The 113,312-nt window shown below is 44.2% G+C and carries 121 protein-coding genes, 2 tRNA genes and 24 pseudogenes (1 of these 147 running past the window's edge); 71 read left to right on the top strand and 76 right to left on the bottom strand.

Annotation, left to right across the window (positions count from 1 at the left end):
• The 3 genes from DXE31_RS06190 to uvrB form a co-directional block, all read right to left on the bottom strand.
• On the bottom strand, positions 1-661 hold the 5' portion of the coding sequence (locus DXE31_RS06190) for an IscS subfamily cysteine desulfurase (protein ID WP_114698201.1). It extends 599 nt beyond the left edge of the window; only the first 661 of its 1,260 coding nucleotides appear in the window; its start codon is at positions 659-661; the stop codon falls past the left edge of the window.
• A 28-nt stretch (positions 662-689) separates the two neighbouring features.
• Positions 690-1,262, bottom strand: coding sequence for a Fe-S cluster assembly transcription factor (locus DXE31_RS06185; RefSeq protein ID WP_114698200.1), 573 nt, complete (start codon positions 1,260-1,262; stop codon positions 690-692).
• A 136-nt stretch (positions 1,263-1,398) separates the two neighbouring features.
• The gene (uvrB, locus tag DXE31_RS06180) at positions 1,399-3,543 is read right to left on the bottom strand and encodes an excinuclease ABC subunit UvrB (RefSeq protein ID WP_231969417.1); all 2,145 of its coding nucleotides are present in this window, start codon (positions 3,541-3,543) and stop codon (positions 1,399-1,401) included.
• Positions 3,544-3,714: 171 nt separating this feature from the next.
• Here uvrB and DXE31_RS06175 point away from each other — a divergent pair, with 171 nt between their 5' ends.
• Genes DXE31_RS06175 through DXE31_RS06155 form a run of 5 tightly spaced genes read left to right on the top strand, consistent with a single transcriptional unit; the run spans position 3,715 to position 7,932 of the window.
• A complete protein-coding gene (locus DXE31_RS06175) occupies positions 3,715-4,914 on the top strand; it encodes an amino acid aminotransferase (protein WP_114698199.1) in 1,200 nt (399 codons plus the stop codon).
• 45 nt (positions 4,915-4,959) lie between these two features.
• Positions 4,960-6,129, top strand: coding sequence for a polyhydroxyalkanoate depolymerase (locus DXE31_RS06170; RefSeq protein ID WP_114698198.1), 1,170 nt, complete (start codon positions 4,960-4,962; stop codon positions 6,127-6,129).
• A 42-nt stretch (positions 6,130-6,171) separates the two neighbouring features.
• Positions 6,172-6,858 carry an electron transport complex subunit RsxB gene (gene rsxB, locus DXE31_RS06165; protein WP_114698197.1) on the top strand — a complete coding sequence of 229 codons (687 nt, stop codon included), beginning with the start codon at positions 6,172-6,174 and terminating at the stop codon, positions 6,856-6,858.
• Positions 6,858-7,514: an endonuclease III gene (gene nth / locus DXE31_RS06160; RefSeq protein WP_114698196.1), complete on the top strand. Its 657-nt coding sequence runs from the start codon at positions 6,858-6,860 to the stop codon at positions 7,512-7,514. The genes rsxB and nth overlap by 1 nt, the downstream gene beginning before the upstream one ends.
• Positions 7,507-7,932, top strand: a complete 426-nt coding sequence (locus DXE31_RS06155; protein ID WP_114698673.1) for a DUF1841 family protein — start codon at positions 7,507-7,509, stop codon at positions 7,930-7,932. Before nth ends, DXE31_RS06155 begins: the two co-directional genes overlap by 8 nt.
• Here the strand turns inward: DXE31_RS06155 and DXE31_RS06150 are convergent.
• The 3 genes and pseudogenes from DXE31_RS06150 to clpB all read right to left on the bottom strand — a co-directional run bounded on the left by DXE31_RS06150 (position 7,929) and on the right by clpB (position 12,064).
• Positions 7,929-8,369 carry an HIT family protein gene (locus DXE31_RS06150; protein WP_114698195.1) on the bottom strand — a complete coding sequence of 147 codons (441 nt, stop codon included), beginning with the start codon at positions 8,367-8,369 and terminating at the stop codon, positions 7,929-7,931. The two genes, DXE31_RS06155 and DXE31_RS06150, sit on opposite strands and share 4 nt — an antisense overlap.
• Before the next feature lie 107 nt (positions 8,370-8,476).
• Positions 8,477-9,331: pseudogene (locus tag DXE31_RS06145) on the bottom strand (beta/alpha barrel domain-containing protein); the annotation flags it as partial.
• 129 nt (positions 9,332-9,460) lie between these two features.
• On the bottom strand, positions 9,461-12,064 hold the full coding sequence (gene clpB, locus DXE31_RS06140; protein ID WP_114698194.1) for an ATP-dependent chaperone ClpB: 2,604 nt from the start codon (positions 12,062-12,064) through the stop codon (positions 9,461-9,463).
• On the opposite strand from clpB, the gene DXE31_RS11325 reads away from it, so the two are divergent.
• A complete protein-coding gene (locus tag DXE31_RS11325; protein ID WP_231969416.1) occupies positions 12,051-12,365 on the top strand; it encodes a GIY-YIG nuclease family protein in 315 nt (104 codons plus the stop codon). The two genes, clpB and DXE31_RS11325, sit on opposite strands and share 14 nt — an antisense overlap.
• A gap of 569 nt (positions 12,366-12,934) precedes the next feature.
• On the opposite strand, the pseudogene DXE31_RS11320 reads toward DXE31_RS11325, so the two are convergent.
• The 7 genes and pseudogenes from DXE31_RS11320 to DXE31_RS06090 all read right to left on the bottom strand — a co-directional run bounded on the left by DXE31_RS11320 (position 12,935) and on the right by DXE31_RS06090 (position 20,223).
• Positions 12,935-14,143: pseudogene (locus tag DXE31_RS11320) on the bottom strand (carboxylesterase/lipase family protein).
• Positions 14,140-14,667: pseudogene (locus DXE31_RS06115) on the bottom strand (molybdenum cofactor biosynthesis protein MoaE). Before DXE31_RS06115 ends, DXE31_RS11320 begins: the two co-directional pseudogenes overlap by 4 nt.
• A gap of 1 nt (position 14,668) precedes the next feature.
• Complete coding sequence (locus DXE31_RS06110; protein ID WP_231969540.1) at positions 14,669-14,740, bottom strand: ubiquitin family protein; 72 nt, start codon at positions 14,738-14,740, stop codon at positions 14,669-14,671.
• A 289-nt stretch (positions 14,741-15,029) separates the two neighbouring features.
• Positions 15,030-16,177, bottom strand: a pseudogene (locus tag DXE31_RS06105) (molybdopterin molybdotransferase MoeA); the annotation flags it as partial.
• Positions 16,178-16,206: 29 nt separating this feature from the next.
• Entirely contained in the window at positions 16,207-17,649 is a 1,443-nt protein-coding gene (gene thrC / locus DXE31_RS06100; protein WP_114698672.1) for a threonine synthase, read from the bottom strand.
• A 7-nt stretch (positions 17,650-17,656) separates the two neighbouring features.
• Positions 17,657-18,967: a homoserine dehydrogenase gene (locus DXE31_RS06095; RefSeq protein ID WP_114698189.1), complete on the bottom strand. Its 1,311-nt coding sequence runs from the start codon at positions 18,965-18,967 to the stop codon at positions 17,657-17,659.
• Positions 18,949-20,223, bottom strand: a complete 1,275-nt coding sequence (locus DXE31_RS06090; RefSeq protein ID WP_114698671.1) for a pyridoxal phosphate-dependent aminotransferase — start codon at positions 20,221-20,223, stop codon at positions 18,949-18,951. Before DXE31_RS06090 ends, DXE31_RS06095 begins: the two co-directional genes overlap by 19 nt.
• A gap of 79 nt (positions 20,224-20,302) precedes the next feature.
• Here DXE31_RS06090 and DXE31_RS06085 point away from each other — a divergent pair, with 79 nt between their 5' ends.
• From DXE31_RS06085 to DXE31_RS06040, 10 genes and pseudogenes are all read left to right on the top strand, one after another.
• The gene (locus DXE31_RS06085; RefSeq protein ID WP_114698188.1) at positions 20,303-20,680 is read left to right on the top strand and encodes an Mth938-like domain-containing protein; all 378 of its coding nucleotides are present in this window, start codon (positions 20,303-20,305) and stop codon (positions 20,678-20,680) included.
• Complete coding sequence (locus DXE31_RS06080; RefSeq protein ID WP_114698187.1) at positions 20,680-22,371, top strand: ArnT family glycosyltransferase; 1,692 nt, start codon at positions 20,680-20,682, stop codon at positions 22,369-22,371. The genes DXE31_RS06085 and DXE31_RS06080 overlap by 1 nt, the downstream gene beginning before the upstream one ends.
• Positions 22,372-22,400: 29 nt before the next feature.
• Positions 22,401-23,564, top strand: a complete 1,164-nt coding sequence (locus DXE31_RS06075) for a DegT/DnrJ/EryC1/StrS family aminotransferase (protein ID WP_114698186.1) — start codon at positions 22,401-22,403, stop codon at positions 23,562-23,564.
• A 32-nt stretch (positions 23,565-23,596) separates the two neighbouring features.
• Complete coding sequence (locus DXE31_RS06070) at positions 23,597-24,559, top strand: glycosyltransferase (RefSeq protein WP_114698185.1); 963 nt, start codon at positions 23,597-23,599, stop codon at positions 24,557-24,559.
• Positions 24,560-25,429, top strand: a complete 870-nt coding sequence (locus DXE31_RS06065; RefSeq protein WP_114698184.1) for a formyltransferase — start codon at positions 24,560-24,562, stop codon at positions 25,427-25,429. It abuts the gene before it with no gap.
• Between the two features lie 47 nt (positions 25,430-25,476).
• Positions 25,477-26,523, top strand: coding sequence for a bifunctional UDP-4-keto-pentose/UDP-xylose synthase (locus DXE31_RS06060; RefSeq protein ID WP_114698183.1), 1,047 nt, complete (start codon positions 25,477-25,479; stop codon positions 26,521-26,523).
• 22 nt (positions 26,524-26,545) lie between these two features.
• Complete coding sequence (locus tag DXE31_RS06055) at positions 26,546-27,463, top strand: polysaccharide deacetylase family protein (RefSeq protein WP_114698182.1); 918 nt, start codon at positions 26,546-26,548, stop codon at positions 27,461-27,463.
• Positions 27,464-27,495: 32 nt separating this feature from the next.
• Positions 27,496-27,963 (top strand): peroxiredoxin, encoded by a 468-nt coding sequence (locus DXE31_RS06050; RefSeq protein ID WP_114698181.1) that lies wholly within the window; start codon positions 27,496-27,498, stop codon positions 27,961-27,963.
• A gap of 232 nt (positions 27,964-28,195) precedes the next feature.
• Positions 28,196-29,866 (top strand): annotated as a pseudogene (locus DXE31_RS06045) (PhoH family protein).
• A gap of 127 nt (positions 29,867-29,993) precedes the next feature.
• Positions 29,994-30,377 (top strand): annotated as a pseudogene (locus DXE31_RS06040) (C40 family peptidase); the annotation flags it as partial.
• A gap of 333 nt (positions 30,378-30,710) precedes the next feature.
• On the opposite strand, the gene DXE31_RS06035 reads toward DXE31_RS06040, so the two are convergent.
• The 3 genes from DXE31_RS06035 to DXE31_RS06025 form a co-directional block, all read right to left on the bottom strand.
• Positions 30,711-30,968 (bottom strand): hypothetical protein, encoded by a 258-nt coding sequence (locus tag DXE31_RS06035; protein ID WP_114698179.1) that lies wholly within the window; start codon positions 30,966-30,968, stop codon positions 30,711-30,713.
• A gap of 61 nt (positions 30,969-31,029) precedes the next feature.
• Positions 31,030-31,347 (bottom strand): hypothetical protein, encoded by a 318-nt coding sequence (locus DXE31_RS06030; RefSeq protein ID WP_114698178.1) that lies wholly within the window; start codon positions 31,345-31,347, stop codon positions 31,030-31,032.
• A 299-nt stretch (positions 31,348-31,646) separates the two neighbouring features.
• A complete protein-coding gene (locus DXE31_RS06025; RefSeq protein ID WP_114698177.1) occupies positions 31,647-32,150 on the bottom strand; it encodes a hypothetical protein in 504 nt (167 codons plus the stop codon).
• A gap of 353 nt (positions 32,151-32,503) precedes the next feature.
• Between DXE31_RS06025 and DXE31_RS06020 the strand changes: the two are divergent.
• Positions 32,504-33,289: pseudogene (locus tag DXE31_RS06020) on the top strand (mechanosensitive ion channel family protein).
• 110 nt (positions 33,290-33,399) lie between these two features.
• Positions 33,400-33,546: a hypothetical protein gene (locus tag DXE31_RS09750; RefSeq protein WP_162785475.1), complete on the top strand. Its 147-nt coding sequence runs from the start codon at positions 33,400-33,402 to the stop codon at positions 33,544-33,546.
• Between the two features lie 81 nt (positions 33,547-33,627).
• On the opposite strand, the gene dnaB is transcribed toward DXE31_RS09750, so the two are convergent.
• The 7 genes from dnaB to DXE31_RS12075 form a co-directional block, all read right to left on the bottom strand.
• Positions 33,628-35,025, bottom strand: a complete 1,398-nt coding sequence (dnaB, locus tag DXE31_RS06015; RefSeq protein WP_114698670.1) for a replicative DNA helicase — start codon at positions 35,023-35,025, stop codon at positions 33,628-33,630.
• Positions 35,026-35,107: 82 nt separating this feature from the next.
• Positions 35,108-35,560 (bottom strand): 50S ribosomal protein L9, encoded by a 453-nt coding sequence (gene rplI / locus DXE31_RS06010; RefSeq protein WP_114698176.1) that lies wholly within the window; start codon positions 35,558-35,560, stop codon positions 35,108-35,110.
• Between the two features lie 13 nt (positions 35,561-35,573).
• Positions 35,574-35,846, bottom strand: a complete 273-nt coding sequence (gene rpsR, locus DXE31_RS06005; protein ID WP_076022861.1) for a 30S ribosomal protein S18 — start codon at positions 35,844-35,846, stop codon at positions 35,574-35,576.
• A gap of 13 nt (positions 35,847-35,859) precedes the next feature.
• Positions 35,860-36,153 (bottom strand): primosomal replication protein N, encoded by a 294-nt coding sequence (gene priB, locus DXE31_RS06000; RefSeq protein WP_114698175.1) that lies wholly within the window; start codon positions 36,151-36,153, stop codon positions 35,860-35,862.
• 59 nt (positions 36,154-36,212) lie between these two features.
• On the bottom strand, positions 36,213-36,587 hold the full coding sequence (gene rpsF, locus DXE31_RS05995; RefSeq protein WP_114698174.1) for a 30S ribosomal protein S6: 375 nt from the start codon (positions 36,585-36,587) through the stop codon (positions 36,213-36,215).
• A gap of 683 nt (positions 36,588-37,270) precedes the next feature.
• Entirely contained in the window at positions 37,271-37,405 is a 135-nt protein-coding gene (locus tag DXE31_RS12080) for a hypothetical protein (protein WP_197712160.1), read from the bottom strand.
• Positions 37,406-37,431: 26 nt separating this feature from the next.
• Positions 37,432-37,728 (bottom strand): asparaginase domain-containing protein, encoded by a 297-nt coding sequence (locus DXE31_RS12075; protein WP_197712159.1) that lies wholly within the window; start codon positions 37,726-37,728, stop codon positions 37,432-37,434.
• 61 nt (positions 37,729-37,789) lie between these two features.
• Between DXE31_RS12075 and lexA the strand changes: the two genes are divergently transcribed.
• Entirely contained in the window at positions 37,790-38,509 is a 720-nt protein-coding gene (gene lexA, locus DXE31_RS05985; RefSeq protein ID WP_114698669.1) for a transcriptional repressor LexA, read from the top strand.
• A gap of 71 nt (positions 38,510-38,580) precedes the next feature.
• On the opposite strand, the gene DXE31_RS05980 is transcribed toward lexA, so the two are convergent.
• The 5 genes from DXE31_RS05980 to uvrC all read right to left on the bottom strand — a co-directional run bounded on the left by DXE31_RS05980 (position 38,581) and on the right by uvrC (position 41,967).
• Positions 38,581-39,042, bottom strand: a complete 462-nt coding sequence (locus DXE31_RS05980) for a hypothetical protein (protein WP_114698173.1) — start codon at positions 39,040-39,042, stop codon at positions 38,581-38,583.
• 92 nt (positions 39,043-39,134) lie between these two features.
• Positions 39,135-39,208, bottom strand: a tRNA-Cys gene (locus tag DXE31_RS05975).
• 49 nt (positions 39,209-39,257) lie between these two features.
• A tRNA-Gly gene (locus DXE31_RS05970) sits at positions 39,258-39,333 on the bottom strand.
• Positions 39,334-39,448: 115 nt separating this feature from the next.
• The gene (gene pgsA / locus DXE31_RS05965) at positions 39,449-40,024 is read right to left on the bottom strand and encodes a CDP-diacylglycerol--glycerol-3-phosphate 3-phosphatidyltransferase (RefSeq protein ID WP_114698172.1); all 576 of its coding nucleotides are present in this window, start codon (positions 40,022-40,024) and stop codon (positions 39,449-39,451) included.
• 32 nt (positions 40,025-40,056) lie between these two features.
• Positions 40,057-41,967: an excinuclease ABC subunit UvrC gene (gene uvrC / locus DXE31_RS05960; protein ID WP_114698171.1), complete on the bottom strand. Its 1,911-nt coding sequence runs from the start codon at positions 41,965-41,967 to the stop codon at positions 40,057-40,059.
• Between uvrC and earP the strand changes: the two genes are divergently transcribed.
• The 4 genes from earP (at position 41,966) to DXE31_RS05940 (ending at position 44,624) form a co-directional block, all read left to right on the top strand.
• Positions 41,966-43,036 (top strand): elongation factor P maturation arginine rhamnosyltransferase EarP, encoded by a 1,071-nt coding sequence (earP, locus tag DXE31_RS05955; RefSeq protein ID WP_114698170.1) that lies wholly within the window; start codon positions 41,966-41,968, stop codon positions 43,034-43,036. The two genes, uvrC and earP, sit on opposite strands and share 2 nt — an antisense overlap.
• Positions 43,037-43,122: 86 nt before the next feature.
• Positions 43,123-43,683, top strand: coding sequence for an elongation factor P (gene efp / locus DXE31_RS05950; protein ID WP_114698169.1), 561 nt, complete (start codon positions 43,123-43,125; stop codon positions 43,681-43,683).
• Positions 43,684-43,800: 117 nt separating this feature from the next.
• Positions 43,801-44,037, top strand: coding sequence for a GNAT family N-acetyltransferase (locus DXE31_RS05945; RefSeq protein ID WP_331852036.1), 237 nt, complete (start codon positions 43,801-43,803; stop codon positions 44,035-44,037).
• A gap of 155 nt (positions 44,038-44,192) precedes the next feature.
• Positions 44,193-44,624 carry a hypothetical protein gene (locus DXE31_RS05940; protein WP_114698167.1) on the top strand — a complete coding sequence of 144 codons (432 nt, stop codon included), beginning with the start codon at positions 44,193-44,195 and terminating at the stop codon, positions 44,622-44,624.
• A gap of 125 nt (positions 44,625-44,749) precedes the next feature.
• Here the strand turns inward: DXE31_RS05940 and nagZ are convergent.
• From nagZ to DXE31_RS05855, 17 genes and pseudogenes are all read right to left on the bottom strand, one after another.
• Positions 44,750-45,635 (bottom strand): annotated as a pseudogene (nagZ, locus tag DXE31_RS05935) (beta-N-acetylhexosaminidase).
• 21 nt (positions 45,636-45,656) lie between these two features.
• Positions 45,657-46,049 carry a holo-ACP synthase gene (acpS, locus tag DXE31_RS05930; protein ID WP_114698166.1) on the bottom strand — a complete coding sequence of 131 codons (393 nt, stop codon included), beginning with the start codon at positions 46,047-46,049 and terminating at the stop codon, positions 45,657-45,659.
• Positions 46,050-46,083: 34 nt separating this feature from the next.
• A complete protein-coding gene (gene pdxJ / locus DXE31_RS05925; protein WP_114698165.1) occupies positions 46,084-46,827 on the bottom strand; it encodes a pyridoxine 5'-phosphate synthase in 744 nt (247 codons plus the stop codon).
• 12 nt (positions 46,828-46,839) lie between these two features.
• Positions 46,840-47,574, bottom strand: a complete 735-nt coding sequence (recO, locus tag DXE31_RS05920; protein ID WP_114698164.1) for a DNA repair protein RecO — start codon at positions 47,572-47,574, stop codon at positions 46,840-46,842.
• Between the two features lie 5 nt (positions 47,575-47,579).
• Positions 47,580-48,515, bottom strand: coding sequence for a GTPase Era (era, locus tag DXE31_RS05915; RefSeq protein ID WP_114698163.1), 936 nt, complete (start codon positions 48,513-48,515; stop codon positions 47,580-47,582).
• A 2-nt stretch (positions 48,516-48,517) separates the two neighbouring features.
• The gene (gene rnc / locus DXE31_RS05910) at positions 48,518-49,309 is read right to left on the bottom strand and encodes a ribonuclease III (protein WP_114698162.1); all 792 of its coding nucleotides are present in this window, start codon (positions 49,307-49,309) and stop codon (positions 48,518-48,520) included.
• A 5-nt stretch (positions 49,310-49,314) separates the two neighbouring features.
• Positions 49,315-50,121 (bottom strand): signal peptidase I, encoded by an 807-nt coding sequence (gene lepB / locus DXE31_RS05905; protein ID WP_114698161.1) that lies wholly within the window; start codon positions 50,119-50,121, stop codon positions 49,315-49,317.
• Positions 50,121-51,926 carry a translation elongation factor 4 gene (gene lepA / locus DXE31_RS05900; RefSeq protein WP_114698160.1) on the bottom strand — a complete coding sequence of 602 codons (1,806 nt, stop codon included), beginning with the start codon at positions 51,924-51,926 and terminating at the stop codon, positions 50,121-50,123. The genes lepB and lepA overlap by 1 nt, the downstream gene beginning before the upstream one ends.
• A gap of 146 nt (positions 51,927-52,072) precedes the next feature.
• Positions 52,073-53,338, bottom strand: a pseudogene (locus DXE31_RS05895) (trypsin-like peptidase domain-containing protein); the annotation flags it as partial.
• 115 nt (positions 53,339-53,453) lie between these two features.
• Positions 53,454-54,701 carry a beta-ketoacyl-ACP synthase II gene (gene fabF, locus DXE31_RS05890; RefSeq protein WP_114698159.1) on the bottom strand — a complete coding sequence of 416 codons (1,248 nt, stop codon included), beginning with the start codon at positions 54,699-54,701 and terminating at the stop codon, positions 53,454-53,456.
• Between the two features lie 21 nt (positions 54,702-54,722).
• Positions 54,723-54,962, bottom strand: a complete 240-nt coding sequence (gene acpP / locus DXE31_RS05885; RefSeq protein WP_114698158.1) for an acyl carrier protein — start codon at positions 54,960-54,962, stop codon at positions 54,723-54,725.
• A gap of 102 nt (positions 54,963-55,064) precedes the next feature.
• Positions 55,065-55,808, bottom strand: coding sequence for a 3-oxoacyl-ACP reductase FabG (gene fabG, locus DXE31_RS05880; protein WP_114698157.1), 744 nt, complete (start codon positions 55,806-55,808; stop codon positions 55,065-55,067).
• A 55-nt stretch (positions 55,809-55,863) separates the two neighbouring features.
• The gene (gene fabD, locus DXE31_RS05875) at positions 55,864-56,799 is read right to left on the bottom strand and encodes an ACP S-malonyltransferase (RefSeq protein WP_114698156.1); all 936 of its coding nucleotides are present in this window, start codon (positions 56,797-56,799) and stop codon (positions 55,864-55,866) included.
• Between the two features lie 67 nt (positions 56,800-56,866).
• Positions 56,867-57,853 (bottom strand): beta-ketoacyl-ACP synthase III, encoded by a 987-nt coding sequence (locus tag DXE31_RS05870; RefSeq protein ID WP_114698155.1) that lies wholly within the window; start codon positions 57,851-57,853, stop codon positions 56,867-56,869.
• Complete coding sequence (plsX, locus tag DXE31_RS05865) at positions 57,850-58,863, bottom strand: phosphate acyltransferase PlsX (RefSeq protein ID WP_114698154.1); 1,014 nt, start codon at positions 58,861-58,863, stop codon at positions 57,850-57,852. Before plsX ends, DXE31_RS05870 begins: the two co-directional genes overlap by 4 nt.
• A gap of 88 nt (positions 58,864-58,951) precedes the next feature.
• Positions 58,952-59,132, bottom strand: a pseudogene (gene rpmF, locus DXE31_RS05860) (50S ribosomal protein L32).
• A 105-nt stretch (positions 59,133-59,237) separates the two neighbouring features.
• Positions 59,238-59,813, bottom strand: a complete 576-nt coding sequence (locus DXE31_RS05855) for a YceD family protein (protein ID WP_114698152.1) — start codon at positions 59,811-59,813, stop codon at positions 59,238-59,240.
• A gap of 43 nt (positions 59,814-59,856) precedes the next feature.
• On the opposite strand from DXE31_RS05855, the gene DXE31_RS05850 reads away from it, so the two are divergent.
• From DXE31_RS05850 to DXE31_RS11305, 3 genes are all read left to right on the top strand, one after another.
• On the top strand, positions 59,857-60,510 hold the full coding sequence (locus tag DXE31_RS05850; RefSeq protein WP_114698668.1) for a Maf family nucleotide pyrophosphatase: 654 nt from the start codon (positions 59,857-59,859) through the stop codon (positions 60,508-60,510).
• The gene (locus DXE31_RS11310; protein WP_231969415.1) at positions 60,503-60,667 is read left to right on the top strand and encodes a hypothetical protein; all 165 of its coding nucleotides are present in this window, start codon (positions 60,503-60,505) and stop codon (positions 60,665-60,667) included. The genes DXE31_RS05850 and DXE31_RS11310 overlap by 8 nt, the downstream gene beginning before the upstream one ends.
• A gap of 120 nt (positions 60,668-60,787) precedes the next feature.
• Positions 60,788-61,102, top strand: a complete 315-nt coding sequence (locus DXE31_RS11305; RefSeq protein ID WP_231969414.1) for an SAM-dependent methyltransferase — start codon at positions 60,788-60,790, stop codon at positions 61,100-61,102.
• A gap of 200 nt (positions 61,103-61,302) precedes the next feature.
• Here DXE31_RS11305 and DXE31_RS05840 read toward each other — a convergent pair whose 3' ends face one another.
• From DXE31_RS05840 to DXE31_RS05830, 5 genes are all read right to left on the bottom strand, one after another.
• Complete coding sequence (locus DXE31_RS05840) at positions 61,303-62,250, bottom strand: S49 family peptidase (RefSeq protein WP_114698151.1); 948 nt, start codon at positions 62,248-62,250, stop codon at positions 61,303-61,305.
• 61 nt (positions 62,251-62,311) lie between these two features.
• Entirely contained in the window at positions 62,312-62,434 is a 123-nt protein-coding gene (locus tag DXE31_RS12070) for a hypothetical protein (protein WP_269460635.1), read from the bottom strand.
• On the bottom strand, positions 62,397-62,642 hold the full coding sequence (locus tag DXE31_RS11300; RefSeq protein WP_231969413.1) for an HAD hydrolase-like protein: 246 nt from the start codon (positions 62,640-62,642) through the stop codon (positions 62,397-62,399). The genes DXE31_RS12070 and DXE31_RS11300 overlap by 38 nt, the downstream gene beginning before the upstream one ends.
• 45 nt (positions 62,643-62,687) lie before the next feature.
• The gene (locus DXE31_RS11295; protein ID WP_231969412.1) at positions 62,688-62,828 is read right to left on the bottom strand and encodes an HAD family hydrolase; all 141 of its coding nucleotides are present in this window, start codon (positions 62,826-62,828) and stop codon (positions 62,688-62,690) included.
• A 118-nt stretch (positions 62,829-62,946) separates the two neighbouring features.
• Positions 62,947-63,969: an RluA family pseudouridine synthase gene (locus tag DXE31_RS05830; RefSeq protein WP_114698150.1), complete on the bottom strand. Its 1,023-nt coding sequence runs from the start codon at positions 63,967-63,969 to the stop codon at positions 62,947-62,949.
• A gap of 463 nt (positions 63,970-64,432) precedes the next feature.
• Here DXE31_RS05830 and DXE31_RS05825 point away from each other — a divergent pair, with 463 nt between their 5' ends.
• From DXE31_RS05825 to DXE31_RS05805, 9 genes and pseudogenes are all read left to right on the top strand, one after another.
• Complete coding sequence (locus DXE31_RS05825; RefSeq protein ID WP_114698149.1) at positions 64,433-67,009, top strand: Rne/Rng family ribonuclease; 2,577 nt, start codon at positions 64,433-64,435, stop codon at positions 67,007-67,009.
• A 135-nt stretch (positions 67,010-67,144) separates the two neighbouring features.
• Positions 67,145-68,157: pseudogene (moaA, locus tag DXE31_RS05820) on the top strand (GTP 3',8-cyclase MoaA).
• Positions 68,157-68,588, top strand: coding sequence for a molybdenum cofactor guanylyltransferase (gene mobA, locus DXE31_RS05815; RefSeq protein WP_231969411.1), 432 nt, complete (start codon positions 68,157-68,159; stop codon positions 68,586-68,588). Before moaA ends, mobA begins: the two are co-directional and overlap by 1 nt.
• Positions 68,589-68,758: 170 nt before the next feature.
• Positions 68,759-69,058, top strand: a complete 300-nt coding sequence (locus tag DXE31_RS12415; protein WP_331851995.1) for a hypothetical protein — start codon at positions 68,759-68,761, stop codon at positions 69,056-69,058.
• Positions 69,024-69,434, top strand: coding sequence for a MoeA family protein (locus tag DXE31_RS12410; protein WP_331851994.1), 411 nt, complete (start codon positions 69,024-69,026; stop codon positions 69,432-69,434). The genes DXE31_RS12415 and DXE31_RS12410 overlap by 35 nt, the downstream gene beginning before the upstream one ends.
• Before the next feature lie 38 nt (positions 69,435-69,472).
• Positions 69,473-69,733: a molybdopterin-binding protein gene (locus tag DXE31_RS12405; RefSeq protein ID WP_331851993.1), complete on the top strand. Its 261-nt coding sequence runs from the start codon at positions 69,473-69,475 to the stop codon at positions 69,731-69,733.
• A 12-nt stretch (positions 69,734-69,745) separates the two neighbouring features.
• Positions 69,746-69,889, top strand: a complete 144-nt coding sequence (locus DXE31_RS12400; RefSeq protein ID WP_331852035.1) for a hypothetical protein — start codon at positions 69,746-69,748, stop codon at positions 69,887-69,889.
• Entirely contained in the window at positions 69,886-69,984 is a 99-nt protein-coding gene (locus tag DXE31_RS12395; protein WP_331851992.1) for a hypothetical protein, read from the top strand. The genes DXE31_RS12400 and DXE31_RS12395 overlap by 4 nt, the downstream gene beginning before the upstream one ends.
• A gap of 12 nt (positions 69,985-69,996) precedes the next feature.
• Complete coding sequence (locus DXE31_RS05805; RefSeq protein ID WP_114698148.1) at positions 69,997-70,290, top strand: hypothetical protein; 294 nt, start codon at positions 69,997-69,999, stop codon at positions 70,288-70,290.
• Positions 70,291-70,398: 108 nt separating this feature from the next.
• Here DXE31_RS05805 and DXE31_RS05800 read toward each other — a convergent pair whose 3' ends face one another.
• Entirely contained in the window at positions 70,399-71,412 is a 1,014-nt protein-coding gene (locus DXE31_RS05800; RefSeq protein WP_114698147.1) for a 2-hydroxyacid dehydrogenase, read from the bottom strand.
• Positions 71,413-71,533: 121 nt separating this feature from the next.
• On the opposite strand from DXE31_RS05800, the gene fdxA reads away from it, so the two are divergent.
• From fdxA to DXE31_RS05780, 4 genes and pseudogenes are all read left to right on the top strand, one after another.
• Complete coding sequence (fdxA, locus tag DXE31_RS05795; RefSeq protein ID WP_114698146.1) at positions 71,534-71,857, top strand: ferredoxin FdxA; 324 nt, start codon at positions 71,534-71,536, stop codon at positions 71,855-71,857.
• A gap of 17 nt (positions 71,858-71,874) precedes the next feature.
• A pseudogene (locus DXE31_RS05790) lies at positions 71,875-72,929 on the top strand (NAD(P)/FAD-dependent oxidoreductase).
• A gap of 47 nt (positions 72,930-72,976) precedes the next feature.
• A complete protein-coding gene (locus tag DXE31_RS05785) occupies positions 72,977-73,771 on the top strand; it encodes a thymidylate synthase (protein WP_114698145.1) in 795 nt (264 codons plus the stop codon).
• Positions 73,772-73,782: 11 nt separating this feature from the next.
• Positions 73,783-74,271 carry a dihydrofolate reductase gene (locus DXE31_RS05780; RefSeq protein ID WP_114698144.1) on the top strand — a complete coding sequence of 163 codons (489 nt, stop codon included), beginning with the start codon at positions 73,783-73,785 and terminating at the stop codon, positions 74,269-74,271.
• A gap of 65 nt (positions 74,272-74,336) precedes the next feature.
• Here the strand turns inward: DXE31_RS05780 and DXE31_RS11290 are convergent.
• The 3 genes and pseudogenes from DXE31_RS11290 to DXE31_RS11280 all read right to left on the bottom strand — a co-directional run.
• Positions 74,337-74,552: pseudogene (locus tag DXE31_RS11290) on the bottom strand (peptidylprolyl isomerase); the annotation flags it as partial.
• A 15-nt stretch (positions 74,553-74,567) separates the two neighbouring features.
• A complete protein-coding gene (locus tag DXE31_RS11285) occupies positions 74,568-74,852 on the bottom strand; it encodes a hypothetical protein (RefSeq protein WP_231969409.1) in 285 nt (94 codons plus the stop codon).
• 120 nt (positions 74,853-74,972) lie between these two features.
• The gene (locus tag DXE31_RS11280; protein ID WP_231969408.1) at positions 74,973-75,170 is read right to left on the bottom strand and encodes a hypothetical protein; all 198 of its coding nucleotides are present in this window, start codon (positions 75,168-75,170) and stop codon (positions 74,973-74,975) included.
• 295 nt (positions 75,171-75,465) lie between these two features.
• On the opposite strand from DXE31_RS11280, the gene DXE31_RS05770 reads away from it, so the two are divergent.
• On the top strand, positions 75,466-75,861 hold the full coding sequence (locus DXE31_RS05770; RefSeq protein ID WP_231969406.1) for an SOS response-associated peptidase family protein: 396 nt from the start codon (positions 75,466-75,468) through the stop codon (positions 75,859-75,861).
• Between the two features lie 778 nt (positions 75,862-76,639).
• Here DXE31_RS05770 and DXE31_RS12865 read toward each other — a convergent pair.
• The 3 genes from DXE31_RS12865 to DXE31_RS05745 all read right to left on the bottom strand — a co-directional run bounded on the left by DXE31_RS12865 (position 76,640) and on the right by DXE31_RS05745 (position 78,456).
• Entirely contained in the window at positions 76,640-76,924 is a 285-nt protein-coding gene (locus tag DXE31_RS12865) for a ferric reductase-like transmembrane domain-containing protein (RefSeq protein WP_197712158.1), read from the bottom strand.
• 519 nt (positions 76,925-77,443) lie between these two features.
• Positions 77,444-77,602, bottom strand: coding sequence for a 4a-hydroxytetrahydrobiopterin dehydratase (locus DXE31_RS05750; protein WP_114698142.1), 159 nt, complete (start codon positions 77,600-77,602; stop codon positions 77,444-77,446).
• Between the two features lie 128 nt (positions 77,603-77,730).
• Positions 77,731-78,456, bottom strand: a complete 726-nt coding sequence (locus DXE31_RS05745; protein ID WP_114698141.1) for a pseudouridine synthase — start codon at positions 78,454-78,456, stop codon at positions 77,731-77,733.
• 94 nt (positions 78,457-78,550) lie between these two features.
• Here DXE31_RS05745 and DXE31_RS12065 point away from each other — a divergent pair, with 94 nt between their 5' ends.
• Together DXE31_RS12065 and DXE31_RS12860 are read left to right on the top strand one after the other, a co-directional pair.
• A complete protein-coding gene (locus tag DXE31_RS12065) occupies positions 78,551-78,799 on the top strand; it encodes a DUF2889 domain-containing protein (RefSeq protein WP_331852034.1) in 249 nt (82 codons plus the stop codon).
• Positions 78,781-79,011, top strand: coding sequence for a DUF2889 domain-containing protein (locus tag DXE31_RS12860; protein ID WP_415077808.1), 231 nt, complete (start codon positions 78,781-78,783; stop codon positions 79,009-79,011). The genes DXE31_RS12065 and DXE31_RS12860 overlap by 19 nt, the downstream gene beginning before the upstream one ends.
• Before the next feature lie 85 nt (positions 79,012-79,096).
• Here the strand turns inward: DXE31_RS12860 and DXE31_RS05735 are convergent.
• Positions 79,097-79,800 (bottom strand): annotated as a pseudogene (locus DXE31_RS05735) (SDR family NAD(P)-dependent oxidoreductase).
• Between the two features lie 381 nt (positions 79,801-80,181).
• Here DXE31_RS05735 and DXE31_RS05730 point away from each other — a divergent pair.
• Entirely contained in the window at positions 80,182-80,490 is a 309-nt protein-coding gene (locus DXE31_RS05730; protein WP_114698140.1) for a hypothetical protein, read from the top strand.
• A gap of 429 nt (positions 80,491-80,919) precedes the next feature.
• Here DXE31_RS05730 and DXE31_RS05725 read toward each other — a convergent pair.
• The 6 genes and pseudogenes from DXE31_RS05725 to DXE31_RS05700 form a co-directional block, all read right to left on the bottom strand.
• A pseudogene (locus tag DXE31_RS05725) lies at positions 80,920-81,594 on the bottom strand (MBL fold metallo-hydrolase).
• 20 nt (positions 81,595-81,614) lie between these two features.
• Positions 81,615-82,054 (bottom strand): annotated as a pseudogene (locus DXE31_RS05720) (lipocalin family protein).
• A 122-nt stretch (positions 82,055-82,176) separates the two neighbouring features.
• Positions 82,177-83,174: pseudogene (gene msrP, locus DXE31_RS05715) on the bottom strand (protein-methionine-sulfoxide reductase catalytic subunit MsrP).
• Positions 83,175-83,222: 48 nt separating this feature from the next.
• Entirely contained in the window at positions 83,223-83,630 is a 408-nt protein-coding gene (locus DXE31_RS05710; protein ID WP_114698139.1) for a BLUF domain-containing protein, read from the bottom strand.
• Between the two features lie 94 nt (positions 83,631-83,724).
• On the bottom strand, positions 83,725-85,959 hold the full coding sequence (locus tag DXE31_RS05705; RefSeq protein ID WP_114698667.1) for an NADP-dependent isocitrate dehydrogenase: 2,235 nt from the start codon (positions 85,957-85,959) through the stop codon (positions 83,725-83,727).
• 643 nt (positions 85,960-86,602) lie between these two features.
• The gene (locus DXE31_RS05700) at positions 86,603-87,469 is read right to left on the bottom strand and encodes a DUF6352 family protein (protein ID WP_114698138.1); all 867 of its coding nucleotides are present in this window, start codon (positions 87,467-87,469) and stop codon (positions 86,603-86,605) included.
• A 153-nt stretch (positions 87,470-87,622) separates the two neighbouring features.
• Between DXE31_RS05700 and DXE31_RS05695 the strand changes: the two are divergent.
• Positions 87,623-87,970 (top strand): annotated as a pseudogene (locus DXE31_RS05695) (FKBP-type peptidyl-prolyl cis-trans isomerase).
• Between the two features lie 111 nt (positions 87,971-88,081).
• On the opposite strand, the gene DXE31_RS05690 reads toward DXE31_RS05695, so the two are convergent.
• Entirely contained in the window at positions 88,082-89,074 is a 993-nt protein-coding gene (locus tag DXE31_RS05690; RefSeq protein WP_114698137.1) for a transglycosylase SLT domain-containing protein, read from the bottom strand.
• A gap of 479 nt (positions 89,075-89,553) precedes the next feature.
• Here DXE31_RS05690 and DXE31_RS05685 point away from each other — a divergent pair, with 479 nt between their 5' ends.
• On the top strand, positions 89,554-90,579 hold the full coding sequence (locus DXE31_RS05685) for a DNA/RNA non-specific endonuclease (RefSeq protein WP_114698136.1): 1,026 nt from the start codon (positions 89,554-89,556) through the stop codon (positions 90,577-90,579).
• A 12-nt stretch (positions 90,580-90,591) separates the two neighbouring features.
• Here the strand turns inward: DXE31_RS05685 and DXE31_RS05680 are convergent, their stop codons facing one another.
• Positions 90,592-90,801, bottom strand: coding sequence for a DUF3820 family protein (locus DXE31_RS05680; RefSeq protein WP_114698135.1), 210 nt, complete (start codon positions 90,799-90,801; stop codon positions 90,592-90,594).
• Positions 90,802-90,891: 90 nt separating this feature from the next.
• Between DXE31_RS05680 and DXE31_RS11275 the strand changes: the two genes are divergently transcribed.
• The 7 genes from DXE31_RS11275 (at position 90,892) to DXE31_RS05645 (ending at position 93,825) form a co-directional block, all read left to right on the top strand.
• Positions 90,892-91,080 (top strand): hypothetical protein, encoded by a 189-nt coding sequence (locus tag DXE31_RS11275; protein WP_231969404.1) that lies wholly within the window; start codon positions 90,892-90,894, stop codon positions 91,078-91,080.
• A gap of 277 nt (positions 91,081-91,357) precedes the next feature.
• Complete coding sequence (locus DXE31_RS11270) at positions 91,358-91,798, top strand: DUF6662 family protein (protein ID WP_231969402.1); 441 nt, start codon at positions 91,358-91,360, stop codon at positions 91,796-91,798.
• A gap of 11 nt (positions 91,799-91,809) precedes the next feature.
• Entirely contained in the window at positions 91,810-91,989 is a 180-nt protein-coding gene (locus DXE31_RS05670; RefSeq protein WP_114698134.1) for a hypothetical protein, read from the top strand.
• Positions 91,990-92,034: 45 nt separating this feature from the next.
• Positions 92,035-92,277, top strand: a complete 243-nt coding sequence (locus tag DXE31_RS11265) for a hypothetical protein (RefSeq protein WP_231969401.1) — start codon at positions 92,035-92,037, stop codon at positions 92,275-92,277.
• A gap of 293 nt (positions 92,278-92,570) precedes the next feature.
• The gene (locus DXE31_RS05660) at positions 92,571-92,765 is read left to right on the top strand and encodes a hypothetical protein (RefSeq protein WP_114698133.1); all 195 of its coding nucleotides are present in this window, start codon (positions 92,571-92,573) and stop codon (positions 92,763-92,765) included.
• A gap of 133 nt (positions 92,766-92,898) precedes the next feature.
• Positions 92,899-93,213 (top strand): FAD:protein FMN transferase, encoded by a 315-nt coding sequence (locus tag DXE31_RS05655; RefSeq protein WP_114698132.1) that lies wholly within the window; start codon positions 92,899-92,901, stop codon positions 93,211-93,213.
• Between the two features lie 183 nt (positions 93,214-93,396).
• Positions 93,397-93,825 carry a hypothetical protein gene (locus tag DXE31_RS05645; RefSeq protein ID WP_114698130.1) on the top strand — a complete coding sequence of 143 codons (429 nt, stop codon included), beginning with the start codon at positions 93,397-93,399 and terminating at the stop codon, positions 93,823-93,825.
• 24 nt (positions 93,826-93,849) lie between these two features.
• Here the strand turns inward: DXE31_RS05645 and DXE31_RS05640 are convergent, their stop codons facing one another.
• Positions 93,850-94,131 carry an ArsR/SmtB family transcription factor gene (locus DXE31_RS05640; RefSeq protein WP_114698129.1) on the bottom strand — a complete coding sequence of 94 codons (282 nt, stop codon included), beginning with the start codon at positions 94,129-94,131 and terminating at the stop codon, positions 93,850-93,852.
• 61 nt (positions 94,132-94,192) lie between these two features.
• Positions 94,193-95,030: pseudogene (locus tag DXE31_RS05635) on the bottom strand (MBL fold metallo-hydrolase).
• Positions 95,031-95,143: 113 nt separating this feature from the next.
• Between DXE31_RS05635 and DXE31_RS11260 the strand changes: the two are divergent.
• The 3 genes from DXE31_RS11260 (at position 95,144) to DXE31_RS05625 (ending at position 96,500) form a co-directional block, all read left to right on the top strand.
• Positions 95,144-95,653 (top strand): sulfite exporter TauE/SafE family protein, encoded by a 510-nt coding sequence (locus tag DXE31_RS11260; protein ID WP_231969399.1) that lies wholly within the window; start codon positions 95,144-95,146, stop codon positions 95,651-95,653.
• Positions 95,572-95,781 carry a hypothetical protein gene (locus DXE31_RS11255; RefSeq protein ID WP_231969565.1) on the top strand — a complete coding sequence of 70 codons (210 nt, stop codon included), beginning with the start codon at positions 95,572-95,574 and terminating at the stop codon, positions 95,779-95,781. Before DXE31_RS11260 ends, DXE31_RS11255 begins: the two co-directional genes overlap by 82 nt.
• 218 nt (positions 95,782-95,999) lie before the next feature.
• A complete protein-coding gene (locus tag DXE31_RS05625) occupies positions 96,000-96,500 on the top strand; it encodes a hypothetical protein (RefSeq protein WP_114698128.1) in 501 nt (166 codons plus the stop codon).
• 83 nt (positions 96,501-96,583) lie between these two features.
• On the opposite strand, the gene DXE31_RS05620 is transcribed toward DXE31_RS05625, so the two are convergent.
• The 3 genes and pseudogenes from DXE31_RS05620 to DXE31_RS05610 all read right to left on the bottom strand — a co-directional run.
• On the bottom strand, positions 96,584-97,315 hold the full coding sequence (locus DXE31_RS05620) for an ABC transporter ATP-binding protein (protein WP_114698127.1): 732 nt from the start codon (positions 97,313-97,315) through the stop codon (positions 96,584-96,586).
• A 30-nt stretch (positions 97,316-97,345) separates the two neighbouring features.
• Positions 97,346-98,023: pseudogene (locus DXE31_RS05615) on the bottom strand (ABC transporter ATP-binding protein); the annotation flags it as partial.
• 92 nt (positions 98,024-98,115) lie between these two features.
• Positions 98,116-98,277 (bottom strand): annotated as a pseudogene (locus DXE31_RS05610) (lycopene cyclase family protein); the annotation flags it as partial.
• Between the two features lie 111 nt (positions 98,278-98,388).
• Here DXE31_RS05610 and yjgA point away from each other — a divergent pair.
• A complete protein-coding gene (gene yjgA / locus DXE31_RS05605) occupies positions 98,389-98,916 on the top strand; it encodes a ribosome biogenesis factor YjgA (protein ID WP_114698126.1) in 528 nt (175 codons plus the stop codon).
• 115 nt (positions 98,917-99,031) lie between these two features.
• Here yjgA and DXE31_RS05600 read toward each other — a convergent pair whose 3' ends face one another.
• The 4 genes from DXE31_RS05600 to DXE31_RS05590 form a co-directional block, all read right to left on the bottom strand.
• Positions 99,032-99,445: a hypothetical protein gene (locus DXE31_RS05600; RefSeq protein ID WP_162785546.1), complete on the bottom strand. Its 414-nt coding sequence runs from the start codon at positions 99,443-99,445 to the stop codon at positions 99,032-99,034.
• A gap of 530 nt (positions 99,446-99,975) precedes the next feature.
• Complete coding sequence (locus DXE31_RS12855) at positions 99,976-100,140, bottom strand: DUF308 domain-containing protein (RefSeq protein ID WP_415078082.1); 165 nt, start codon at positions 100,138-100,140, stop codon at positions 99,976-99,978.
• Positions 100,141-100,165: 25 nt separating this feature from the next.
• A complete protein-coding gene (locus DXE31_RS10305) occupies positions 100,166-100,309 on the bottom strand; it encodes a hypothetical protein (protein ID WP_197712156.1) in 144 nt (47 codons plus the stop codon).
• Between the two features lie 216 nt (positions 100,310-100,525).
• Positions 100,526-101,203 (bottom strand): alpha/beta fold hydrolase, encoded by a 678-nt coding sequence (locus DXE31_RS05590; RefSeq protein ID WP_114698124.1) that lies wholly within the window; start codon positions 101,201-101,203, stop codon positions 100,526-100,528.
• A 141-nt stretch (positions 101,204-101,344) separates the two neighbouring features.
• Between DXE31_RS05590 and DXE31_RS11250 the strand changes: the two are divergent.
• The 7 genes and pseudogenes from DXE31_RS11250 to DXE31_RS05565 all read left to right on the top strand — a co-directional run bounded on the left by DXE31_RS11250 (position 101,345) and on the right by DXE31_RS05565 (position 103,375).
• A pseudogene (locus tag DXE31_RS11250) lies at positions 101,345-101,923 on the top strand (tripartite tricarboxylate transporter substrate-binding protein).
• Entirely contained in the window at positions 101,910-102,179 is a 270-nt protein-coding gene (locus DXE31_RS05575) for a tripartite tricarboxylate transporter substrate-binding protein (RefSeq protein WP_114698121.1), read from the top strand. Before DXE31_RS11250 ends, DXE31_RS05575 begins: the two are co-directional and overlap by 14 nt.
• 15 nt (positions 102,180-102,194) lie before the next feature.
• Positions 102,195-102,341: a hypothetical protein gene (locus tag DXE31_RS09745; RefSeq protein WP_162785545.1), complete on the top strand. Its 147-nt coding sequence runs from the start codon at positions 102,195-102,197 to the stop codon at positions 102,339-102,341.
• A 50-nt stretch (positions 102,342-102,391) separates the two neighbouring features.
• Positions 102,392-102,649 (top strand): annotated as a pseudogene (locus DXE31_RS12850) (amidohydrolase family protein); the annotation flags it as partial.
• A gap of 13 nt (positions 102,650-102,662) precedes the next feature.
• A complete protein-coding gene (locus DXE31_RS12060; RefSeq protein WP_269460589.1) occupies positions 102,663-102,788 on the top strand; it encodes a hypothetical protein in 126 nt (41 codons plus the stop codon).
• 2 nt (positions 102,789-102,790) lie between these two features.
• Entirely contained in the window at positions 102,791-102,997 is a 207-nt protein-coding gene (locus DXE31_RS05570) for a hypothetical protein (protein ID WP_114698120.1), read from the top strand.
• A gap of 144 nt (positions 102,998-103,141) precedes the next feature.
• Positions 103,142-103,375 (top strand): hypothetical protein, encoded by a 234-nt coding sequence (locus tag DXE31_RS05565; protein WP_231969397.1) that lies wholly within the window; start codon positions 103,142-103,144, stop codon positions 103,373-103,375.
• Positions 103,376-103,470: 95 nt separating this feature from the next.
• Here the strand turns inward: DXE31_RS05565 and DXE31_RS05560 are convergent, their stop codons facing one another.
• Positions 103,471-103,740, bottom strand: a complete 270-nt coding sequence (locus tag DXE31_RS05560; RefSeq protein ID WP_162785474.1) for a hypothetical protein — start codon at positions 103,738-103,740, stop codon at positions 103,471-103,473.
• A 264-nt stretch (positions 103,741-104,004) separates the two neighbouring features.
• Between DXE31_RS05560 and DXE31_RS05555 the strand changes: the two are divergent.
• The 8 genes and pseudogenes from DXE31_RS05555 to DXE31_RS05520 all read left to right on the top strand — a co-directional run.
• Positions 104,005-105,343, top strand: a pseudogene (locus DXE31_RS05555) (nitrite/sulfite reductase); the annotation flags it as partial.
• A 124-nt stretch (positions 105,344-105,467) separates the two neighbouring features.
• On the top strand, positions 105,468-106,274 hold the full coding sequence (cobA, locus tag DXE31_RS05550; protein WP_114698118.1) for a uroporphyrinogen-III C-methyltransferase: 807 nt from the start codon (positions 105,468-105,470) through the stop codon (positions 106,272-106,274).
• Between the two features lie 157 nt (positions 106,275-106,431).
• A complete protein-coding gene (locus tag DXE31_RS10300; protein ID WP_197712154.1) occupies positions 106,432-106,782 on the top strand; it encodes a hypothetical protein in 351 nt (116 codons plus the stop codon).
• 618 nt (positions 106,783-107,400) lie between these two features.
• On the top strand, positions 107,401-108,651 hold the full coding sequence (locus DXE31_RS05540; RefSeq protein WP_114698117.1) for a class I SAM-dependent methyltransferase: 1,251 nt from the start codon (positions 107,401-107,403) through the stop codon (positions 108,649-108,651).
• Positions 108,648-109,568: a GDP-mannose 4,6-dehydratase gene (locus DXE31_RS05535; RefSeq protein WP_114698116.1), complete on the top strand. Its 921-nt coding sequence runs from the start codon at positions 108,648-108,650 to the stop codon at positions 109,566-109,568. The genes DXE31_RS05540 and DXE31_RS05535 overlap by 4 nt, the downstream gene beginning before the upstream one ends.
• 19 nt (positions 109,569-109,587) lie before the next feature.
• The gene (locus DXE31_RS05530) at positions 109,588-110,616 is read left to right on the top strand and encodes a glycosyltransferase family 2 protein (RefSeq protein WP_114698115.1); all 1,029 of its coding nucleotides are present in this window, start codon (positions 109,588-109,590) and stop codon (positions 110,614-110,616) included.
• Positions 110,617-110,702: 86 nt separating this feature from the next.
• Complete coding sequence (locus DXE31_RS05525) at positions 110,703-111,983, top strand: glycosyltransferase WbuB (protein ID WP_269460588.1); 1,281 nt, start codon at positions 110,703-110,705, stop codon at positions 111,981-111,983.
• Positions 111,984-112,078: 95 nt separating this feature from the next.
• Positions 112,079-112,750 carry a sugar transferase gene (locus tag DXE31_RS05520; protein ID WP_114698113.1) on the top strand — a complete coding sequence of 224 codons (672 nt, stop codon included), beginning with the start codon at positions 112,079-112,081 and terminating at the stop codon, positions 112,748-112,750.
• The last annotated feature ends 562 nt before the right edge of the window (positions 112,751-113,312 follow it).

Raw genomic sequence — 113,312 nt, 5'->3', positions numbered from 1 at the left:
TGTGAGCCGAAAAACTCATTAAGTCGACTGTAGTTTTTTCTAGATCAATGTCTATCTTGCCGGTTGCTTGAGCAGCATCTACATGAAAAATCACACCACGGGAACGACACAATTCCCCAATACAAGGAATATCTTGCACAACGCCAATTTCATTATTGACATACATCACCGATGCCAAAATGGTACCTAGCCTCATCACCGTTTCAAGTTGAGTGAAATCAATTAAGCCATTAGGCAACATGTCGAGGTAAGTCACTTCGAAACCTTCACGCTCCAGCTCACGGCAAGTATCCAGAGTGGCTTTGTGCTCAGTCTTCACCGTAATGATGTGATTACCACGATCTTTGTAGAAATGCGCTGCACCCTTTAATGCCAAATTAATGCTTTCAGTCGCACCACTGGTGAATACGATTTCTCTTGGGTCAGCGTGGATTAATTGAGCAACCTCTGAGCGAGCCCATTCAACCGCTTCTTCAGCAGCCCAACCATAGGCGTGACTTCGAGAAGCAGCATTACCAAATTGCTCACGCAAATAAGGCAACATTTTGTCAACCACACGAGAATCAATCGGTGTTGTAGCAGAGTAGTCCATGTACACCGGAAAATGCTTTGGGCTAAACATCGGAACCGGTTGCTGTGGCAGGTCTTTTGGGGCGTTCATGGTTTATCTATCAATGGGTAGTACGTTATTAACTTTGTCGCGCCAAATTGAATACAGAGTTTATTAATGGCGCCTTTGGAGCGATTTCTTTTTTAGCCGCTAGTGCGGGGGCAGTTTTCTCTGCTTTTTTCGCACTCTCAACTTTTATTTTCTTCTGGCACATGTCTTGAATAACAACTCCGCGGCCTTCTTGCTGCTGAACAAGATCACGCAAACTGACTGGGCTTAAGTACTCAACCATTTTGGAATTTAAATTACTCCATAGGTCATGAGTCATGCAGCGGCCATGACTCTCTTCATCGCTATGACAATTTCCTTTACCGCCGCACTGAGTTGCATCAAGAGGCTCATCGACAGCGACCATAATGTCGACAACACTCACCTCTGAAGATGGACGTGCTAGGGTGTATCCACCACCAGGACCGCGTGTACTCTCGACTATATTGAAGCGGCGTAGTTTGCCGAACAATTGCTCGAGATAGGAGAGGGAAATCTTTTGTCTTTGACTGATTCCGGCCAGAGTCACTGGCCCCTGCGCTTCACGCAGCGCTAAATCAATCATTGCGGTTACTGCAAAACGACCTTTGGTTGTAAGTCTCATATGTCACCTTGGTAATGGATGGTTATGGACAGCTAACAGTCGAGCAGATAATACCCGACCATTACGCTCAACTTTATCATATAACCCAAGAATTTGCTCGGGAATTGTCCCAAAAATCCCCATAGGGGACCTGGATTTAAGCGATTGCGTCTCTAGGCCGGGCTCCAAAAGCTATTTCTTTGACCTTGGTAAGCCTATCGCGGGTGCTAGCAGCCTTTTCAAACTCTAAATTTTTAGCCTCAGCGTTCATTTGCTTCTCGAGGCGCTTAATCTCTGCAGCCAAGCCTTTCTCACCCATATCTTCATAGCGGGCCCGCTCCTGCTCTATTTGCATCTCCTGACGTTTCTCTTTCACGTCATAGACGCCATCAATGATGTCCTTGATACGCTTTTGTACACCCTTGGGCTCAATTCCATGAAGTTTATTAAAGGTAATTTGCTTGGCACGGCGTCTTTCGGTCTCCCCCATGGCCCTACGCATGGAATCAGTAACCTTATCAGCATACAAAATGGCTTTTCCACGGACATTACGCGCTGCTCGACCAATCGTCTGGATCAAGCTGCGCTCTGAGCGCAAGAATCCTTCTTTATCTGCATCCAAAATTGCCACTAAAGAAACTTCGGGAATATCCAAACCTTCGCGCAATAAATTAATACCAACCAAAACATCGAAGACGCCCAAACGTAAGTCACGCAAAATTTCAACACGTTCTACTGTGTCGATATCCGAATGCACATAACGTACTTTAACGCCATTGTCAGATAGATAGTCTGTTAACTGTTCAGCCATGCGTTTAGTCAGCACGGTTACTAATACACGTTCACCCACTTTGACACGCGCGTGAATTTGATCCAATAAATCATCCACTTGAGTGCTTGCAGGTAAGACTTCAATTTCCGGATCCACCAATCCAGTAGGCCTAGCAACTTGCTCAACTACTTGACCTTGATGCGTATTCTCGTACTCAGCTGGAGTAGCGGAAACAAATATTGTTTGACGCATCTTGGTTTCAAACTCGGTAAATTTCAGCGGACGATTATCCATTGCTGAGGGTAAGCGAAAACCAAATTCCACCAAAGTATGTTTACGCGACTTGTCTCCGTTGTACATGGCATTGAGTTGCCCAATCAGTACATGACTTTCATCGAGAAACATCAAAGCATCGTTAGGAAGATAGTCCACCAGGGTAGGAGGGGCCTCCTCAGGAGTAGCTCCAGAGAGATGCCGTGAGTAGTTCTCAATCCCCTTGCAGACACCAAACTCATTGAGCATCTCCAAATCAAAACGAGTGCGCTGCTCGAGACGTTGCGCCTCTATTAGCTTACCCTCTTTCACGAACTCATCCAAGCGAGTTCGTAATTCTATTTTGATAGTTTCAATAGCTTTCAAAACAGTATCGCGTGGTGTCACGTAGTGCGAACTTGGGTAAACTGTAAAATGCAGAATTTTTTGACGAACTCTTCCAGTGAGAGGGTCAAAAAATTGCAAGCTTTCAATAACGTCATCAAATAGCTCAACGCGTACTGCTAGTTCGTTATGTTCAGCAGGAAAGATATCAATCGTGTCGCCACGAACACGAAATACACCACGCTTGAAATCTGTTTCATTACGGGCATATTGCATCGCGATCAAGCGCATCAAAATATCGCGCTGACTCATCTTGTCGCCTGGTCGCAATGTCATCACCATACTGTGATAGTCACCAGGATTGCCGATGCCGTAAATTGCAGATACCGTAGCTACGATAATGACGTCTCGACGTTCTAACAAACTCTTAGTAGCCGATAAACGCATCTGCTCGATGTACTCATTAATCGAGGAGTCTTTTTCTATAAAAATGTCGCGTTGAGGGACGTAAGCCTCTGGCTGGTAGTAGTCGTAATAGCTAACAAAGTACTCAACGGCATTTTTCGGGAAAAACTCTCTAAATTCACTATAAAGTTGGGCAGCCAGAGTCTTATTGGGGGCAAAAATAATGGCTGGACGACCTGTTCGGGCGATCACATTAGCCATTGTGTAGGTCTTGCCAGACCCCGTTACGCCCAAAAGCGTCTGGAAGGTCAAGCCGTCCTCAATACCTTCAACTATGGCGTCAATTGCCTGCGGTTGATCTCCAGCAGGGGGAAAAGGCTGGTAAAGCTGATAAGGGGAGTTAGGGCAGGTGACGAATTTCGCCGGATCAAGATCGTGACCTGCCTCGCCCAAAGGATCTGCCACTGGGCTTTTATTTACCGCTTTTACTTCAGAATTGGATTCAATTTTGGGCAATTTAGGGGGCATCTCGGCTATCATTTCACCTGTGAGCTTTCTTCACAGAAAATTTTGTACAAACAATGATTTTGCCGTTTTTCTTAGAAAATAGTTGATTCTGAACTCAAAAACCGAGAATTAAGCCGAATTTAACGTCAAATACAAACCAAAAAACCCCACAACCATTCTTTCCCACCTCCAATGACCCTGTTTGCCTCAGTTCAATTAGCCCCTAAAGATCCGATTTTTGGCCTTACCGAAGCCTATGTTGCAGACCAGCGCGGTGACAAGGTGAATTTAGGTGTTGGTGTCTATTACACAGATGAGGGCAAGGTACCACTTTTAAAAGCAGTGATCGAAGCAGAGGAAGCTATTGTTGCAAAGCATTTACCTCGCAACTACATCCCCATCGAGGGTCTAAATCCGTACAACGCTGCAGTACAAAATTTATTATTCGGCTCAGATTCTGCCCTTATTAAAGATGGTCGAGTAGTGACAGCTGAATGTTTGGGCGGTACAGGCGCTTTACGTGTAGGCGCAGACTTTATCAAACGTCTGAATTTAAATGCACCTTGCGCTATCAGTAACCCTACATGGGAAAACCATCGCGGTATTTTTGAATCTGCTGGATTTGAGGTAGTCGAGTACACCTATTTTGATGGCAAGAGACGTGGCGTTGATTTCGATGGCATGGTGAAATCTTTGGAGTCTTTCCCAAAAAACACGACGGTGTTGCTGCACGCATGCTGCCACAATCCTACTGGGGCGGATATCACAGAAGCGCAGTGGCCAAAAGTGATTGATATCTGCAAGGCTAAAGGGCTCCTCCCCTTCTTGGATATGGCTTACCAAGGCTTCGCAGCCGGCATTGAACAAGACGGGATTGCAGTACGTCTCTTTGCGCAATCAGGCATGTCTTTCTTTGTGTCCAGCTCTTTCTCAAAATCATTCTCGCTCTATGGCGAACGTGTTGGTGCATTGTCTATCGTGACTCAGAGCAAAAATGAATCTACTCGCGTGCTGTCGCAATTGAAGCATGTGATTCGTACCAACTACTCCAATCCACCAACTCACGGAGCAGCTATTGCAGCCGCTGTTTTGAATTCACCAGAATTACATCAGCTCTGGGAAGCTGAATTAGCAGAAATGCGTGATCGTATTAAGACGATGCGTCATGGTTTTGTTGAAAAACTCGCAGCTGCTGGTGTGAAGCAAGACTTTGCTTTCATCGAGAAACAACGTGGCATGTTTTCTTACTCAGGCTTAACTGCAGAGCAAGTTGAACGCTTACAGAAAGAAGATGGCATTTACGCCCTCTCTACTGGACGCATTTGTGTGGCGGCCCTCAATACTAAAAATATTGATAAAGTGGCCAAAGCAATCGCCCGCGTATTAGCTTAATCGAGCATAATAAGCGGATACACTGTACCTCCGGAGGGAGGTACCATGCTATATCAGTTGCACGAATTTCAAAAAGCATTACTTCAACCAGTCAGCTCTTGGGCGCGCGCTGCATCAGAGGCTTGCATTAACGCCTCCAATCCAGCATCGATAGTTCAAGGATCTGAGCGTTTAGAGGCTAGCTACGACCTTCTTTACCGTCTTGGTAAAAACTATAAAAAACTAGAATTCGGTATGCGCTCAGTTCAAACCCACGGTCGCGAAGTTGCCATCCATGAAATAACCACGCTTGCAAAACCATTTTGTAATTTAGTACGTTTTAAGCGCTTCTCTGACGATGTCGAAGTGATCAAGAAACTCAAAGAAGATCCGGTGGTTTTAGTTGTGGCACCTTTATCGGGTCACCACGCAACGCTATTACGTGATACAGTTCGCACGCTCTTGCAAGACCATAAGGTTTACATCACCGCTTGGATCGATGCTCGTTTAGTTCGCGTTGAAGATGGCGAATTTGGTCTCGATGACTATGTTCATTACATTCAAGAATTTATTCGTACGATCGGCGCTAAAGATTTGCATGTGATTTCTGTATGCCAACCAACGGTTCCAACCTTAGGTGCAATTTCTTTGATGGCATCTGCTGGCGACCCGACTCTAGCATCGATGATTATGATGGGTGGCCCAATTGATGCACGCAAGTCACCTACTGCTGTGAACAGCTTAGCTGATCAGCAGTCTTATGAGTGGTGCCAGAGTCACGTTATTTATAACGTACCCCCTACTAACTACCCAAGCGCTGGCCGTAAGATGTATCCAGGCTTCTTGCAGCACACTGGCTTCATTGCCATGAACCCGCAGCAGAACCATCTACAGTCGCATTGGGATTACTTCCAAAACTTGGTACGCGGAGACGGGCAAGATGCAGAATCGCATATTTGCTTCTATGACGAATACAACGCAGTTTTAGATTTAGATTCCAAGTTCTATTTGGATACGATCAAAACTGTTTTCCAAGACTATGCCTTACCAAACGGCACCTGGGAAGTTGCTGGTGAACTTGTAAAACCACAAGACATTAAAAAGACCGCCCTTCTTACTATTGAAGGTGAGCTTGACGATATCTCTGGAAGTGGTCAAACCCGCTTTACTCATGAATCGAGAGCATCAGAGTGCGAAAAAATTTGCTGCGAAGACTACCAAGTCAGCATAAATTAAGGGTTCTAAGGAGCCTTAATTTTTAATAAGATTCTCACTTACATGAGTCACTCCAACATCCTCGCCAATCAGTTAGAAGATATCCTTCCGCAAACCCAATGCACCAAATGCGGCTACCTAGATTGCAGGGAATATGCAGAGGCTATGGCCTCAGGCGAGGCACTACCTCATCGGTGCCCTCCTGGAGGTATTGAAGGCATTAAACGACTGAGCAGGCTTCTCACCCCCATCTACCCGCAGGATGCATTTGATCTTCATCCCGCCATCAATCCAGAATGCGGCATTGAACGTCCTCGGCCTGTTGCCTTTATTGATCCACAAAAGTGCATTGGATGTACGCTTTGCATCCAAGCATGTCCTGTTGATGCGATAGTGGGCGCATCCAAGCAGATGCATGTTGTACTCTCTGAGTGGTGTACCGGTTGCGACCTGTGCATTCCACCATGCCCTGTAGATTGCATCAGCATGATTGACGTCACCGGCACCCAAACTGGCTGGGATGCCTGGTCTCAGGACCTTGCCAATATTGCTCGTCAACGCTATCACGATCGAGAAAATCGTCTTGATCGTGAGCAAAAAGATAATGATGATCGTCTAGCTAAAAAAGCTGCTGCTAAATTAAAGTCAGTCAACAGCGAAATTCCTCAATCCGCAGAAGAATTAACAGAACAAGAACGCAAGCGCGCCATTATTGCAGCTGCAATTGCAAGAGCTCAGCAAAAGAAATGATGAATCTAGAAAAGCGCCGTGCTTTTTTTGAGCAACTAAAAGCCAACAACCCCAAACCTAAAACTGAGCTCGAATATAGCTCGCCATTTGAATTGCTAATCGCAGTATTGCTCTCTGCACAGGCAACCGATGTATCGATTAATAAAGGCACCCGAGAACTATACAAAGTGGCCAACACCCCCCAAGCCCTTCTAGATCTGGGTGAAGAAGGTGTTCGCCCCTATATTCAGCATATTGGTCTTTTCAACTCAAAAGGAAAACACATGCAAGAGACTTGCAGTCTTCTCTTAGAAAAACATGGGGGTCAAGTACCACAAACTCGCGAAGAATTGGAAGCCTTACCAGGGGTTGGTCGAAAAACAGCTAATGTCATTCTGAATACCGCATTTGGTCAGTCTACTATTGCAGTAGACACCCATATCTTTCGAGTTTCAAACCGCACAGGACTGGCGCCAGGTAAAAATGTGGCGAAGGTAGAGGAGCAACTACTCAAGCGTGTTCCTCAAGAGTATCTCTTAGACGCTCATCAGTGGTTAATTTTGCATGGCCGATATACTTGCAAGGCCCGCAATCCAGAATGCGCGCAATGCATAGTGGAGCCTTTATGTGGGTTCAAGCAAAAGACTGGAAAAGGAAAAATTCGTGACAATATTTAATCCAACCCGAGAAGCAGTGCGTCGCTTTTTTTGTGACACCTGGAAAAAGAAAACCGAAAATCACATTCTGGATCCGATGGAAACTATTGCCAGCGATTGGATGATTGAGCACCCTGAATCTCACACTCTTCTGGCCGACTCTGAAGGAGCGCTTGAGCAAGACTACACACCAGAGCGGTGGGGGACCAATCCATTCCTACATCTTTCAATGCATTTATCTATTAGCGAGCAAATTTCGATTAATCAACCGCCTGGCATTACAGAAATTGCAGATAAGCTCTCACTAAAAATGGGTTCAATTCATGAAGCACAGCACCTGATGATGGAGTCTCTTGGCCAAATAATGTGGGAAGCCCAACGTGAAGGTCAGCCGTTGAATCCGGGGAAATATTTAGAGGCCTTGAAAAAACTTACTTAAGCAAGATTTGAAATAACAGCCCTAATCGCCGCAGGTAACTCTTGAGCCTCTTTTCTTCTTGCCGCTAGAGTATCAGCAGAAGTCTCTTGGGTCCTTTTAGACCAAGAGGATCCTGGGAAAAATACATCATCCTTAAATCGCGGAATGACATGCCAGTGAATATGCGAGACCATATTTCCTAAAGCCGCTAAATTCACCTTATCGGGCTGCATCACATGACGGACAGCTTCTTCCACCGCAAATACCAAAGTCATAAGATGTTCGCGCTCACCATGGGTAAGATCCGTCATCTCAGCTATGTGCTGATTCCATATTACGCGGCAGAATCCCGGCAGATCTGGATCATTTACTAAGATGACGCGACAGTCATCACCTCGCCAAATGAATAGACCTTCTTCAGGCTTTAGGTCATCTTTACAAAGCACACAATTAGTCATGGAAGAAATGTAAAAGAAAACGGCACCTAAGTCACCCTTGTGGGGTCATTTAGGTGCCGTGGCAGTATTGGTAAATGATTACTGTGCTGTGCCCCCCTTACTACGTGCTACTTTAGGGATCTAGTTGACGCAGTTAATGCTGTTACAGAGGACTTACCACCCTGAATAACCGTAGTGACTTCCTCGAAGTAACCAGTACCAACTTCTTGCTGATGGGATACGAATGTGTAGCCACGATCACGTGCAGCAAATTCTGGCTCTTGTACTTTTTCTACATATGCAGTCATGCCACGCTTAGAGTAGACTTGCCAAGTCATACATGTTGTACCCACATAGAGTGGATACCAGGGAGAGAAATAAATTGATATTTATGACCCATCACACCTAATTCACGTTGAAACTTTGCACAAATTGCTTCAGCGAACTAACGCGCAAACTCAAGATTAGGTGTTCCAGTTTCACACCAAACGATGTCTGCATATGCAGCGTATGCCAAGCCACGTGAGATTGCATGGCTTGTCCTTTTCATCGTAGCTAGATGTCAACAAGTCAGCAGCTTCAGCAACGATTGGAGCAAAGTACTCAATGTATCCAGGATCACCGGAATTGATACCTTTAGCAGTTTGAATCTCATCAGCGCGCTGGAATGAGTTATTGATGCGTTCAACCATCTTAGGCACAGAATCTACTGGATATAAAGATTGATCTGGGTACATGGCTGCATAGGAGTTGCCGTCAGCAGCAACTTGCTAACCTGACAAGTAAATTGCTTAGATGCCAGCTTTTACTTGTTGCATAACTTGGCCATCATCAGTCAAAGCACCTAAGCAGTTTACGTAAGCCTCATTGTTGACTCACTCCCAGATGCGCTCTGCGCCATGCTTTGCTAAAGTGTGCTCAATCTTCAATGAACCACGAAGACATACAACGTCCTCAGCGGTATATCCACGCGTGATTCCTTTCCTAAGTTAAACAAGTACCTCAAAATTTGAGGAGCCTTAAGACCAATTCAAGTATTGAATCTTATAGAAGAGTTTCGACACTTCAAAATCACACGCAAGTAAATTTTAGGAAATTTGTAAAAATATTTCTTAGTGAACTTGGCGCGTAAAGCTAAAGTCACCTTTTTTATCCACATCCACAGACACTACATCCTTAGGGCCAATCTTGCCCTCCAAGATCATCTTGGAAACAGGGTTCTCAATATACTGCTGAATAGCGCGCTTGAGAGGTCTTGCCCCAAAGCTTGGATCAAAACCGACCTCAGCAATCTTACTTAAAACCGCATCACTCACCTCGAGCTGCATATCGACTTTTGCCAAACGCTCTGATAAGTTCTTCAACAAGATTTTTGCAATATTGGCAATATTGCCTTTATCTAAACCATGGAACACAACGATTTCGTCAATTCGGTTGAGGAACTCAGGACGGAAGTGGTTCTTCAGCTCTTCAAATACCGCCTCTTTAATTTCCGCTTGTTTCTTGTCTGCCATTGATTGAATTAAATGTGAGCCAATATTACTGGTCATCACAATCACGGTATTTTTGAAGTCAACGGTACGACCCTGACCATCTGTTAAGCGACCATCATCTAACACTTGCAAGTGTACGTTAAATACATCTGGATGTGCTTTCTCAATCTCGTCAAACAAAATAACGCTATAAGGATGACGACGGACTTGCTCAGTAAGGTAACCACCCTCCTCATAACCAACATAGCCAGGAGGCGCCCCAATCAGACGCGCAACGCTATGCTTCTCCATGAACTCACTCATATCAATACGAATGAGATGATCTTCACTATCAAACAAGAAGCCAGCTAATGCTTTACACAGCTGGGTCTTACCAACACCAGTAGGCCCAAGAAACAAGAACGATCCATAAGGGCGCTTCTCTTCAGCCAAACCAGCACGGGAGCGGCGGATAGCATCTGATACAGCAGTGATGGCCTCTTCTTGGCCAACTACACGCTTATGTAGAAGCTCTTCCATCTTGAGCAACTTATCACGCTCACCCTGCATCATCTTGGATACAGGAATGCCAGTAGCGCGCGAAACTACTTCGGCAATTTCTTCAGCGCCCACCTGAGTACGTAACAGTTTGTTCGTTACAACACCATCTTTATCACCTTTGGCTTCAGCCGCAGCAGCAGACCTGAGTTTGGCCTCAAGCTCAGGCAATTTGCCGTACTGCAACTCAGCAACCTTTTCTAGTTTGCCCTCGCGTTGCAGTTTTGCAATCTCGGCTTTAACTTTCTCGATCTCTTCCTTCAGATTAGCGGCACCAAGTACAGCGCCTTTCTCTGCCTTCCAGATCTCCTCGAGATCTGCATACTCAGCACCAAGACGCTTAATTTCTTCCTCTATCAAGTCAAGGCGTTTTTGAGAAGCCTCATCCTTTTCCTTCTTCACGGCTTCACGCTCAATTTTTAACTGAATCAAGCGACGCTCGAGTTTATCCATAACCTCAGGCATGGAGTCGATCTCCATGCGAATACGAGAACCAGCCTCGTCTATTAAGTCAATCGCCTTATCTGGCAAGAAACGATCAGTCATGTAACGATGCGATAACTCAGCAGCCGCAACAATAGCTGGATCGGTAATTTCAATCCCATGGTGTAACTCATAACGCTCTTGTAAGCCACGCAAGATAGCAATTGTCGCCTCGACACTAGGCTCTTCTACCATAACCTTTTGGAAACGCCGCTCCAATGCCGGATCTTTCTCAATATACTTTCGGTATTCATCTAATGTAGTTGCGCCAATGCAGTGCAAGTCGCCACGTGCTAAGGCCGGCTTAAGCATATTGCCAGCATCCATTGCACCATCGCCTTTACCAGCACCCACCATCGTATGTATCTCATCGATAAAGATGATGGTTTGTCCTTCGTCCTTAGCGACATCACTTAAAACCGCTTTGAGGCGCTCTTCAAATTCACCGCGATATTTGGCGCCAGCTAAGAGCAATGCCATATCTAAAACTAAGACACGCTTGTTCTTCAAAGTTTCAGGCACCTCACCATTAACGATGCGCTGCGCTAGACCTTCAACGATCGCAGTCTTTCCTACTCCTGGCTCACCAATGAGTACGGGATTATTTTTACCGCGACGTTGCAAAATCTGAATGGTGCGACGAATCTCATCATCCCGACCAATCACTGGATCGAGCTTACCCATACGAGCACGCTCAGTTAGATCCACTGTGTATTTCTTTAAGGCTTTACGTTGGCCTTCAGCATCTGCACTATTCACCGATTCTCCTCCGCGCACTAGATCAATAGCCGCTTCTAACGATTTACGATTTAATCCATTCTCACGAGCAATCTTGCCAAGCTTACCTTTGTCATCAGCTACAACTAGCAAAAAAAGTTCACCAGCAATAAATTGGTCATTACGCTTATTTGCCTCTTTCTCAGATAAGTTAAGCCAATTACTTACGTCGCGACCAACTTGAACCTCCCCACTCGTACCTTGGACTTCAGGAAAGCTACTAATAAACTTCTCAACACCTTGTTCAAGGCCAGCAACATTGATGCCTGCGCGGACCAACAAACTCTTTGCCCAACCATCAGAAGCCCGCAACATTGCCAACAGCACATGGGCTGGTTCAATGTATTGATTATCTTTCGCTAAAGCAATACTTTGGGCCTCGCTGAGGGCCTCTTGAAATTTTGTTGTTAATTTGTCTATTCTCATTTTTATATCCCATCCACTCCATGTAGATCTATCTATACAATATATATACAATATTGCTAATTTCAAGGGTTTTAACGCCCTTTTTAACCCTAATTTCCCCTATTTTGACCTGGCGCTCGTTTACCTTCTTGAATGCTCTAATGACACTTACTATGCCGGCATCACTCACCGCCTAGAACATCGTCTAGCAGCCCATAATTCCGGGCATGGTGCTCGCTACACCCGAGCACGTCGACCCCAGTCATCCTCTTGGCTACCCAAGAGTACTCAGACAGATCTGAAGCATCCAAGGCTGAGATGAAATTAAAGCAACTTCCTCGCTCTGAGAAAGTGGCCCTCTTCAAAAGCACCACCGCTATTTCCTTAAGAACAAAAACCATCCCGAAGGATGGTTGATTGGTGACTTCCTAGATTTTTTTAGAAAGCGTCTTTTAAACGTTCGATCAAGTAGATTTCTCTTCAATGAAAAGCCTGGTAGGCTACCCGATCTTTCAATAATCCAGTGACTGTTTCTGGTCCTGATGAAAAGTTTCTCATGATGTCCACATTGAGGGTGTAAATAAGCCAATTTGCCTGACCACTCACCTTGGGATTTCCAGTCCTCGCAAACGCTGCCCAGCTTGCAGACATCTTTTCACTAATCGCCTGATCTTGAGGACTATTTTTATCTACGATCGGAAGCTAATCTTTAGGCCACGCATATGTTTGTTGAACTCAGCAACATCTTTTCCAATACGAGCGCATTGATTTACGCCTTTTAAAGGCTGTTTTGGCGCTTGGGGCATGAAACTCAAACTTCCAAAGACGTAAGGGATCTCGTAAGTATGAGGCACACCCGGTGATGAGGCCCGAATATTAAGGATTAAATAATCAAAGCAATAGGCATATCCCGGAAGCAACACCATTCATGCTATTAGCCAAGATCTTAGTACTTGCACTATACATTAAATCTTGTATGACAAAGGAATTCAAAATACATTTGTCTTTTACATCCACGTATAGCTTCTCAATAATTTTTGGGGCTTCATAAATCTTCTTTATGCATACATCCAATGAAGGCTCGCCAGACAACATAAAGTCACTATCGAACGAATTGGTGCCTATCATAAACGGTACCTTTGCCTTCTTACCGGCTGCAAACAAAGGAATGGGGTCACTCTTCAAAATCTGATCGTCTACAAAAGGACCGCCAAATTCGCCAGCGTAATAGGCAGTGCCATCAAGAACCAACTTTTGAATTGGTAACTTTCTTAATTCAGCAAGCGATTTCACCCCAAGTGAAGACATGTACTTTGTACCAATATCTATCTCAGGTGTTAGGCCAAATCGCTTTTCAGTCATACCGCGCAACGGACTCTGCTGAGCACTTTGGGCAATCGCTTTATGAAACAAGCCCTTCGCCGCATCCGAAACCATCAACCAAGTAACACTTCTACCACCGGCAGATTGACCAAATATCGTCACATTATTAGGATCACCCCCAAAAGCTTCAATATTCTTTTTGACCCTCTTTAAAGAGACGATCTAATCCATCGTTCCGTAGTTGCCCACTGGCTCGCCCGTTGCCTTTACCTCATCAATCAATTCTTTTGATGCAAAAAAGCCTAATGAACCCAAGCGGTAATCAACCATAACTACGATCGCACCATTTTTTACTAAATTAATTTTGGTGAATTGCGGATCTCTTGCCTCATCAACGATCAAACCTCCACCATGTATCCAAACCATCACTGACAAATTCTTACCAGGCTTAGCGGGTCCATAAACGTTGAGCTTTAAGCAATCTTCACTACCTGGAAGCCCAAGACTATCACTGAGATTTTTAATGTATTGCTGAGGACAAGCGCTTCCAAACTGACTAGCATCGCGCACCCCATTCCAAGAGGGCGCCGGTTGCGGAGGGCGCCACCGCAAATCACCTAATGGTGGAGCAGCGGCATAGGGAATATTTTTAAAAGCTTGCATGTTGTACGCAATAACACCTTGAAGACTGCCTGTCTCAACCTTAACAATCGGTCGATCAGCAGCAAATACACCGAACGCAATCAAGCTAAGAAGCGATATAAATACTTTTTTCATTTTAATTTGCTGGCTCTAGAAATGAGGATGTACTCCACAAATAAGAAAAAAAGGGGGGGTAATTTTTTATTCCAACGAACCATAACCGTCTCGTCAGTGACTCTGGCATCAACCCCACGTGAACCCCCTGGTATATCTTCTTTTTTTCAAAATGGGGCTGCTGTTTTGAGATAGTCCATGATAAATTCGCAGGCCGAGAAGGTTTCACCACGATGGGCACTCGTTACTGCCACCAAGACTATTTGATCCCCAGGCAATAATGGACCAACACGATGGATTACTAAGGATTTATAGATATCCCAGCGCTCTTCAGCTTGATCCAGAATTTCTTGAAGCGCTTTTTCAGTCATGCCAGGGTAATACTCAAGTGTCATACTTCGGACCTGGCTGCCGTCATTCATATCACGTACAGTACCTAAGAATGTTACTACCGCACCAACGCGCGGGTCACTCTTGCGCAACGCTGCAACTTCAGCGCTAAGATCAAAATTACTTTCTTGGATACGATGAGAAGAATTAGACAATTCAACCTCCAGTTACTGACGGGAAAAAGGCCGCTTCAGCCTCATCTTGCAATGAGGTGTGTGGATCCACCATATGTTGATTGAGTGCACAGCGAAGCACTTTGCCGTGTGCTAATGGCTTAGTCGACTGCCCATCAAATCAGTCAATCAAAAAGGGTGATCTTGTAAAATACATCCCCTTTGATGCGCTCCTGAAATAATCAGATTACGATTGCTTTATGAAACTTGAGCTCCGATTCTTTGCCTCATTCCATGAAGCCCTTGGCGTTTCGCAAGAGAGTGTGACTATTCCTGCGTCGGTAAAAACGATTGCTGATCTCAGGGTCTTATTTGATTGAGCGAGATCACCCCTGGTCTGAGGTATTACCCCAAGAAGCACTAGTCAGGACTCCAGAACTTTGGTTGGGGAATAAATCAAGGCCGCCTTGGTCATTCATCTTGACGCGCAAGAATTCATTACGACGATCCGCTTTTAACCAATCAAAGTCTGCACGCATAAGGTAAGACCGAGGTTGTGTAGCGTCACAACCCTGCAACTTGAGAATGAAGGGACGGACAAATATCAAGAAAGTAACAAAGCTAGAAACTGGATGTCCAGGCAAACCGATAAATCAAGCTTCGCCATCTTTTAAATCTTCCGTCTTACGAACAGCGCCAAATGCTAGAGGTTTACCAGGCTTGATAGCAATAATCTGCTAGAGATTCAACCTTCCTTCAGCAGTGACGGCAGGTTTAATATGATCCTCTTCACCAACGGATACGCCACCAGAGGTAATAATCAAATCGTGATCTTTGCTAGCTCGCCTCAATGCTTCTCTTCTTGTATCCAGACGATCAAGAACGATTCCTAAATCAGTCGCATCACAACCCAGCGATTTACGACAAGCTAACAGTGTGTCGCGATTCAAATTATAAATACCGCCTGGTTTTAGCGGCTCACCAGGGAGAGCTCATTCATCCCCTGTAAAAAATGCTGCAACCCTAACGCGACGTTTCACATTCAAATGCGTTAAACCGGCAGAAGCAGTTACCCCCAACTCCTGGGGGCGCAAGAAAATACCCGCAGAAAGAGCCGTTTTACCAGCAGTGAAATCCTCACCACCTCTACGACGAATTCACTGACCTGTTATGGGCGCAATGTTGATGGTTGCTAGGTCAGATTCACTCCCTACGGCACAATCTTCTTGCATTACTACCGCATCCGCCCCTCTGGAGGAACAGGGGCACCAGTGAAAATACGAGCAGCAGTGCCTGGCTCCAGCTGTGTTCCCATTGAACCAGCTGGAATGCGCTGAGCAATTTTTAATGTACTTCCTACCGAAGTGGTATCAGTACAACGTACGGCATAGCCATCCATTGAGGTATTGTCTAGCGGCAGCACATCAACTAGGCTATTAACATTTTCGGCTAGAACACGACCTAAAGCCGACTGCATTGCAACCTTCTCGACTTCATTTACCGCGACTGCATATAAAAGTAAATGATCTAAAGCCTGCTGCGCGGTCCACATCGGTGGCTTATTCATAATGGATTTTTGTGTTAACTGAGATGCGTTGTGATGAAGTCTTTAACTTGCTCGACATTTGCGTCAATATTGTCTACGCGCTGCGGCTTAGACTTAATATCTTTAAATGCAGGCGGACATTCCGCTGGACGGCCTAAGGCAACTTCAATCGTCTCTTCAAACTTGATAGGTAAAGCCGTTTCAAGCACGATCATCGGAACTCCAGCTTGCAAATGTTCACGTGCAACCTTTACACCGTCTGCGGTGTGCGTATCGATCATGACGCCATAGCGTTGATCAATATCGCGAATTGTTTCAAGGCGATTTTTATGCGAACTGCGACCAGACCGAAAGCCATACTTACCAAGCCCTTTAAATACTGCATCTTTGGAGATATCAAATCCGCCGGCCTCTTCAACTTGCCTGAACATCGCTGCGGTAACTTTTCCGTCTTGCCCCATGAAGTCAAATACAAAGCGCTCGAAATTACTTGCCTTAGAAATATCCATAGAAGGGCTTGAGGTATGCAATGTTTCAGTAGGTTTACGCGCTCGGTATACGCCTGTATTGAAAAATTCATGCAATACATCGTTCTCATTAGTGGCAACAATAAGATGTTCGATAGGCAAACCCATCATTCGAACAATGTGGCCAGCACAAACGTTGCCAAAATTTCCAGAGGGTACAGTAAACGAGACCTTCTCAGAGCTAGACTTAGTGGCTAACAGATAACCTTGGAAGTAATAGATCACCTGAGCAACTACCCGACCCCAATTAATCGAGTTCACAGTGCCAATTTGGTTCTTTGCTTTGAAAGCGCGATCATTACTTACTGCCTTCACGATATCTTGGCAATCATCAAAAACACCGGCTACTGCTAAATTAAAAATATTCGGGTCCTGCAAGGAATACATTTGCGCAGATTGAAAGGCGCTCATCTTGCCACGAGGTGAGAGCATAAACACTTTGACACCCTCCTTGCCGCGCATGGCATATTCAGCTGCGCTTCCCGTGTCGCCAGATGTAGCACCCAATATATTAAGTTGCTGACCTTTTTTCTTGAGTGTATATTCAAAAAGATGACCAAGCAACTGCATCGCCATATCCTTGAACGCCAAGGTAGGGCCATTGGAAAGACTCAAAAGACCAATACGAGTGCCATCTTCCTCGCCCAGCCAATGCAAAGGCGTAATATCCTTAGCATTATCGTCTGACCGACCATTGCAATACACCAGCTCGGTATAACTCTTCCTTAAGAGTAAGCGTAAATCTGCTTCAGGAATGTCATCACAATACAAACTTAAAATTTCATAAGCCAAATCGGCGTAAGGCATTCCTCGCCAGGAATCTAATTGTGCTTTTGTTACTTGCGGATAGTGAGTCGGCAAGTACAAGCCGCCATCAGGCGCCAATCCACCTAATAAAATTTCTAAAAAGGATTGTTGTGGGCTATTACCCCGAGTAGATTGGTAACGCATCATTTGCTTAAGACAGATTTTCTAGGCGAATTTTCACCACTTCACCAGCCACGGTCTTCAGATTCTGAATCTCTTTGATTGCAGCAAGCATATTTTTTTCTTTAGTCTCGTGAGTAAGAGCCACCAAATCAGTCTGACTCTCACCTTCATCAGCCCCTTTTTGCAAAAGGGCATCGATCGATACACCATGTGAAGCCAAGATCTTGGTGATATCAGCTAATACACCCGCTTGATCTGCAACGCGCAAGCGCAAGTAATAGCTTGTAGTGATCTCGCCAATTGGCAATACCGGGGTATCGTGCACGGCATCTGGCTGGAAGGCTAAATAAGGCACACGATGCTCAGCATCTGCGCTTAGCAAACGAGTAATATCAACTAAGTCGGCAATTACGGCAGAGGCGGTAGGCTCTGAACCTGCGCCCTTGCCATAGTACAAGGTAGCGCCAACAGCATCGCCAAACACTTGAACCGCATTCATGGCGCCTTCAACATTTGCAATCAATCGCTTGGCAGGGATTAAGGTTGGGTGAACACGTAACTCGACACCAGTTGTGGTCTTCTTGGCAATACCTAGCAACTTAATGCGATAACCTAATTGTTCTGCATATTTGATGTCAATTGCGTCTAACTTCGTTATGCCTTCAATATGCGCTTTTTCAAACTGCATTGGAATTCCGAATGCAATCGCACTCATGATGGTCGCTTTGTGTGCTGCATCCACACCCTCAATATCAAAAGTGGGGTCTGCCTCAGCATAACCAAGGCGTTGCGCTTCTTTCAATACAGTTCCAAAGTCCAAACCTGTATCACGCATTTCCGACAAAATGAAATTCGTTGTGCTATTGATAATGCCAGCAATCCACTCAATACGATTGGCCGTTAAGCCTTCACGCAAGGCTTTAATGATCGGAATGCCGCCAGCAACTGCGGCCTCAAATGCAACCATGACACCTTTGGCATGAGCGGCTTTGAAAATCTCATTGTTATGTACGGCGATCAAGGCTTTATTTGCTGTAACAACATGCTTGCCAGCAGCAATAACCTCAAGCACTAAGTCTTTAGCAATTCCATAGCCACCGATAAGCTCAACAACAATATCTATCTCTGGGTTATTGATCACAGCGCGAGCGTCACTTACCACTTGTGCATGGTCTTGAACCAGTTCTTTTGCGCGTTCTATATTTAAATCGGCAACAGTGTTAATACGAATGCCGCGGCCAGCACGACGCTGAATCTCATCCTGGTTTCGCTCGAGAACAGTGAATACGCCACCACCAACAGCACCAATACCTAATAGACCTACTTGAATCGGTTGCATGATGCCTTTGCGGCAGTTGAAGAAGCCTTGCGGCTGTGCTTATTATTACGATAACGCTCCAGAAAACGTGCTAGTCGGCCAATAGCCTCCTTCAAAACGTCTTCATGCGGCAAGAACACTACGCGGAAGTGATCAGGCTTACCCCAGTTAAAACCAGAACCTTGCACTAACAATACTTTTTCTTCTTTTAAAAGGTCGGCTACAAACTGCTGATCATCTTCAATAGGATACATTTCCGAGTCTAACTTAGGAAATAAGTACAAAGCAGATTTTGGCTTCACGCAAGTCACACCTGGAATATCTGTAATAAGCTGCCATGCAAGGTCCCGCTGCTTTGCAAGACGACCGCCCTCACTCACTAAATCATTAATACTTTGATACCCACCAAGTGCGGTCTGGATAGCATATTGTCCTGGCACGTTTGCACATAAACGCATCGAAGCCAACATATTTAAGCCTTCGATGTAATCTCGAACCATCTCCTTATCACCCGAAACAATCATCCATCCAGCGCGATAGCCGCAAGAGCGGTAATTCTTAGATAAACCGTTAAAGGTAATGATCACAACATCCGTAGACAAAGAGGCCAATGAAATATGTTTAGCGCCGTCGTACGACATCTTGTCGTAAATCTCATCGGAAAACAAAATCAAACCATGTTCACGAGCCATTTGCGTAATTTCAAGCAGCACTTCTTTAGAGTAAATTGCACCCGTTGGATTGTTGGGATTAATCGCCACACTCGCTTTAGTGCGAGGTGTAATTTTTTTGCGCAGATCATTTAAGTCCGGAGCCCAATCTTTGGACTCATCACATAAGTAATGAACTGGGGTGCCACCCGATAAACTAACTGCAGCTGTCCATAGAGGATAATCAGGTGCTGGAACCAATACTTCATCACCGTCATTTAACAACGCATTCATGGAGAGAACAATTAGCTCAGAGACACCATTACCGGTATAAACATCATCTAAAGCTACGCCCTGGATGCCTTTTTCTTGGCAGTACTGCATGATGGCTTTACGAGCTGAAAAGATGCCCTTGGAATCAGAGTATGCAGAAGCGTTACTTAAATTTCGCATCATGTCCAACTGAATCTCTTCAGGAGGAACAAAACCGAAAATCCCTACATTTCCAATGTTTAATTTGATGATTTTGTGACCCTCTTCCTCTATACGCTGAGCAAGCTCAAGCACCGACCCACGTATGTCATAGCAGACGTGATTGAGTTTTTGGGACTTTAGAATTGGTTTCACAATGAATTTCAAGGTAAGTTCTTGAAATAAGAGAAAAAACAGCTAGCTATAATCCACATAATTATGACAGAGAGTCCACTTGAAGTTTCAATCTGATCCCCATTCCGGAGCGAACACGATCACTGGCTATGGCGCAGGCTATGTAGAGATCAATAAGACTCCTTATGCCCATGCTGTTGTCCTGACTTCGGATGGCGGGATCTCGGAGTGGCCAGTCCAAACTTTCGATCACTTGGAAGCTCAAAATTTTGCGCAACTTGTTGATTTAAAACCAGAATTAATCCTCATTGGCACTGGTAGTCGTCAACGCTTTCCCAAGCCTGAGCTTCTCAAAACCCTAATTCACGCCAAAATCGGCTGTGAAATCATGGATTCTCAAGCCGCCTGTCGAACTTACAATATTCTTGTGGGCGAAGGACGACAAGTACTTTTGGCCTTAATTGTGGAGTCCGCCTGATGCAATTTGGGCAAATTCGGCAGTCCTCAGCATTACACCCAAGCAAAATCTTATTGCTGCTGATTATTTACGGCTTAATTTGGTTTGGCACGCTCAATTACCGCCACCTCATACCTTCGGATGAAGGGCGCTATGCAGAAATCGCCCGAGAGATGATGGTTACTGGCGATTGGATTACTCCACGCTATAACGGTTACAAATATTTTGAAAAACCACCATTACAAGCTTGGGCTACTGCTGCTGTATTTCAAGTGTTTGGCGTTGGCGATTGGCAAGCACGCCTTTGGACTGCAATCACTGGCTTTCTGACAATTCTTCTTGTAGGCTTTACTGGTGCCAGGATTTATAACGCTAGAGCAGGTTGGCTAGCTGCGGTTGTTCTTGCATCTAGTCCTATGTGGGTAATTAGTGGGCACTTCAATTCACTCGACATGGGTCTTTCTTCTTTTTTGGTTGCTGCACTATGCAGTTTGTTGCTTGCTCAGACTTCACAGAATAGAAGCAGTTGTCGCAACTGGATGTGGGCATGCTGGATCTTTATGGCACTCGCTACTTTATCTAAAGGCGTTATTGGGGCCGCAATTCCAGCCATGGTGTTGATTGTCTACTCGATTAGCAGACGGGACTGGAAAATCTGGACCCGGCTGCGTATCTTCAGTGGCAGCATCTTATTTTTAGCAATCACAGCACCTTGGTTCACATTAGTAGCGCAACGTAATCCAGAATTTTTAGAATTCTTTTTCATCCACGAACATCTGCAGCGCTTTACCCAAGATGCGCACAGCAGAACTGGTCCAATTTATTACTTTGTGCCACTACTACTCATTGGCATTCTTCCTTGGGCATTACAAATTCCTGGTGCAATTGCACAAGCTTGGAATGAACGCCGTCACGAGTTTTCTGCAAGCCGGCTATTGGTGTGCTGGTTTTTGGTGATCTTCGCATTTTTTAGTGTGTCACGCTCAAAGTTGCCCGGTTACATCATTCCTATTTTCCCCGCACTTGCTTTAATTATTGGCAATAGCTTGGATCGTTTATTGGGCCATACAAACACAATGACGCTTCCTTGGAAGTTGCAAACTCTTGGGTTTACTATCTTAGGATGCGTTGGCTTTTTCTTTTTGGACGCTCTTGGCACGCAAGCAAGGCCAGATGAGATCGAGGCCTATGCGCAATACACCTACTGGGTGATGGGAGCGTTAGCAGCACTGATTATTTTTAGCACCTTTGCCGCATGGCAAAATAAACGCAATGGCATTCAGAGTATTGTGAGTTTCGCTTGTGGATTTTTCTTATGCGCCATCATTGCTGGTACCGGTCATGAAACTCTTGGTCGCGCAGTCTCTGGCATCGATCTCGCGCAGCGAGTGAAAACATCTATTCCAGAAAAAGTGAATTTTTATTCCGTGAAACTGCTTGACCATACAGTGCCATTCTATTTGGGTAGAACGATGATCATGGTGGAATCACCTGATGAATTAGAGTTTGGCGTCAACCAACAGCCAGAACTTTGGATGCCAACTCTAGACGCATTTATTGTGCGGTGGCAAGAGGGTCAAACTGCTTATGCAATGATGGTTCCGGAGCAATTTGATGCACTGAAGGCCAAAAACATTCCAATGCAGGAAGTCGATCGAGACTCTCGCCGGGTGATTGTGAAACATCCAGACGTGATTAACATAGCGCAGTAATTGGGTAACACAGTAATATAAGAGGCATCATGTCAAACTTTATCCCATTCACTCGCCCTAGTTTTAATCAAGAAACAATTGATGCTGTTTCAGAGGTGTTGCGTTCGGGTTGGGTGACTTCGGGTCCTAAGCTGGCAGAGTTCGAGGCAACTTTAAGCCAATATTTTGGTAATCGTCCTGTGCGATGCTTTGCTAATGGGACCGCCACCATAAAAATCGCTCTGCAAGTCGCAGGTATTGGTGTTGGTGATGAGGTTATCACTACCCCTATTTCGTGGGTAGCAACCTCCAATGTAATTTTAAGTGTTGGCGCAAAACCGGTTTTTGTAGACATTGATCCAATAACGCGCAATATTGATCTCAATAAAATACCTAGTGCAATTACCTCCAAGACACGCGTCATCCTGCCCGTCTATTTGGCAGGATTGCCGGTTGATATGGATCTGCTCTACGCATTGGCAAAAAAATATCATCTACGCGTGATTGAAGATGCCGCTCAGGCATTTGGCTCGCAGTGGAATGGCAACAGGATTGGTCGCATTGGTGACTTAGTAAGTTTTAGTTTCCAAGCCAATAAAAATCTCACCACTGTAGAGGGTGGTTGTCTAGTTCTTAACAATGCAAAAGAGGCAAGACTCGCTGAGAAATTTCGTCTGCAAGGCTTAACCCGACAGGGTATGGATGGCATGGATGTGGATGTATTGGGTGGAAAGGATAATCTCACTGATGTCAACGCAGCAATCGGTCTTGAGCAACTCAAACAATTACCAAGTTATCAAACACGTCGCGCTCAGTTAGCACGCCTGTATTTTGATGTGCTGCATGCTGCATTAAAAATGGCTGGATTAGATAGCTTAAAGTTAGAGTTGCCCGTAGAAGACTTTGCTAATACCAACTGGCATATGTTTCAAGTTGTTTTACCCTTGGAGCAGTTAAATGTCGCTCGATCTCAAGTCATGACTGAGTTAAAAGACTTAGGAATTGGTGTGGGTGTTCATTACCCCGCAATTACTGGCTTTACCCTATATAAAAACCTAGACTACAAAACATCAGATACACCAATCGCTGAGAGGATCGGCAGATCTATTCTGACACTTCCCTTATTCCCTGCGATGGCAGATGAAGATATTGGCCGAATAGCCAAAGGATTAGTTGGAATTTTGCAGAAATACCGCAAAATCGAACGTTCTTAGGTGTAAGCGTCAGAATCAGGCAAAATTACTGCATGACTGCAAATTTAGTTGCCAACCCAACACTCAGCATTGTTATCCCCGTTTATAACGAGGAAGATGGTCTCCAGACTCTCTTTGATCGTCTCTATCCAGCATTAGATGCGCTCTCCATTAAGCGCAAGATCACATATGAAATCGTCTTCGTAAACGATGGTAGTAAAGATAGGTCGGCAGGCATTCTATCCAAGCAGGTCGAATTACGCCCCGATGTCACACGCACAATCTTATTTCATAGCAATTTTGGCCAGCACATGGCCATCATGGCGGGTTTTGAATACATCCAAGGTCAATACATCATCACTTTAGATGCTGACCTGCAAAATCCGCCAAAAGAAATTGATGCCTTAACTGAGCAATTATTAAATGGTCATGATTATGTTGGCACCATTCGCGCTGATCGCCAGGATAGCTTTTTCAGAAAATTTGCTTCGCGTGCCATGAATCGTTTGCGTGAGAACATTACTCGAATTACCATGACTGATCAGGGGTGCATGCTACGGGGTTATAGCCGTCGCATTGTTGATTTAGTGCGCCAATGTGATGAGGGGAACACTTTTATTCCTGCCTTGGCATACACCTTTGCTGCCAACCCAGTAGAGATCACTGTCAAACATGAAGAGCGTTTTGCTGGTGAATCTAAATACACCCTGTATCAACTAATTCGCTTGAACTTTGATTTAGTGACTGGCTTTTCAATCATGCCCCTGCAGATCTTCTCAATCTTAGGCATACTCCTATCCCTTGCTGCAGGCTCTCTCTTCGCCTATCTTCTGGTGCGACGCTTTGTTCTGGGCGCCGAGGTAGAGGGAGTCTTCACTCTCTTCGCTTTCACCTTCTTTCTGATTGGCGTTATGTTATTCGGCCTCGGTTTGCTGGGTGAATACATTGGCCGTATCTATCAACAGATCCGCAAGCGCCCTCGCTATGTTGTGCAAACTGTTTTAGAGAAAAAATAATTGCACGCAGTCGTCTTTGCCTATCATGATGTTGGTGTCAATTGCCTCAGCGCACTGATTAATGCCGGCATCAAAATTGATCTAGTAGTGACCCACCAAGATGATCCGAATGAGAATGTTTGGTTTGGAAGTGTGGCAAAAATGTGTGCTGATAGAAAGATTCCATGCATCACTCCAAACGCAAATGAGCTAGGTGAATTAGTGCATAAGCTCCAAGCTCTATCGTCTGACTATATTTTTTCTTTTTACTATCGTTTCATGATTCCGCAAACCATTTTGGCTTGCGCCACAATTGCGGCACTCAATATGCATGGCTCACTGCTGCCCAAGTATCGTGGACGAGCACCCGTCAATTGGGCCATCCTTCATGGTGAAACCGAAACTGGCGCAACTTTGCATGTGATGGACACAAAGCCTGATGCTGGAGATATTGTGGGACAAGCTGCAATCTTGATTGGTCCAGATGAAACCGCTACCGATGTCTTTGAAAAAGTCAGCCAGGCTGCCGTCACAGTCATTGAGCAAGCCCTGCCCACCCTTTTAGAGGGAATAGTCCCACGCAAGCCAAATGAGCTTGAAAAAGGCAGTTATTTTGGCGGTAGAAAGCCTGCAGATGGCCAAATTCATTGGAATCAAACTGCCAAACAGGTGCATGACCTGGTTCGGGCAGTCGCACCCCCATACCCAGGCGCCTTTACTGACTATCAAGGCGCCAGAATGGTTGTCGCCCGCACAAGCCTTCAAGGGCCACTTCCTACCAATCTTGAACTTGGGGTTTGCGGTATCCAAGTGGTTGATAATCGGGTATTCGGCATTTGTGGCGACCGTAAAGCAGTTGAAATCTTGGAATGGTTTCCTGCAAGCCAATAAGCAGTGAATTAAGTAGCAATCAATTAGATTAAAACGAGGCAGTAACAATGAAAAAAGTACTCATTCTTGGTGTTAACGGCTTTATTGGGCACCACCTTTCCAAGCGTATTCTTGAGACAACCGATTGGGATGTCTATGGCATGGATATGCAAAATGACCGCCTTGGTGAATTAGTTAACCATCCACGGATGCACTTTTTTGAGGGTGATATCACCATCAACAAAGAATGGGTTGAATATCACATCCGTAAATGCAATGTCATCTTGCCCTTAGTAGCAATCGCTACTCCAGCAACTTATGTGCAGCAACCACTGAAAGTTTTTGAGCTCGACTTCGAAGCGAATTTACCTATCGCACGTTCAGCTGTGAAATACAAAAAGCACTTGGTATTTCCATCAACATCCGAAGTCTATGGAATGTGTGAAGACAGCGAATTCGATCCAGCAAAATCCAATCTGGTTTACGGCCCCATTAATAAGCCACGCTGGATTTATGCCTGTTCTAAGCAGTTAATAGATCGTGTGATTTGGGGTTACGGTATGGAGGGTTTACGCTTCACCCTTTTCCGCCCCTTTAACTGGATAGGTCCAGGCCTTGACAGTATCTATTCTCCAAAAGAAGGTTCATCTCGTGTGGTGACTCAATTCTTAGGTCATATTGTGCGTGGTGAACCAATTAACTTGGTAGATGGCGGCGCACAAAAGCGCGCCTTTACGTACATCGATGATGGTATCGATGCTTTGATGCGAATCATCGACAATAAAGATGATATTGCTAATGGCAAGATCTATAACATTGGTAATCCAAAAAATAACCATTCTGTTCGCGAACTAGCCAATCAGATGCTGGAGATTGCACGTAGCATTCCTGAGTATGCAAAAACAGTGAATGAAGTAAAGATTATGGAAACTACTTCCGGTGCGTACTACGGCGAAGGCTACCAAGATGTTCAAAATCGCGTGCCAGCGATTGACAATACGATGACTGAATTAAACTGGACACCAACTACTACGATGGCTGATGCGCTCAAGAATATTTTTGAAGCGTATCGCGAAGATGTCGAAAAGGCGCGCTCCTTAGTTGATAAAGAATAAGCGGCATTCGCTTTAAGTATTCATGGCGAAGATTGCTCTCAAGGTTGATGTTGATACTTTACGCGGCTCTAAAGAGGGTGCACCCAACTTAGCTCGAACCCTTGAGCGGTTTGGTGCTAAGGCAACCTTTCTATTTAGTCTAGGACCAGACCACACAGGCTGGGCATTAAAGCGTGTCTTTCGCCCAGGATTTCTGAAAAAAGTGAGTCGCACTTCCGTTGTCGAGCACTATGGCATCAAAACTTTGCTCTACGGCGTACTTCTCCCAGGACCCGATATCGGTAAAAATGCAGCAGCAGAAATGCGCGCGATAGATAAGGCCGGTCATGAGACGGGTATTCATACTTGGGATCATGTTGCATGGCAAGATGCTGTTCGCAATAAGGATGGCTTGTGGACCAAAGCCATGATGCAAAAAAGTTGGGATCGTTTTATTCAGATCGTTGGACACCCTCCAGTCACTTATGGGGCTGCAGGCTGGCAAATGAATGAATCAGCATTTGAACAACTAGATCAATGGGGTATTGCCTATTCATCTGATGGTAGAGCTAAACCTAATCTCATGCCTTATCGTCTAGCGCTACCCTCAGGCAAGACTAAGCATGTGCAATATCCAACTACTCTTCCCACCTTTGACGAGCTTATTGGCATTGACGGTGCGGATGAATTTGGCGCAGTCAAGAAGCTATTAGCAATTACCCAAAGCAATCCGAATGACCAAGTCTTTACCTTGCATGCTGAACTTGAAGGGCAGAAACTCCTACCGGCCTTTGAGCAACTATTGGCCGGATGGCTCAATCAGGGCCATGATTTGGTCACGATGGGAGAGCTCCACAAATCTTGGGAAGCTACCAAGCAACTGGATAAAATAGCTGTAATGCCGCTAACCTGGGGTGAAATCCCCAATCGTAGCGGTGAACTTATCATTCAAGATATTTAGCAATAGAGATCATCAACCAACGAAGGATCATCATGACAGTAGCCATTGGTAAACCTATGCCGCAGTGTGCAGTTCCTGCAACCTCTGGATTAACGTTTTCTCCTGCGTCAGCTAAGGGCAAAAAATTAGTACTGTATTTTTATCCAAAGGATATGACTCCTGGCTGTACCGCTGAGTCTGGTGAATTTAGAGACAATATTGAAGCCTTTACTAAGGCCAATACTCTGGTAGTGGGCGTTTCCCGCGACAGCCTCAAATCCCATGACAGCTTTCGTAGCAAACTACAACTTCCATTTGAATTGGTCGCCGATACCGAAAAAAAGCTTTGTCAACTTTTTGGGGTGATGAAAATGAAAAATATGTACGGAAAGCAAGTTCGTGGCGTAGAACGTAGCACCTTCCTATTTGACTCCTGTGGCACTCTTGTAAAAGAGTGGCGCGGCCTTAAAGTTTCCGGTCATGTGACAGAGGTATTACAAGCTGCCCAAGACACTAAATAATTTTTACAACAATTTACTACTGGGTGCTTGCAAACGACAAAATTTGGGGTAAAGTGATTCATATGCACCGTAAACGACAGGAAAGTCTGACAATCCGTTTGAATCGGAAACCTAAATATTCCAGATCAGGTACGGGGAGTAACCCCCTCCGTTTTTCATAAATTACATCAATCAGTTTCACAATAAAATGTCAACGCACTCCGCTTGGCGGTTTTTTCTTTTAGGAGAGTTCATGCCACTGCCACCTATCCCTACTCAAATTGCTGATCAAGTGAAACTCAGTCGCAAAGATACTCCCGACTTAAAGAAGCGTCCTGCACCAGCAAAACCAGTGGTAGTAGAAGCCATTGATTGGACTAACGATGCAGAGGAAGATTTATCTGAGGCAGAAGTTGCTTTAGAAAAAATTAAGGCAGATCGCAGACCTATCCACAATGAAGGAAAAGTAGTAGCCCCAGCAAAACCAAAGCGTGTAGTTCGTACTGGACCGCCAAGCCTATTTGTCCTCGATACAAATGTTCTGATGCATGATCCAAGTTCATTGTTCCGCTTCTCAGAGCAGCATGCTCTCCACTTACCGATGAGCACTCTCGAGGAAGCTGGACAACCATAAGAAGGGAATGACTGAGGTTGCCCGCAATGCTCGCACAGTCAGCGCAGATCCTTGGATCAACTGATTGCAGGCACAAGCGGAACTCTTGATGAAGGCATCCCATTAAACAAGCTAGGCAATTAAGATGTAACCGCCGGTCATCTCTTTTTTCAAACCAAACTGTCAACCCAAGCACTCCCTGATGGTTTGCCCGAGGGCAAAGAAAGGTGACAACCTAATTTTGGCAATTGTTAGCGAACTACAAAAGACGCGCAAGGGACAAGAGATCGTCTTGGTATCAAAAGATATCAAGATGCGTATTAAGGCTCGTGCACTTGGCCTGCCGGCTGAAGATTATTTTAAGGACCAAGTCCTAGAAGATCGTAACTTGACGTATGCGGGTGTTATGACGTTACCTGCTGACTTTTGGCTAAGCATGGCAAGGACATGGAAAGTTGGGCAGACTCAAAGTCTGGCGCGATGTTCTATCGCGTAACGGGTCCTTCTGTACCGAGCATGCTAGTGAATCAATTTGTCTACCAAGAAAAGCCAGATGGCTCAACACCATTTTATGCGCAGGTAAAAGAAATTAACGGGAGGACTGCTCTTTTGCAAACACTTCGGGATTTCTCTCACCAGAAAAACAACGTGTGGAGTGTTACGGCCCGTAACCGTGAGCAGAACTGTGCTATGAACCTTCTCATGAATCCCGATGTCGATTTGGTGACCCTCTTTGGTCAGACAGGAACTGGTAAAGCCTTACTGGCGTTAGCAGCAGGTCTTGAGCAAGTTTTGGATAGCAAACGCTATAACGAAATCATTATCACTCGCGCCACTGTGCCCGTCGGTGAAGAGATTGGCTTTTTACCTGGCGCTGAAGAAGAGAAAATGCAACATTGGATGGGTGCATTTGATGATAACCTCAAAAGGCTACAACACAATGATGATGGCGCCGGTGAATGGGGTCGTGCCGCCACTCAAGAGCTAATTCGCTCTCGAATTAAAGTAAAGAGTATGAACTTTATGCGTGGCAGAACTTTTGTTAGTAAATGTGTAATCATTGACGAAGCACAACATCTTACGCCGAAACAAATGAAGACCTTAGTAACTCGCGCAGACCCTGGAACAAAGATCGTTTGCTTAGGCAATATCGCCCAGATTGACACCCCTTATTTAATTGAGGGATCTTCGGGCTTAAGTTACGTAGTGGATCGCTTTAAGGGCTGGCATCATGGGGGTCATGTCACTTTAGCTCGTGGTGAGCGTGTGGGTGCACACCACCTTGCGGATCATGCTGCTGACGCACTCTAAGCAAGCCCTCTCATGCCGCACTCTTTTGGGGTGCGGCATTTTTATTTGTAGCCTACTCATTCTCAACGGATGTAGCACCCTCACCAGTAAATCAAGCTCCGCAAAGAGGGTTTCTCAATTCAAACAAGACACCAGCGTTGGCACTGAAGATATTTCTATTGCAGCAGTAGGCTTGGTAGATGTTCTCTATCGCTATGGTGGCAATACCCCAAAGGGTGGCTTTGACTGTAGTGGCTTGATTGTTTATGTCTATAACAAAGCCGCTGGAATTAAACTCCCTCGTACTATTCAGCTAATGAGCGCCAAGGGAAGAAGCATTGAAGGCCAGCCTCCGGCACCAGGGGATTTGGTGTTCTTCAACACCACTGGTGAAAAGTATTCACATGCTGGAATCTATGTGGGACAAGGCAGATTTGTGCATGCCCCCAGCGCTGGTGGTACGGTACGCTTAGATTACATTACCTCACCCTATTGGGCAGCCAAGTTTACTGAGGCGCGTAGGATAACTCCGCAATAAAGCGTTACAGACCAACAGTGTAGGGTTGCCATAACAGTCGTTGAAGCAATCGCTTGGTAAGCCTCTTGACAATAGATGCCATTCAAACCAAGCCTCTCTCAAGCTCAGATCATAATAAATACCCAAATTTGCAGTAGCTCGAACTGAGCGATAGTTATTTATTCATGGCAACATTAAAATCACCATTACCACTCGTAATTAAGTTGCCTACGCTTGCATTCACATCTTTCTCAGCGCCAACACTAACAGCTACATTTGTTTTTTTCATCTAACTTATGATTCCCAAGAAACCCAACAAGTGCAGTGGTAGTGTAATTATTTATGGCGTTATAAGTTAATGGGCTTAGATACGGTGGAGGTTTGAGCTGCAGCATAACCTCCCATACCTCCAACAACATAGCGCATTCCGGCATACGGTGCTAGTAAGCTTTTGTTGCCTATTTGAAATCCGTACTTCAAAACGCCCACTACACCTTGTGTATTTAGGCTAGTTGATCCAGTACCGGCCTCTGACACTCCGATAACAGGGCGAGTTAAGGCTGCTGGTTTATTGTGGCATATCCTGCAGCCAATTTTCCCTCCCATCCAGTCCCATCCAAGTTTTGGCTCCAAATTCCAAATATCCCCACCATAGGGCTTCCGTTATTTAACTGAGCAATTCCACCTGGGGTACTCTGCGTAAGATTTTGGTCTCAGTACCCACCAATTCAAAAATTAGGTGATAAACGATATGCGCCAATATCAAGGCGCGAGTATTGTTATACGGGTAGCTACTCACATCTGTATAGCGCCCACCAGCTGCGACACAAATATTATTACCCCCAAATACTGGGCAATCGTAAGTCATACCATTAATTACGCCTGCTGACTGGATTGCAAATAAACCCTGCAAAGTATTAGCTAGGGAAATTAATGATGCCTGAGTATCAAAAGTAGTTGGTGCAATCAAATAGGAATCCGCCAACAATGCGGCCTTTAGTTCTGCTAAGACTGGGGCAGGGGAAGACTGTGCTGCTCTGGCTGAATTACTAAATCAGTTTGATTAGCGGGGGCACCAGAGCGATGAACTAAAGCCCATACATAGGTGGCCCACCGGACGTAAAGGTTCCGTAAGAGCTTCCTTGTAATTTGTAGGTAAAATCCCAGAATAGGTCACAGGATTGTTGCCGCCCTGTGAGTTAGTAAGACTAGTAATATTTCCAGTATTAGAAATACCAAAGGAATTGGTTCCCGAAGTAGTCATCGCTCCTGTATTTTCTATAGTTACCAAACCAATACCCGAGGTTTGAATACCATGCGCCGAAGAACCAGACGTAGTAATAGTCCCATATTGACGATGGAATTAATAACGCTACCACTTGATGACCCAGAGATAAGACGCATGCCTGCGGCATTCGAACCAACATTACTCAGGGTATTTGCGGTAGAGCTTGCATTGGTAGCACTGACATAGATACCAGCGGCATTTCCACCAGCAGTAATGATTTGACCACCACTTAAGTTATTCAAGCTGTTTCCTCCAGCTTGAGGCCGCCCATTAGCACCAGCAGAAATTCCATAGTCATTAAAGAAGGAGCTCGTATTTAGAGTCCCCGAGTTATTAACCGTTGCATTACTTCCCAAACCAATTGTCGAACCAACAACAATATAGGTAGTTCCCGAGTTGATGGTTACCGATACACCATTACCTTGAGTTATATTAGTAGGAGAAATGACGCCTGCTGTTGCCACTGTCTCAGCAGTTATGGCGCTTGTATTAACCGGCATACATATAATATTTTCACCGCCAGTAGGCGTATAGGTATACCCTACCAGAAAGTGTAGGGGTCGAGGAGGTGTTATTGGTACCAGTTAAGATACATTTAGCATTGCTCTGCGCAAATGCAAATTTCGAAACTAGCACGAATGTAGCGAAGGCCGCTGCAAATACTATTAATACATTCTGCATTTTAAATACTGAATTAACTTTTTTATTTTAGTATTCAGCATTATTGAAAATTATTTATTTACTTTTTATTACGTACCACTGATAAATGACAATATATTTTATAACCTTTAACCTTTAACCTTTAACCTTTAACCTTTAACCTTTAACCTTTAACCTTTAACCTTTAACCTTTATAGTTACAGCAGCAACGGACATTGGCCTAAGAATTTTGGCTGCGATTGCATTTTGGGTAATTGGACGCTGACTCGTTGGACTTACCTTAAGCCTCATCCACAAAGGTCTAGAGCAGCAAAAATTAGACCCAACAATCTTGCGTTACGTTGGCTCAGTAGTTTCGGTAACCTTGAATATTCTTCTGGTTGTAGGAATTCTAAGTTACTTTGGTATTCAAACAACCAGCTTTGCTGCTCTGATTGCTACTGCAAGTGTTGCTATTGGAGCAGCCTGGGCAGGCCTCCTCTCTAACTTTGCTGCAGGAGTATTTGTGATTGTATTGCGCCCATTTAAAGTTGGTGATTTCATTACTGCAGGAGGCGTGACTGGAACAGTAAAAGAAATTGGTCCTTTCTCTTCCACCATTTACACTCCAGATAATGTTGCCACGATGATTGGCAATACCAAGATTTTGGGTGATACCATCCAAAACTTTAGCAACAGTCCATACCGCCGCGTTGACCTCAAATGCCAACTCTCTGGTGCGGCCGATCAAAATGCGGCTATGGCCTTATTACGGGAAAAGATTGCAGCCATTCCAAATGTCTTGCCTGATCCAGCAGTTGAGGTCAATATCTTGGAGTTCAACTTAGTTGGCCCTGTCTTGGCCGTACGCCCCTATTGCAACAACGATTACTACTGGCAAGTCTATTTTGATATCAACCGAGTGATAAGCGAGGCCCTCACAGTCGCAGGCTTTCCAGCACCGGTTGCCTCTCAGAATATGATTATGAAACAATCGTAATATTGAGGAACCGTTTTACCTGTTGTGCACATTATTTTGAGAAGTAAATCCAATTACCAAGGAACATGAACATGAACATGAACATGAACATGAAAAAGATTATAGCTTGATTGAGTATTGCACTAAGTTTTGCGCTGCCAACATCTGCGTTTGCTGATCAAGCCGCCTGCGAAGCTAAGGCAGTGAGTAAAGATAGCAAACCACTTTATGGTGCTGCAAAAGATGCTTCTATTAAGAAATGTATGAGTGGTAAATAAGATTATTAAATTAATCCGCCTTATTAAATAAAAAGGCTCGCATTGCGAGGCTTTTTATTAATTCAATCATGTGCTCTTCAATTAGAACGGCTCGTATCCTCCAGAAGAGTAGCCAATTGATCCCATGGCCAAGTTATCAAACTTAGTATACGGACCCTGCCAACTCAAGCGCACTGTGCCAATAGGGCCGTTACGTTGCTTCCCAATGATGATTTCAGCGACACCTTTGTCAGTAGTGGTATCTGGGTGGTATACCTCATCACGGTAGATGAACATAATTAAGTCAGCGTCCTGCTCGATAGCACCGGATTCTCGTAAATCTGACATGATGGGCCGCTTATTTGGGCGCTGTTCCAAACCACGATTTAACTGAGATAAGGCCACAACTGGACATTGCAATTCTTTTGCAAGTGACTTCAGTGAGCGCGAGATTGCTGAAATCTCGGTTGCACGATTTTCAGATCCAGAACCACTCATTAACTGTAAATAGTCGATCACAACGAGGCCGAGCGTACCGCCAAAGTTTCTCGCAATGCGGCGTGCACGAGCGCGCAACTCTAGGCTTGATAAAGAGCCGGTCTCATCAATCAAAATTTGGGTATTACTGAGACGTGCAATTGCATCAGTAACACGCGGCCATTCATCGTCTTGCAGTTTACCGGTACGCATCCGGCTCTGATCAACGCGCCCAACCGACCCTAAAAGACGAGATGCCAATTGCTCACCAGACATCTCCATGGAGAACACTACGACAGGCAAGCCTTCCGCCAAAGCAACGTTCTCAGCAATATTTAACGCAAAAGCCGTTTTACCCATTGAGGGGCGGCCTGCAACAATGACTAAATCACCTTTTTGCAGTCCGCTTGTTTGCTTATCCAAATCCAGAAAGCCAGTTGCAATGCCAGTAATATCACTGCCGCCTTGACGGTTGTATAGCTCATCAATACGAGCTACAACCGTCTTTAGCAATGGCTCAATCTCAAGGTAGTCAGCCTTGCGACTACCTTCTTCACCGATTTGTAGAATGCGTGACTCAGCTTCATCCAATAACGTTCTTACAGTTCGCCCTTCAGGAACGAATGCGGAATTCACAATGCTGTCGGAAACTTCAATTAAACGACGCAAAATACTGCGATCACGAACAATATCGGCATAGCCTTTAATATTGGCAGCACTCGGAGTATTTTGTGCTAGTGAATTTAAGTAGTCAATGCTGACTAAATCTCCACCCTGCTCTGATTTAACTGCATCGTAAGCAGTAATGATGTCAGCAGGATGATTGTCACTAATGAGACGAGCTATAACCTTATAGATCAAAGCATGCTCAGGACGATAGAAATCTGTATCATTTAAAATCCCACCTAGGTTATCCCAAGCGGAGTTATCGATCAGTAGACCACCGAGCAAAGACTGCTCGGCTTCTACAGAATGCGGCGGAACTTTTAAGGCCTGCACAACCGCATCCCCTGAACCCATCATGCCAGGATTCAGCGTAACGGAACGTGAACGACGGGATTCAGCCATGAGACCAGCGAGGTTCCTAGAACCTAAGAATTAAAACTTAAGCGTGCTCACCAACTACACGAATCATGACATCTGCAACAACGTCGGTATGAACAGCAACTGCTACAGGATGATCACCAACCATTTTCAATGGGCCAGTAGGCATACGGATTGCGGCTTTCTCAATCGTAAAACCTTTAGCTTTTAAAGCGTCAGCAATGTCATGATTGGTTACAGAACCAAACAAGCGACCATCAACACCTGCCTTTTGATCGATTTCGAGAACCAAGTCTTTAAGCTTAACGCCAACCGCTTCAGCAGCAGCCAATTTTTCAGCAGCCAATTTTTCCAACTCAGCACGACGAGTTGCGAAATCAGCAATCGCCGCCTCTGTAGCACGACGAGCTTTGCGTTGAGGAATTAAGAAATTACGAGCGTAACCATCTTTAACGCGAACGACGTCGCCAAGGTTGCCCAAGTTAATAACTTTTTCTAAAAGAATAATTTGCATTGAGGGCTCCTAATTATTTCTTATGTTGATCGGAGAATGGCAACAAGGCCAAGAAACGGGCACGTTTGATAGCAGTGTCTAATTGACGTTGATATTTTGCTTTTGTGCCAGTCAAACGAGCTGGAGTAATCTTGGCGTTTTCACCAATAAAGTCCTTCAATGTATCTACATCTTTGTAGTCGATTTGTTCTACACCAGCAACAGTAAAACGGCAATAACGCTTACGCTTGAACAGTGGGTTCTGAGCAGGTTTCTTTTTGAAATCGGGTTTCTTTCCAAACGCCATGATGATTTCCTCTTTAATTTTTCAATTGAATATGGGTAATATGGAAAACAAGTCTTTGATTATGTAGAGTCTTGGGTGCTAAGAATCCCTCAAACACTGCCTCAGCACCTAAATCCATTCGCTCCAGATCCTTTTGTATCGGACCGATCGTGATGGCTTCAACGTTCATCTGAATTTTCCTTGCAACCCCTACCTCGTATGCCTGGCCACTATGTTCTAGCTGGCAATGCATCACCGGTATTCCTGCTGGTGTAAATCGAATCGCGTCTTTAGATACCAAGATTGCAGTGAGGGTGAAATGATTCAACGCCGCTCCGCTTCTCTGATAGATTCTCTAGTCTGTGAATTCCTCTTCAAATTTTTCACTTAGACTGTCGCTACAGGAGCGTCAGCTTGGGCTGATTTGCGTGCTTCTTCGCGTTGCCCTTCTTTCATCATGATGGAAGGCTCTGTTTCAGCTTTCTTAGTCTTGATGATGAGGTGACGCAAAACAGCATCGTTAAATTTGAACGCATGCTCGAGCTCTTCCAGAGTCTTCTGGTTGCACTCAATATTCATGCAAACGTAATGGGCTTTAGCAAGCTTGTCGATCATGTAAGCCATCTGACGACGCCCCCAGTCTTCCATGCGATGGATTTTGCCGCCCGCAGCTGCTAATGTAGCTTTGTAGCGATCGATCATCGCTGGCACTTGCTCGCTTTGGTCCGGATGGACGATAAAGATGATTTCATAATGACGCATCAAACACTCCTTAAGGATAAAGTCACCTGGGCGTCTTGCTAAGTTCTGATGGTTGTGAACTCAGCGCCAGTGTGACAAGGTAGTAACAAATTATAGGTAATGCTAACAACACTTTTAACAACCACTTTTCAGCGCTTACCGGATAACAGGCAAGATCGCTATTCTAGCAAAAACAATCCTGCCAAGTCAGGGATGTACCTGCCGTTTGAGCCTGTTTTTCAGCATTCAGGGCTAATTGGAGCACAATTCTGGCTCAGGGAGCGGAAAGACTGCCCGAAGCTAAACATCCAGAAATATCCTTTTCGAGCAAGTCAGGCGAGACTTCTCCTGCACCGGTTCTCGAAGTACGAACTAGGGCAATCCCATGCTTTACAGCCGCCAGTAGCGAGTCTTTCCAGGCATCATGAAGTCCACTACGTACCAGCAAGAACTAAGCCCTTTACTTTAGAGCTCAGCCAATGAGTAACAGTCTCAAAGCGAGCACCTGCATGGCTCGTCAATATCTCTACCCATCCATGGCCATTCGTTTTTTTTTGGAACTGGCACATCCTCGTTCCAGAGAGCTAGAACTGCTTTTACGCCCGATAGCCAAGAAGGATTAATTAACAACCCCTACTGTGCACCGCTTGGGGAAGCCTGAATAGGGGCATTCAGAGCGCTGCCATAACGCTTTGGTAAGTCCATTACCAAGCATCTCCCCTGCTATCGATAACAGCATAGACACCTCCAGGATAATTATCGATTGGAGTAGAGACCCAGCGAATAGCATCTAAAAGATTGGATAGGCCATCAGCATGTGGTGCATTTGCTGGCAACATGGCACCGGTAAAAATGACTCGCTTGCCTAAATTTTGAGCATATTTCCCGCAGATAAGCTACAGGAAACGCCTGCCTCTTCAATAGCATCCGTTCCGTGAGTGATCACTACGCCTATATCCATTGGATTACCTAGGGCTTCCCTCACAGATTGACCTATAATGGTCATTAGGGGTTCAGTGAGATTGCGGCTGTTGATATTGGCCAGCTTCATATTCCATTGGCCTATATGAGATGGATTGGCCGCCAAACCTGCAATCGTGCCACCCATACCCAAAACCAAGATACGGGGTAAATGTTGAGCATTCTGTGCAGTTATGCTCATGCCCTATTACCCCCCCCTTAAATTGCTTGATCTATCAAATGCTGTTGTATACAATCCCAGTATGGACATAAATACAGTCGATTTTCCAGAGGAGCTGACTGCCCTCCCCAAGCTCACTCCACGTCAGAATGAGATTTTAGCGTTAATCACCAAAGCCATCGATGAAAGTGGACTTCCACCGACACGTGCTGAAATTGCAACTCAATTAGGATTTGCATCCGCTAATGCTGCCGAGGAACATCTGCGCGCTCTAGCAAAAAAAGGTTATATCGAGTTAACTCCTGGGACTTCGCGCGGCATTCGCATGCTACAACGATTTAATCAATCGCATCACAGCAATAAGCATCGTCAACTATCTCGCCCTTCGGGCGCATTACAACAACTTACACTGCCTTTGATTGGACGAGTTGCTGCTGGATCTCCAATCATGGCAATAGAACATATTGAGAAACAAGTTCTGATTGATTCCACCGTATTTAGCACAGGTGCAGATTACTTACTAAAAGTAAAGGGTATGAGCATGCGCGATGCTGGAATTTTAGATGGCGATTATCTGGCTGTTAGAATAACAACTGAAGTTCGTAATGGTGATATCGTTGTTGCGCGTCTTGATGATGAGGTAACAGTTAAACGATGGCAACAAAAGAAAACTGCTAATGGCATGGTCATTGAACTTCAAGCAGAAAACCCAGACTTCACAAATATTCTGGTAGACAGTCGTCAACCCAACCTTGCAATTGAAGGGCAGGCGGTCGGCTTAATTAGAGCTGCAGTACTGTAATCACCAGTACTTATAAAGCAAAAACCCTCTTTATAGAGGCCTTTTTTATTCAGTTCGATGCTAAAAACGCATTACTTGCGAATTGGGGCAACCACGTTTGCGTTCTTCGGCGATGAAGTAACGATGATGACTGATTTAGGCCCACCAATAGATTCATCAATAATTTCTATCGTAGCTGTTCTATCAGCCTTTGTAAAAACCAAGATACTGGTTTTTGCTTTTACCGCAGTCACTGTTGTCCAACCACTTTTTGGATACTCAGACTGGAAGAATGCGTAAACATCAGTTGCACCTTGCAGTGCATTTACCACTGCTCTTCCAACCCACTCATTACCGCGACCAATGATGATGGATGCACGGCCCGCAAGACGCGCGCCCTGCGGCAAAGGCATATCACCCAAAAGCTGAGTCTGTACTTCCTGAATTTCTTCTGCTGTTCCAGTAGGTGAATCCCCTGAACTGGCACAGGCACCCAAAAGTGCCACTAAAAATAATGTAAGGGCACTGACTTTAAGGGTTTGCGTTGTGATCATTTGTGCTTTGTTTGATTAGAGTAACTGACGCTTTTAATTACATTAGTTAAAAGTATTTTAGAGGATACGCCTAATTCGTCAAGACAAATTACTGGAGGCGCGTGAGGGAATCGAACCCCCGTACGAAGCTTTGCAGGCTCCTGCCTAACCGCTCGGCCAACGCGCCATACTTTTGAATCAAAAATGGGAAGCTTTTAAAGGCTTCCCATCGAACTTGGAGCGGGAAAGGAGGTTCGAACTCCCGACCTATACCTTGGCAAGGTATCGCTCTACCAGCTGAGCTATTCCCGCATAACAGGGCAGTAGTTTAACAAACAATCGGAGAGAAAGCACTTTTTCTGGTAAAACTTAAACTCTGTGGGAATTGAATTCCCCACAGAGGCTTAGCTGGCGGACTTTCAAAGAGTTAGTCGATTTTTCCAGCAAGCTGCGGCAAGGCCTTTTTCATGTAATAGAACATTGACCAAAGCGTCAAAAAAGCGGCAATCCAAATTAACCAAGTTCCTATTTGCGCGCAATTTAACCAACCAAATACAGTGTCATTGATTAGTAAAAAAGGGATAGCGACTAATTGAGCGGTTGTTTTTAGCTTACCAACCACATAAACGGCGACACTTTTTCCAGCGCCCAATAAAGCCATCCACTCTCTGAGAGCTGAGATGGTAATTTCACGACCAATAATAATGAGCGCTACCCAGACCTGTACACGATCCATATTTAAGAGCACTAGTAGAGCTGCCGCCACAATTAATTTGTCAGCCACGGGATCTAAAAACCGACCAAATGCAGACTCTTGCTTTAAACGACGCGCTAAAAATCCATCCAACCAATCGGTAATCGCTGCAAAGATAAAAATGATTGCTGCTACGAGATTCTTCTCAAATGGGGTGAACCAAGCATTTGGTAGATAAAAAACTGCCACCAACAACGGAATGGCTGCAACACGCAACCAGGTTAGAGCAATAGGTAGATTAAAGGGCATCTAATAAGCATAAACCAAGAACACCCTTGACCCTAATGAAGCTGACGATATATCTGCTCGGCAAGGGTCAATGAGACCCCCTCAACACTCGCTATCTCCTCAATACTTGCGTTGGCAACCCCTCTAAGACCTCCAAATCGAGCCAATAACTTTTGACGACGTTTAGCCCCGATACTTTCGATCTCCTCTAGGCGTGAAATAGTTCTGGCTTTGGCACGCTTAGCACGCATACCGGTAATGGCAAAGCGGTGTGCCTCATCTCGTATCTGCGCAAGCAATAACAGAGCAGCGCTATCAATACCCAGCTCTAAGGCTGGACGGCCATCCGCGAAGATCAAGGTCTCTAAACCTACTTTGCGCACCTCTCCTTTAGCAACACCAACAATCATGCCTACGTCCATACCAAATTCAGCAAGAACTTGTCTTGCCATTTCCACTTGACCTTTACCGCCATCAATCAAAATTACTTGAGGAATTTTTTCTATTGGTAACTCTTGAAAGTTGGCATAACGTCTTTGTAAAACCTGCCGCATTGCTGCATAGTCGTCACCAGGCGTAATGTCATTGATGTTAAAGCGTCGGTACTCACTCGATTGCATCGCATTTTTAGCATAGACCACACAAGATGCTTGGGTCGCCTCTCCAGAGGTGTGGCTAATATCAAAACATTCAATACGCAATTGCTCAAGACTTTCCAACTCAAGACTCAAGATATCAGCTAAGGCGCGCGTTCTTGCGAGCGGTCCACCTGTCTCGACCAAACGTTTGGTTAAGGCAATCTTGGCATTACCTTCTGCCATTGCAAGCCAATGACGTCTGTGACCCTGGGGTTGATGCAAGAAGGTAATTTTTCTACCTGCTTGCGCATTAAGCAATGCATGCAAACCTTCAGGGGGTAATTCATTATGCTGAGTACGGTCGTCATTTATAGTCTGCAGCGCATGATTGAGAACTAATACAGGCGGAATTAAATTGGTTACGGCCTCATCCGCATGCTCCTCTAAATAATGTTGAGCAATAAATGCTTCTAATATTTCTGCTGGTAATGGGAGCTCTCCCGAGATAGTTCGCAAACCTTGAGGAAAGTAAACTCTATCACCTAAGTGTCTTCCACCGCGAACCATTGCCCAGTTAACACAAATCAAACCCTCCATTTGCGCAACAGCAATAATATCCACATCTCCCGCCCCTTCAGCTACTGCATCCATTGACTGTTGCTGCAGCACGCTAGATAAGTCGGCAATACGCTCACGCAAAACAGCAGCCATCTCAAATTCCATTGCATCGCTATGCTTATGCATTTCTTTTGCTAGCTCGGATAGCACCTGGTTATGGTCACCCTCTAAAAAACGAGAAGCCTGTGCCACGTCTTGCCCATACTGCTCAACACTAAGACGGCCAACGCAGGGAGCGCTACAACGATGGATCTGATGCAAAAGACAGGGGCGACTGCGATTCTTAAATACGGAATCTTCGCAAGTTCTTAAGCGAAAAACTTTCTGAAGAATTTGCACGCTATTGCGGACTGCCCAACTGTTTGGAAATGGACCGAAGTAATGATTACGCTTATCCACCTTACCGCGATAAGATGTCAGTCTTGGAAATTGATGTCCCGTTAACATTACATAAGGGTATGACTTATCATCTCTAAATAAAATATTGAAGGGTGGAGCCATCTCTTTGATGAGATTGTTCTCGAGAATAAGAGCCTCGGTTTCGGTTCGTGTTACCGTTGTTTCGTAGCGAGCAATCTTGCCGACCATCAACTCTATCCGCGGGGATAACTGAGTCCGTTGAAAATAACTAGAGACTCGCTTTTTAAGGTTACGCGCTTTGCCAACATACAAAATATGTCCCGATTCATCAAAAAAGCGATATACCCCCGGCAATCCGGGTAACCGTTTAACATCCTGCTGAAGGGTTTCAAAAAGCGAATGACTCATGCGTTGGGATATTTTCTGCCAAATCGTCGATAACTATGGTGATGCCGGTGTTTGCTGGCGTCTAGCCCGAAGCTTATCAAGCATTCATGGGCAAGACGCCCGCATTTTTTGTGATGATCTGCCAACCCTCAATTTACTCGCATCCGGGGTTGACCCAACAATTAGACAAAAGATTGACTTACAACCCTGGGAATCCAGCTTTATTAACGCCAGGCATCCTGTTCAAGCACCTGATGTCGTCATTGAGGTATTTGGTTGTGATTTGCCAGAGTGCTACCTTACTGGCCTATTTATCGCACCTGTCAAACCAATCATTCTCAACTTAGAGTACTTAAGTGCGGAACCTTGGATAACTGAGTGTCATGGCAAAGCCTCGCCTCAATCCCATGGCATACCTAAGTATTTTTTCTTTCCCGGCTTTCAAGATGAAGTTGGTGGATTGTTATTGGATCCGATCCCTAAAGAGGGTCCGCTTACTGAAAATCAGATCCCAAAGGACTTAACAGCGGCTTGGTCGAAATTGCGTCCTACTGCAAAACGCATTAGCGTTTTCTGCTACCCAGGCGCGCCTCTAAAAAAATGGCTTGAAAGCTTAAGTCACTTGGGTGAAGATGTTGATGTCTTACTAACGCATGGACATGCCGAGCAATTAAATTTGCATGGAGAGCAGTCGCTATCTCTACCAAACAGTCTCCAATTACTGTCCATACCATTTGTCACTCAAGATGAATATGACTGGGTCTTAGCGCAGTGCGACTTGAATATCGTCCGCGGAGAAGATTCTTTTGTAAGAGCGCAGTTAGCAGGCAAACCCTTTATTTGGCACATTTACCCACAAGTAGATCGCGCCCATGAAGTGAAATTAGCAGCATTTCTTGATCTATATCTTGAGAATGCAAGCCAAGCATTAAAGCTTGTCACAATTGCCGCCATGGCCTGGGCGATGCCGAGCGAATGGTTCAACAAGCTAGAGATTTGGCATTTACATGCCAAACACTGGCGGACCCATTTACTTGAAAAACATGAGGATGGTGGCTTGCCAGCGCGTTTAATCAGTTTTCTCACCTAATCCCAAACAATAAAGGCTTGCAGGCGGTTACAATTTTGTTTTTGATAAATCCGCAGAAAAATAGCTCTGCCCCCAGGAATAGCAATATGAAAACAGCACAAGAACTCCGCATTGGCAACGTAGTCATGATTGGCACCGATGCCATGGTTGTTTTAAAAGCCGAATATAGCCGCTCTGGCCGCAACTCTTCAGTTGTGAAAATGAAATTTAAGAACTTATTAACCGGCGCACCAAACGAATGCGTCTTCAAAGCTGATGACAAGTTTGATGTGGTAATTCTCGACAAAAAAGAGTGCATTTACTCTTACTTTGCGGATCCAATGTACGTTTTCATGGATTCTGATTACAACCAGTATGAAGTAGAAGCAGAGTTTATGGGTGATGCATTGAACTACCTCGAGGAAAGCATGCCTTGTGAAGTAGTGTTCTATGAAGGTAAAGCACTTTCAGTGGCAATGCCGAACTCACTAGTTCGTGAAATCATCTATACAGAACCAGCAGTCAAAGGGGATACCAGTTCAGGTAAGGTTCTCAAAAATGCAAAGCTAGCTACTGGCTATGAATTGCAAGTACCCTTGTTCTGCAACACTGGTGACAAGATTGAGATCGATACTCGCACTGGCGAATACCGTAGCCGTGCTAACTAATAAAGCTCGCGCAGATCATCAAAGCCCGGCATGCCGGGCTTTTTTATTTCCCGAGCACAAACCATACCCACTTCCCCACACAGTTGCCGGCTTAATATTGCTGATCTTCATTAATTAATCGACTGTGTTCGCCGCTGTTACGGTGACAGCTATCCAAATAAGGTCATGTATGACATTGACCAACTAGAAGAAATGATTCAAATCAAGCTGATGCATTCAGTAGTTGCAAAAACCGATGACGGCCAAATTGTTGGACACTGCGCCCTGACGTTTGATGGCCCCCATAATATTTCGCCTGAAGCCGGAAAGATGATGGTTGACCCAAACTTCAGGGGTCAACATATTCTGAAATGATGGCCAAAATGCGAATTGAAATCGCTCAAGCACTATCTTTACCTGGATTTTGAACCGAATGCGTAATAAATCATCCGTATAGCCAACATGAAATGATTGCCTGTAACGCAAAGGAGGCAGGTTGATTTATTGGAGACACTCCTGCAAGCCTTTCCATGAAAGGCTTAGACCATCATCCGGATACTAGAATGTCATTACTGGTTTTTTATTTGCAATTCAATGATCGCCCGCACACCATCTACATACCCTCGCAACATGCTGAACATACAAAATCACTAGTGCTTGCTTTAAATCTACAACGAAATATCGTAGTAACTAATATTGCAGCAATCGTCAAGACAACTTTTCATACCGTTATTAATTCAAGTATTCAGACTGCAAATATTGCAATAGATCAGATCGGCAGCGACTTAATTTCTGCAGTAAAAGATGAGCTCATCAAGCTTGAAACCCTAAATCTAGTATCTATATATTTAGACATCCCAATTGAACAACATGTCGCAGCAAATGCTTATCTTGAATTAGAAAGCATTGGTTTTTTTGAGGATCCTGGATGCCTTATTTTTCTAATAAGGGTGACGTCTTAAGATTGCAAAAAATATATCAGCCAGTCAAAGGAGACACCATCGTTTGTGCATGAGAACAAGGCGAGGCCATGAAGAATTATGTTATTTCAGAATGGCAAAGGATTACCCAACAATCATAAAACTCTTTAAATCAAATCTAATTGCTCCAATAATCCCTTAGCGTGCTGGTACCGGGGCTCGGTTTGGAGCTCTTGCCAATTTAATTCTTAGCTTTTGATATTTTTAACTTACTTAACAATTGATCGGCAAGATCTAAACGATTGCAAATCAGAACTGCATCGCAACCAGCGTTTAGGGCCATCTCTGCGCCCTTCACCACCGATCCTGCCACGCTCGTCGCACCCTCCTCCACATCGAAAGATCGTCACTGAAGATGACACCCCCTCAAAACCAAGCTATGGTTTGGCATCATCATGCAAAATTTCTTTCAGACTGCGTTCATCTACTGGTATAGCAACATGCGAGTCAGCTTCAGCCCACCCATGACCAGGAAAATGTTTACCGCAGTTTAGCCATCCCAGCAAGCAGTAAGCCCTCATTCAGACTCTTTGCCAAGGCACAAACAATTTGTGGATCACGACTAAAAGATCTATCACCAATGACACTACTACGATCAAAATCCAAATCTAACACTGGCGTAAAACTAAAATCCACCCCACAAGCGCGCAACTCAGATACCAGCACATAGCCGAATCAGCAGCCATAGCAATTGCTGCTGATTCGGCAGGATGTTGGGATTTACTCTTGGCACCCCAAGGCTCACCAAGCCTGCGCATTGCAGGCAAGTGGGTAAAGCCATCTGTCTTAGCGCGTTGCACTCGACCGCCTTCGTGGTCTATCGAAATTAAAACATCGGGGCGAGGCTTTTTAATGGCGGAAATTAATTTGATTAGCAAAGTTTCTACCAAACAAAATCACACCACCAGTCAGTGAGTGCAGGATACGACGGCGATCCTCAGCATTGAGATCTAGGCCAACTATATCTAAAGTGATCGGTCCAGGGGACTGCATCATCTTGCTCATTTCTTCCTCTTATTTTTGCGTAACAATGACGTGTGCTATCGCCATATCCTGCTCATCACTCACAGTGACATGAGCTTCCCAATTGTTATCCTGCATAAATTGAGCCAACTTACCTAAATAGGATGTTACTGGTTTACCGCTTGACTCATTCAAAGTCTGGAGTGAGTGCCACGTCATTGGCATTCTCATGTCAAGCCCAATCGCTTTAGAGAAAGCCTCCTTTGCGGCAAAGCGGGTTGCCAAGAATGCAATACCCCGTTTGTGATGTCTGGCGAGGCGATGCTGAAATACCAACATCTCATCTGATCCTAGAATCTTTTCTGCTAAACGGCCATTAGTACGATCGTAAGCCGCTTGTAAGCGCTTGATCTGCAAGATGTCAGTTCCGATGCCGATGATCATATTAATTGAAATAATATCTTGCTATTATGAATACTTAAATGCCTGATCTACCCTGAGCCATCAAGGATTTCATCTCAACGATTGCTTTTTGCCAACCCTTAAAAAGGGTTTCGGCAACAATAGCATGTCCAATATTCAACTCAGATAACTCAGTAATGACTGCAATCGGTTTCACGTTTCCCTCATGCAAACCGTGGCCTGCATTGAGCCTCAGACAGAGACTTTTTCCGAATATAGCAGCCCTTCGAATGCGCTCCAGCTCTTGAGCTTGTTCTGCGCCATCCAAATCTGCATAACGACCAGTATGTAATTCAACTACTGTTGCACCCAAATTTTTAGCGGCCTGAATTTGCTTTTCTTCTGGATCGATAAATAAAGAGACTTGTATACCTGCATCGACTAACTTTTTCGTTGCACTCTTTACCGCTTCATAATGACCTAATACATCTAAACCACCTTCAGTAGTTACTTCTTCACGCTTTTCGGATACTAGACAAACATCATGAGGGCGAACTTTACATGCGATGTCAATCATCTCAGACGTTACTGCACACTCGAGATTCATGCGGGTTTGGATAAGAGGGCGTAAAGCTAATAGATCAGCATCTTTAATATGCCGACGATCTTCGCGCAAATGTAAGGTTATCAAGTCTGCGCCATATTCCTCGGCTAATACCGCTGCCCTGAGTAGATCAGGGTAAACCGTGCCACGTGCATTACGCAATGTGGCAACGTGATCAATATTAATACCGAGTTCAAGGGTTTGGCGACTACTCATTTCTGTAAATTACTAGATTTTCTTTAAGTCGATCAAAATTTGACGAGTGGTCAAAACCTGATCCTGGAGATGCAAGCCCAATAGAAAACGCATCAATTGCTTACTCTCCAAAAGCGTTGCTGGATCCGAGAAATCACCTACCGCCATTGCCAAAAGAGATTTACCTGTCAGAACAGGCCAGTGCCCTGGATCATCAATCTGCACTGGACGAACCCCACGCTCGGGTTGATATACATATTGCTCCTGAGCTAGTGGCGCTTCATTTGTTTCAACACAGCAATCCAAGGCAGCTGCATAACCCGTCTCCTGCAAAAGCGATAACTCAAAAGGTCGCAGAATCTCTTCTAGGCCCTTAGATTCAAACTCTAGATTGGATAAAGCATTAACAGTTTCTGCGTAGCGATCATATAGTTTGTCATAATCGTCTTCGCGTGCTAGAAACTTAACCAGTAATTCATTCAAATAGAAGCCGCAGAGCAACGCATCCCCCACTAAGGAGGGCATGCCGCCTACCCACTCTGATTTTGTTAAAGTGCGTAGTTCTGACTTTCCACTCCATGAAACTAGAAGCGGCTGAAAGCGCTGCAACACAGGACGCAATGTAGAATGAGGGCGTTTGGCACCCTTAGCGATCAAGGCCATACGGCCATATTGCCTAGTAAAGACATCCAGAATTAGACTCGTTTCCTTGTAGGGAATACTATGTAACACAAAAGCAGGTTCGTCAGTTACTCGAATCGAGGCCATTGAATTTATTCCAACCCTTGTGCCCGCAATTCAGCTCGATCATCTGCCCAGCCGCGCTTCACTTTGATCCATGTCTCCAAAAAAACTTTCCCATCAAAGAGCTTTTCCATATCAATACGAGCGTCAGTAGAAATCTTTTTCAGCCGCTCGCCTTTCTGCCCAATCATCATGGCTTTATGACTATCACGATCAACTAAGATTGTTGCTGCAATCCGTCGCATCTTGCCATCCATCTTGAATTGATCAATCACTACAGTACTTGTATAAGGCAACTCTTCACCTGTAAAGCGGAATACTTTTTCGCGCAGAATTTCGGCCGCCAAAAAACGCTCGCTTCGATCGGTGATCGTATCGCCATCATAGATAGCAGGTGCCTCAGGTAAATAGCCCTCAAGCACGTCTAATAGTCTTTCAATATCTCCGGGACTTTTAGCGCTCATCGGCACGATTTCAGCAAACTCACATTTTTGATCTTCATGACCACCCAAATCACACCAGGGTTTTGCCATTTCTTTCATCAAATTCAACAATGCTTGATCACGCTCTGAGGGAGTCTGAAAGCGACTATTAAAGAGATCTAATTTGTTTAGCACCAAGACAACAGGTAAGTTATCCAGTAGAAGCTTCAATACTTTTTTATCATTCTCGCCAAAGTAGCCAGCCTCAACGACAAAACAGGCCACATTCACATCCTGCAAGGCAGTAGTCACAGTATGGTTCAATGCTTTATTGAGCGTATTCATTAGCCGAGTCTGAAAACCTGGCGTGTCGATAAATATAAATTGCGCTTCTTCACGATTCTGAATTCCCAGAATCCGATGACGCGTTGTCTGTGCTTTCCGAGAAGTAATGCTGATCTTTTGCCCAACCAAAGCATTGAGAAGTGTTGATTTACCCATGTTAGGACGCCCAACAATGGCGATAGTGCCGCATCTAAACATGGTTAGCCCTTCAGCTTAAGATTGAACTGCTCTTCGGTCGCGTCTTTTTTGGCAGCCTTCTTTTTCGCTGACCGAGTTTTCTTGGGTTTACGAGATTCTTGCGGTAATGTCTTGAGCATAGCAATCAAAGCTAACTTCGCTGCTGCTTGCTCAGCGGCGCGCCGTGAAGCGCCTTCTCCTTTTACAGCCACCTTGTGACTAGGAATCAAACACTCCACCTCAAACTGTTGATTATGTGCTGCTCCAGTAGTACCAGTGACGTTGTATGCAGGTAAGGGTAATTGATAGCTTTGTAAACACTCTTGCAAGAGTGTTTTATCGTCTTTGCCCAAAGTTTTTGGATCTACATGCGTCAAAATCAGCGAGTAAAGTTTGCGCAAGCATGTTCTAGCCGCATCAAAACCACCATCCATAAAGATGGCACCTGTAACCGCCTCTAGGGTGTCCGCAAGAATAGATGGACGACGAAAACCACCGCTCTTTAATTCGCCTTCACCCAAGCGCAAGTAGTCTGACAACGATAGAGTGTGAGCAATTTCATATAACGCCTGTTGCTTCACTAGATTGGCGCGCACTCTTGAGAGATCACCCTCATCCAAATCCGAGTAACGTTCATAAAGCATTTCAGCAACAACGAAATTGAGAATAGAGTCCCCTAAAAACTCGAGGCGCTCGTTGTTTTTCTTGCTATGACTACGATGAGTTAGCGCCTGATTGAGTAACTCTGGCTTTTTAAAGGCATACCCAAGACGCTCTTGTAGCGGCCCAGTTTCAATCACGGCGCGCGCATTCATGATGCTTACTCGAATCCGCCTATACGGCGCAATTTGCCTAAATTGAGCCAAACAAAAAATGCTCTGCCAACAATATTCTTATCTGGCACAAAACCCCAATAGCGAGAATCTAAACTGTTATCACGGTTATCACCCATTGCAAAATAATGCCCAGGAGGTACTTTGCAAGTCAGGCCAGATTGTTGGTACTGGCAAAATTCAGAACCAGGAAAACGCTCCGTCGGAAATACGGTAGCTGGACGATCAGGATCATTCAATATTTCATGACGATTACCGCCCAAGTCTGCTGGGAAAGTTTCTGTAAAGCGTTTGGCATAGCGCATATTCTCAGGGTCGAGATATGGCTCTCCACCACTATATTGCAGAGGCTGACCATTAATAATCAAGCACTTATTTTCATAAGTGACTTCATCGCCAGGGATTGCCACTACTCGCTTGATGTAAGCAACCGACTCATCTCGTGGATAGCGAAACACGACGACATCACCACGCTTAGGAGAATCTAAAGCAATTACTTTTTGGTTAAGTACTGGCAAACGGATTCCGTAGGTAAATTTATTTACTAAAATGAAATCGCCAATTTGCAAAGTAGGCATCATTGAGCCAGAGGGAATCTTGAAAGGCTCAGCTATGAAAGAACGCAGAACAAATACTGCGCAAATTACTGGAAAAAAGCCTGCGGTGTACTCGAGCCATAATGGCATACGATCATTGCCAGCAAGTTTTCTTTGGGGTGCGAAGTGGAGCTTATCAGCAACCCATGCATTTCCAGAAATAATCACGAGGATAAAAAGAATTAGAGCGAAGTTCATCAGTCCTCCACCTGTAAAATAGCCAAGAAAGCTTCTTGTGGAATCTCCACGTTACCCACTTGCTTCATACGCTTCTTACCTGCTTTTTGCCTCTCTAACAACTTGCGCTTACGGGAGATATCTCCGCCATAACACTTAGCTAAGACGTTTTTACGTAACGCTTTAACGTTTTCTCGCGCCACAATATTGCTACCAATAGCAGCTTGAATCGCCACATCAAACATTTGACGGGGGATAATGCCGCGCATCTTAGCAACTACCTCGCGCCCGCGATACTGACTATTACTTCTATGGGCTATGACTGATAAGGCATCTACGCGATCGCCATTAATTAAAATATCCACTTTCACCACATCTGCTAGGCGATATTCTTTGAACTCGTAATCCATCGAGGCGTAGCCACGAGAAATTGATTTCAGCCTATCAAAAAAATCCAACACGATTTCTGCCATCGGTAATTCATAGGTAAGCTGGACCTGACGACCCAGATAGTTCAAGCCAGTTTGGATGCCACGCTTTCCTACACACAAGGTGATCACCGAACCAACATACTCTTGCGGCATATAGAGATTGACTGTAACAATCGGCTCCATGATGGTATCAACCTTACTAGTCTCTGGCATCTTCGATGGGTTATCTACCATTAATATGGTGCCATCAGACTGCTGGACTTGATAGACCACTGTTGGGGCAGTCATTATGAGGCTCATTCCGTACTGGCGCTCTAAACGCTCTTGCACAATCTCCATGTGCAATAAGCCCAAGAAACCGCAACGGAAACCAAAACCTAAAGCTTGTGACACCTCTGGCTCATACAAAAGAGAAGCATCATTTAATTTGAGTTTCTCGAGAGATTCACGCAATTGATCATATTCGCTGGCCTCTACTGGATAAAGGCCTGCAAATACTTGGGACTTTACCTCCTTAAAACCAGGCAAAGGCTCAGCAGCTGGTCCTCGACCTTGTTGACCAGGAGAGTGAGTAACAGTATCGCCAACTTTGGCAGCTTTTAACTCTTTAATACCGGCGATCACAAAGCCTACTTGACCTGCAGATAATTGCGGGCGATCTACTGACTTAGGGCTAAATACTCCCACGTGCTCTACTAAATGGCTTGAGCCATTAGCCATTAGTGTAATTTTTTCTTTTGATTTTAAGGTGCCATTGACTACTCGTATCAACATAACAACGCCAACGTAGTTGTCAAACCACGAATCAATAATCAAAGCTTGCAATGGATCAGATGGATTACCTTTTGGTGGAGGTACCTTTGCAATCATCTCCTCGATCACCTCTTCAACACCCATGCCTGTCTTAGCAGAGCAGGTAACCGCTTCAGATGCATCAATACCAATGACATCTTCAATTTCTTTTTTTGCTCGGTCAGGATCAGCTTGAGGTAAATCAATCTTATTGAGTACCGACACAACCTCAACACCTAATTCAAGCGCCATATAACAGTTAGCAACTGTCTGAGCCTCAACCCCTTGGCTAGCATCGACTACGAGCAAAGCTCCTTCACAAGTCGACAAGGAACGACTGACTTCATACGAGAAGTCAACATGTCCAGGTGTATCAATGAGGTTGATGTTGTAAATCTTGCCGTCTTTGGCTTGGTAATTTAAGGCAGCTGTCTGAGCCTTAATCGTGATACCACGCTCCCGCTCAATATCCATGGAGTCAAGCACCTGCGCTTCCATTTCGCGATCAGAAAGACCACCACAGAGTTGAATAATGCGATCAGCTAGCGTCGATTTGCCGTGATCAATATGGGCGATGATAGAAAAATTGCGAATTAAATCCATAGCATCTTAATAAGTCATTCAAAAAACGCCTTGTCAGAACGCACCACAATGATGCGCTGCAAAAAGTCGTCTTAAAGTGATTGTAATGGGTGGCGCCCAAAAGGCGCCAAACCCCTCTTTTAGGGCCAAATAGGGTGATTTAGGTCTTACCAAGGACTGCCAAAAGCGCTGTCCACACGGCGAATAAAGACTGGGACTGCCTTATTGGAGTCTAGACTCTTGACCAGCGACTCAAACTGCTTGACGCTCGTCACATCGGTATCCGCAACCCGAATAATGACATCTCCAGGACGTATGCCAGCTCTAGCCAAAGGACCATCGCCTGCACCAGTGACTTCAACTCTACCCCTTTATGCTCCAATCCTTCTTCTTGGCATTTGATAGTTCGGATACGGCAACTCCAAGAGTACGGTTGCCATCAAATCACGAGTACCTCCTTTACGCCATACTTGTACTAATGCTATGGTATACCACACTACTCTTGGTAGGTCAGTGGATTTGGTAATGTCACGGCCATTGAAGCTGAGAATCACGTCTCCCGCTTCCATTCCTCCAGCAGCAGCTGGTCCACCAGGTTCAACATTACGCACGTAAGCACCGCGAGGTTTACCTAATCCTCAACTCTCAGCAACCTCTTTAGTCATCTCGTCCAGAGCAACACCAATACGACCACGAGTCATCTTGCCATTAGTGCGCAATTGATCCGCAACCCGCATGGCCTCATCAATCGGGATTGCAAAAGAGATGCCCATATAGCCACCCAAGCGACTGAAAATTTGTGAGTTAATACCAATCACTTGACCGGTCGCCTTCAAATAAGGAACCACCTGCATTACCTGGATTCACCGCCACGTCAGTTTGAATAAAAGGTAAGCAGACACAATGCCTGCCGTCACAGTATTGTCAAGACCAAAGGGGGACCCTATAGCGAGTACCCATTCACACCTACACGTACTTTTGAGGAGTCTCCTAGAGGTAACTTAGACAAATCACGGGCTTCAATTTTTACTACCGCTACGTCAGTACGCTTATCCATTCCAAGTAACTTGGCCTTAAATTCACGCTTATCGGTAAGCGTGACATAAATCGTTGTAGCGCCCTCAACCAAATGCGCGTTTGTCAAAAGCAAACCATTAGTTGCAATAACAAAACCGGACCCCACACCACGATCCGCCTCTTGTGGCTTACCAGAGTTAGGTTGTGCTTGCTTTAGGCTATTTGGCAAACCTGGAATAGGTACACCAAAGAAATGCCAAAAAAAGTCAGCTTGGTCCCCTGGCATACCAGGGATACCGCCTTGTGCTTGCTGAACCATTACTTTTTCAGTTGTTATTAACAACTGCTGGGCTAGCGCGCTCGACTAAGTCTGCAAAATCAGGAATCGTCACCCGAGGATTTTGTGCAGAAGCTGGCGGGACAAATGTAAATTACCAAAGGCCAAAGATAGCCCACGAGCGCAATTAACAACTTATTTCATAATGCTATAGACTTACTTGTTGAAAACCAACAATGGAGATATTATGAATATTAGGTCAGTTTGCCAAAAATCAAGGTACCGTTAGCACCCCCAAAGCCAAAATTGTTTTTGACGGCATGGTCAATTTTCACATCCCTAGCAGTATTGGCACAGTAGTCCAAGTCACACTCAGGATCTTGATTGAAGATATTGATAGTAGGTGGTGATTTTTGGTTATGGAGTGCTAAAATTGTAAATACAGACTCCAAGCCACCAGCACTACCTAAAAGATGACCAGTCATGGACTTGGTGGAGTTAATAACAGTCTTTTTAGCGTGATCACCTAATGCGGCTTTGATCGCTTCAGTTTCATTCTTATCACCCAAAGGCGTAGACGTCCCGTGAGCATTCAAATACTGAATTTGATCTGGGTTTAATTGAGCGTCACGCATGGCATTGACCATACACCGACGCGGACCATCCATATTTGGGGCAGTCATGTGATACGCATCACCACTCATACCGAAGCCAAGTAGCTCGCAATAGATTTTGGCGCCACGGGCTTTTGCATGTTCGCATTCTTCTAGAACGATCACACCAGCACCTTCACCCAGAACAAAACCATCCCGGTCTTTATCCCAAGGCCGTGATGCAGTTACAGGATCATCATTACGGGTAGAAAGCGCTCTTGCAGAAGCAAAACCACCAACTCCTAAGGCGGAAATCGTAGATTCAGCACCACCAGCAATCATGACATCAGCATCGCCGTATTGGATCAAACGTGCAGCTAAACCAATGCTATGTAGGCCAGTTGTACACGCTGTCACCGCCGCAACGTTTGGGCCTTTAAGGCCGAACAAGATGCTGAGGTGCCCTGAAATCATATTAATGATCGAGCCAGGAATAAAGAAAGGTGAAATGCGACGAGGACCACGAGCCAGTAACTCAGCACCCGTTTCCTCAATCATTGGCAAACCTCCGATACCAGAGCCCACCATTACACCGACGCGCTCAGCGTTCTGTTCAGTGATCTCTAAACCGCTATCACGCACAGCTTGTGTACCAGCAGCAATGCCGTAATGGATAAAGGTATCCATATGGCGTGCTTCTTTGGCAGAAACATACTCTTCGACGTTGAAATCTTTCACCTCTCCAGCAAAATGAACGCTCAGTGGAGTGTGGTCAAACTTCGTGATCGTAGCAATACCTGATTTGCCTGCAAGCAAATTAGACCAAGCTACGTCAACCGAATTACCAATAGGTGAAATGAGGCCAAGGCCGGTGACTACTACCCGGCGTCGGCCATTTGATACTGACATAGTAATACCTAAGCTAGGGAATTAAGCCTGAGCTTTTGATTTAGCGAAGTCGATCGCGAGCTGAACCGTGGTAATTTTTTCGGCTTCCTCATCAGGAATTTCGATGCCAAATTCATCTTCCAAAGCCATAACCAGCTCAACAGTGTCAAGAGAGTCAGCGCCTAAGTCATTCACAAAAGAAGATTCATTTTTGATATCTGCCTCTGCGACGCCCAATTGCTCAGCGACGATTTTCTTAACGCGTTGTTCGATGTTATCCATTAAGTCCCCCAAGGGTTGTAAAAAAACGATGAAAGGATTTTATCAGCTTGGCGGAACAATCTAGCAAAACCACCAAAAAATGACTAAATCCTCGCTTAGCCGTTAGGCTAAATAGAGTCCGCCGTTGACATGTAGGGTATTACCCGTAACGTATCCAGCTGCTGGAGAGGCTAAAAATGCGACAGCCTGAGCTACATCTTCTGGGCTACCCAAACGCGCCAAAGGAATGTGCACTTTTAGTGCATTTTGTTGCTCTTCACTCAAGGCACGAGTCATATCAGTATCAATAAATCCCGGGGCCACGCAGTTGACAGTGATATTTCGGCTACCAATTTCACGTGCTAAAGCACGCATCATTCCAGAAACACCCGCTTTTGCAGCAGCGTAATTTGCTTGGCTAGGATTTCCCATGTGTCCAACAATCGATGTGATGTTAATGATCCGACCGCCACGGGCCTTCATCATAGGACGCATGACTGCTTGTGAAAGACGGAAAACAGAACTTAAATTGGTATCAATCACATCAGTCCATTCCTCAGACTTCATACGCATCGCCAAATTATCACGAGTGATACCAGCGTTGTTCACCAAAATATGGATGCCACCATACTCTTTCACAATCACATCAATGATTTCTTCGCATGAGTTGGGTGCTGTCACATTTAATACCTTACCAGCCCCACCTGATGACTTTAAACGCTCGTCAATTGCTTTAGCGCCACTCTCAGAAGTAGCAGTTCCTATCACTTTGGCACCACACTTGACCAACTCATCTGCAATCGCTTGACCGATACCACGTGAGGCACCGGTTACCAAGGCAATTTGTCCGCTTAAGTCGAGATTCATGTTTATCTTCCGTTATTTTCTGTAGGCTATTGAATGGATTTACTGCATCTTCATTTTATTTAAGGCTAGCTAGAACCTCATTCAAACTCGCTTCATTAAATACTGGCATACCAGTCACTTGATCATTAATACGCTTAGTTAGGCCCGCTAGCACTTTGCCTGGACCACATTCGACAACTTGTGTAACACCTTGTGCAGCCATCGCCTGAATGGTTTCTTGCCAACGCACAGGCTTAGCAGCTTGACGCACTAGCGCATCTTTAATTGCTGATGGATCATGCAAAATCTCCACATCCACGTTATGAATCACAGGAATAGTGGGCGCCTTAAATTCAATATTAGCTAAATAAGCTTTGAGTTTTTCAGAGGCAGGCTGCAGCAAAGAAGAATGGAATGGTGCTGATACTGGCAACGGCAAGGCTCGTTTCGCGCCTGCGGCTTTTAATAACCCACATGCTTTGGTTACCGCATCACTGGCACCAGCAATAACCACCTGCCCAGGCGCATTGAAATTGACTGCTTCTACAACTCCACCCGACACTGCGCTTGCTTCAGCACAAACTTTGATAACTGTCGCATCATCCAATCCGAGAATAGCCGCCATGCCGCCAGTACCCACTGGTACTCCAGATTGCATTGCTTCTGCACGAAACCGCACTAAAGGTACGGCATCTTTAAAGGTGATTACGCCAGCTGCAACTAATGCCGAATATTCGCCAAGACTGTGGCCCGCCATTACCTTAGGAGCAGGTCCACCGGCAGCCAACCAGGCACGGTAAAAAGCTACAGCCGCAGTCAGCATGACCGGTTGAGTATTGGTCGTCAAAGACAATGCCTCCGCAGGCCCCTCAGAGATCAGCTGTGCAACATCCTCACTCAATGCTTCTGAGGCCTCCTGTAATGTCGCCAAAACTTCTGGACGTTGCGCGATGGAGTTAAGCATGCCAACAGATTGAGAGCCTTGGCCAGGAAATACAAATGCAAATGTCATGAGAAGAGTTCGATAAATAAAGCGTGGAAATTAAAAAGTGGAATGGCTAAAAAATATTGAACTTTGATTAGTATTTGATTGCTACTGCACCCCAAGCAAACCCGCCACCAACGCCTTCTAGTAATAAATGCTGGCCACGTTGAATGTAACCTGAACGCACGCCAGAGTCTAAGGCCAGAGGAATGGATGCTGCAGAAGTATTGCCGTGCTCATGCACAGTCACAATCACTTGATCCATGGACATACCCATCTTCTTTGCTGTGCCTTCCATGATACGAATATTGGCTTGATGGGGCACCAACCAATCAATCTGCTCAGGTTTGAGGTTGGCTTTATCAAGGGCTTCGTGAGCCACTTGCTCCAATACCTTAACAGCAAGTTTAAAAACCGCTTGGCCATCCATTATCATAAACGGAGAGCCATGAACTTCGCCATTAGCAGCGCGTCCTGGAACACACAAAATATCTCTTTGACTGCCATCAGCATGTAATGCTGATGAGAGAATGCCAGCCTCGCTAGAGGCTTCAAGTACAACCGCACCAGCACCATCACCGAATAAGACGCAAGTACCGCGATCTTGGAAATCAAGAATACGCGAAAAAGTTTCTGCGCCAATCACCAATACTTTTTTATATGTTGCAGAACGTATAAATGCATCAGCAATAGCAAGCGCATAAGTGAACCCTGCGCAAACTGCTTGAACATCGAAAGCTGCGCAAGATGTATGGGCACCTAATTTATCTTGCACCACACAAGCAGTACTTGGAAAACCACCCAAATGATCTGGTGTAGAGGTGGCTAAAATAATGAGATCTAAATCTGCTGAAGTGACTCCTGCGCTCTCAAGCGCTGCTTGAGCTGCTTTCTCAGCCAGATCACTGGTGAGCTCATTTGCAGCAGCAAAGTGGCGCGCTGAAATACCGCTACGTGTTTTTATCCACTCGTCACTGGTCTCCAGACCAGTTTTAGCAAGTCGCTCCACCAAATCCTGATTGGTCAAACGCATCTCAGGAAGATAACTTCCAGTGCCGGCTACTCGTGCAAAAATACTCATACATTTGTCTCCACTACGAAGGCTGCAGCAATACGCTCAACCATGCGGTTTTTAGCTGCTTCGTAGGCGCGATCTAAAGCGAAGCCAAACGCGAAGCGATCGGCTGAGCCATGGCTTTTAATCACACAGCCGCGTAAGCCCAGTAGTACCGCACCGTTATAGCGACGATGATCAACGCATTTACGAATGCGGAGCAAAGGAACCATTGCGCAAATCGCCATCAACTTAGTGAGCCACGAACGATTAAATTCTTCCCGAATCATACCGCTCATCATTTTTGCCAAACCTTCACTCGCCTTTAGCACCACGTTGCCTACAAAGCCATCACATACTACGATGTCAGTAGTACCTTTGAATATGTCATTGCCTTCTACGTTGCCATAAAAGTTTAACGAGGATTGACGTAATAATTCACTTGTTTGCTTTACAACCTCATTACCTTTAATCACTTCTTCGCCAATATTGAGAAGACCAATTGAGGGATTGGATTTGCCATCCACTATTTGCACCATCACGTTTGCCATTTGCGCAAACTGTACTAAATGCATAGGCTCACAGTCAGCATTGGCACCCAGGTCAAGCATCGTTGTGCCACACCCTAACTCATTTGGAATCGCGGTAGCGATCGCTGGACGATCGACACCCTCAAGGGTTTTGAGAACAAAACGAGAAATCACCATTAGCGCTCCAGTATTGCCGGAGGAGATCACAGCATCTGCGTTTCCCTCCTTGACTTGCTCAATTGCAACTCGCATAGAAGAGTCTTTTTTGCGACGCAAGGCAACTTCGATGGGGTCATCCATCAAGACAATTTCACTGGCGGGAATAATTTGAATCCGCTCCATTGGAGCTTGTGGGGTTTTACTCAAAACCTGCTTGATTAAATCAGAATCACCCACTAGAACAGTCTTCACATCAGCGTGTTTTTCTAAAAAATCGCAGGCGGCCGGAACCGTCACAACGACTCCGTGATCTCCGCCCATGGCATCAATAGCTAGAGTAACGCTCATACATAAACTGATTGATTGCTGTAAGTGATTTATCCAAGAAAAAGCGGCCTTAACTTTAGCCGCTTCTATCTGTTTACACTAAAAAAAATTAGTCGTTTTTAGTTTTTAACAACTTTACGACCACGATAGTAGCCGTTAGGTGAAATGTGATGGCGCAAATGAGTCTCACCAGTTGTGGCTTCAACAGCCGTAGCAGGTGCGGTCAAAAAGTCGTGCGCACGATGCATGCCACGTTTGGAAGGTGATTTTTTATTTTGTTGAACGGCCATATTGAACTCCTAAGCAAGGCAACATTCTAGCATGGAAAAGTATCTAAATGCTTGATTTATCGACACTGGGAGTCTAAAACAACAATTGAGAGCAAACCCCACATTTCAGTTTTTCTTCATATTTTTCAATACGTTAAAGGGGTTTTCACGCTCATTTTCGGGCTGTTCATCTCCCACATCCCCGAAAATTGTGGCATGGGGCTCACAAAAACCCTCAGGATGCTTTGGAATCAGTGGCAAAGACAGCAAAACCTCGTCTTCAATGGTCTCTAAGAGGTTGAAATGCTGCTTGACCACCAAAGGCTCTTGCTCTTCATCCTCAATTGGGTAGGCATCAGCCTCGGCTTCCGAATTCATCAAGATGAATCGGCACTTTTCATCTAAATCGACTACGCAGTCCTGTAAGCAACGCTGGCAAACCAGGTATAGCCGTCCTTTTAGACCTAATTCCAGGATTTGATGGGGCTCGCTTCCAGGAGAATCTTTAAAATAGGTTTGCACGATCCAATCAAAACCATCACCGGGGAGCTTGGTAGAAGCTTCATCAGCCACTCTTGGCATATCTGTAATGCTTAAAAAGCCGGTACCCTTATAAGATTGTGGAGCGCAACAATCTACCTTCTTTAAAGCGTTAGGCTCTGAAGATAGCTCAACGTGAGGTAAAACTTGATGACGATTCATAGCATCAGTCTAAATGAATGCCAGCCCGAAAGCACAGAACTCTATGAGTAGCACCGCAAACCCAACTCTTATTTTGGCGTCTACGTCTCAATATCGCAGCGAACTTTTACAGCGCCTGCGCATTCCTTTTGCAGTTGTTTCACCCAAGGTAGACGAGACCCCGCTTACTGGAGAAAGCACTTTAAATTTAGCGCTACGTCTCGCGCATGCTAAGGCTGCCGCAGTTGCCAAAAAATATCCTCATGCATGGGTCATTGGCTCAGATCAAGTTGCCGATCTGCATGGTGCAGCAATTGGCAAGTCTGGAAATTTTGAAATGGCGCTAGCCCAGTTACAACTCATGCGTGGCGCAACTGTCATTTTTCAAACCGCTTTGTGTTTGATGAAGGGTGGCACACAAACTACCTTATGCATTCCAACCGAAGTCACTTTTCGCAAGCTTCCAGATAGCGTTTTAGAAGCCTATCTGCTAACCGAAGCGCCTTATGATTGTGGAGGCAGCGCTAAATCAGAGGGTCTGGGTATCAGCCTATTGGAAGCCATCAAAAGCGATGATCCAACCGCCCTCATTGGCTTGCCGCTGATTGCATTAACAGGTTTGCTGCGCGACGCAGGTTTTGTGATCCCCCCAAAAAACCTAAAGCAGAATCAAATCAATCCAACGAAAAGAATTTCTCGAAAAATAATTTATGACTAAGCTCGGCACTTTGTATTTAGTTCCCAATACCTTAGGTGATGAAGGTCGCACCGAACAATTGCCGTGGGTACTTCCTGCTGAAACAATTACGCAATCCGCCAGACTCAGACATTGGATTGTGGAGGATGCCAAAACTGCCCGCGCCCTACCCTATTGAAATCAATTGACACTATAGAGCCATCAGTCTGCACGATTCAAGAAATGCAGATGAGCGAATGGCCCGGCGCGCCGCACGCAATGCAAAAAGTATGGTGACTCGATAAAGCCAGCAGATTTATTGAAGCCTTTACTCGCTGGCAACGATATGGGCTTGATGTCCGAAGTGGGAGTGCCCGGCGTTGTAGACCCTGGTGCAGAGCTAGTCGTAGCAGCGCACAAACTGGGAGCCAAAGTAAAGCCCTTGGTGGGACCAGTCTCAATTTTATTGGGACTGATGGCCAGGGAGCTCAATGGCCAGCGCTTTGCTTTTCAGGGCTACCTACCTCAAGGCACTCGGGAGCGCACAGCCAAACTCAAGTTGCTTGAAGCAGAATCCAAAAAACTACAGCAAACCCAACTTTGGATTGAGACACCCTACCGTACGCCATGCTGATGACCTGCATTAACTCATTAGCACCTCAAAGCTTGCTTTGCCTTGGAGTCGATCTGAGTCTGCGTTCGGAAATGATTACAACCCTTTCAATTGCCGAATGACGTAAACGTTATGCCAATGAAGTTGCCTGTACCTCGTTACAAAATAGGCCAACAGTATTTCTACTATTGGCCTAGAGCTTTGCTGTTTTAGCTCTTCATTTACTTGAGATCAGGCGTCTTCACTAAGGCCTTACCTGCAGCAGTTCCAACTTCAGCACCAAAGCGCTTAGCCACCCGTTCTGCAAAGTTTTCTTTCATGGTGTAGTCAAGAATATCGGGCGCTTTAAAAATATCACGCGCAACAGTATCAACTGTGCCGTAGTCATCAGCCAAGCCAATCTTGACCGCCTGTTCGCCATTCCAAACACGCCCAGAAAATAAGTCTGACACCTCTTTCAACCGATCACCACGACCCTCTTTCACGACTGTTATAAATTGCTGATGAATCTCATCAATCATGGTTTTGATCATCTCTACTTGCTTTGGATTTTCTTTGCTAAAAGGATCCAGCATGCCCTTATTAGAGCCTGAGGTAATCATGCGACGGGTTACACCTAACTTCTCCATCAAACCAGTAAATCCAAAACCTTCCATCATCACACCAATCGATCCAACCAGGCTTGCTTTGTCAACTAAAATTTGATCTGCAGCTACGGCAACGTAATAACCACCAGACGCGCAAATATCCTCCACCACAACATAAAAGGGTTTGTTGGGATACAGCTTACGCAAGCGGTGAATTTCATCATTAATCATCCCCGCCTGCACAGGAGAACCGCCAGGACTATTGATCCTCAATACAACACCAGCACTACTTTCACTCTCAAATGCTGCCAACAAAGATGAATTGATATTCATAGCATTGGCCATTGAGCTAGAGGAGATTTCTCCCTCTAGAGCCACTAGAGCAGTGTGTTTTTCGGCTCCCATGCCGTTGCCGGGCAGATGAAAATCAAATACGGCAAGTAGGACCCCCACAACAACTAATAGAGTCAAAATTCTTAATACCGCTTTCCAACGACGCGCCTTGCGCGTCTCTTTTAAATTCTCCAATAAAAGATGTTCGAGAGCTTGGCGCTCCCAGTTCGGGCCTTGAGTGTTTTCCATCGATTTAATTCCTTAGTGTTGCAGTGTATTGTTAAGCTATTGCGAAAGTTTCGCAACATTATTAACATGGGCCAAAGAGCGTGAAGCCCTCAAAGGCATCTGGAGGATGCGCTTCATAAGTGACTGCCACCGCATCGACGCCCGCATTAGCTGCCATCTCTAGGTCGTGCGTGGTATCTTTCAATCATGAGCATACGGCGAGTGGGCACCTGCATAACATCCGATAACTCTAGAAGCATCCCCGGATGAGGTTTAGAGAACGATTCATTAGCGGTGCGGGTTTCATGAAAAAGATGGCCTATTTGATGATACTTAAGAGATCGATCTAAACCTACGCGTGACTTTCCGGTTGCAACCCCTAATAAGTACTGCTTGGCATGTAGATCCTCCAAAAGCTCACGAATGTCGATAAATAAATGGAGCTCATGATCTTTTGCTCAGTAGTGATAACGAAAACGCTCCGTTAGATTTTGAAAATGAATTGGCTCAATCCAAGGAACCGCTCTGCGTAAAGAATCCTGAATACCTAAACCAATCACTGAGCTTGCTAACTTGTCGTCTGGCGCTTTAAACCCCAAAGCGCAGCAACAAGCATTGCTGAATGCAATGCACGATAGTTGGCGTGGAATCCATGATGGTTCAAGTCCAACACTGTCAGGTCATAAGGTCGACTTGCTTTATTGGTTTGAGGCATTGTTAGTTTGACTGCTCAAAAGTATTCATCATGGCGACAAATTCAGAAGGTAATGGCGACTCAATTCGCATCTTCTCGCCAGAGCGTGGATGGGTGAAACCAGCCAAATGAGCGTGTAGATAAAGTCGTTTCGATTTAATCTGCTTATCTAAATCTTCAAAGCCATATTTGTCATCGCCCAAAATAGCATGGCCTAATTTTTGGAGATGTACTCGAATCTGATGAGTACGACCAGTCTTAAGTTGTGCTTCAGCCAACGTGATTGCTGCACCCTCACGTTGGAGTGTTTTGTTTACGCGTAAGACGGTGTGACTGGGTAAACCATCTGGATCAACTCGGACACGACGCTCACCATTCGGAAGAAGATATTTATGCAGAGGGTATTTGAGTTGCATGGTTTGCGCACCTTGGATAATTTCACCATGTGCAAGCAAGAAGTAGCGTTTGTCTGTTTGGCCCTCACGAATTTGGCGATGCAGTTCTACTAAAGCACTTCGCTTCTTTGCCAAAAGCAGTACCCCTGAAGTGTCGCGATCTAAGCGATGAACTAATTCCAAAAACTTTAGTTCTGGACGAGTAATCCGCAAGGTCTCAATCACCCCCAGAGCAATGCCAGATCCACCATGGACCGCCAAGTCCGCTGGCTTATTCATTATTAATAGTGCTTCATCCTCAAACAGGATGGGCATTTTGTCAGAGTAACTATGTGCACGCGATTTGGTTTGAGCAGTATTAACGGCTGCCATTTGAGAGGGTTCAGCCATTCGGACAGGTGGTACTCGCACCACATCCCCTTCAATTAGGCGCGTGGTTGGTTCAGCCCGCTTTTTATTGACCCTCACCTCCCCCGAGTGAATAATGCGGTAAACGTGACTTTTAGGAACACCTTTAGCCCAGCGTAGCAAATAGTCATCCAAACGTTGCCCAGCCTCTTCTGGACTAATAGTCTGAAGATGTACCGCAGTAGGCGCTGAGGTATTGGATGTTTTAACCTTGGCAGGCTTGGAATTGGGCTCGGATTTCATGATTTATCTCTCTTGCATCCCCGGCGAGGGATGACAAGGGACTCAACAATACCCCATTGTCACGCAACTTGTGCCGTATAATCAATGATCTAGCCAATTTTGGGCGTGATCCCAACCTGAAGTCAGGTTTGAATCGTGGAGCTTGGAGTCGTCCTTAAATAGACCCCCGGGGTTGCCCCTCCCCCGTTGTAATGAGGCGCAGGGTTGGTGTGCCATATGCCGCGACCCGCGATTAGAAGACAGTTTTCAGGCGCGCGCCTGCATTGATGACCTAAAGGAGGTCTCTGCGGCGATCGTCAAGTGTGACACCGATTTAACCAACCGTTAAATGGGTGAACTAGGTAAAAACTGCCTAGCTTTTTGTAAGATCCACACTCAATAACCGCCTTGAGCTTAGCCCCAAGCGGTATAAATTGTCTCCTAACGCAGCGCGCAAGGTCACCCTCCTCTATAGGAGAGTGTTATGAAACGCATGTTGTTTAATGCAACTCAACAAGAAGAGTTGCGAGTTGCCATCGTTGATGGTCAAAAACTCATTGATATCGATATCGAGACTGCCGGACGTGAACAACGCAAAGGCAATATTTACAAAGGTGTTATTACCCGCATTGAGCCCTCCCTTGAGGCTTGCTTTGTCAATTACGGCGAAGAACGTCATGGATTCTTACCCTTCAAGGAAGTTGCTCGCTCTTACTTTAACGAGGGTATTGATGTCCGCAACGCCTCCATTAAGGATGCATTGCGGGAAAGTCAAGAAATCATTGTTCAAGTAGAAAAAGAGGAGCGCGGCCAAAAAGGTGCGGCGCTAACCTCATTTCTTTCCTTGGCAGGCCGTTATTTAGTCTTGATGCCAAACAATCCACGTGGAGGCGGCGTATCCCGCCGCATTGAGGGTGAAGACCGTCAAGAACTACGTGAAGCAATGTCTCAATTAGAAGTTCCAGATGGCATGAGCATCATTGCTCGCACCGCTGGTATTGGCCGTGATGCTACTGAATTGCAATGGGACTTAAGTTATCTCATGCAGTTATGGAAGGCGATTGACGAAGCCGCTCAAGGAAATTCAGCGCCGTTATTGATCTATCTTGAATCCAGTTTGGTCATTCGTGCGATTCGTGATTACTTCCAGCCCGATATTGGCGAAATCCTCATCGATACTGATGACATCTACGAACAAGCGGCAGCCTTTATGTCCGTTGTCATGCCGGACAACTTGCCTCGTGTGAAGCGATATCAAGACGATGTACCTTTGTTCTCTAGATTCCAAATTGAGCATCAAATTGAGACTGCGCACTCTCGTACCGTTCCATTACCATCGGGTGGCGCAATTGTGATCGACCATACTGAAGCATTAGTTTCAGTAGACGTCAACTCAGCTCGTGCAACTCGTGGCTCAGATATTGAAGAGACGGCAACTCGTACCAACTTAGAAGCCGCCGATGAAATTGCTCGACAAGCACGTTTACGTGACTTGGGCGGCCTGATCGTCATTGACTTCATTGATATGGCGTCTAGTAAAGCCCAGAAAGATGTAGAGAACCACGTGCGCGATGCTCTGCATCATGATCGCGCACGCGTTCAAATGGGCAAGATTTCCAAATTTGGCCTGATGGAAATGTCACGGCAGCGCTTGCATCCAGCATTGTCTGAAGATAGCCATGTAACCTGCCCACGTTGTAATGGCACTGGTCACATTCGTGATACTAAATCATCTGCTTTGCAAGTTCTGCGCATCATCCAAGAAGAAGCAATGAAAGAGAACACGGCGGCAATTCATACGCAGGTACCAGTCGAAGTAGCTGCGTTCCTCTTGAATGAAAAACGTGCTGAGGTAATTAAGATTGAGGCTCGCTTTAAAGTGAATGTCTTGATGGTTCCGAACAAACATTTGGAAACTCCGCACTACAAGCTAGAGCGTTTGCGTCATGACGATCCTCGTCTTGACGATCAAAAAGCTAGCTATGTGATGGCGGAAGAAGCTGCTCGTGAACTAGAGACTGATACTACTGTTAGCCATAAAGATGCCGAAGTGAAAACTCGTCCTGAGGCAGCTGTTAAAGGGATCACTCCTACACAACCTGCACCAATAAGCCAGCCACGCCCTGCGAAGGGCCCGCAAACAGAGAGCTCTGGTGGCTTCTTTGGATTTATTAAAAGTCTGTTTGGCTCTTCTCCAGTAGTTGAAGAGAAACTAGCGCCTATTAATACCCGCGGTCGCAATCAAGGTCGTAATGGCAATAATCGCAATCGTGGCCGTAATCGTCGTGGCGAGCGTACCGAACGTCCAACAACCAATGCTGCTGAAGGGACTCCAGCAGAGGATAGCAATAATAATTGTAACCGCAATAATCGCAATCAGAATGGTCCAAAGTCCGAACGTCAAGCTAATTCAACGGTAGTAACTCCTGCAACAGAAGTCGCCCCGAGTGTGGAGGTTATTCCGAGTGGCGATGAGCGTCGTGGTCGCGGACGTAATCGCCGCGGACGTGGTCGCGGTCAACGCGAACGTGGTGAACGAACTGAAGGTAGCAATGATGTATCAGCGGAACAAGCAACTGTTGCCGTAAGCCCATTTTCTGGTCCTCCTGTCGGAATAGCTGGCGCATCTGCAAGCATGCCGATTCAGAACATTATTAGGAGCTTTGGTAACATAAAATCTTCAGCAGCCAAACAAGAAAGGCCTGCGCGCGCTCCACGCCAACCCCATCGCCCTACACAAAGCGCCTCTACTGCTCCAGATTCGTCCTCTGCGCCAGTTGCTATTGTGGCAACTGCAAGTGTTGAAGTGATTAGTAAGCCTATACCGGAACTTCCTACAGTTACCTTCCAGGCACTTGAAGAAACTCCTTTGCATAGCGTCGTACAATCAGCCGGCATGATCTGGGTCGCAACCGACTCATCCAAGCATGCTGAAGCACAGAGCCAGATTCAAGCAGAGCCAGTGAATCAAAACTTAGGTAGAGCACCTAAACCTGCAGCGCAACTTCCAGAAGGCCCGATGGTTTTAGTTGAGAGCAGTGGCCAAGAAAAAACGGTTTAACGCTGATTTCTCCAGGCTGCCAAATATCCCAAAAGGATATTTGGCAGAAACCCCGTTTCTCAGTTATAACTGAGAATATGGTTGAAAAAGCAATCACCCAAGGTGATCCCTATTCGCCTTGATGAAGGCAAAGGTCTGATTCCGTCTATTGGCCATCAACATGGCAAGCGACATGGTCGCACCTTAAGGGGCCTACGAATTTTTATAACAGATCATTGCAACTTCCGCTGTACTTATTGCATGCCTAAGGAAGGCGTTGATCAAAACTATCCCTACCTGCCTGGCGCATAAAGAACTTCTCAGTTTTGAAGAAATTATACGCTTAACCTCGATCTTCTCCATACTGGGAGTAGAAAAAATTCGACTGACTGGCGGTGAACCTCGTTTACGCAAGAATTGGGAAACGCATCATTGAGATGCTGTCGAAAATTCAGACAACTGAAGGAAAACCACTAGACCTGACCTTAACTACCAATGGGAGCATCTTGCGAAAAAAGGCAGCTGCATTAAAAGATGCTGGCCTTCCCAGACTCACAGTAAGCCTTGATGGTCTAGATGACCAGATCTTCAAAAAAATGTCCAGTTGCTGACGTATTAGATAGTATTCAAGCGGCACAAGACGTAGGCTTTGAAAATATCAAAGTGAATATGGTTGTTAAAAAAGAACTGATGACCATGAGATCGTCGCGATGACCAAGCACTTTAAAGGCAGTGGCGTTATTCTGCGTTTTATTGAATTCATGGATGTAGGCAGCTCAAATGGCTGGAATATGCAGCAAATTCTACCCTCCAAAGAAGTGATTGCTCGTATAAATCAAGTTTTTCCACTAGAACCAATCTCAGCCAACTACTCCGGTGAAGTTATGCAACGCTGGCGCTATTCCGATGGCTCTGGCGAAATTGGCGTAATCTCCAGCCCGTTACTCAAACCTTCTGCCATGAATGCACTAGAGCACTCATCTCCACGCAATGAGGGCTTTGATTTCAACACACTACTTCGCTCAGGTAAATCGGATTTAGAAATTGCTAATGCGGTTATGAATACATGGTCAGCACGAGATGATCACTATTCAGAAATTCGGAGATCTCAAACTACAAATCTTTCCTCTGGCAATCGTAAAGTTGAAATGTCATACATTGGTGGGTAATGATTGCAACTAAGGATATTACGGGACTCATTCTCGCTGGTGGGCGTGCACAACGCATGGGTGATATTGATAAAGGACTGATCCCATTTCATGGCAAACCGCTAATCAAATCTGCTATCGCGAAGCTGAAACCACAGGTTCAAACAATCATCATTAATGTCAATCGCAACATCACAAAGTATGCGAGCTATGAATACTCAGTCATCATGGATGAGAAACCTGATTTTTCTGGTCTGCTAGCTGGATTTTCAGTTACCTTAATACACTGCAAAACACCCTATCTTTTCACCTCACCATGCGATTCACCTCTTTTGCCAAGCAATCTCGCAGAATTATTAATGGCTGAGATGGATCGTGGTGATTTTCAGTTGGTTTACGCCTCGAGCAAAGAAGTGGATGGAAAAATTTGGGCACAGCCCGTTTTCTGTTGAATGCGTAGGAACTTACAAGAATCTCTTTCCGCTTTCCTGCTGAAAGAAGATCTCAAAATAGATCGCTAATTCAAAGAATTACGCAGCAGCACAGTAATTTTTGAAGACCCCCAAGTATTTGCCAACATCAACACACCCGAAGAACTCAAGTTATTAGAAGAGGCTTCAACATGAGTCACTCACCCAATCAACCACTCCTTCTGAGCTCATCACTACATGTTGCTGACGCCCGCAAAGCGATTGCTGAACTCGTAAATAATCTCCTTCAAGAAGCGGCAACCATGAATGACCCTGCCGATACCGAAACGGTTTCATTAGATCAAGCGATTGATCGAATCTTAGCTTTGGATCTTCTCTCACCGATTTATGTCCCAGCTGCAGATAATTCAGCTATGGATGGCTTTGCTTTTGATGGTACATGCTTAGAGCCTCAAGATGATGACTGGAGCGGTGATGCTAGCAGGTTGTAACATCGTAACTCTACAAGAGTTCACTGCAAATATCGATGAACACTTGATTGAGTTCAAACAAGATCAGCTCAAATTTGGAGAAAATCGTCGCTTACGTGGCGAAGATTTGCAAAAGGATAAACCAGCAATTTCTGCTGGTCGATTCTTGCGACCTTCTGATCTCGGTTTAGCTGCTTCTTTAGGGATTTCATCGCTTCCAGTAAAACGAAAACTGAAAGTGGCCATCCTCTCTTCGGGTGATGAGCTTCTTCGCCCCCTAGGTCAAACACTAGATCCTGGTAGCATTTATGACAGTAATCGCTATAGTCTTACGGGCTTACTCAATCGACTGAATTTAGACATTATTGACTGCGACGCGATGCTCCTGCCTCTTTAAAGCAAGCCTTTATTGAGGCGGTCAATAAGGCGGATGTATTGATTTCCTCCGGAGGCGTATCTGTTGGCGAGGCAGATTTCACAAAGCAGATCATGCAAAAGTTAGGTGACGTGGGCTTTTGGAAAATTGCCATGCGTCCTGGTCGTCCTATGGTTTTTGGTGTTCTCAAACCTGTAGCTGACAAAACTCGAGCATACAAAACCATTTTCTTGGGTCTGCCTGGACACCCCGTGGCAGTCATGGCGACCTTTTATCAATTTGTCAGAGCGGCACTCTTGCAACTTAATGGCGCAAACTAAACTGAACCACCACTGACACAAGCAATTGCTGAGACACCTATTCAAAAAAAACCAGGTCGTAATGAATTTCAACGCGCCATATTGGGGCGTAGCGCAGACGGGAAACCAATAGTCAGGTTAACTGGCAGCCAAGGCGCCGAGCTTTACGCTCAATGAGTAAAGCAAACTGCTTTGTCATCCTGAGTCAGGAACAAGGAAATGTTGCCACCGGAGATTGGGTGGATGTAGCACTTTTTGATGGACTGCTTTAAGATTGCGTCATCATGAAACTTAGTAAAAAAGAAATCGTTTTTCTCGAGCCTATGCATACCGCCAAAACTTTGGTTTTGGTATACCTCTACTTCTCCGTTCCCATCGTTTTATTAGCTCTATTTGTAGCCTTTATTCGTGATGGTGCTATCCCTGGTTTTACTGTCTTATCAGCTTTAATCCTCAATGCCTTACTTGGCTTTGGATTACTATGGCTTGTCTGCAAGGTCTATAACTGGGTAGCGGGTAAATTCGGCGGGATTGAATTGGCTTTACGTGATCTTCCGGAAGAACTCGAATCCGAGTAAGTAATATAAAAAATTCACACGAAATATCAGTTCGAGACATGTCTGTAAAACAATAAAGCCGAGCATCACTCCGCTTTCTTGTTGATTGCTGAAAATATTTTTTATCAGCTAATCTTTATAAACTGCACTATTAATCAAGCTGGGTGGTTTTTTACCATCAAGCGCTGCACGTAAATTATCAATCGCCAAAGCCACCATTGCTCTACGGGTTTTTTCTGTGGCGCTTGCTATATGAGGAGCAAGAACGACATTACTGAGATTCAATAAATCTGGATGGACTTTTGGCTCACCCTCAAACACATCTAAACCTGCTGCAAAAATTTTATTTTCTTTGAGCGCTTGAGCTAATGCTGCATCATCCACAATACCCCCGCGGGCAATATTTATCAGGGTTGCGGTCGATTTCATAATCGCAATTTCTTTAGCACCAATCATATGATGACTCTCAGCACTGTAGGACATCACCAAGACCACGTGATCAGCAGTGCGCAGCAACTCTTCTTTAGAAACATACCTGGCGCCACAAGCTTTTTCATCGCCATCAGAGAGATGGCTACGGTTGTGATAAATCACATTCATTCCAAAACCCAAAGCACGTTTTGCAATACCTTGGCCAATACGTCCCATACCAATGATGCCGACTGTACTGTGATGCAAATCCATACCAAGCGGGTTATTCACAATAGACCACTTATCCCAATGACCTGCTCGTACCCAATGCTCTGCTTCAGTAATTCGCCTTGCGGTTGCCATCAATAGGGCAAAGCCAAAGTCTGCAGTGGTATCAGTTAATACGTCGGGTGTATTAGCGGCCATTACGCCTGCAGCAGTAATCGCAGGTACGTCAAAGTTATTATAGCCTACAGAAATATTAGCAACGATTTTTAGATCCTGGGCATTGACCAAAGCATTGGCATCTATTCTTTCGCTGCCGGCGACTAAAGCCCCTACAACCCCTGAGAGTTCTTTTTGCAACTCTTCAGGACTAAAAATACGATCCTCCTGATTGGACCGAACCTCAAAAGATTCCTCCAGTTTGGCTAAAGCCTCAGGAAAAATGGCTCTTGCCACCAAAATTTTGGGTTTTTGGTTGCTAGCTCGAGTGTTTGTTGTTGTATTCATAGATGGGACTTTACCTCAAGTAAAAATTGACCCTTTCACCTGAAAAATAGGCTATTTCGGCTAAAATTGAATTTTTATAACTTAGCACCCGGTTGTTTGGGGCTCTTGAAACAAAAACACCATGACTTACGTTGTTACCGAAGCTTGTATCCGTTGCAAATACACTGATTGCGTTGATGTTTGCCCAGTTGACTGCTTTCGTGAGGGTCCTAATTTTTTAGTGATCGATCCTAACGAGTGTATTGACTGTGCGGTATGTGTCCCTGAATGCCCAGTGAACGCCATTTACGCAGAAGACGACGTGCCAGGTGACCAACAAGCATTCATCAAATTGAATGCTGACCTCTCCCCTTCCTGGACCTCTATTACGAAGTCCAAAGTAGCTCTTCCAGAGGCTGATGAATGGAAAGACGTAAAAAACAAATTGGATCAGTTGGTAAAGTAATTTACTAGCCAAAAAGTGTGTCTTATTCACCCACACAAACCGATGCTGTCATCATTGGCGCCGGTCCTGTGGGTCTCTGTTAGGTTGTTGAATTAGGCCTCCTAAATATTAAGGCTCATGTTATTGACTCGCTTCCTGAGGTCGGTGGTCAATGTATCGAACTCTATCCTGATAAACCCATCTACGATATTCCCGCCATTCCAGTCTGCACTGGGCGTGAGCTGACCAAGAATTTATTGAAACAACTTAAGCCATTTGGTGCTCAATTGTATCTAGGGCAAGAGGTTACCGAGCTTGCTCGACAAGATGACGGACGCTTTTTTAGTAAGCACCTTTCAGGGCAATCAATTTCTAAGCAAAACAGTATTCATTGCTGGTGGTGTGAGCGCCTTTCAGCCACGAACTATCAACTTAGAGGGCATGGATGCCTTTGTAGGAAAACAAGTGTTTTTATCACGTCAACAATCCTAAACAGTTTGCAAATCAGAGAGTCGTGATTTGTGGCGGTGGAGATACAGCCTTAGACTGGGCAATTCATTGTGCAGAAATTGCTGCAAGTGTGATCCTGATCCATCGCCGTGATGACTTTAACGCTGTACCAAAATCAATCGCTAGAATGCGTGAACTTTGTGCCAATCAACAGATGACGCTTTTAATTGGGCAAGTGACAGACTACAAAACCATAGACTATCCACTCTCCGAGATCACATTGGCCAATATCGATGGTGATGCAAAACAAATTCCTCTTGATGATCTACTCGTATTTTTTGGTCTCTCTCCAAAATTAGGCCCTATCGCTGCATGGGGTCTTAACATCGACCGCAAACAGGTTTGCGTAGATACCGAAAAAATTTAAAACTAGTATTCCTAGAATTTATGCAGTAGGTGACATTCATGTTTGACCCAAGCAAGAAAAAATTGATCCTCTCAGGCCTCCATGAGGCCGCCCTAGCTGCCTTTGCTGCTGCCGCCTACCTGAGAACACCCTGATAAACAAATTCAGCTTCAATATACGGCCACCTCCCCTAAGCTTCATAAGGCACTCGGAGTAAAGTCACCCACATTCGAGTAAGCTATCCTTAATTTATTAATACATCACTGCTTTTAGCCAAAATACCTATGCGTCAATATCACGATCTCATGAAAACAGTCCTCACCAAGGGGGTTCAAAAATCCGACAGAACAGGAACCGGAACGCTATCGATATTTGGACATCAAATGCGCTTTAATTTAGCCGATGGCTTTCCGATGGTGACTACTAAAAAGTTATACCTCAAGCCCATCATTTACGAGTTACTCTGGTTTCTCAAAGGCAGCACTAACAATAATTGGCTGAAAGAACGCGGCGTATCCATTTGGAATGAGTGGGCTGCACCTGATGGTGATTTAGGTCCAATCTATGGATATCAGTGGCGCTCCTGGCCCGCACCCAATAGTCAGCACATCGATCAAATTTCTGAAGTAGTTGAGACTATTAGAAAGAACCCGGACTCTCGTCGCATTATTGTCTCAGCCTGGAATGTAGCCGATATTCCGCGGATGGCCTTAGCCCCTTGTCATGCCTTCTTTCAGTTCTATGTGGCTGATGGCAAACTGTCTTGCCAACTGTATCAACGTAGCGCTGATATTTTTTTAGGCGTGCCTTTTAATATTGCAAGCTATGCTTTGCTCACGCACATGATGGCGCAACAGTGCAGCTTAAAAGTGGGCGACCTTATCTGGACGGGTGGCGATTGCCATCTATACAGCAATCATCTCGAACAGGTAGAACTGCAGTTATCTCGAGACTTCTTTTCACTACCTAAACTCAATCTTTTACGTAAACCTAATTCTATATTTGATTATGAATTCGAAGACTGTGAAATTGTTGGCTACGAGTCACACCCTCACATCAAAGCTCTTGTAGCAATTTAAGAAACCTATTTATGAGCCACCCAGCTATTTCAATGATTGTTGCGCGCTCGCGCAATCATGTAATTGGTTGCGATAACCAAATGCCCTGGAAAATCTCAGCTGATTTGCAGTTTTTTAAACGTGTCACTATGGGTCACCCTGTCATCATGGGTCGAAAAACCTGGGAGTCGATTGGACGTCCACTACCAGGGCGTAGAAATATTGTAGTGAGCAGGCATAGCAATTACCCAGCAACAGGCGGAGAGTTGGTTGGTTCTTTGGATGAGGCCTTAAGAAGCTTAAGTCAATTTGCACGTGTTTTTGTGATTGGTGGCGAGCAACTTTTCAAGCAAGCCTTTAACAAAACGGATCGACTTTACATTACCGAAATTGATTTGGATGTTGATGGTGGCGATACCTTTTTTGAAATTCCCAATCCAGCAGAGTGGATAGAGGTGGAACGTACCCCGGGTTCAGAAGGCGATATTACCTTGAGTTTTATTACCTTAGAGCGCAAATAAAAAGGAGCGCAGGGTCCTTTTTATTTAACATGAGCGAAAACTGCAATGTTTATGCGCTCATCAATTTACTGAATAATGATCTTGGCAATCTGGCTCAAGTACTCAAATTGCTTACGTTGAGTTAGGTCAGCACAAATCGCTTGCTTTGTTTGTTCAAATGAAGGTGGCTTGCTAGATTTTTTATCCTCCAGCTTAATGAAGTACCAACCTTGCTGCATCTGAATCGGTGCTGGTGAAACTTGACCTTTAGACAGAGACGTCAGTACAGAAGCCAATGGTGGGGCAAGTTGCTCCGATTAAATCCAACCCACTGCACCACCCTGCACTTTATTAGGAGCTAAAAAAACACTCTTGGCCACCTTGTCACAAGGCTCCCCTTTTTTAATTCGCGCAAGAGCTGCTTGCGCATCTACCTCACTCGCTACAGCAATATCACTCACCTTGTATTCCGAAAGTATGCCCTGAGGACTTAAAGAGGTAATCTCACGATTGTAGTCAGCTTGAACATCTGCATCGGTAATTGGATTTTGTGCGAGATAGGTAGACATCTCTAGGTCAGCTAAATAATTTTGGCGAATCATGGCTAATTGCGTATTAGCTCTTTCAGAATTCGCTAAACCATCTTTTTCAGCTTGCTGAGAAAGCAGTAGAACTTCAATGTACGTTTGAATAACTATCTTACGCAGTTCCGGGGATTCTTTTTACCCTTGAGAGATGGCAACCCTGATTCCCTGCTCGACCATATTATTTGAAATAATGGTGCCATTGACAGATGCTGCGGCATTAATTGGTACACCACTTTTCTGAGCATACGTACCGTTTACTGTAGCGCCGGTCAACATACCAATGACTATCAAGCGTAACGCCACACAACGAAATATAAAAGCAAATATTTTCATACGGATATCTTTCTAAGATTTAGCCTCAATACTACCGACGAGAAACTTATTGGCAGCAGTAAAATAAGCACATGTGTGTTCAATACCTCACAACCGCCAATACCGAATGGGTAAAAACCCACTTTGACCTAGATCTATCCATGACCTCGGCTCAAGATATCTTTCCGACGTATCCCGGACTAATCATTCTTAAAAGTCACAACACTGACCGAGTTGCTATTGGATTAGCGCGCTTTGGTTTACTACCCCCTGGGCAAGAGAAGCAACCTTTGGAAGAAAGACCTATAACGCCCGTGTGGAAACCGTTGCTAAAAAGCCATCATATAAGCATGCCTGGACAAAGCGACATTACGCCTTAGCCTTGGCTGAGGCTTTTTATGAACCTTGTTATGAGACTGGTAAAGCAGTGCGTACTGCAATCAAACAAGTTAATCATGAGCCAATGGCTCTTGCTTCCATCTGGGATACCTGGACCGAACCAAACACTGGAGAACTCATCGTTTCTTTTTCGATGCTCACAATTGATGCAGGTAACCATCCCGTGATGAAACGTATACACAAGCCTGAAGATGAAAAACGCACCGTGGTGCCCTTACGTCCTGAATTATTTGATGCTTGGCTCAATGCCATTCCAGATGAAGCACTGGCTCGCTTACAACTAGATTCAATTCCAGAGCTAGTTCTAACTTAAAAGGTAATGACTGGTCTAGAGGCTTGATAGGGATTTGCTGATTGCTTCTCTAAGGCCTCAGCCTCTTCCTCGCCTTCTGGCTGCCGATAGTATAATGCATCCGGCGGGCGGCTTTTTCGATAAATTAAATTCCTGTGCGGTCGGCGCAATAGGTCCACAAGGGGACCGACCCTCTACAGGTGCAAGAGGTTGATTATTCAATTCCCGGAGTTGCGCAGCAGGAGTATATGGGGAATAAGACTCCATTCCCGAAGTTACTGGGGTCTGTGCCAAAACAGAGAAACCAGATCATCATCAGGCATAGAGCTAGCTTTGAGAGGAGTTTATTGATAGGGCCCATTGTAGGGTAGCCCTGCATAACTACCTCTTTACAATTTGGCCCAATCTATAAAATTAACGACACCTACACACTAGGTACCTCTCATTTTTACGTTGCTAGTCGAGCGACCACAATTGGCAACATCTATCAAAATAATGTAGTCAACACTCGGCGCTTTCTCTTGAGCGCATTGGCGTATTACCGATTTGTGGGAGTATCAGCCTCCAATACGGAGGTCACATGGAAATTCAGAATGATTTTGTCGAGATACTTCGCTTGATTGTTCGCTACACCACCTAGCTCTAAAGAGCTCAAGGCCTGCTTCTCTGAAGCAAATGCTTTATTACGGGCACTCGGAGAGTCAGCAATACAAGATAACTACAGCGTAGATATAAACAGTATCCAAATCATTTTTTCCGGATTGATGCCAGCAATAATGAGCGATAGCAGTGCAGGCTATTAAATACACGAGTGTATGTAGTGATCCCAGCGCCGACCCAAAAAACGAACTGCCCATTGATTTGAAGTGATTGCTAACGGCACTAAAAGTACTAAAGGCAAAAAGCCCATCATTATAAACGGACGCTTAACTACATCATTCCGCATCGCTTGAAGATCTAAATTCTGATCTAGCCAAAACCATATGGAAAAGTGAATGCATGCATAAAAGAAACAAAATAAACCGAGCATCCGACGCAACTTAATCCAGAAGCTTGAGCCAGTGAAAAGATGTAATGGGGTCATTCCTAGCGTGATACAGAGAAAGACTCGCGCGCCCAAGTGCCTGTAGAACAGGTAATGAATTCAATGGGGTTTGCACCCAAGCCGTCGTCCAGGCCCAGCCAAGCCAAGCCAAGCCAAACGATACGGGCCAACGGTACTAGGCAAAGTAAAAAAAATAATTGGCTTTAAGAACTTCATAGACATTACTGTAAACCAAGCTCAATCCAGCGTGGGTTTGATTCCACTAAATCTATATCCTTTATCTCTATCGATAAAGGCTGTAATTTACTATCCTGAAACTTCGACAAAGGATATATATATGACTGAAGAAAACCAAACTCAGAACGATGACGCTTTTGATTACGGTTGCGAATGCGCAATGGAGCTACTCAATGAGCCTACAGAAGACCGTCTCACTGACTTAATTGATGAAGCTTGATGAAGATGGCATGATATCTACCGAAGTCGGTTATGGTCTATTGGCTTCTATCCTTATGAGGAAGAATATGAAGGCGATGAACGCTAAACGCTCTTGGTTGCTTAATTGGCAATAACATCCATGGCTTTGGCTAACTGAATATCCAACTTAGTTAATGTACCTACAGAGTGGGTAGTCAGCCCAACGGATACCTTGTTCCATGAATTAGACCAATCTGGGTGATGATCTAGCTCTTCTGCATGTTGCGCGCATAGGGTCATAAATTCAAATGCCTACTTGAAATCAGTAAAGATAAATAGGCGTGCAATCGATTTTCCTGAGGAGCCGAGGGTTCATGCAAGGATTTCTTGCTGCAAATGATGACTATCTGTAATCAAAATTCATTCCTTTAACTAACAACACTTTGTGAGAGTTGCTTTAATTCATCAGGATATAACCAACGCCATTCACCCTCAGCTAGATCTGCTGGCATTCGATAGGCGCCAATTTCTGTTCGATGAAGTCCAGCAACATGATTACCAACGGCTGCCATCATGCGCTTTACTTTGTGACAACGTCCCTCAACAATGGTCATTGCTAAAACATGTTCTGATAGCTGCAGACATGCCGTTGCATAACAAGGCTTGGGATCATCTTCTAGTACAACACCATTGAGCAAGCACTCAATTTGCTTCTGAGTCATGGGTTCAGGAGTTGTGATCTCATAAACCTTACCAATATTTTTCTTAGGGGTAGTCATCTTATGAATGAACTGACCATCATCCGAAATCAGAAGAAGACCGGTAGTGTCATAGTCCAAACGACCCACACACTGCACGCCTCTCTCTATAAAGAGGCTAGGAAGCAAGCTATAAACACTAGAGTGATGCGTCGTTTTATGTGAGCACTCATAATGAGGGGGCTTATTAAAAGCAAGGTATGCCTTCTCGTGATACTCCCAATCTTGACCCTCTACATTGAGGACAAGATTGTCTGTAGCAATTTTTTCATCTGAATCTTCGGCCAATACACCATTTACCTTGACTAGATCGGCATATACCAAATCACTACAGTAGCGACGTGTACCAAAGCCTTGGCTAAAAAGAATTTTTTCTAGGGAAATCGGTTTTGCCATATGTAAAAAGGATACTACAGAGCTGCATATATTTGTTTCCACTATTTTTTGCAATTCATTATCGCTGAAACAGTCATTGATACCTTGATTACCTATACTCACCAAACCACAACCGCGTTCTTTATTACACACTCGAGACGTCAGCTTTCAAGGTAACGCTAGAGAAGATGGCTTATGGGACATTGAGGGTCACCTGAGGGATTTCAAAACTAACCCATTTCAAACAACCGCAAAGATTTGGGAGCCAGGTGAAGCTTTTCACGATATGTGGGTGCGCGTTACGTTAAACCAAGTTTATTATGCAAACCATGGAGGTGGTCATGGATGGTCAACCTCATGCTGAATGCTCAACGGCCATTCCACCGATGGATGCTCTCATTAGAGCCGCCCGGATTGGAAAGGGCTGGCGCGCAAAAAACCATTGATGCCCACCTAGGCGGAATCAAAGGCTGTATGCATCTACGCGAACTACTCACGACTCTTGCTACAGCCGCCTATCAATCGATACCAGGAGCTTTTTTGACCCTACCGGTGAAAAGCCACCAACCTACTTAGGTAGCTGTAAGTCTTGGGACTTTGATGGACCAGTTGTAATGCGTGTTTATCCTCCAAGCTTATTCCAATGGAATAAAGCTAAGCCTTAAAGCTCTTCACGATACAATGAGGTGCCTGCAAATGATTGTTGAACTGGCATGATTTCTAATACATTGATATTCACATGAGCGGCTAGAGTAGCAGACCAGTAAATTGCTTCAGCAATATCGTCGGCGCTTAAGGCATGAACACCTTCATAGACCTTTTTGGCTTTAGCATCATCACCCTTCAAGCAAACATTAGAGTATTCAGTACCAGAGCTTAATCCAGCCTCAATACAGGTAACCCGTAATGGTGTGCCAATCAAGTCAGCACGTAAATTTAAGCTCAATTGTTTAACAAAGGCTTTCGTTGCGCCATAAACATTACTACGACGATAAGGATGCAGTCCTGCTACCGAACCTACATTCATAATCAGTATCAATCATTTGATCCCAATCAGAAATCTTTGCTAGATGGGCTGACTCCAGACCCAGAGCAAGGCCAGCATTGTTGCCCAATACCATTACCTGGGAAACTTCAGCTGGTAAGGCGCTTTCTAATACATCGACCTGCGTACTGTCGCAAACATCAAGGACAATATTGAGGAGTTTTTTCTGCTGTCCTGCTGGTCAAGAATTCTTGAGAGCATATAAACGCTCCGCCATTCTGCCAACTGCAATCACTTGATGGCTATTATCTAAAAAAACATCTGGCAGTGGCTTTACCACATCCTGCGGTAGCACCAGTAACCAATACGGTATGTTCCATGCGTCCTCCTGACATCTTCGGCAAATAGTATTTTGTAATTTAATGTTATTGCTTATATGACTTTTAGGGGCACATTTTCCCTGCCCTTACTTTGCATAATTTCTAGCCTTGTAAGTGCTCAGGATCAGAACTCTTCTATGTCTGCGCTTCGACTGATCAATGCGTCGCAAGAAAAATCCCCAGATCGTACGCTGGAATTCTGAGCTTATCATGAATACGATGGCTCTCAGAACTATGTCGACACGCTCAAGTTGCGGTACTACAACCCCTTTAAATATTGGTGATTGGCACAGCACCATAAGGCTAGATACAGCCTATACAGCAAGCTATGACCCTTAATTACCCGCCCCAAGCTACTGGTACCTATTCTCCCAATACGGCATGGTCACCATTTGGGGTGGTAAAGCAGGTTGGTTGGGCAAACTTGGAGCTCGAATAGTTGCTCCTTTTAATAATACAGGACAATGGCTAGCAGGTCCACAGATCAGCACCTCATATGTGCCAACAGATCGGGGGTATACTGTTCTAGCCGATCTATCTCCTTTGGCTCGCTATATGATCGAATTTAATACAAAGGCGCCTGCGGATTCAAGTCCGCCACCACTAGCAGGCCGTCTTGAGCTATTATATTCAACAGTAGGCTTGAAGAACTTAGGTCCCAGCACTCAGATTCGCTTTTGGGATGCATAACGCAGCTGGTGGAGGTTGGTTTGTACCGATTGATGCCACATGCTGACACAACGTCTCAATAAAAATGTACTCGTTGCGATTGGTGGAGCTAAACAAGTAATTCAAATTTATCAGGTCTATAACTGGATAATGGACGGAAAAATTGCGCTGACTTTTTAATGCGAGCAATCAAGTGCTATTAAGCCTGGTCAATCAGCATTTCACCTTCTAGTTTTGCTGCTCCCGATTTCACCAAGGCTTTTGGTAACCACTGAGTAAATTCATCCATATTCACATTAAGCATTTTGGCTGCACTAATTAATGCTGGCGTATTAGCAATCCAATGATGGACAAACGTTATATCTCGAGTACGCCACTCTACTAAACGATACTTGAGTAATACTTTGGCGCCATGACGCGCGTTGCGATCTGCATCAGAGGCTAAGTAATCTAATCTTGAACGCGCACAATAGCTAAGGATTTAGCAACCTCTGTAAATATCGTTCCATGCCCAGGAATAACGAGGTCGACCTTCAGACTCTCAATCAGATCCAAGGTTTGTGCCACCTCTTCAAATCCAGCCTCACCCCAAAGCTCAGGAAAGATAACCCCAAAACCCTCCTCCCATAAAGCATCTGCTGAAATCAGTATGCGATGGTCTGGCTGATATAGCATGATGGAATGCGGATCATGCCCTGGTGCAGCCAATATCTGCCAAGAGTATCTGCCGAGCGATATCGCCTCACCTGGAAGCAATCACTCGTCGTGAACAAACTGCGGGCACTCTTGTCCTAAATTGTCATAACTTAAAAGATTGCTGTCCCAATTTTTAACCGCGACCTCTTCAGCAGGTGGAATATAAACCTTGCAATGAAACTCTTTGGCTAAAGCTGCGTTTCCACCACAATGATCTGAGTGCAGGTGAGTATTTACAAGCTTGTTTACCTTTGACAAGCCATGTTTTTTTAAAGCATTGCGGACTAAGTTGAGTGTGCAATCCTGGTGAGCAAAATAACCAGAATCTACCAGCGAGACATCGTTCTCACTGAAATGAAAAATATTATTTGCAGAGAGCCAACCCCTCTCAAATACTTCGAGCCCAGGCAGTAAGAGTTGCGCTGTCATGTTGTAGTGATTTTTATTGACTAAGCGCTTATTTGGGAGGTGAGTTCTAGTTTACGTACATCAAATTGTTGATTTTGAATACGCTGCAGAACCTCTTCGTCAACCTTCTGATCCAATTGAGGAGCTCTAGAAAGAATCCAGAGGCACTCTCGGCGGGGGTCACTAATAACTCTGCCTCTTGATCCTGAGAATCCAAATCAATAACCCAATAATCTCCCCATACCAACGGTAAAAAGGATAGCCAAGCAGGTGCAAAACGCACCTCTAGCTTTAGAGAATCCTTAGCCCCAATCTGCCGAGCAGTGCCCTCAGCCTCCAGAAGATTACCGTCGGCTGATTTACAGCTATTAAGTACCTTCAAAGTTCCATCAGCTCGTGACGAATAAACGGCTTTGGTATTACCAATACATTTCCTTTGAAACCAATTTGGATATTTAGCAATCTCATACCACGTACCCATATAGCGCTGCACATCTAAGGAGGAAATGGTTTTGACTGGTGCATCGTTAGTTTGACCATTAGCGGAAAAACTCAGTACCAACAGATAAGCACTCAAAAGTGCTGCATACATTTTATTCATCACTAATAGCACTTCTTCAGATCCATGCCCGTATACATGCTAGCGACTTGCTCGCCATAGCCATTAAACATTTGTGTTGTGATCTTTGGTGCAAAGATACCTTTGGGATCGCCAATACGGCGCTCAGTTACCTGACTCCAGCGAGGATACTCTACCTGTGGATTGATATTGGAATAAAACCCATATTCACGAGTATCGAATTGACTCCAACTTGTCTTTGGCATTTCTTCTGTAAAGCGGATTTTAACAATCGACTTTGCACTCTTAAAGCCATACTTCCATGGGACTACGCTACGTACTGGCGCCCCATTTTGTTTTGGCAAAACTTCACCATAAAGTCCAAAGGACAATAAGTTTAATGGGTTCATTGCTTCATCCATCCGCAGGCCTTCGCGATAGGGCTAATCGATAATATTGCTTTTGACTCCAGGCATTTGTTTACGATCAGCCAAAGAGATAAATTCGACACACTTTGCCGATCCTAATGGCTCAACTTTATTGATCAACTTGGAGAGTGAGTAACCATCCCAGGGGATCACCATCGACCAACCCTCTACGCAGCGCATCCGATAAATGCGCTTTTCCAAGGGTGCTAGCTTGAGAAGCGCATCGATATATCCATCGTTATCGGCTTCCTCACCAAACCTGCGATCGAAATTACCCACGTGCGTGTTTGTAAGCTATCTGCGTAAGCTGCTGGATCTGATTTATCGGTGCCAAACTCATAAAAGTTGTTGTAGGTTGTAACGTACTTGTAAGGAGTCAGGCTATCCTTATCTGCAAATACCAGGTTTAAGTAAGCAGCTAATTTCTCAGGAGTAGCTGCGAGCGCCTGTCGTGAAAACCAAGGTGCTAAAGCCATTCCAAAACCACCAGCTGCAGCAGTTTGGAGAATCTTTCTACGGTTATCAAACACGGCTTTTGGAGTGATATCGCTCGCCACAGAATGGTCTTGTCTATAAAATGCATATTGCGCCCCCAAATAAGATAATAGGCCCATTTTGCTACTGATGAGGATTTCTTGCTTAATCTTCTTGCTGAATCTCATTCATAGCTGACTTTCACGCATCTTGCTCATCAAAGCCAAGCTATGCTTATCCATACCACCCACAATTTCAGCTGGTGCTGGATAGTCACGTGTCAGCGTCTCACCACCATAAAAGCGTAATAACCAATCAGCGAAGCTCCGCTCAGGGATCTCTCGAATCTCTAAGAGCTCAATCCGATGGTGCCGCGTATCTTCTTGGATGCGCTTCCAAGTCTTCATCACACTGAAATGCTCACCCTCAATAATTTGACCAAACTGCTGATTGTCATACAGAAGAATGCCAGTAATGCCGTTTTGTTGATTGAACGCACGCGGAGACTCTAAGAAACGCATCAGACCAAGACAAGACATATCCGAGACTACTTCACTCAGATCGCTTAGCTCTATTAGATCTTTTGGTTTTGACATTTCTTGGAGATCAATAAATAAAAAGGCAAACTCGAAAGTTTGCCTTTGAATACTATGCCTAATTTAATGCTTAGGCACTTAGCGCTTCCACCTACTAAGCTCTTGCTGCTTTCAGAGCCGCATTGAAGGTAGCGCTAGGACGCATCACTGCTTTGCACTTTTCTGGATCAGCTACATAATAACCACCAATATCTACTGGCTTGCCCTGCACTGCCTTCAGCTCACTCGCAATTGTTTGCTCATTCTCGATCAAAGTTTTTGCTAAAGGCGCAAAGTACGTTTGCAACTCTTTGTCTTCGGTTTGAGCAGCTAAAGCCTCGGCCCAGTACATAGCCAAATAGAACTGGCTACCACGGTTGTCTAGTTCACCGGTCCGAGGTGAAGGTGACTTGTTATTATCCAACAACTTACCAGTCGCCTCATCCAAGGTACGCGCCAGAATCTTCACTTTCTGATTACCCGTCTTATCACCGACAGCCTCAAGAGAAACTGCCAAGGCTAAAAACTCGCCTAGAGAATCCCAGCGTAAGTGATTTTCTTCGACCAACTGTTGAACATGCTTCGGAGCAGATCCCCCGGCACCAGTCTCGAACAAGCCGCCGCCAGCCATCAAAGGCACGATCGATAGCATCTTCGCGCTAGTCCCCAATTCCATGATTGGGAATAAGTCGGTGAGGTAATCACGCAAGATATTACCTGTCACAGAAATCGTATCCTTTCCACAAATCACACGCTCTAAGGTGTAACGCATTGCACGGGTTTGAGACATGATCTGAATATCAACACCTTCAAGGTCATAATCCTTCAGATAGGTTTTGACCTTTTTGATCAATTCAGCTTCATGAGGACGATACTTGTCGAGCCAGAATACCGCTGGAGTATTAGAGAGACGTGCACGATTTACAGCCAACTTCACCCAGTCACGAATCGACGCATCTTTCACTTGGCACATCCGCCAGATATCGCCCTCTTCTACATTTTGCTCAAGCAACACTGTGCCGTCATCAGCAACAATGCGGGCGACACCTGCTTCAGGTATCTCAAATGTCTTGTCATGTGAGCCGTACTCTTCAGCCTGTTGAGCCATCAAGCCAACATTGGGTACGGTACCCATAGTTCTTGGATCAAAGTTACCGTGTGTCTTACAGAAATTAAGCATCTCTTGATAAATGCGGGCAAAAGTACTCTCTGGAATTACAGCTTTTGTATCATGTAAACGACCATCAGCACCCCACATCTTGCCGCCAACCCGAATCATCGCAGGCATTGAAGCATCGACGATCACATCACTTGGAGAGTGGAGGTTGGTAATACCTTTGGCAGAGTCAACCATTGCCAAAGCAGGACGATGCTCATGACAAGCATGCAAATCTTGAATGAGTTCTGCACGTTTGGATTCTGGCAAAGTCTTGATCTTTTCATACAGACTGCCCATACCGTTGTTGGGATTTACGCCCAACTCGTCAAATAACGTCTTGTGCTTTTCAAAAGCATCTTTGTAGAAAATTTTGACGGCATAACCAAATACAATCGGGTGAGAAACCTTCATCATGGTTGCCTTCAGGTGCAAGGATAACATCATGCCAGTCTTATAAGCATCTTCGATTTCTTTTTCGTAGAACTCGCAAAGCGCCTTCTTGCTCATATACATGCTGTCAATAATTTCACCTGCGAGCAAGGAGACTTTTGGCTTAAGAACAATAGTCTTACCACTCTTGGTTACCAAGTCCATCTTCACATCACAGGCTTTAGTCATGGTCATTGACTTCTCGCTTGAGTAAAAGTCGCCACCATGCATATGGGATACGTGAGTACGAGAGGCTTGACTCCATTCGCCCATAGAGTGTGGATTTTTACGAGCGTAACGCTTTACAGCAGGAGGTGCGCGGCGGTCAGAGTTACCCTCACGCAAAACTGGGTTGACTGAGCTGCCTAGACACTTGGAATAACGAGCGCGAATAGCCTTCTCTTCATCAGTTTTTGGATCTTCTGGGAAGTTTGGAACTTTATAACCTTTAGCCTGTAATTCTTTGATTGCAGCAAGCAGCTGTGGAACAGAAGCACTAATGTTGGGCAACTTAATAATGTTGGTATCAGGCAATAAAGTCATTTTGCCGAGCGCACCCAAGTTGTCCGGAACTTGCTGCTCAGGAGTAAGACAATCAGAAAACTCAGCCAAGATACGAGCAGCAACAGAAATGTCACTCTTTACAATCTCTACGCCAGCAGGTGCCGTAAAAGTACGAATAATTGGCAGAAATGCACAAGTTGCCAAAAGTGGCGCCCCATCTGTCAGCGTATAAATAATCTTTGATTTCTCTGAAGCCATAAATGTTTCCTCAATTTTCAAAAAATTACAGAGTCAGGTTTTTACCCTGTCGCCCTCAAATCCACATTTTGCAAAGCGCTTTTAGCGCACTATTTGCCAATGAGGCGAAAATCCCATTTTAAATCATCAGGCATAGCAAAAATAGTGGTTTTGCACCTGAAAACCCCAGATAAAGTCGAATTTACGGGAATCCACTAAGACAACTACAGATAGCAATACACCGTAAACTGCAGGCCATGGTCAGCAAATATCCCTTACTCAACAAAAATCTGGCGCTACTGATGATCTGCCAAGGTTTATGCTTGACCAATAACATCACCTTTTTCGCCATCAATGGCTTGGTAGGCCTCAGCTTGGCCTTTTGGTGGCAATGCTTTCGGCACTTTTATGCGCCTATGCAGCGATTAGCAAAAATTTTTGGCTTCTCGTTTTGGGAACCTTCATCGCGCCGGCTATTACAGTGCTAATGGCCAGTTATATCGTTTTCCCGCTGCTGAGAACTCATAGACCTCAAACAACGCGCGATAAGGCAGTCTCTTGGGTGCCTGCTGGTGGCATCTTGGGCGCCGTGATTGGACCCAATCTCGCATCTTGGACCAGAGATTTATTTGACACTGCCTTTTTAGGTGCTTATCTCACCCTTTCAATTGCTGATCTTATTGAAATCTTGGTGATGCAGTTTATTCAATTCCCAGCTGAACTCAAGACAAAGCACTCCCTTGCTGATGGGCGCCACCCTGAAAGTGATACTCCAACCACCAGCTTTTATGGTCGCCATTATGGCTGCCGCATCCAAATCTACATGCCATGACCACTTTGGATCGGTAATTTGCTGCATTGGTGTAATGCGAACACTGATGCCAAAAAAATGCTTTATCCATTTCTCTAATACACGGCAAAAAGCATTGATTGGCTCATGGCCAAAATTGAGCTGCACCACTAGATCAAAATCTTCATTGCGAGACCAGTATTCAGCGGCATTCTCCTCATGGAAAACATCTAGGTCAGCAGATCGCATTGCCATGGATTTGCCTTTCAGTAAATCCATGATTTTTCCAGTCTCGCCAGCCTGCGCATTCTTGGCGATCACCTCTTCATCCACTTTCATCAGAATGCCATCCTCAATCACTGTGATCTTCTGAGTTCTAAAAAAGAGCTCGCCCATTCTGGCTTCTAATGGATGTGCATCATCACCAAGAATATGTTTCACGAAAATTTGTGCCAATAGGGCAATAAATAAAGGCGGCACATCCACTCTCTCGCCTTCAAACAAGCTCATATAAAAGCTTTCTAAGGAGTTCGCCGCCAATAGCCTCCACCGATAACGCAACCAGACACGATAGTTCTCCTGAATATCCTGCTCAGCCATCTGAGCAATTTCACTTTCAACCACTTCGGCTCTAGGGTTTTCAGTTAAACGCCGGTGTAAGACTTGCTCCTTTGGGCAAGACTCAGGCACCAACTGCAACTCCGGCCTATTGAGATAGGTTCGCAACAAGTCATCCGTCACCAGTAGTTGATGATCAGGACTGATTGCCAGAGTGCGCTATGCTGCATTTGCCCAATAATTTGTCATACGTCTTTGCGAAAGCCAACTCACCTTCAGAATTTACAGAGCTCAGAATATGCTAGCCAATCAATTTGTGTGAAATAGGAAAACATTATGGGTGAATTTAAAAAAATTGATACCGTTGTTGGCAATGGCAAAGAAGCGGCGGCGGGCAATCATGTAGATGTGCATTACACCGGCTGGCTTTATGATGAAAATACCGCTGACCACAAAGGTCAAAAATTTGATAGCTCATGAGATCGCGGGCAACTCTTGAGCTTCCCATGGAGTGCAGGCCATGTCATCAAAGGTTGAGATGAGGGCGTAGCGGGTATGAAAATTGACGGCAAACGTACGCTCATCATTCCTTCTGATATGGGCTATGGACCTCGTAGTGCTGATGGTGTAATCCCGCCAAACGCTACTCTTGTTTTTGATGTGGAATTACACGGCGTTCAGTAATTCAGCTATTCGGTAATTTTGGAGGTGCTCCATTCTCAATAAGTATTGAGTGATGAAAACACAAGCCACCCAAGGGTGGCTTTTTTAGTTTCTCGAGGCGTCTACAACTGATTAAGAACGCAAGTCTTTGCCGCTCAAAGTCAATCGATTAGAAGAGCGATCTTGACACAGCGCAATGATCCGATTCCTCTCAGCCATGACCTTATCAGCATAGCCCCCATCATGTTCTGCATTTGCAGCACCAACGTAGTACTTCAAACCATTACGCAAGGAGCCTGCTGTTGCAATCAGGTATTTCAAAATATATGCGCCTACACGAATATTCACCTCAGGTTTCACAGCCGTAGCGGTTCCACCAAAAATGGCGTATTTATCTTTATGAACAGAGGTCATTACCTGCATAAGCCCTTCGGCACCAGCATGACTCTTCGTATTGGGGTTAAAGTTTGACTCAACTGATATCACCGCTAACAACAGTATTGGATCAATATTGACCTCTTTTGCAATCAGAATCGTGTTGGAGACATATTCTTCGATCTTGGCGCGGTCGAGGTTGTACTTCTTTTCAAAAAAATCCGCTACCGAGCGCTGGTTCTGAATCGAGCCCATCAAATTGCTATCTAAGGCTTGAGGGTCCATCTTTGAGGTCGGGATACGATCGGATAAATGAGAAATCGACTTCACCTCCATCTGCGCTACCGATGGCATTAATAAGGCTACTGTTTGTTGCTTAGCGCTGGTCAATCCGCTTGTAGTCGGTAATTTAGATTTACTGTAGATGATGACGGCCGCACTCTCAGTATCAGCTACCTGAGCGCCCGATAACTCGGGTTCTTTATATTGATTGAGCATACCGAAGACATTGCTCCAAACAATACTGCGTGCCTCATCGGGAACAAGGATGCGTGCCAAGTCAAAGGCACCAGCGTTTTTGCCGTTACCTGAAAGCCAAAGGCCAACCACCATAAATACAGTCACCACGAGTAAGCCATTGATAACTCGATAGACGGGAGCCATGGCGTGCGCGAGCAGATCTTTAGCAGTCAACAGAGTTGACTGCTTAGTCTGCATATCACTCAAGTTATTGGATAAACATTTACTCATTCATGGTTTGCAAAACCTCAAAAAACTGAACTGCCGTTTTATGCTGCATTGCAATATCTAAAAACATGGGTCATCCTAAGAGGTTTCTTATATCAAGTCAAGAATAAAGAAGTAAAATTCAATAACTTATTGATCTAGAAATTGGGGAGACCCCGTAGATGAGACTTCAAAAGCATATATAACCTAATAGAATCAATCACTTATAGAAGTTAGGGGTCACTAATTTCACTCTATAAAAAATTGTCTGAAATCGGACTTTTTAGTAAATCAGCTCCGTATTTCCTCTAAAAAATCATATATCTAGTGCTTTTCATCTGCCAATTTTCTAGGGGTAGTACCCCTCCCAAAATCGTCATAAGCTATTGTTTGTAAGTAAAGAAGTTCAGTAAATGCCAGCTCCCCAACCGACTTACTTAGAGCACTTGAGGAAAACTCCAACACTCAGACTGAGAGTCCGACAAGTCCTACACTTAATACCCATGAAGTCTCCCCGTCACTTGCTTGCCCTCTTAGCACTGCTCTTCTCATTAAGCGCTTTTGCTGCTTTTGAAGATTGCAGGGATCTATTTCCAAATCAACAGATACCGAGCACACCCCAAGTTGGCCGTGACCTCTGTTTTGATAGTTTCGCTATTTACTACTCCCCCCATGATAAAAAGGCCATTTATACCGTCGAGAAACTTAGTAGAGAGCAGCTCTCTACAAACCGTCCGCGCAGGACCAACCAGTTTTATGAAGAAGCACGGCTACCTTATGCTGAAAGAGCTCTACTATCTGATTACCGAGGAAGTGGCTATGACCGCGGTCACAATGCGCCTGCTGGAGATATGACCAATGAGCGTGCAATGGCCCAATCATTCTCAATGGCAAATATGATGCCTCAGGCGAGGCAAAATAATCAGGGCATTTGGGCCAAAAATGTTGAAGAGCCTACTCGAGGCTACGTCAAAAGAGCGGCTGGTGATATTTATATATTCACTGGCTCAACCGGAAATAGCGGGAGCATTGGAAAAAATCGAGTAACGATTCCAAGCCACTTATATAAATTGGTTTACGACCCCAATAAAAACATCGCATGGGCTTATTGGATTGAAAATTCAAATGAAGCCAAAATGATGCCGCCTATTACCTATCAAGAATTGACTCAGAAAACAGGGATTGATTTTCATTTGCCACTCAGTAACGATGGGAATAAGCAAGTTACTACCGCTTCAGAACCCCCAAAAACAAAGGAACAAAAGGCTTTTATTGGTGGCTGGTATCCCGTATTTTTTGAGGAACTCTCGTTTAGTAAACTCAACAGCGTAATTAATAATATTAAGATGGGTAAGGTGGAGAACATTCAGCTTCAATACGACCGTAATGAAAATTTGACAAAACAGATTGCTTTACAAATTGAGTCGCAAACCAATCTACCAATAAGCCTCTTACAAAGCAGTCCACCAGAATCCACAGCCGTCACTTACAAACGCAATCGTATTATGCTGGTTACTTATTCAAGATAACTTCGATTTAGCCTATAGGCCATGCGCCTGTTGAATGGGCACCAAAAATCCACGCAAATCATTGTGGTCTAGTGTGCGCATTAACTCTAGAAGCTGACCAAGCTCACCCTTAGGAAATCCTTTCCGAGCAAACCAAGCCAGATAGTTTCCCGGTAAATCTGCCAATGCTCGCCCAGCATATTTTCCAAAGGGCATTTTCATCAAAAACAATGAAGTGGTCATTTTTTAGTTGAGAATTATTCTCAACTAATGTTATATTGAGAACCAATCTCATTTAGATTCTTTAAATAGCAACCTAAAAGGACCTTGAACTTGACTATTAATCGACTTTTAGCATTCAGCATCTTCTTAATCGCTGCCTTGCATTTTTCATTTGCACACGCTGGCGAGGGGGCGTTTGGCTGGATCTACACTTTAGATTTACAACCCAAAGGTAAGTGGGAGTTTGAGCAGCAACTACAACTGAATCAACAGCAAGCCTCGGGATCTTATGATGCCTAGGCTGTTAGAACTGAGCTGGAATACGGGGTAACTAATGATCTCCAGATAGCTGGAGACATTAATTCTGATTACACAAGCGCCAATCAAAATTACACTAACCTAGAAGCCTGTGGCGACTCACCAGGCTGTACGGGTGGTTATGGCGTTCCTTCCTCGCACGATCCCTCTCCACCGCATATCGCAAAAGTGGAATTGAAGGTGGCTCTCTAGAAGCAATCTATCGAATTACCAATCCAGTGACCTCACCAGTGGGCGTTGGACTGTATCTCGAGCCGACATGGGGAAGAAAGATGAACTATCAGCAAGATTGTTACTGCAATCAAACTTTATTGATGATCATTTCATTCTCGCTGGAAATGTTGTAGTTGCTAACGAACGCTTAAAGTTTATTCAGAATGGCAACGTACCTGAATCCAGCTTGGACTTCCTTGTAGGTGCAACCTATCGTTTTGCACCCAAATGGTCAGCTGGTGTAGAAGCTCGCTTTCATAACGATTACTTAGAGCTGAATTTACGCAATCAAGTGCAAAGAGCTACCTTTATCGGGCCTAATATGCACTACGCAGCAAAAGATTGGTGGGTCACTGGCGCATGGCGCTATCAATTAGCAGACGGGAATTGTATGGGTGGCGGCGAGGCGGAATGCTCCAACGCACGTGTCTGGGATAGCCATTCAGTAAATGAATTTATTGTCAAAGTAGGTTTCCCACTCAATTAACAAGAGAAAACATGGAAATTCAAAACTTATTAGTAGGTGCCCTAAGTTATTTGGTGAAATTTCAATCTACCCAATGTCCCGACGCTAGAGGAAGAGCATTAATGATGTTTGACGCATTAGCTGAGCAACAAGGTCTAGCCAACGACATTCGAGAGCTTTGCTATGAGGCTAATGAATTGCTGACATTTTAATAAATTGACTCCATCCATTGAAAGTCTTCATTTAAAACATCCTGTATGATCTGGAAACCTAACCCACTTCTGATGCTCTGTTCAGCAATAATGATCGCCCCCATTATTGCTCACGCCAAGATATATATTTCTGCTGAGCAAGTGCAGAAAATTCTTTTTCCAAATACATCACTTACAAACAACCCAATTCTCATCACCGGTGATTTACAGGAAAAGATGTGTGCTGTGTCGAGTATTCGACATCCCTTTCAAGGTGAGCGTATTTGGAAAGCAGCTGATGGTAGCTAGCTAGTGATTGATGAGGGTGTTGGCAATCATGAAATGATCACCTATACGGTAGCCCTTAGCCCAAATGGGCGTATTTTAGGGATTGAAATCCTAGAATATGTCGAGTCCTATGGCTATGAAGTTGCCAACCCCCAATAGGGTCAACAGTTTATTGGTAAGAGCGTGAGTGATCCCATCAAGCTTAATCAGGATATTAAAAATATTGGCGGCGCAACCCTTTCCTGCAAACACATTACGGATGGCGTAAAAAGAGTCACCGTCTTATTTCATCTCGTGCTAAAGAGCTCGAATTCATGATGCGATACAGGCCACTTCTGGGAACTTTCGTTGAAGTCTCAGCCCATGAAGATAATGCATCAATTGCTATTGAACATGCATTTTCTGCAATCCAGAAGATTCATAACCTCATGGGCTTTCACAATCCCCAAAGTGAATTAAGTCGAATCAATTATCAAGCACGCTTAAAAGCATTGGAAATTCATCCATAGACTGCTCCAGTTCTTAAGATTGCGAAAGAAATGTACAGCAAGTCCAATGGTCTCTTTAATTGCGGTATTAGTCATCGATTGGTAGCTGCAGGCTTATTACCCGACCACATCACCTTATTAAATCATCAACTAGGTGGGAATTGAAGATATCCACTTTTTGACCCCAGATCTGATCGAGTTAACGCGCCCTGTGTGTTTAGATCTTGGAGGAATTGCCAAAGGTTTTGCGGTAAATATGGCAGTCAGAGTTCTTTTATCGGAGGGTACATTGTCTGGCTCTGTAAATGCTGGTGGGGATCTCAGGGTGTTTGGAGACCATTCTCTCCTTATTCAAGTTCGTCACCCAGAATTACCAGAAGAGGTGATAGCAGTTGGCGCTCTAAAAGATGGTGCAATTGCAACCAGCGGTCTTTGGTCTTTATTTTGCAAAAAGAGATCGCATGCATAGTCACATCATCAATCCTTTTGCACAGCATCCCTCTAAGGTTCATAAAGATGTCTCAGGATCCTTTTCTATTATTGCTACAAAATGCGTCTATGCCGACGCCCTCACCAAAGTTTTGGTCTTATCAAATGATGAGCATCATCCTTACTTTAGTCACTTTGGCGCCCAGTCCCTGAGGATTACCATATGAGCCGATTTGGGAAAATGCCAGGATGGCACAGATTATTTCTGATCTGCGGAATAGTGACCTGCTCGATTACTGGCCTCATCTATCTACTGGGACATCATTTTCAAATTCAGCGCTCCACGCTTGGGTCGCACAGTATCTTGGCAACACATGGAGTTGCCAAGATACTGGCTTCATTAGCGTTTCGGTCTGTACTTCCTTTTCATATCAAAGCGGGATATAAGTCTCAAAGACAGTGGTTGAGCGGCTTTAGTTTGATTGGATATATGACTATATTGATTATTTCTGCCGCCTTACTGTCTTACGGGCCAGAAGACATTCGGGATATTGCAATGGATACTCATTGGGTAGTAGGTTTACTTTTCTTCGCTACTTTTCTAGTGCATGTATTTATCAGATTGGGAAATAGCAAACGCACTCAGCAATAGAGATCCACCAGAAAAAAATGATTTTTATCGCTTGCAAAAGTACTTGTACAACACGCTCATTACGGCTATGGCGATTTCACTGGCTAAAGAGTAATAGATTTGTTTGCCATCGCGGCGCGTCTTGACCAATTTCTCTTTACGCAACACCGTTAGTTGTTGAGATAGAGTTGGTTGATGTATGTTCAATACTGCCTCTAGCTCGCTGACACATTTTTCACCTTGCCCGATCTCACATAACAACATCATTCGATCACTATTGGATAAGACCTGCATGAGTTTGCGGGCATCATCTACAGATGCCTGCATTTTTTTGAGTTCCGATTTAGAAAGCGTTATTTCAAAGTGCGTTTAGAGGTATTTTCAAGTATCACTTGCCATTCGACTCAGGCTCAGGCAAATGACCGGCACAGATATTTAGCTGAATCGATGGCAATATGAGATTAGGCATATCTAAGGTGGCATCACGTTTATTGCGCATTTCCACAAACTGCCCTTCAGTAATACCCTCATGTATATATTCGATTTCTTCTCGGCCCCTGCAGTTGTGCAATAAGCAACCGGACGATCTGATGGCGGGTAGTCGTGACACATATACAGCTTGGTTTCATCAGGATATGCCAATACCTTCTGGATCGACTGATATAGAGTCTTTGCATTACCTCCAGGGAAATCACAACGCGCGGTACCAACATCTGGCATAAACAAGGTATCCCCCACAAATAGGGCGTCACCGATTTCGTAAGCCATGCAAGCTGGGGGTGGCCAGGGACATATAAGGCTTGTAAAGAGAGATTACCAAATGACAAGGATTCGCCATCTTTCAATCAATGATCAAACTGCGATCCATCAACTGCAAAATCGTCTTTAAGATTAAATACCTCCTTGAATACGTTCTGAACATTAGTAATGTGATCTCCAATCACAATCTTGCCGCCCCTTTTGCTTTGCAGGTAAGGTGCAGCGGTTAAATGATCGGCATGGGCGTGAGTCTCTAACATCCAAGTGAGTTTTAATTGCGCCCCCTGAATGAGGTCAATTACCTCGTTTGCTGAACGCGTCGAAGTTCTTCCAGACTTAGGATCGTAGTTCAATACCGAATCTATGACTATGCATGGACTTCCGGTCCCGGCATAAACGACGTAAGAAAATGTCCAGTTTTCTGGATCAGAAAACGCTTTGACATTAGCGGGGGTATTTACCTTCACAATGACCTGTCTAGACAAAATCGCCTTACTTACAGAGGTAATTGATATATATTTATAAATATAAATATAAATATAAAATTATTTTCAATGGACTACTCAATATTCATTAGCCTGTGCTTAGGTATGATAGTGGGGCTATTAATGGGTCTCACTGGGGCAGGAGGTGGCATCCTGTCAGTACCCTGATTGGTATTTGCTTTTTACATCTATCTGTAGCTGAAGCAGCTCCTATTTCCCTTTTTGCTATTGCACTCTCAGCGGGCATAGGGGCATTACTTGGATTTAAAAATAAAATTCTGCGCTATAGAGCTGTGGGTTTTACGGCGATTTTTGGGCTTCTACTCTCCCCACTAGGTTTATGGGTAGCGCAACGAGTCCCGACTGCACCGCTACTGATGTTATTTAGCTGCACCCTATTTTTTATCTCGAGTACTATGTTGCTTCAGTCCAGAAGGGAGAAGCTTCACCTGCCCAAACGTAAACGCAAGCCACCTCCTTGCCTTCTTAATCCAGAGGTGGGTAAGTTGAGCTGGAATATACCGTGCGCTCGCTCTTTATTGATTGCCGGCTCTTGGGCGGGCTTTCTGTCGGGCTTGCTTGCTGTAAAGGCGGTGGCTTTGTAATTGTTCCCGCCTTAAGGCGTTACACAGATTTAACGGCACAATCTATAGTCGCCACATCTTTGGGAATATTGGCCATCATCTCTGGTGGCGGAGTTCTATTTTCTGCAATCTCAAGTAATTTAGATTAAGCTATGGCAGCACCTTTTTCTTTCGGTGCATTATTTGGCCTGCTGCTTGGGCGGGCAGTTGGCAAGAGATTAAGCGGTCCAAGAATGCAACAAATTTTTGCCCTTCTCACATTTGGGGTTGCCGTTAGTCTTGTCATCCAAGACCTGAACTCTTTATAAAAAGATCGACTGTATCAATTCTCCTTATACTTGCTTTTACCCTTTTGGGAGCCTTCCTCATGTCTTCGAATACACCAAACTCATTCCTATCTAGCGCGATAAGCACTCTTTCCGGCACTGTCAGCAATCTGAACAATGAGTTACTCGAATATGTGAATCCCGAAAAACCCACTCATGATCATTCCTCGGTGTATTACAAACGAATCTATATTTCACAATTTAATCTCGGGGATCAGGCAATCGAAGCAAAGTTCTCATCACCAATGCAGATTGCTGATGGCGACCACATGATTATTGCAGAATATCCAAAAGATGGGGCCTTTCAAGTGCTCGCCTATAGCAACCAAACCCAACAAGTCGAAAGCCATGAGAACTGGATCATACTCATTCTTGGCGCCCTCTTTTTCTTTGCAGTAGCAATTGACTTGCTCAATAGCGAGCTTGTGATTGAAGGTGCCCTTGTACCCAAATTATTCTTATTTGGATTTACTTTGGTCGCCATTTACATGGGGTATCGTGCATTATTGATACGCGAAGCTATCAAACTCATATCCAGCTAAGGCACGGGAAATTTTCTCAATTTGAGTCTCCAAAAAAGGCCCTTGATTCTAAGGGCCTTTTTAATAACGCATGGGAAGCTTAACTACTGAATGGCCACAGCACCACCCAAGTAGGCAGCCTTCACAGCTAGATCATCTTTCAGTTTCGCGGCAGGTCTATGAGTCGCAAGCTTGCCGTTCTCAAGAACATAGCCATAATTTGCCCCGTTCAAGGCAGCAGCAAACTGCTCCACCAGCAACATCGTCACACCTTGTGACTTCAAATTAGAAATGATCTTAAATACCTCTTCAACCAAAATAGGTACGAGGCCCTTGGATGGTTCATCCAAGAGAATAATTTCGGGATTTAACATCACGGCACGAGCCATAGCCAACATCTGTTGCTCGCCACCAGACAAAGTTTTAGCCAATTGATTACGACGCTCCTGTAGACGCGGGAACATCTCGCGAAATTTCTCAAGATCGTTCTTGATGTCGCCTTTTGGACGGCTACCCGTAAAGCGTGGAAATGCGCCTAACAATACCTTGTCCGTCACTGACATCATGGTTGCGAATACACGGCGACCCTCAGGGCTATGAGCCAAACCTAAGCGGGCGATTTTATGAGAGTCATAACCATCAATTTTTTCGCCGCCTAGAGTAACTTCGCCACCCGTTGGCTTCAACATCCCTGTGATAGCGCGCATGATGGTCGTTTTACCAGCACCAGTTGAGCCAATCAAAGTAATGACCTGATCTTTAGGAACATCAATCTTGGTGCCATGCAGGACTTTAACTTTGCCATAGCCTGCTTCAAGATTCTTAATAGCTAACATGGTATTTACCGATTCAATATGTTCTAGTGATTAAGTACCCAAGTAGGCATGAATCACCTTCTCGTCTGCCTGAACTGGAGCTGGTTTACCTTCTGCAATCTTCTGACCGAAGTCCAAGACAGAAACCGTGTCGCAAACTGACATCACCACATCCATATGATGCTCAATCAGGATGAAGGTAATACCGTTGTCGCGAATCTTACGAATAATACGCCAGAGCTCTTTAATGCCAGGAGCCGTTAGGCCTGCTGCTGGCTCATCCAACAATAGCAGCTGAGGATCTAATGCCAAAGCACGGGCAATCTCGAGTCAACGTTGCTTACCATATGGCAAGTTACACGCCTCTTCGTATGCTAAGTCATCTAAACCACCGAACTTGTGCAATGCAATTGCACGAGCATGCGCCTCAGCTCCTCCTCTCTTATAACGAGGAAGATTCAGCGCAATTTCAAACATATTCGACTTAAAGGTGTGATGCAAGCCAACCAAAATATTTTGGATAGCAATCATTTTACCTGCATAAAGTACGTTACCAGCGGTTGGAGTGTAGATACCAGTCAACACGTTCATCATCGTGCTCTTACCAGAACCGTTTGGACCATTCAAGCCATGAATAGTGCCACGCTTAATGCTCAAATCAACATTATTCAATGCCTTTAAGCCACCACACCGCATCAAGATAGAGTCGCCTTTTAAAAGCTCAGCACCCGTATTTTCATTGGTCACCTTACTAATGACGCTGATGGAATCGTCAACCACTTCAGCATCGCCACCACGAGTAGTTTTGGCTTTGCCAAGACTAAATACCCAACTGGAATATGTATCCAAATGCAGTTATCGTTCTTACCCGCCTCGATTAACAATACCCTTTTATTCAGATTTTCTGTCAAACGTTTGGCTAACATGCAGCTCGCACTACCTGCCCCAACGATGATGTAGTCGTAAGCATTTAGTTTGGTCATGTTCTTTGCGTCTGATAAAACGTTATTTTTGATAATTAATTACTATTAATTACTAATCTAACAAATTAGACACCCAGATCCATCATTTCACTACTCGTCTAAAATAGAATCATGCACATTAATGAGAAGAATCGCACTCCAAAGCTGGTCGACGTCGATGAGGGACCCAGCAAGTCGGAGCTAAAGCGCCAAATGACCGAGCGCCAGAAATTGGCGGAAGTGTTGGCTGCGCTCAGCAGTGATGCATTAAAGACTATTCCTCTTGATAAAGCCATCAAGACCGCCATTGCAGAAACTAACAAACTCAAGAGTTTTGAGGCGATTCGACGTCAGAAGCAATATCTTGGCAAACTGATGCGCTTCTTAGATGAAGAAGAGCGAGACGCGATTCAAAAGCAATTGGATGCCATTCAGGGGGCGAGCAAAGTAGAAACTGCCAAGCTTCATTTTTTAGAAAGCTATCGCGATCGACTCATCGCAAATGATGAACCATTCACTAAGATGATCGAGCAATTTCCTGATATGGATATTCAGAATATGCGCACTCTCATTCGGAATGCGCGTCGCGAGAAAGAACAAAACAAGCCGCCTAAAGCCTACCGCGAAATTTTCCGTGTTCTGAAAGAAATAGGTCCCTAATCTTTTTGATTAGATCAATAGATCTTGAGTTTATTGGCAGGCACTTCTATCCAGCAATATACGTAATTGGCAACAAATATACTCCATATAAGTGCACCTAACATCAAAGCAAACGCTATGGCACCATTCTTGTACGCTTCTCAGCCCAATGCAATATATAAAGTGTATTTGCCAACAAAATAAAGGTAAAGTTAATGAGGAAGGCACAGTAAGAGCGCTGACTACCCCAGGTAATCACTTTTAGATAAATACTGTTAGTCCAATTTTTTGGGTACCGACTATCACCCCATACGTATAAAGTCAACGCCACAAACCAAACAAAGAAGTTTCTCAACCAAATTTGCTGTAACGAAGCGGCTGCAATGATCAGCCCTATCAGAAGGAGGACAAGCTTCACCATGCGCCGCACACTTATATCCTGAAATTGACTTGCTAAATACGCTAAGACGCCTAAACCATAGGAACCAATGAAATAAATAAAATAGACCTCATAGTCGCTTGAGCGATGAAAGAACAATAAAGAGCACACAGCTAAAACACTAATTCACCAAATCAGCGACTGATATCATGTGGACTAAATTTTTTATTGGCGTAACGACTTAATGACTGAGCGGCTAAATAACCCGCCATAACTAAAAAGACTTGCACTGCATACTGCCCATACTCAAAGAGCCAAGTCACCTTAACTCAGGGAGAGCGCGGCGGGCATCTTCTGCAATCTGGCCATAACTCGAGAGGTGATGCAGAATAATCATCAAGGCTGCTAAGACCTTCAAAACATCAATCAGAAAAAGCGAGGATGTTTACTTCAAGAATTACTTTGATTTGGTCTTATCCATAAGGGAAGCTAGCAAGGGATTGGAACCCGCCAGGACTTTTTCTTCTCTGCAGGGGCGTTTTTCATATCCTGCCCCGTTTTTCAAGCTAAATTCTTATACAGATCGGTTTTTTCATTGCCATGCTGAAGACTCTTTGCTCTGCTGGGTCACTTAGTTAGTGAGCGCGCAGCTAAGCCCATAAACAATAAAGACCAACCTTGTAACAAGAGTTCAATGGCAATCAATAGCCCACAGGAATCCATAAACTCGATTCTGGATAACCGTTCATGATCAGCACTCCCATAAGAATGGAGATCGCCGAAGAGATCACCATCCAGCACCATGCACGAAAATGACGATGCTGAAATGCAGAAATTAAACGCAATGCGCCAGTTACAAAAAAGATAGCAGCTAACCAGAGCGTAATGGCCTCAAGCGCTGGGATTGGAAATGCCTAAGACATTTATTGAGACAAAAGAAAACAGGGTTTGACCTGCAATACCGATCATACCTAAAACGATAAACAAAATACCAAGGCCAATTAAGGCTGCTGGAATTTTGACGGCTGCACCCAATACTGCAGTACGGATCTCATTGATCTGGTTTGCATTCAGTTAGGTCATCTTGGTACTTTCTTTTTAAATGGCAAATTACAAAGTGTTGCTAACTAAATCAATAAATTAACGTACAGTTTTATTAAAAGCCTCTGGCTGTTCGATATTCGATAAATGTGCCGCATCTTCAAGAATCGCCATTTTCGAATGCTCGATAAGGCGATGTAAAACAATTCCTTAATCTACTGTACATGCAGGATCATATCGACCTGACAACACTAAAGTAGGCACTTTGATCTTGAACAACAATGTACTTTGAGCCATATCACGTACCGCACTTCCACAGGCAATATAGCCCTGTACATTGGTACCTACAATCATTTGGCGTACTTTTTCAATTTCTTGAGGAGCTCGCGCAATAAAGGGTGCAGTAAACCAACGCTTGATAGTGCCATCAACTAATCCGGCAATTCCTTGATTACGCGCTATCTCAAAACGCTCTTCCCGCAAACTTCGTGGTGGCATTGCAGCTGCTGCGGTATTACAAAGACTTACAGAGAGAATACGCTCAGGGTAGCGCGCGCCCAACTGCTGACCAATCATGCCACCAATGGATAAACCCATAAAGTGGGCTTTTTCGATTTCCAACACATCTAACAATCCAACCGCATCGTCTGCTAATTGCGCAATACTATACGGACCGGCGCTAACACCAGACCCACCATGCCCTCTTTTGTCGTCACGCAATACACGGTAGCGATCGACTAAAGCTGGGACATTGCCATCCCACATACTGCCATTTGCCATCAAACTATTTGCTACCAATAAAACAGGTCCGTCCTGAGGATCATCAAAACGATAGGCAATATCCACACCATTGACATTGGCTATCTGCTGATTCTGCATTTGAGTCATCTATCCCCACCTTCTCTTGGTTTTTTATTTGTATCTATTGGCTTATCTATTTATTCAATCGTGCGTATTCATCACTATTTATCTATTTTCCAGGGCATGTTAAATTAAATTACGAAACTATAAAAATAGTAAGGAGACACGATGTTCACAGCACGTCAACGCGGCACCTGTACCGACCAACTCAGCACGGTAATCCTCACGCTTGGTCTTGCTCTTGGCATGAGTCTTAGCTATGCGCAGAGCTACCCTAACCGCACTGTAAAAATGATTGTTCCCCTGACAACAGGTTCTGGCGCTGATATTGCTGGTCGTGTTGTAGCTAAAAGCCTGACAGAAACCTGGAAACAATCGGTGATTATTGAAAATCGACCTGGAGTAGGCGACCTTATTGGCACTGGAGTGGTGGTGAACTCTGAACCTGATGGCTACACCTTATGAGTGCAGTCAGCCTCATACGCTGCAAATCCAGCAATTTATAAGAAGCTTCCCTACGACCCCATCAAGAGTTTGACCGATATCGCCATTTTGGGTCAGACACCTTATGTCCTCGTTACCCCAGCTGATGGTCCTTATCAATCGATTCGTGATCTGGTTATTGCTGCCAAATCCAAACCTAATGAAATTTCATTTGCTTCAGCAGGTGTTGGTAGCCAAACCCATTTAGCGGCCGAGTACTTTAATCAAGTCATGGGCATCACACTGGTTCATGCACCCTTATAAAGGTTCACCTGAAGCGACTCAAGATACGATGCCTGGACGAACCGCTTTTTACATGGCCCCATTAGATATAGCGATTGGTCAACTGAAGGGCGGAAAAGTTCGTGCTTTTGGGATCACGAGTAAAACTCGCAATGCTGCTATTCCAAACATTCCCAGTATTGTCGAACAAAGCTATGCCAACTTTGAAATTGGATTGTGGTTTGGGGTTTTGGCCCCAGCAGCAACCCCAACGGCAATTGTGAAGAAAATTAATTAAGACATTCAGCAAGCAATGCAAGATCCTGAAGTAAAGGCTGCTTATGAGAACAAGGGAATTACAGCTACTCCGATGAGCACTGTCGAGTTTTCTAAGTTTGTTCGCGAAGAAATGAGCAAGTATCAAAAGATTGCCAAAGAAGCAGCCATTGAACCGCAGTAATTCAGCGCCACTTTGCCAAGCTCCCAACCCTGAAGTTCGATCACCACAGATTGAATTTCCGGCGGGGGGCAGTAGATTGCCACGCTCATGTCTGCGGCCTTGCTTCTCAATTTCCGTATGCACAAGATCGCATCTATACCCTGCCCGATGATGCTACCCTAGAGAATTATCAATCGCTCTTAAAGATGCTGCGAGTAGATCGCGTTGTATTAGTTCAACCCAGTGTTTATGGAACTGATAACACTGCGATGCTTGCTGCCCTGAAATCCACTCCACAACAATTGAGAGGTGTTGCTGTCATCCCCAGCGACCCCCAAACTAATGAGCGATCAAGAGCTCATGGACTTACATACGGCTGGTGTGCGCGGACTGCGTTGCACTATTGTTGATCTCGCTGATCAGTCAGCAGGACTGCCGATTGCACTAGAGGTAAATGTCATCTTTTAGTTTTGCAAGAAAGAGTATTAAGAAATATAGATACTACCCTCACCGTCATGCTTGGCATCGTTGCGATGCTATTACCACTCGTCGTAGGGCGTCTGTTTTGGAAGCGTTTTGATCCTTACTTCATCAAAAAAATTGATCTTACTGTGCTAGTGGCCTTCATCATCTTATGGATAGGCATGAGTCTTGTATTTACTGGCAATGCTGCTTAATTAATATGAGCGATCAACTCAAAACTATTCTCAGTAAAGCAAAGTTGAACTTTGCTGTCTTGGGCTATATTCTGGCGATTGCAGTAATGGGTAAAGTGAGTAATCCTGAACCCACTAATAAGTATTTTTGTGACTGCAGATCAAGTGTTATCGGATTTATATCTGGTGTTTATCGCGATTATCTTGGGTGCATTTATTCCAAACTTTAAATTAGTCGCATTTGGTTCGATCGCTGCATTCATTGCCGCAGCTGTTTTGATTCAGATGAGAATTTTTACTTACCTAACTACTGAATACGTATTTACTGTATTGATTGTGGTGCTTGGCTTTGCTTCTATTGCCAACCTATACAGACATTATCGAGAGTTTCGTCTGTAAAGTTGTGGATGTACTTAAACAATCGTTTCTAAATTCGGGGGCTTTTTACCTTTTCTTTGCTGTCAGCCCTGACAAGTATTGATTGGGCGGCTCCCCTATCCTACCAGCAGCATAGTCAGACACATGAGCTCCGTAGAAATACATTCTTCTGCCATTTGTTTGATACGAGCATAACTGATCAAGCCAATCGCCACCATTACTCTATTGCCTAAAAAATAACGATTAATCCAGGCACGTGGTCCAGCAGCTATTAGCAACGTAGCTCCAATAACAGGTAGCACGGCTAGCCAAGCTGGGAAACGGCTATGGACATACGTAACCGTAATCCCCACCACTAACATTGCAAGCCCCAAAAATGCAATCAATTGAGGCGCAGCAAAACTGCCAAGGCTCTTAAACCATCCACATCTGGCCTATAAGCCAAGATATGGGAACTGTTGGGGGTATCTTTCAAGAACGACTTAGTATCAAAAGTTCTCGTAATTCTCGAGAATACACAAAAAGAAGTCTCTTAAAGGGGGTTATCTGGCAGCGGGTTCGCAAATCTCTATATGCATTTAAGTTAAATAGAATCAATTTTTTCAGTATTTTGAAGAATATTGAAAACCTGTGACAATCCATCCCTATGTATAAATAAATATGATGCTATCGATCAAACCCTTGTAGATCAACGGGTTGCCCAATTTCGTGATCAGGTTGCCCGGCGTTTAGACGGTAGCTTGGCTGAAGAGGAGTTCCGCCCCCTACGGCTACAAAATGGTCTTTATCACCAACGCCACGCCTATATGCTGCGCGTGACTATCCCTGATGGCTTATTGAGTGCCAAACAGTTACGCACTCTAGCCTTGATTTCAGAAAAATATGACCGCGGCTATGGTCACTTTACGACGCGCCAAAACATGCAATTTAACTGGGTCACATTAGAAGATACGCCCGATATTTTGGCTGAGCTTGCCAAGGTAGAGATGCATGCCATTCAAACCTCGGGCAACTGTATTCGCAATATCACTAGTGATGCCTTTGCTGGAGTAGCTGCCGATGAGTTTGTGGATACTCGTCCGATTTGCAAACTATTACGCCAATGGTCAACGCTCCATCCGGAGTTTGCCCGCTTACCACGCACAAATTTAAATTTGCTGTAAACGGTGCCAAAGAAGATCGTACTGTACTGCTTTGCCATGATGTCGGTATTGAACTTAAGAAAAATCCTCATGTGAATAATGGCGCTCTGACTGCAGATATTTATGCAGGCGGTGGCATGGGTCGCACCCCGATCTTGGGATCACTGATTCAGCAAGATCTACCTTGGAACTTACTGCCACGCTATCTAACAGCATTACTGCGTGTATACAACCGCTTTAACAGAAGAGACAACCTCTATAAAGCCCGTATTAAGATACTAGTCAAAGCATTAAGTCCAGAAGAGTTTGCCCGTCAAGTAGAGGGTGAATGGGCGCATATTAAAGATGGTACTGATAACTTTACACAGGCCGAATGGGATCGTGTTGCACAGCATTTCACAAAGCCTGCTTATCAACATTTACCAGCCCTTACTACAGAGCAGTTGCTTGTGCAACTGTAGGTAAAGCAGATAAAACGACTCAAATCAGTTTCTCGTGCTGGCTAGAGCGCAACCTCAAGCCTCATAAAACCCCAGGTTACGCTAGTGTAATTTTGTCGCTTAAGCCCCATGGCACAATAGCCCCTGGCGATGCAACTACAGCACAAATGCTAGCCATTGTTGATTTTGCTGATCAATACAGCTTTGGTGAATTACGCGTTACTCATGAGCAAAACTTGGTGCTAGCTGATGTGGAGCAAACCGAGCTTTATAAACTCTGGCAAGCAGCTAAGAAGCAAAAGGTGGCTCTATCTAATATTGACTTACTCACCGACATCATTGCTTGTCCTGGTGGTGATTTCTGCTCCTTAGCAAACGCAAAATCACTTCCGATTGCTAAAGCGATTTAAGAACGCTTTGATGATCTGGATTACTTGTTTGAATTTGATTTGTTCTCTGTTACTACCCAAAATAGCTGGCGCGGTAACAGAAGCTTGTTAGCAGCTTAAGCGCACCCGAAATCCTTTTCCCATGAAAGGCAATTCCTCAAATCCCGGTAAAGTCTATTTGGTAGGCGCAGTGGATCTCATTACCGTACGCGGAGCTAATATATTAGCGAAGGCCGATATTGTTTTTTATGACGCCTTAGTCGATCCAGAAATGCTATCGCTTTGCCCACAAGCCCAATTAGTTGCGGTGGGTAAGCGCTGCGGAAAGCTCTCTTCCGCCCAACAATTTATCAATAAACTCTTGGTAGACGCTGCCCAAAAACATCAAGTGATTGTGCGCCTCAAGGGTGGTGACCCGATGCTCTTTGGCAGAGCCGATGAAGAAATTCAGACTCTCAAGGCAGCGGGTATTGCTATTGAAGTAGTGCCTGGCATCACTGCAGCATTAGCAGGTGCGGCGAGTATTCAGCAATCGCTTACTTTACGTGGCATTAGTAGAGGTGTTGCTTTTGTGACTTTGGCACAAGGCACTGAGCACACGGTAAGCAATGATGCTCAAGCTTTACACACCATATCAAGCCCCATCACTAATCATAGCGCAGATACCCTGGTGTATTACATGGGTCGTAAAGATGCTGCGCGCATCGCCAAGCAACTCATCGAGCAATACGTCAACCACTTAGGCAAGCACAATGCACATACTCCAGTACAGATTTTGGAGGTAGTGTCTACACCCCGTGAACGACTTTGGAGTAGCAAGCTTAAAGAACTAGCAGCCGGCAAAGCCGATGATTGGTTTGATAGCAGCTCACCTGCTCTGATTATGATTGGTGAAGCTTTAAAAGACAGTGCTGAAGCCATCCAACTTGAGACATCCTCACTGCATTGATAATGAAGTCATCTTAATTGTATTTATAGATCAATGCTTGTTTTAGACCTTGGTATTAAGTGCTTTAGTGTTGTTTTGCTGTATTTTCTATCACTCCATACTGATTATCGATATTCGCATGTATGGCAACCCTCCTCACTCAGCTTAGCGGTCAAACTTGGTTTATCGCCCTTATGGCAACCGTACTCATTGTGGCGGAGTTTTATCGGCCGTACACCATGTTGAAGTGGTCTATTACCTACCCAAAGTAGAAGATAAAAAAACGGATATCAACTTTCATGCAAAAAAACCGAGTAATCTAAAAACAGGCGTCAGTGTTGTCCTGCTAATTTTGTCGCTGATTGTGGTGGTTGGCTTAGCCGAATTACTCAGTCCAGCAATTGAAGCGGGAGTGAAAGCGGCAAAGGAGTACCTAAAACGATTGTTGGTATTGCAATTGCGATGCTTGTTTTACTACCAGAGGGCTTTGCAGCAGTTAGAACTGCAAAGCCAATCGACTTCAAAGTAGTTTGAACTTAGCTCTAGGCTCGGCGCTAGCCAGTATTTGGCTATCCATTCCCATGATTGCAGCGATTGCCATATTCTTTAACCTGCCACTCAGCCTGGGAATCAGTAGCCTAAACGTCATACTAATGTACCTCACCTTCTTTATTAGGGCATTAACGCTGGCAATAGGCAGAACCCCCTTATTGCAGGACTTAGCAAGCAATCTAAGTCAGAAATATACACAGCGCAACTAGAATTGCTACATTAGATTTAATAAAAATGGTGTTTATAATTAATTCTATTTTGTCTAAAATAGAATTAATTATCTCTATTAATGAAAACTTAATATAAATAATTAATATATATCTCGCTTCTCATACGCGAGAAAAGTATTTATTTGAACTACAAAACTTAATAAGTTTAAGTAGGTAAACTCTGTATTATAATCGATTTGCATTCAATAAATTTACAAGTCTCCATCACCTTCTCATTTATTTTCCACTCTTCGATTATACTATGTACTTAACAATAATATTACTTGGTGCTTATTCCATAAAAAATTAAATCCTACTGCTTGCAACGAAGAATTTTCAAAAACTATTGTGGTGTCACATAGTCACTAAAATTCAAGATCGAAATTATGATTAAAAAAATTACTAAATGTCGGGTTTGCAACAACCCCACCCTCATTCCCCTGATTGACCTAGGAGAGCAATATTTGACCGGAATTTTCCCAAAGTCAAAAAGTGGTGAAAAAATAACGAAAGGGCCTTTAAGGCTTGTGAAATGTCACAGCAAAGATGATTGCTGTGGACTTCTTCAACTTGAGCATAGCTATGAATCAGCGGAAATGTATGGGGAGAATTATGGATACAGATCAGGCTTAAACGCAAGCATGGTACGTCATCTCCAAGATAAAGTTGCCAAAATTAAATCCATCATTAATCTAAGCGCCGGAGATTTGGTAATTGATATCGGCAGCAATGACGGCACCACCCTATCTGCTTATCCAAAAGATTTATTACTGGTCGGTATAGACCCCACTGGTGAAAAGTTTTCAAAGTACTATCCGCCACACATTCATTTAATTCCTAAATTTTTTTCAAGTGACGCTTGTCTAGAATATACCTCAAGCAAAAAAGCAAAAGTTGTAACTTCATTCTCTATGTTCTATGACCTAGAGGATCCAATTAGTTTTGCTAGTCAAATTTCTAGCATACTTGATCCAATTGATGGCATATGGGTGTTTGAACAAAGCTATATGCCACTAATGTTGGAGCGTAATGCATATGACACCATTTGCCATGAGCATGTTGAATACTATGGGTTAAGTCAAATTATGTGGATAATGGATAAAGCTGGCCTAAGGGTTATTGATGTTGAACTTAACGATATAAATGGCGGGAGTTTTTCGGTTATTGCAGCTCTAAAAGAGTCCAACTACACTCATAAAAATAAATCCGTAGAAGCTCTTCTTGAAAAAGAAAAAGAATCTGGACTCGATTCACTGAAACCTTACGAAGATTTTTTTCTACGAACGAACGAGAGTAGGACTACTTTATTGGAATTTATTTCTGAAAAAACCAAGCTAGGTTTCAAATTTGCTGCAATTGGGGCATCAACAAAAGGGAATGTACTACTTCAGTACTGCAATCTTGACGAAACTAGCATTTTCGCAATTGGAGATGTAAATCCTGAGAAATTTAACTCATTTACCCCGGGCACCCATATACCAATTCAAGATGAAAAAATTATCTTAGAGGATGCTTACGATTATTTAATAGTATTGCCATGGCACTTTAGAAGTTTTTTTGAACAAAACCCCTTATTTAAAGGCAAAAAACTTGTCTTCCCTCTTCCAATACTAGAAATTGTTGAAGTTATGCAATGAGAAGAGCTTGTATCATAGGCAACAGCGGTCAAGATGGTACTTTATTGAGCAAATTACTCTCTCTACAAGAGTATAAAGTAGATGGAACTAAGAGTAATGATTTAGATATCTTAGATCCCAAAAAAGTAATTGAATATCTAAACGATATAAATCCCAATGAAGTATATTATTTGGCGGCATATCATCATTCATCAGCATCCTTGCCACAAAATACTACTGAGTTATTTCATAAGAGCATGGATATACACTTTCACGCTCCAGTAAATTTTCTCGATGCCATTATAAAATCTAATCGTCCAATTAAGTTTTTTTATGCTTCTTCTTCGCATATATTTGGGTCAAGTGGCGATGCTATGCACACTGAAAACACGCCATACGCACCCTTAAGTGAATATAGCATTTCCAAAACAGCTGGCATGAGAGCATGCCAGCACTTTAGGGCCAATAAGAATGTATTTGCCAGCACGGCAATCCTTTACAACCACGAATCCCCTCTTCGAAAGCACTCATTTATTTCAAAGAAAATTGCCTCGACTGTAGCAAAAATTTATACTTCTAAGCTGGGCTTGCTAGAGATCGCAGATCTTGATGCTGAGGTAGATTGGGGTGATGCGCGAGATTACGTTGAAGCAATGCATCAGATACTACAACTAGATAAAGCGGATGATTTCATAGTTTCAACTGGAAAACTTCATAGCGTTAGAGATTTCGTAGAAGCTGCATTCAATTATGTAGGTTTGAATTATCTTGACTTTGTAGTCACAAAAAAAAATGATGGCTTCAGAGAGTCAATACGAAGACTAGGGGACTTTTCAAAATTAAAAAATGAAACTGGTTGGCAGCCTTCAATTGACTTTAAAACAATGGTTGAAAACATGGTGCAGCATGAAATCAATTTAATTAATCAAAATAGTTAAGAATTTGACGCACTAAGATATGCAAAGAAATCATCCTTACCTATTAACCATTTGTATTGCCACCTACAATCGAGCAGCCTTTTTGAAAAATACATTGAAAGAAATCATTGCTCAAACCCAATTTTATGATGACGTTGAAATTCTTATAGCAGATGGGAACTCAAGCGATTCAACTGAATGTGTAGTAAAGGAATTGACTACCCCCGGTAGCCATCTAACCTACCTTAAACTTAAAGAAAAGGGGGGGGTGGATAAGGACTATGACCTAGCAGTCCAAAATGCTCAAGGTAAATACTGCTGGCTATTTACTGATGATGACTCCATAAAAGCAAATGCGATTAGTAATATCCGCGGCTTTCTACCAGAAAATTCGGATCTTGTAATTATAAATTCTGAAATTTGCGATTACCACCTAAACCACATTCTAAAGAAAAGTGCGCTAGGGACGCAAGAAAATATTAACTTGAGTTTTAAGGCTGTAGGTAGAGACACTTTTTTCAAACTTTGCGGGCCTTATATTTCATTCATAGGCTCTATCATTATTAAAAAAAGTTTATGGATCGAGTGCCCTAGGCATAATTTTTATGGAACAAGGTTTATTCATGTTGGTGTAATTTCAACACTTAAAGAAACGACGAACATTCTCATACTCTCTGAACCATTCATAAAAATACGACTAGGAAATGCTGAATGGAGCCACATAAGCTTTAAGGTGTGGGCTAATTTATGGCCCAATTTAATTTGGTCCATCCCATGCATCGAAGAAGTAACAAAGAAATCAATTTGTCTCAAGGATCCATCTAAAAGTCTTAAATTTTTGTTTTGGCTGCGAGGATTAGGCTGCTACTCCAAAAACGAATTTATAACTTCCATAGCACCACGACCGAATTCATTAAACAAAATATTAGCTGCCTGCCTTGCTTATTTGCCACAGTCTATTCCACGCTCAATATACTATATCTATGGCCTGGTAAAACGGGATGATCTATTGGTATATCAAGTATCTAAAGGTAGAAATTCTCAAAACCAATGGCATTCTTCTGAATAAAAAAATTTACGTTCAATGCTGCTTTTAGCATTTTGAAAATCAGCTTTTTTTGTCTCATTTATCGATAAAACTCTCAAAACATCATCGTGCGCATACTCCTTTATAGTGTGAATTTTTTTCCAGAGATTGTTGGCATAGGTAAATACTCTGGTGAGATGGCTTTTTGGCTTGCAGAAGCAGGGCATGATGTCAAGGTGGTTGCCGCTCCACCCTACTACCCGAAATGGAAAATCCATAATGGATTTTCTGGATTTTGGTATCAAAAAGAATTACATAAAAGAATCTCTCCAAAAGGAGAGAGCTCAATATCAATTTATCGCTGTCCAATTTGGGTGCCATTAAAGCCTACTGGATTTAAGCGCATAATACATTTAGCCAGCTTTGCATTAAGCAGTATGCCCATAATGATTATGCAAGCATTTTGGCGCCCAAATATTGTTATGGTTATTGAGCCACCGCTTTTTTGTGCACCAACGGCACTATTCACATCTATTCTATGTAATTCCAAATCATGGATTCATATACAAGATTTTGAAGTGGATGCGGCTTTTGATTTAGGGCTTTTAAGAAATACCCTACTGCGTAGGGTTATATTATTTGCTGAACGAATCCTTTTAAGAAGCTTTGATAGAGTGTCAACCATCTCAAAAAGCATGCTTAACAAATTAGGACAAAAAGGCATTCGCCATAATAAAATTAGATCATTTCCCAACTGGATTAATGTAGATGAAATTCATCCATTGCGATATCCTAATTTTTTTCGAGCAAGCCTCAAAATCCCCAATGAAACTTGTATAGCGCTTTATTCAGGCAATTTAGGTGAAAAGCAAGGATTAGATGTAGTTATTGATGCCGCTCGGATCATAAAGTCTGAAATAAAAATTCTTTTTGTCATCTGTGGCGAAGGTGTTGCACGAGAAAGCTTAATTAAATATGCGAAGGATGCAAAGAATATCCTATGGCTTCCCTTGCAACCATCTGAAATATTTAATGAACTTTTAAATTTTGCAGACGTGCATTTACTACCCCAGCGTAAAGGCTTAGGTGAATTAATGATGCCCTCAAAATTACTGGGAATGCAAGCTAGTGGAAGACCAATAATAGCAATGGTTGAACAAAATACTGAATTAAAAGCAGCAGTATCGAAATGTGGCATTGTTGTAAACCCAGGTGATTTTGAGGGTTTAGCAGAAGCGTTAAAATATTTAGCAGAAAATCCCGATAAACGACTGAAAATGGGATTAGCCGCAAGAAAACAGTCGATGAATTACTCAAAAAATAAAATCTTGAGTAATTTTGAGGAGGAACTAAAGTTGATCAACAATACTTTAATCAAGTATCTTGATAAAGATAAAGATCTACGTTAGTGGAAAATCTGCCCTTATAATATTATGATGGTTAATCTAAAAGCACTTCGACAGCCTAATAGATTGTTTGTTTAGGACTCGCTTTAAGATATTCCATGAATATACAGATAAAAACAAAAAGAATTCTCGATATAGTTATTGCGAGCCTACTTCTTATTTTATGTATTCCTATTCTCGGAATTACAGCAATAGCCATACTCATAAAAGAGGGTCGACCTATTTTTTATGTGTCTCAGCGCCATATCTCCAAAACAGCAAAAATATCTGTTGTTAAATTTAGAACAATGCAACATGATGCGAAATCTCCAAAATATAATTTAAACGAACGGTTCATGCGTGATGGATATCTAGATATACCGCTTGACTGCGAAGTGTATACAGGAATTGGAAAATTTTTAGAAAGAAGTCAGATTGTAGAAATTCTACAGTTATATAATGTTCTTTTTCATCGCATGAGCTTGATAGGTAACAGACCATTACCCGAAGAAAATCTACTCTTATTAAGTAATTTTCCATACTGGGAAATGAGATTCGGAAGTCCAGCAGGAATGACTGGCATCACTCAAATAGTTGGAAAGCATAATCTGAATCCAATCGAGAGATTGGAGCTTGAAATTTTGTATACCAAAGTCTATCTAAATGGGAATGTCTTATTATGCGACCTAAAAATTCTGTGGGGTACCATATTAATGATTTTCATGGGCAAAACAATTTCTCACAATAAGGCTAAAGAGATCTTAAATAAATGCCAAAAAGCCCGCCTATAATATTAGGGCATAATATACTTATGCTTGGGGCAAGCTCCAAAATTGGTTACGAAATAGCGCTTAAGTTTGCACCCAAAAATACGCTGCTATATCTTTCTGGAAAAAATAGTTCAAGCCTAAACCTGATAGCAAATAAGTGCCTAAAAAACAGAGCTGAAAGAGTATCCGTAATTTGTAGCGATCTTTCCTACGACAGCGATCAATTATTTGAATTACTTGGCCATTCTCCAATTAATCTTAATATTAACCTAATTTCAGCCACATTTCGAATTAGAGGCAGTAATTTCCTCCCCAGATTTTTGATACTTACATCCAATCCGATTTATTGACGCCAATTCAATTGGTAAGAACAATTTCAAAAAATTTAGATAAACATCCAGACGTAATTTTTATACCCTCAATATTGGCCTCAATAAAAAGTCCCGAAAAAGAAATATATAGTTCTTTAAAGAAATTACAAGAATTGTATTGGGAATACTCTATTCCGCCAAGATCATGGCGGGTCATTACTGATTGTAAAAGTTGGGACAAGGATTCCTCATATCAATTCTAACTATAAAGC

The sequence above is a fragment of the Polynucleobacter necessarius genome (genome assembly GCF_900095185.1).
Lineage (GTDB): Bacteria > Pseudomonadota > Gammaproteobacteria > Burkholderiales > Burkholderiaceae > Polynucleobacter.
This window is presented reverse-complemented; position numbering and strand designations above follow the sequence as displayed.

What these genes read in the sequence shown, in the direction of transcription:
- fabF (WP_114698159.1), bottom strand. Translation starts at nt 54,701, where the DNA reads ATGTCAGTATCAAATGGCCGACGCCGGGTAGTAGTCACCGGCCTTGGC.
- nth (WP_114698196.1), top strand. Translation starts at nt 6,858, where the DNA reads ATGAATCTAGAAAAGCGCCGTGCTTTTTTTGAGCAACTAAAAGCCAAC.
- DXE31_RS05530 (WP_114698115.1), top strand. Translation starts at nt 109,588, where the DNA reads ATGCAAAGAAATCATCCTTACCTATTAACCATTTGTATTGCCACCTAC.
- clpB (WP_114698194.1), bottom strand. Translation starts at nt 12,064, where the DNA reads ATGAGAATAGACAAATTAACAACAAAATTTCAAGAGGCCCTCAGCGAG.
- DXE31_RS11265 (WP_231969401.1), top strand. Translation starts at nt 92,035, where the DNA reads ATGATCTGGAAACCTAACCCACTTCTGATGCTCTGTTCAGCAATAATG.
- DXE31_RS05750 (WP_114698142.1), bottom strand. Translation starts at nt 77,602, where the DNA reads ATGACCCTATGCGCGCAACATGCAGAAGAGCTAGATCATCACCCAGAT.
- yjgA (WP_114698126.1), top strand. Translation starts at nt 98,389, where the DNA reads ATGCACATTAATGAGAAGAATCGCACTCCAAAGCTGGTCGACGTCGAT.
- DXE31_RS12075 (WP_197712159.1), bottom strand. Translation starts at nt 37,728, where the DNA reads ATGAGCATAACTGCACAGAATGCTCAACATTTACCCCGTATCTTGGTT.
- rpsR (WP_076022861.1), bottom strand. Translation starts at nt 35,846, where the DNA reads ATGGCGTTTGGAAAGAAACCCGATTTCAAAAAGAAACCTGCTCAGAAC.
- thrC (WP_114698672.1), bottom strand. Translation starts at nt 17,649, where the DNA reads ATGCGTTACCAATCTACTCGGGGTAATAGCCCACAACAATCCTTTTTA.
- lepB (WP_114698161.1), bottom strand. Translation starts at nt 50,121, where the DNA reads ATGAACTTCGCTCTAATTCTTTTTATCCTCGTGATTATTTCTGGAAAT.
- fdxA (WP_114698146.1), top strand. Translation starts at nt 71,534, where the DNA reads ATGACTTACGTTGTTACCGAAGCTTGTATCCGTTGCAAATACACTGAT.
- DXE31_RS11270 (WP_231969402.1), top strand. Translation starts at nt 91,358, where the DNA reads ATGGGGAAGAAAGATGAACTATCAGCAAGATTGTTACTGCAATCAAAC.
- era (WP_114698163.1), bottom strand. Translation starts at nt 48,515, where the DNA reads ATGTTTAGATGCGGCACTATCGCCATTGTTGGGCGTCCTAACATGGGT.
- earP (WP_114698170.1), top strand. Translation starts at nt 41,966, where the DNA reads ATGCGTTGGGATATTTTCTGCCAAATCGTCGATAACTATGGTGATGCC.
- DXE31_RS05620 (WP_114698127.1), bottom strand. Translation starts at nt 97,315, where the DNA reads ATGTTAGCTATTAAGAATCTTGAAGCAGGCTATGGCAAAGTTAAAGTC.
- fabG (WP_114698157.1), bottom strand. Translation starts at nt 55,808, where the DNA reads ATGAATCTCGACTTAAGCGGACAAATTGCCTTGGTAACCGGTGCCTCA.
- DXE31_RS05840 (WP_114698151.1), bottom strand. Translation starts at nt 62,250, where the DNA reads ATGGAAAACACTCAAGGCCCGAACTGGGAGCGCCAAGCTCTCGAACAT.
- rpsF (WP_114698174.1), bottom strand. Translation starts at nt 36,587, where the DNA reads ATGCGTCATTATGAAATCATCTTTATCGTCCATCCGGACCAAAGCGAG.
- pdxJ (WP_114698165.1), bottom strand. Translation starts at nt 46,827, where the DNA reads ATGAGTAGTCGCCAAACCCTTGAACTCGGTATTAATATTGATCACGTT.
- cobA (WP_114698118.1), top strand. Translation starts at nt 105,468, where the DNA reads ATGAAAGGCAATTCCTCAAATCCCGGTAAAGTCTATTTGGTAGGCGCA.
- DXE31_RS05780 (WP_114698144.1), top strand. Translation starts at nt 73,783, where the DNA reads ATGAGCCACCCAGCTATTTCAATGATTGTTGCGCGCTCGCGCAATCAT.
- acpP (WP_114698158.1), bottom strand. Translation starts at nt 54,962, where the DNA reads ATGGATAACATCGAACAACGCGTTAAGAAAATCGTCGCTGAGCAATTG.
- DXE31_RS12080 (WP_197712160.1), bottom strand. Translation starts at nt 37,405, where the DNA reads ATGTTGCCAGCAAATGCACCACATGCTGATGGCCTATCCAATCTTTTA.
- DXE31_RS11280 (WP_231969408.1), bottom strand. Translation starts at nt 75,170, where the DNA reads ATGAAAATATTTGCTTTTATATTTCGTTGTGTGGCGTTACGCTTGATA.
- DXE31_RS06035 (WP_114698179.1), bottom strand. Translation starts at nt 30,968, where the DNA reads ATGGGAGGGAAAATTGGCTGCAGGATATGCCACAATAAACCAGCAGCC.
- pgsA (WP_114698172.1), bottom strand. Translation starts at nt 40,024, where the DNA reads ATGCCCTTTAATCTACCTATTGCTCTAACCTGGTTGCGTGTTGCAGCC.
- DXE31_RS05800 (WP_114698147.1), bottom strand. Translation starts at nt 71,412, where the DNA reads ATGAATACAACAACAAACACTCGAGCTAGCAACCAAAAACCCAAAATT.
- DXE31_RS06170 (WP_114698198.1), top strand. Translation starts at nt 4,960, where the DNA reads ATGCTATATCAGTTGCACGAATTTCAAAAAGCATTACTTCAACCAGTC.
- DXE31_RS06185 (WP_114698200.1), bottom strand. Translation starts at nt 1,262, where the DNA reads ATGAGACTTACAACCAAAGGTCGTTTTGCAGTAACCGCAATGATTGAT.
- DXE31_RS09745 (WP_162785545.1), top strand. Translation starts at nt 102,195, where the DNA reads ATGCAAGATCCTGAAGTAAAGGCTGCTTATGAGAACAAGGGAATTACA.
- DXE31_RS05980 (WP_114698173.1), bottom strand. Translation starts at nt 39,042, where the DNA reads ATGATCACAACGCAAACCCTTAAAGTCAGTGCCCTTACATTATTTTTA.
- DXE31_RS05540 (WP_114698117.1), top strand. Translation starts at nt 107,401, where the DNA reads ATGATTAAAAAAATTACTAAATGTCGGGTTTGCAACAACCCCACCCTC.
- DXE31_RS05590 (WP_114698124.1), bottom strand. Translation starts at nt 101,203, where the DNA reads ATGACTCAAATGCAGAATCAGCAGATAGCCAATGTCAATGGTGTGGAT.
- DXE31_RS05785 (WP_114698145.1), top strand. Translation starts at nt 72,977, where the DNA reads ATGCGTCAATATCACGATCTCATGAAAACAGTCCTCACCAAGGGGGTT.
- uvrB (WP_231969417.1), bottom strand. Translation starts at nt 3,543, where the DNA reads ATGCCCCCTAAATTGCCCAAAATTGAATCCAATTCTGAAGTAAAAGCG.
- DXE31_RS05805 (WP_114698148.1), top strand. Translation starts at nt 69,997, where the DNA reads ATGAAACTTAGTAAAAAAGAAATCGTTTTTCTCGAGCCTATGCATACC.
- DXE31_RS05685 (WP_114698136.1), top strand. Translation starts at nt 89,554, where the DNA reads ATGAAGTCTCCCCGTCACTTGCTTGCCCTCTTAGCACTGCTCTTCTCA.
- DXE31_RS05645 (WP_114698130.1), top strand. Translation starts at nt 93,397, where the DNA reads ATGAGCCGATTTGGGAAAATGCCAGGATGGCACAGATTATTTCTGATC.
- DXE31_RS05680 (WP_114698135.1), bottom strand. Translation starts at nt 90,801, where the DNA reads ATGACCACTTCATTGTTTTTGATGAAAATGCCCTTTGGAAAATATGCT.
- DXE31_RS05670 (WP_114698134.1), top strand. Translation starts at nt 91,810, where the DNA reads ATGGAAATTCAAAACTTATTAGTAGGTGCCCTAAGTTATTTGGTGAAA.
- dnaB (WP_114698670.1), bottom strand. Translation starts at nt 35,025, where the DNA reads ATGATGGGTTCAGGGGATGCGGTTGTGCAGGCCTTAAAAGTTCCGCCG.
- DXE31_RS06060 (WP_114698183.1), top strand. Translation starts at nt 25,477, where the DNA reads ATGAAAAAAGTACTCATTCTTGGTGTTAACGGCTTTATTGGGCACCAC.
- lepA (WP_114698160.1), bottom strand. Translation starts at nt 51,926, where the DNA reads ATGGATTTAATTCGCAATTTTTCTATCATCGCCCATATTGATCACGGC.
- DXE31_RS06150 (WP_114698195.1), bottom strand. Translation starts at nt 8,369, where the DNA reads ATGACTAATTGTGTGCTTTGTAAAGATGACCTAAAGCCTGAAGAAGGT.
- efp (WP_114698169.1), top strand. Translation starts at nt 43,123, where the DNA reads ATGAAAACAGCACAAGAACTCCGCATTGGCAACGTAGTCATGATTGGC.
- DXE31_RS12865 (WP_197712158.1), bottom strand. Translation starts at nt 76,924, where the DNA reads ATGACCCCATTACATCTTTTCACTGGCTCAAGCTTCTGGATTAAGTTG.
- acpS (WP_114698166.1), bottom strand. Translation starts at nt 46,049, where the DNA reads ATGATCATCGGCATCGGAACTGACATCTTGCAGATCAAGCGCTTACAA.
- DXE31_RS05535 (WP_114698116.1), top strand. Translation starts at nt 108,648, where the DNA reads ATGAGAAGAGCTTGTATCATAGGCAACAGCGGTCAAGATGGTACTTTA.
- DXE31_RS05730 (WP_114698140.1), top strand. Translation starts at nt 80,182, where the DNA reads ATGGTCACCATTTGGGGTGGTAAAGCAGGTTGGTTGGGCAAACTTGGA.
- DXE31_RS05745 (WP_114698141.1), bottom strand. Translation starts at nt 78,456, where the DNA reads ATGGCAAAACCGATTTCCCTAGAAAAAATTCTTTTTAGCCAAGGCTTT.
- DXE31_RS05520 (WP_114698113.1), top strand. Translation starts at nt 112,079, where the DNA reads ATGAATATACAGATAAAAACAAAAAGAATTCTCGATATAGTTATTGCG.
- DXE31_RS06080 (WP_114698187.1), top strand. Translation starts at nt 20,680, where the DNA reads ATGCAATTTGGGCAAATTCGGCAGTCCTCAGCATTACACCCAAGCAAA.
- DXE31_RS05640 (WP_114698129.1), bottom strand. Translation starts at nt 94,131, where the DNA reads ATGCAGGCATCTGTAGATGATGCCCGCAAACTCATGCAGGTCTTATCC.
- rsxB (WP_114698197.1), top strand. Translation starts at nt 6,172, where the DNA reads ATGAGTCACTCCAACATCCTCGCCAATCAGTTAGAAGATATCCTTCCG.
- DXE31_RS05830 (WP_114698150.1), bottom strand. Translation starts at nt 63,969, where the DNA reads ATGAAATCCGAGCCCAATTCCAAGCCTGCCAAGGTTAAAACATCCAAT.
- recO (WP_114698164.1), bottom strand. Translation starts at nt 47,574, where the DNA reads ATGGCCTCGATTCGAGTAACTGACGAACCTGCTTTTGTGTTACATAGT.
- DXE31_RS06175 (WP_114698199.1), top strand. Translation starts at nt 3,715, where the DNA reads ATGACCCTGTTTGCCTCAGTTCAATTAGCCCCTAAAGATCCGATTTTT.
- DXE31_RS11310 (WP_231969415.1), top strand. Translation starts at nt 60,503, where the DNA reads ATGACTAAGCTCGGCACTTTGTATTTAGTTCCCAATACCTTAGGTGAT.
- plsX (WP_114698154.1), bottom strand. Translation starts at nt 58,863, where the DNA reads ATGAGCGTTACTCTAGCTATTGATGCCATGGGCGGAGATCACGGAGTC.
- DXE31_RS12410 (WP_331851994.1), top strand. Translation starts at nt 69,024, where the DNA reads ATGATGACTGGAGCGGTGATGCTAGCAGGTTGTAACATCGTAACTCTA.
- DXE31_RS06025 (WP_114698177.1), bottom strand. Translation starts at nt 32,150, where the DNA reads ATGCCGGTTAATACAAGCGCCATAACTGCTGAGACAGTGGCAACAGCA.
- DXE31_RS05710 (WP_114698139.1), bottom strand. Translation starts at nt 83,630, where the DNA reads ATGTCAAAACCAAAAGATCTAATAGAGCTAAGCGATCTGAGTGAAGTA.
- DXE31_RS05870 (WP_114698155.1), bottom strand. Translation starts at nt 57,853, where the DNA reads ATGAGTATTTTTGCACGAGTAGCCGGCACTGGAAGTTATCTTCCTGAG.
- DXE31_RS06075 (WP_114698186.1), top strand. Translation starts at nt 22,401, where the DNA reads ATGTCAAACTTTATCCCATTCACTCGCCCTAGTTTTAATCAAGAAACA.
- rplI (WP_114698176.1), bottom strand. Translation starts at nt 35,560, where the DNA reads ATGCAAATTATTCTTTTAGAAAAAGTTATTAACTTGGGCAACCTTGGC.
- mobA (WP_231969411.1), top strand. Translation starts at nt 68,157, where the DNA reads ATGATTGCAACTAAGGATATTACGGGACTCATTCTCGCTGGTGGGCGT.
- DXE31_RS12860 (WP_415077808.1), top strand. Translation starts at nt 78,781, where the DNA reads ATGGTCAACCTCATGCTGAATGCTCAACGGCCATTCCACCGATGGATG.
- DXE31_RS05855 (WP_114698152.1), bottom strand. Translation starts at nt 59,813, where the DNA reads ATGAATCGTCATCAAGTTTTACCTCACGTTGAGCTATCTTCAGAGCCT.
- DXE31_RS06055 (WP_114698182.1), top strand. Translation starts at nt 26,546, where the DNA reads ATGGCGAAGATTGCTCTCAAGGTTGATGTTGATACTTTACGCGGCTCT.
- DXE31_RS05660 (WP_114698133.1), top strand. Translation starts at nt 92,571, where the DNA reads ATGATGCGATACAGGCCACTTCTGGGAACTTTCGTTGAAGTCTCAGCC.
- DXE31_RS06070 (WP_114698185.1), top strand. Translation starts at nt 23,597, where the DNA reads ATGACTGCAAATTTAGTTGCCAACCCAACACTCAGCATTGTTATCCCC.
- DXE31_RS06095 (WP_114698189.1), bottom strand. Translation starts at nt 18,967, where the DNA reads ATGCAACCGATTCAAGTAGGTCTATTAGGTATTGGTGCTGTTGGTGGT.
- lexA (WP_114698669.1), top strand. Translation starts at nt 37,790, where the DNA reads ATGGACATAAATACAGTCGATTTTCCAGAGGAGCTGACTGCCCTCCCC.
- DXE31_RS05690 (WP_114698137.1), bottom strand. Translation starts at nt 89,074, where the DNA reads ATGAGTAAATGTTTATCCAATAACTTGAGTGATATGCAGACTAAGCAG.
- DXE31_RS05825 (WP_114698149.1), top strand. Translation starts at nt 64,433, where the DNA reads ATGAAACGCATGTTGTTTAATGCAACTCAACAAGAAGAGTTGCGAGTT.
- DXE31_RS06050 (WP_114698181.1), top strand. Translation starts at nt 27,496, where the DNA reads ATGACAGTAGCCATTGGTAAACCTATGCCGCAGTGTGCAGTTCCTGCA.
- DXE31_RS12415 (WP_331851995.1), top strand. Translation starts at nt 68,759, where the DNA reads ATGAGTCACTCACCCAATCAACCACTCCTTCTGAGCTCATCACTACAT.
- DXE31_RS05625 (WP_114698128.1), top strand. Translation starts at nt 96,000, where the DNA reads ATGTCTTCGAATACACCAAACTCATTCCTATCTAGCGCGATAAGCACT.
- rnc (WP_114698162.1), bottom strand. Translation starts at nt 49,309, where the DNA reads ATGAATGCGCGCGCCGTGATTGAAACTGGGCCGCTACAAGAGCGTCTT.
- DXE31_RS12395 (WP_331851992.1), top strand. Translation starts at nt 69,886, where the DNA reads ATGAGTAAAGCAAACTGCTTTGTCATCCTGAGTCAGGAACAAGGAAAT.
- DXE31_RS05575 (WP_114698121.1), top strand. Translation starts at nt 101,910, where the DNA reads ATGCACCCTTATAAAGGTTCACCTGAAGCGACTCAAGATACGATGCCT.
- DXE31_RS05940 (WP_114698167.1), top strand. Translation starts at nt 44,193, where the DNA reads ATGAAAGGCTTAGACCATCATCCGGATACTAGAATGTCATTACTGGTT.
- uvrC (WP_114698171.1), bottom strand. Translation starts at nt 41,967, where the DNA reads ATGAGTCATTCGCTTTTTGAAACCCTTCAGCAGGATGTTAAACGGTTA.
- DXE31_RS11285 (WP_231969409.1), bottom strand. Translation starts at nt 74,852, where the DNA reads ATGATTCGCCAAAATTATTTAGCTGACCTAGAGATGTCTACCTATCTC.
- DXE31_RS05850 (WP_114698668.1), top strand. Translation starts at nt 59,857, where the DNA reads ATGAGTAGCACCGCAAACCCAACTCTTATTTTGGCGTCTACGTCTCAA.
- DXE31_RS05705 (WP_114698667.1), bottom strand. Translation starts at nt 85,959, where the DNA reads ATGGCTTCAGAGAAATCAAAGATTATTTATACGCTGACAGATGGGGCG.
- DXE31_RS12060 (WP_269460589.1), top strand. Translation starts at nt 102,663, where the DNA reads ATGAGCGATCAAGAGCTCATGGACTTACATACGGCTGGTGTGCGCGGA.
- fabD (WP_114698156.1), bottom strand. Translation starts at nt 56,799, where the DNA reads ATGACATTTGCATTTGTATTTCCTGGCCAAGGCTCTCAATCTGTTGGC.